This is a genomic window from Streptomyces sp. NBC_00459, from assembly GCF_036013955.1.
Lineage (GTDB): Bacteria > Actinomycetota > Actinomycetes > Streptomycetales > Streptomycetaceae > Streptomyces.
Map to the genome: position 1 here is coordinate 9,398,398 of NZ_CP107903.1, position 115,343 is coordinate 9,513,740.

Below are 115,343 nucleotides of genomic sequence, written 5' to 3' on the forward strand. Positions count from 1 at the left end.
TGCGAAGTCCATCGACGAGGTCAAGGCGAAGCTGGCCGACATGGGCCTGGCCCTGAAGGACAGCCCGCCCGGATTCAACCCGACCGCCGCCGCCGACGCCTTCGGCGCGGACAACGACGCGGACGGCGGTTTCGTGGAGACCGAGCAGTACTGAACACCGCCCCACCAGGCCCGTCACTCCGGTTCCGGTCTCGAACCGGGGGGACGGGTCGGCGCGGATCCTTCATGAGGGCTTCCCCGGACAGAGCGGGGTAGTGCCCGACCGAAGGGACGGGGGCCCTGGTCGTCGCTGGACGCGATCGTCGTCACAGATCGATGACCAGGCGCCCCCCGTACGCGCGGGACACATTGATGAGCATGATGTCGTCGGCGGCCTGCGCCGGCCGACTCCGGGATCGGCATAGGGGCCGGCCGCGTCCCGGTCCTCCCGAGCCGGTGCCGCACGGCAGCCTGCCGGAGTTCTCTCCCCCCAGCGTGGTGGCCGGCGTTCTCGCCCGGGCTGCCCGAGCCGTTCCAGGTGCCGCCGGCTCCGTGCCGGTTTCCGGACCGCAGCTTGCTGTCGGTCTCCGTGCGCGTCGACGATCCGATGGCCCGGCCGTGCACGTCGATGGCCGGCCGGAGAGAACCGACCACGAGTCGGCCGCCCGGCAGACGCACGTGAAACAGAACGCATCCCCCGTCGCATCAATACGTATGGGGGAGCGGTTCCCCCGGAACGGGGAAGATCACAGTGACGGTCAAGCGCAGGATCGCAGGGCAACTGGCGGCAGTTGGGGCGATCACGATGGTGATCAGCGGAACCGCCACGGCCGAGCCGGCCGCCGGCGGGGTGTGGACGGAGACGTCGACGGGGCAGGTCTCGGTGATGACCTTGGCCCAGCCGAGCTCGTCGAAGACGTGGGCCGGCGGCGCCGAGGTCGTGGAGAATCCCGAGAACGGTTCCATCCGGTTCACACCCACCATGTACGAGCGTGACCTCGCCCGAGGCGGGGCGTGGAAGAAGACGACGCTTCGGGGCGCCGACACATGGGACAGCAGAATCAACGACATCGCCACCGCGGCAGACGGCTCGGCGTTCTTCGTCGGTGACCAGGAATCGGACGGCGGGGGCGCTCTCATCGGGCGCTATGTGGCGGGCGCCTGGCAACTGACCGCCGACTCGGGTCTGCCTGCGGGGACGGTCAACGCCAGCTTGCTGTCGGTGAGTTCGGTCTCCGGCCGCGAAGCCTGGGCGGTGGGCCAGGGCTACACGGAGGACACCTTCACCCAGGTTCCGGTCGTCCAGCACTGGGACGGCCGACGGTGGCGGCCCGTGCGGATCCCGGGGTCGACGAACTGGCTCCCGACCCAGGTCGAGGAGTTGGCACCGAACGACGTCTGGATAGTCGGCATGGACTTCGACACCAGCCAGTCCGTCGCCATGCACTGGGACGGACGCCGGTGGACACGGACGCCCACCCCGGCGTTCCCCGACTCGGCGATCCTCTTCGACGTCGCCGCCCGCACACCGACGGACGTCTGGGCCGTGGGATGGTCCCGTGACACCGACAAGCAGCGCCCGGCAGGGCTGGCCCTGCACTGGGACGGCACCTCGTGGACCCAGGTGCCCCTGCCCGCAGGCACCTTCTCGCTGCAGGCGGTGACCCTGCGGCCGAACGGCGGAATCGCCGTCGTGGGCGGCAACGACGACGCGGCTGTCGGCATGAGCTGGACGCCCACCGAGGGCTGGCGGTCGCTCGGCCTGCCCGAGAGCGATCCGGAGTTCCCCCTCGGTGTCAGCTCCGTGGTGTCCTCCGGCACGCATCTGACCGTCGGCGGCTGGCACTACCGGTCCAGCGGCAGTGGCGACTCCTTCAAGAGCGGCGCCATCTTCACCAAGTAGAGCGGTCCCGACCACCTCGGAGGTGTGCGGGGACGACCCGTCCCGCTCGCGCGGAACGCCTGCCGGCTCCGGGGTGCACCATGCACGGACAGGATGCTGTCCACGTCGCGGTACTCACCGGAACGCAGGGGACCGCCGCGCTCCGGCGCAGCGTCCGGATGCCGCGTAGCTCGACGGCCGGACGCACACCGACTGCGGCAGGCCGACGGGCTCCCGCCAGCGCGCCGGGCCCCGTCGGCAGGCCGAGGTCGGTGGCCTTCCGGCGGGGATGATGCCTGTGCGTCAGCTCCCGGTCCCGTCACGGCGGCAGTGCAGGAAGATGTGGGGCTCGGCACCGGCGGCGGGGTGGTCCGGCGCGAAGACGATGCTGTGCCGGGCCAGCACCGTCAGCCCCGCCGCCTCCGCCATGCCGATGAAGTCCTCCTCGGCGAAGCTCGTGGCACGAACCGGCTGGCCCATGAAGACCACATCGAGGTCCTCCACGTCCGCGGGCACGGTGGCCAGCACCAGATGCCCGCCGGGCCGCAGGGCCAGAGTCAGGCGCCGCGTCAGAGCCGCCTGCTCGGCGCGGCTCATCTGCAACAGCGAGAAGAACACGCACACGCCGTCGAACGAGTCCGCATCGAGCGGGAGTTCCCGGACGTCGACGCAGCGGAACTCGGCCTCGGGGACCTGACGGGCGGCGAGTTCGACCATGACGGGCGAGACGTCGACCCCCAGCACGCTGTGCCCTGCCTCGATGAGCGCCGCCGCGGTGGGCCGACCCGTGCCACTGCCCACGTCCAGCGTTCGCGCGCCGGGCGGCAGCCGCTCGATCAGCCAGTCCAGCGCGGCCAGGTGCGCCGGCGCATGGGAGAACGCCTTCTCGTAGTCGGGGCCCAGAACATCGAACAGGACGGCGGCGGGCGGCCGTTGGTCCTCGTGACTCACGTCGGTGTCCCTTCATTCGCCGATGTGCATCGTCGCACCCGCCGGGCGCATGCCACAACGGCCGCCCGGTGGGCGTCCCGGCGGGCCGGACGGAGGAGAATGAGGCACGTACTCAACGGTCGACCCTTGCGGAGGAGCGGGAAATGCAGGACGCGCGAGCGGGACAGGTCGCCGGGCCCGAAGACCTCATCGATGTGGCCCGCCTGGTCACGGCGTACTACGCGCTGCACCCCGACCCTGCCGAACCCGGGCAACGGGTGGCCTTCGGCACCTCGGGACACCGCGGGTCGTCCCTCGCGACCGCGTTCAACGAGGACCACATCGCGGCCACCAGCCAGGCCATCTGTGAATACCGTGCCGCCCAGGGCACCGACGGCCCCCTCTTCCTCGGTGCCGACACCCACGCCCTGTCCGAGCCCGCGCGGATCACGGCACTGGAGGTGTTCGCCGCCAACGACGTGACCGTCCTCATCGACCAGACCGACGGTTACACGCCCACCCCGGCCGTCTCGCACGCCATCCTCACCCACAACCGCGGTCGCACGTCCGGCCTCGCCGACGGCGTGGTGGTCACCCCCTCGCACAACCCGCCCGCCGACGGCGGCTTCAAGTACAACCCGCCGAACGGCGGCCCCGCCGCTTCCGACGCGACCTCCTGGATCCAGGACCGCGCCAACGAGATCATCACCGGCGGCCTGAAGGACGTACGGCGCATCCCCTACACCCGGGCCCTGGCCGCACCCGGCACCGGCCGCCACGACTTCCTCGGCGCCTATGTCGCCGACCTGCCGAACGTGCTGGATCTGGAGGCGATCCGGTCCGCAGGGGTGCGCATCGGCGCCGATCCGCTGGGCGGCGCCTCGGTCGCCTACTGGGGCCGTATCGCCGAACAGCACCGGCTCGACCTGACGGTGGTGAATCCGCTGGCCGACCCCACCTGGCGCTTCATGACGCTGGACTGGGACGGCAAGATCCGCATGGACTGCTCCTCGCCGTACGCCATGGCCTCGCTCATCGAGCAGCGCGACCGGTTCGACATCGCCACGGGCAACGACGCCGACGCCGACCGGCACGGCATCGTCACGCCGGACGGGGGCCTGATGAACCCCAACCACTATCTGGCCGTGGCGATCTCGTACCTGTTCTCGCACCGGGAGCAGTGGCCCGCGGGCGCCGGGATCGGCAAGACACTGGTGTCGTCCAGCATGATCGACCGGGTCGCGGCGGACGTCGGCCGGCAACTGGTCGAGGTCCCGGTCGGATTCAAGTGGTTCGTGGACGGGCTGTCCGACGGAACGCTCGGTTTCGGCGGCGAGGAGTCGGCGGGCGCGTCCTTCCTGCGCCGTGACGGCTCGGTGTGGACCACCGACAAGGACGGCATCGTCCTGGCGCTGCTCGCCTCCGAGATCGCGGCCGTCACCGACAAGTCGCCCTCGGAGCACTACACGCAGCTCACCGACCGCTTCGGCGCCCCCGCCTACGCGCGCGTGGACGCCCCGGCCTCCCGCGAGCAGAAGGCGCTGCTCGCCAAGTTGTCCCCGAGCCAGGTCACCGCCGACACCCTCGCGGGCGAGCCGGTCACCAAGGTGCTCACCGAGGCTCCCGGCAACGGCGCAGCCCTCGGCGGGATCAAGGTCGCCACCGCCAACGCCTGGTTCGCTGCCCGCCCTTCGGGCACCGAGGACGTCTACAAGATCTACGCGGAGTCCTTCCTCGGTCCGGACCATCTGCACCGGATCCAGGAGGAGGCAAGGTCCGTGGTGCTCGCGGCGCTCGGCACCTGACGCGGACGAGACCTCTGTACGCCGCCGTCGGCGCTGCGATCGGCGGCGGCACACCGACGGGGCGTTCAGGATCGCAGCGGCGAGTGGCAGCGGGGGGAGCCCGGGCGTTGAGCTCCGCCTCGGACCGAACCCGGCGTACAGCCCGACTCGTCTGCCGCCTTTCATTTCCGCAGGTCAGTGGCATGTTTTCTGACTGAATAAACTCCTGGGGCCGAATCCGGGTCGAATCCGGGCTGTGAGTATCGTCGTCCGTGTCTTCTAGCCATCGGGCAGATCCGGGCATTTTGGGTGTCAAACGCGGTCTCGCGTCAGCCTGAAGTGGACGTAAGAGCTTCGGATTCGCTCGGAAGTATTTGTCCGGCGTGTCTTCCTGTTGGCCCTCTCTTGAGCCGGTGGGGACGGGTGGGTTCCGAGGGCGGAAAGGGCCAATGCGACGTTCGTGACTGTCGGTCACCTACCGGTGGCCGAGACGTCGATCACGGTGGTGCTGGCGCGCGCGGTCTCTGACTGCGTCGCGGCAGTGGCGAACGCCGTGTGTGCCCCGGCTGAGAGCAGTGCGAGGTCCTCGTCGCGGGGGCCGCGATGGGTGGGTGTTCGGGGGCGGTGAGGTGTACGTCGTCGGGGGCCGGTCATGACGGGCGGCCTGCTGGGCCTCGGTGAGGTTTCGGGCGAAGGCGGTGACGTGGCCGGAGCCGGCCGTGTCGGTGGCCAGGGTGATGTCAGTGATGCCGAGCGTGACGGCGACGGCCGAGCCGGAGCTGTGGGGCCGCCGGAGATCTTCTCGGGGTCTAGCGCGTTGTGGATGGGGCTGCGGGTGCCGCGCTCACGCTAGATCTCAACCGGCAGAGAATCGCCTTGAGGATGGATCGGGTAACGAATTCTTGGTGCGGGCGGCTCCTGGTTGTGCGGCCGTTTTGTGAAGTGTACCCCGGCTACAGGCTTAGGTGTGTGTACATTGTCAACAGTCTCTCTTGATTGATGGACTCCTGGGGTCCGTGTACGGTGATGTCCATGGCAAACCACCCCGCTCCGTCCGTCGGCGGCCCGCTTGTCACCGGCTCCGAGATCGCCAGGCTCGCCGGCGTTACGCGGGCCGCCGTCTCCAACTGGAGGCGGCGGTACGAGGACTTTCCCCCGCCCGCGGGCGGGGGGGCGACCAGTCCACTGTTTGACCTGGCCGCGGTGCAGACGTGGCTGGACAAGCAGCGCAAGGGCCAGGACGTCTCCGTGGAAGTGCAATTGTGGCAGGCCCTGCGGGCGGTCTACGGTGACGACATGATCGGCGGGCTCGCCGACGTCGCCCAGCTGTTCGCCGGTGGCGAGGCCCCGGAAGCTCTGCCGACTGACGCCGTACGACTGGCCCGGCAACTCGGCGAGAGTGGATCACCTCGCGACGTGGTGAACGCGCTTACCGAACGCTTCACCGACTCCGTACGCCGGGCCGGGTCGGACCAGGTCACCTCGCCACGTATCGTCCAAGCGGTGCGGCGCTTCGCCGGCAAGGTGCCCGCTGACGCGACCCTCTTCGACCCGGCGTGCGGTATCGGAACACTCCTGTTGACCGTCGGACCCGAGCACGGGCCGACGCGGTGCGGTCAGGAGGCTGACGCCCGCAGTGCTCGATTCGCGCAGCTGCGAGCGGATCTCACGGGGCGCGCCGACGTCGACATCGCCACTGGGGATTCCTTGCGTGACGACCGCTGGCCGGACCTCAAGGCCGATCTCGTCGTCTGTGATCCGCCCGTCGGAGCCACCGACTGGGGGCGCGAGGACCTGCTCCTCGACCCCCGGTGGGAACTTGGCACACCCTCGCGTGCCGAAGGCGAACTCGCCTGGCTGCAGCACGCCTACGCGCACACCGCGCCCGGCGGCCGCGTTCTCATGGTCATGCCCGCCTCGGTCGCCTACCGCAAGGCCGGCCGCCGTATCCGGGCCGAGCTCGTGCGGCGCGGCATCCTCACGGACATCATCGCCCTCCCACCGGGGAGCGCTGCATCGCACGCGCTCCCCGTGCATCTCTGGCATCTGCGGCGCCCGCAGAGCCCGGATGACGCCGTCGCCAGGGTACGCATGGTCGACCTCACGGCGAACGATCCGGACGGCCCGCTGGAGCCGGGGCCCAACCAGACGGCAGACGTACCCCTGATCGAACTCCTCGACGACGCCGTGGATCTCACTCCCGGCCGTCACGTCGAGGAGTCCCATCGCGACTACGCGACCGAGTACCTGGCCCTGCGGCAGGAGCTGGCCGAGCAGGTGCGGTTGCTGGCCGACCTGCTGCCGACCTTGATGGGAGGCATCGCCCCAAGTGCCTTGGAAGCGCCGTCCGTCAGTGTCGCCGACCTCGCACGTGCCGGGCTGGTCGAATACGGCGATCCGGAGCCGGTCTCGGTGAGCGAACAGCTCGACACCGATTACCTCCAGGGTTTTCTGCGCAGCGCGACGAACACCCGGCGGTCCACGAGCGCCAGCGGCACCTATCGACTCGACGGCAAGGGCGCCCGCATCCCGCAGATGGACATCGCCGTACAGCGCCGGTACGGGGCCGCGTTCCGCGCGCTGATGGAGTTCGAGGAAGGAGCGCGGAGGGTGGCCGAACTCAGCAAGCAGACGGCGACACTGGCGAGGGACGGGCTCGGCAACGGGGCGCTCTCACCTGAAGAGTGACGTCCAGCCATATCGCCGGGCTGCGGTCACGTCGTCCGCGGAACGAATGGACTGGCTGCCCCGCTCCACGACACCGCCAACGCCTCCCGCGCACGTGTGCACGCCACGAACAGCAGACACCGCTCCCGGAGCAGGTCCGAGTCGTGCTGCAGCGAGTCCACGGAGGCCGGCGTCACTTCGCGGGCGAAGGGAAGCGCGCTCGCTGTCGCACCGATGACGGCGACGCAGCGGAACTCCAGCCCCTTCATGGCGTGCATGGTGGCCAGTCGTACGCCGTCCATGCCCGGCCCCGGATTGTCTCTGACCCGGGCCACCGGCACACGGGCCGCTGTCAGCTTGTCGTACGCCTTGTCGAGCAGCACGTTGAAGCGGGCGCACACGCCGATCTCCGACGGCCGGATGCCCTGCGCGATCCAGCTCTCGACGCGCTCGACGAGCGCCGCGATCTCCGCCTGCTCCGAGGCGTGCCCATCCAGGTGTGGAGTGCGGCCGTGCAGGAGCGACCGGTAACCCGCCAGGGTGTCGCTGCCCTCGCCACCGAGGTCATCGACCGACACCGGGGTGAGGATGCCCGTCGACCAGGCGAGGATCTCCTCCGTACTGCGGTAGTTGATGCGCAGGCGGTGCGTGCGCCCGGCCACCGAGATGCCCAGCGAACCGAGTGAGACCTTCGAGTCGTAGATGCGCTGGTGCGGGTCGCCTGTGATGAACAGGTCGTCGCTGCCGGGCGCCACCGCTCCGCGCAGGACACGCCACTGGGCCGGGTGCAGGTCCTGTGCCTCGTCGACCACGACGTGGTCGTGCGTGGGTGAGGAAGTGGCCAGGAGCTCGGCCGCACGGGCGCACACCTTGAGGTGAGTGGTGACCTTCTGGTCGCGCAGCATGGACTCGAACAGTTCGACTGCGGGCCACAGCTGCTCCCGCCTGGTCGGCGGCAGTGCGCTGCCGCGACCGCGCCGGGAGGCCGCGCGGTAGTCGTCCAGGGTGCGCAGGTCCTGGGCGAGGACGACGTGGCGGTACTCCTGGGCCAGGAACTGTTCCGTCCACGGCAGTCCGAGCTTCTTCACGGTCCGCTGCCACACCTGCCGCTCCTCCCGGTCACCGATCGGGGAGGGCGCCCGCCCGTCGAGGCGGGTCACGATTCCGTGCGCGTAGGCGTTGACCGTGGTCACCTCGACGCGGGCGAGCAACGACTCGTCGTCCAGGAGGACGGACAGGTTTTCCCGCAACGACGCGGCCAGGGCGTTGGTGAACGTGGTGAGCAGCACGCGGGCGTCCGGGGAGCGGGTGAGCAGGTGCTTGACCCTGTGCAGTGCCGCGACCGTCTTGCCCGTCCCCGGGCCGCCGGTGACCTGAACCGGGCCGCCGTACGACACCCGGTAGGCGACCCGGCGCTGGGAGGGATGCAGAAACACCCGCCAGGCCGCGAACGGCTTCTCCAGGATGTCGGCGAGTTCCTCCGGGCCGGTGACCAGGGTGATGCGGCTCGCGGTGTTGGCGATGACGACGGCCAAGCTCTCGTCCGGGTCGGGTCCCGCGTCGATGGGCCGCCGGACGGCGACCACGTCCCGGTACACCTCCTCGGGGCTGAACCCCTCGGCCAGGTACTGCAGCACCTCGCACTGGTCCTCCGGCAACAGCGTCTCGAAAGCCCGTAGCTGCGCCTTGTCGACAATGGTCCGCACGGCCCGAAGTACTTGGTCGTCGATGCCGAGTTCGCGCAGCATCGTGTCCGAGTACTTCGCGAAGAGCAGCGAATCGGCGGCCTCGGCGGCCTTCTCAAGAGCCGGGGTCAGCTGCTCGATCGCCGCGACGTTGCGGACCTCCAGTGCTCGGGTCGCGGAGTTCGTCGTGTACAGCCGCTTCGCGGCCCAGGTGTAGGCGTCGTCGTGGGGGACGACGTTGACAAGCAGGAAGACGTCACTGCCGTCGTCCGGGGCGAGGACGACACCCCTCCAGAAGTCGTTGATGCGGATGGTCCGCATGCGTGGATCACGCGCGTTTTCCACGGACTCCAGGTGCAATCCCTTGTCCGCCTGCAGTTCGGGCACGGTGAGCTGTTGAAACTTCTGCATCGCCTTGCGTACGCCGGCTTTGACGGGGCGCTCAAGGACGTCGTAGCTCTCCCAGAAACTGTTGGCGAACGCGAGCTGCGGCACGAGGCGCTCTCCCCACCCAGAACGGACACTCAGTGGTCGATCATACGCGCGGGGTGCTCACCAGCCGGGCGGCCACCTCCGCCACGTCCGAGAGCAGCCCGGAGGGTTCCTGGTCGAGGTCGAGGGCGTGCTGGTGGATGACGATGCCCGCGTGCCGCACTGTGTGGGCCGCGTGCGGCGCATTGCCCTTGGCGTACACCAGGTGGCCTTCGCGCAGGCCCAGGGCTGTGCAGTACGCGAGCATCTGATAGAGGTCGGCGTCCGGAAAACCGGCCCGCTTCTCGGCCTTGTACTTGGCGTCCACCACGGCGCACGGGGCGGCGTTCTGCCCGTAGAGCACGAAATCGGGCCTCATTCGAATCTCGGCCGCCTCGTCGAGGTGATGCGGATCCTGCAGCCGCGCCGAGTGTCCGAGGCCACGGCATGCTTCCCGTAGTGCCACTGTCACGAAGTCCTCGAAGAGCCTGTTCATGTCGAACAGGAACCCGTCGACGCGCAGCCCGCCGACCGCGTGCTCGATGGAGGCGTTCTCCAAGACGGTACGGGCGAGATGCAGGGCGTGCTGGTAGCGCGAGTTGAGCCGGCTCGGCTGCCAGGCAGGCAGTGGCTGACCGCGCACGATCACCATGACTTCGGCCAGGCGGGCACGCTGGTGGAGCAGTCCCCGACGAACATCGTGAGGTACGCCGGGCAGCCGCAGGAGGCGCTCGACGGCAGCGCGCAGCAGGCGGTTCTCCGCGATGTCGGTGGTGAACTCGTCGTACTCCACCTCCACCGGCAGCGCCGCTCCGAACCGCCGTCGTATCTGCTCTGCTTCCCCGATACGGCCCCGGACGACCAGGGACGTCTCCTCGGTCACCCGGTACCCCTGGAGGAGCCCCCGCCGCAGGGCGCGGTCGATCTGCCGCTCCACTGCATGGGCGAGCGCGGGCAGCAGATCGCGGTGCCCGGTGACATCGACTTCCCCGTCTCGCCAGCTGCCCTTCGGGTCGAGGCTGTACCCGAGAAGGAAGAACAGGCGGGCGATGGAAACCTTGGGGGCGACGCGCACGGTGATCGGCTCGTCATTCCCCGGCACCGCGACCGCCACGGCGCCGACCTTGCTGCCGGCCCGCAGAGACCAGTGCCCCGGAACGTACGGATCGGGAGCCGCGTCCACTATGTCCCCGGCCGCCAGGGCCCGTCCGGCAGCGTCGGGCAGCGCGACGCGCAAGGCCGGTGCGTGCTCGACGAGTTCGACGACCCGGGTCACCCCGACGACTCCCGCACGGCGGCGAGTCCGTACCGCTTCTCGACGTCCACGCCCTCCCCGTAGTGGTACTCCTCAAGCAGCGGCAGAATCTTGGTCCGCCATGTCCGCTCCAGTCCGCCCTCCCGATAGACGCCGCTCTTCATCAGGTAGGAGGGTCCGATGCGGAAGTCGGCGTCGTCGATACGGGAGTTGAGCGCGTCGAGCAGATCGGCCGGTTCGGTGTCGCGACCCTCACGCGTGAGCCAGCGGCGCAGCAGCCCGCTCGTCGGCTCGGTGCGCGGGGACAGTTCGACGAAGGCGAAGCGGCGGCGCATCGCCGCATCGACCAGGGCGATCGACCGGTCGGCGGTGTTCATGGTGCCGATCACGAAGAGGTTGGGCGGAAGCGCGAAGTCGTCGCCGGAGTACGTCAGCCGGACCGACTTGTTGCGGTACTCCAGGAGGAAGTACAACTCGCCGAAGACCTTTGCCAGGTTGGCGCGGTTGATCTCGTCGATGATCAGGAAGTGCGGGATGTGCCGGTTGCCCTCGCGGGAGGCCAGATCGGCGAGTTCACGCAGCGGGCCGGCGGTGAGCCGGAAGGCGACCTCCCGGGTCTGCGGATCCTCCTGCGGCCGGAAACCCTCGAAGAAGTCCTCGTAGGCGTACGACGGATGGAACTGCACGAGCTTGACCTGCTCGGGCCCGCCGCCGAGGAACTCGGCGAGTTTCAGGGCGAGATACGTCTTGCCGGTTCCGGGTGGGCCGTACAGCACCAACTGTCGCTCGTCCCACAGCAGATCACGCACCTCTCGCAGCCAGGCGGTGTCGTGCACGAGGAGTTCTTCTGCCAACTCGTCCGTGGGCTCGGGCAGTTCCAGCTCACGCCTGGCGGTGAGCGCGGGGATCTCCACACTCGGGTCCCGATCGGCGGCTTCGGCCTCCTCGATCAGGTCCTCGTCGCTCATCCCCAGGCCGTCGATGAGATCCTTCACGGCGGTCAGATCGACGACGTCATGCTGTGCGGAGAGCTTCTGCTGGAGGGCCTCGGGCAGATCCTCGTACGCGTGCCCATCGTCCGCCCAGTCCACCGGTCGGCGCAGATCCGACCGGCCGTCCTCGGAAGCGAGCTGCCCGGCGTCTCCCGTGATCTTGCCGACGTACAGCCGACCGCCCGAGATGGTGCACATCGTGTCGCCGGGCCGCATCCGGGAGAGGAACATGTGCAGTTCCTCGACCAGCTGCACCTTCTGGTTGTACGTCACGGTGGAGGCGTAGTCCTCCTCGACGGCGGCGCGCAGCCGGTCCTTGCTGGTGCCCTGCTCGACACCTGGTCGCAGGTGACGTACTCGCAGGGTCACCAGCCCCTCGGACAGCCACAGACGCCGGACGAGGTCGAGGCCGGAGACATTGGAGCCGCGCACCAGCCAGGCCCGGTTGGGTCCCCACCACACCTGGTCCAAGTAGTCGGAGAGCGGATGACCGTCCGCGGTCTTCCACTCCAGCCATCCGTTGGCGCTGCGACCGACCAGGATCTCGGCGGCGGCCGACGGCGAGTTGCACTCGACGTCCGCAACGAGCTCCATCCAGCCGGGCCAGATTTCCGACTCCACGAGGATTTCGTCCTCGATCAGTCGCTGCCTCAGCCGGTACGACGACGGCATGCGGACGGGGAAGGACGGCACGACCTCCGGGCGCCCCGGCGACCCGGTCAGGACGACGAACTTCTGGCTCCCGTTCGTCCCCTTCTCTGTCAGCAGCCGTCCCCGGGCCTCGGGGCCGCCGTTCGGCAGCTTCAGCCGGAACTCCGGGTACGGCGTGCCGTCGTCGGCCATGGTCACCATTTCTCCCGTTCGTGCACCGTGCGTTCAGCGAGAACGATAGGGGGCACCGCTGACAAAAGGCGCCCCGAGCGGAGTAGTACGTACCGGGATGCGGCACGCGCCCTCAGGTGTCTCCCTTCGGCGTGGCGGAATTCGTGCCCGCTCTGCCGCGCAGGGCGGCGAGGAGTGAGGTGACCTCCATCAGCCGGGCGTGCACCTCCGCCGGGGCCGGGGGCAGTTCGTACGTGCGGTAGTGGCATGCCGCGCTGAGCGCCGCCCAGGTGGTGCGGCACCGGCGGGCGGTGTCGTGGCCCGCGTACCACTCCAGGCACAGCATCCGGTGCTTGCCGATCCGCGTCATCGACGGAGTGACCCGCTGCCAGTAGGCGTTCAGGGCCTCATCGAGCGCCATGCGGAGCAGGACCGCGGCGGCACGGGCGCGCAGGCCGGGGCCCAGAGTGGACACGCTGCCGGGCTCGGGCAACAGGAGACGGCCGGCGGCGGTCACGAGGGTCTCCGGCGACGTGCTCATTGGGTACCGCCGGCGCTCTGCGTCCCCGTGCTGTTCCGGATCGCCGTCGCGAGCGCCTTGGTCCGGCGGACGAGCTCCTTGCGGTCGCCGACGGTCGGCAGGGGAGTGTGGGCACCCGAGTTGAGGGCTTCGACCAGCGCCCATCCCCCGGGGCAGATGCGCTCGACGGCCGCACGGGCGTGCTGTTTCTCGTCGCCGAGGAGGGCGAGGGACACGTACGACTTGGTGCGCTCAAGGGACTCCACGCGTTCCTCGACCGCCCGCAGCCCGAGTCCCTTCTCGTCGCGGAGCCTACGCCGCACGGTTTCCAAGCAGGCGACTTCCACCACTCCTCTGCACATGGCGGGCAGCACGTGATCGGCCACGTCCTGCGGCAGGTTGGGGTCCAAGGAAACCGCCCGCGCCTCCGCGAGAGCCTGTTCCACCGGGTCGGTGAGCGTCTCCACGCCCACCACCGAGTCGGTCTGGCGGCTCACGCGCAGGACGGTCGCCTTGATGCCGAGGTGGGCGATGGCCTGCTGGAGCCGGGTGTCGTGGGTGAAGACGATCACCTGTCTGTCCTGAGCGTACGCGTCAAGCACTCGGGCCAGACCCTCGACCTTCTCCGGGTCCATCGACTGCACGGGGTCGTCGATGACGAGGAACCCGAACGGACTGTCCGCGTGCGTGGCGCGCGGCAGGAACAGGGAGAGTGCGAGGGAGTGCAGTTCGCCCTGGCTCATCACGCTGTAGGCGGGGGCGGACATGTCGTCCACGGAGACGTCGAGTTCTACCTTGCCGCGACCGGGAGTGCCCGCGAGGGTGACGGATCCGAGCGTGACGCTGCTGTGCTCGCACAACTTCTGCCACACCTCCTGGGACCGCCGGGCGAACGGGCGCAGCCGCTCGTCGCGCAGTTCGTCCACGATCGGCCGCAGCCAGGTCCGCGCCTTGCGCGCGTGCTTGCGCCGCTCGCGCGCGGCCTCGGCCGCCTCCTCCGCGCCGAGCCACTCGGCGAGCCGTACGGCGAACGGCTGCCAGGCACCGTCGTGCTCGGCGAGCCGCCCGGCGGCCTCCTCCCGCACCTGCCGGCAGGTGTCGTCCAGGGCCGCCACGGCACGCTCGACGCGGTCCGCCAGTTCCCTGGGGTGAGTGACGTCCCGGCACAGGGCCCATTCCTGCCACAGGGCCGTGAGCGGGGAGTTCTCGCCGCGCAGCCACACCGGAACCGGCTGTACGAGGCCGTGCACGGCCCGTACGGCGACCGCCACCTCCTGCCGGGCGGCCTCGGCACCGGCGGCCTCCGTCTGGAGCCGCTCCACCTCCGCCCGCGCCTGCTCGGCCCACGCCCGGTCCAGCCGGTTCTCGGCGCCGCAGACTGGGCAGTCCGTGCCCTGCGAGCGCCGCTGGTGTTCGACCGCCGCCTCCAGCAGCCGGGCCAGGCGGCGGGCCTCCTCGGCGCTGCCGTACCGGGTTTCCTCGGCACCGATGGCGGCTTCCCTAAGCCGGACGACAGCCCCGCGGACCTCCGCCGGATCCGGCCCGGCGAGGCTCGCGTGCCGACGCAGCAGGGCCAGCTCGGCCTCGGCGGCCGGGGTACGGCTCTCCAACAGCGCCCGTACCCGGCCGAGGTCGCGCTTGGCTCCCGACAGCGCCTGCGCGGCCTCGCGGGCCCTGGCGTCGTCGAGCGGGCCCAGCGCGTCGAGGAGCCGCGCGGTGAGTGCGTCCGCGTGCTTGATCGCCTGCTCGCACTCACTCGCGGTGTCCTTGACCCGGCCGTCGAACTCGGCGAGCAGTTCGAGCCCGAGGAGCTTGAAGAACGCGTCGTGCAGGCCGCCGAGCGTGCCGTTGATCATCGAACCGAGTTCGCTGTACGGCAGGAAGGGCCGGGCCAGGTCCAACGCCTCGGCGTCGACGACCTCCTCCAGCTTCCGCTCCGAGCCGTCCGATCCCTCGACCTTGGTACGCGCCTCATCGACCTTGAGCCCATGCCAGGTTCGCCGCAGGGTGACCGCCTCGCTCCGTTCGCCGACGGCCAGCTCGACGCAGACCTCGGGGGTGACGTCGGGACTGTGCAGGTTGCGCCAGCCCTTCTGCCAGTCGGTTGCCCGCCGCCCGTCCCACCGGGAGTTGCGCCCCGTCAGCGCGGTCTCGGCGGCTTCGGCGAAGCTCGACTTGCCGGAGCCGTTGGGACCCGCGACCACGACCAGGCCCGGCCCGGGCGGCAGTTCGAGAGTGGTCCGCGGACCGATACCGCGCCAGCCGGCTGCGGTGATGGACCGGAGCTGCACGGGTCCGGCTCGCCCTCCGCCGCTTCTGGCCGACTCCTCGGGGAGCAGCGCGCGCAGCAACTCCCGCACCTGAGGCGCGAGATCGGAGTGGTGCAGGCGGTGGAGCAGGAGATCGCGCAGGGACGCAGGAGGCTGATCGGTCATGGTCGGTTCCCGTTGTCGGGCGCGGCGGTAGGGGCCACGCGGATTGCTGGTGTGTCTTGTTGGCGATTCGAGCATGACGAAAGCGTGTTAGCACTGTCAACACATTTACGTGAATCCATGCACTCGAATTTGTGTACGCACCCTGCGCGCCGTCACGCGGCCACGCGCCCATGACATCGTGTTGCGATTTTCGCAACTCGCCCATATGGTGAACTCATGGATGAGTCCGTAATCGATCGTGTACGCAAAGTCATGACGACGGCCTCGATCAGCCAGGCGGCGTTCGCCGAGGTAGTCGGGCTGTCTCCCGACAAGTTGTCGAAATCCCTCAGTGGCGTCCGCAGGTTCACCTCGTACGATCTCGCCCGGATCGCGGAGTTCGCCGGCGCCACCGTCGACTGGCTGCTGACCGGTCGTGAACCACTCCGCCCCCCCTTCGCCGCCCGCACGAGCACTCCGGCAATGGACGAGCAGGGCCGCGGCCAGCTCAAGGACCTCGTCGAAAGGTTCACCACGGCACACGAGGTGATCGACCTGCTGGGCCTCTCGCCCCGGTTGCCGGAGCTGCCCGCTGTCCGTTCGGACGTGAAGCGCTACGTCGACCAGGGCGCGGCTCTCGCGGAGGACGCACTCGCCTCGCTCGCCGCCACCGGCTCACCGACCATCGGCGACATGGACACGGCCGATCTGGTCCAGGCTCTGGAACGTGCCTTCGGCGTCGACGTGGCCAAGATCGCTCTGCCGGACGGAATCGACGGCGCGGCCTGGCAGGCGGACGGATTCCGGCTCATCATGATCGCCCGGACGAAGGCGCCGACCCGCCAGCGCTTCACCCTCGCCCACGAACTCGGTCACATCCTGGCCAGGGACGCCCAGGACCTGCTGACGGAGACCCATCTGGCGCCCGGGCGCCAGAAGGACCTGACCGAGGTGCGGGCCAATGTGTTCGCCGCCCACCTCCTGATGCCGCACAGTGAGATCAACTCGTGGGTTGGCGAGAACGGCCTCACGGACGAGCAACTCACCTCACTGGTCGTGCGCTTCCAGGTGTCTCCCAGCGCACTCGCGGCACGGCTCGCGCAGTTGCGTCTGATCACCTCGGAGACTGCGGGCAGGCTGCGCGGACTCACGACGCGGGACTGCCACTGGTTGACCGGACAGAGCGACCTGTTCGAAGCCGGCAAGACGTGGTCACTGGCCAGGCGACTGCCTTTCCGCCCCGCCCAGTTGCTGTACGACGCCTACCTCGCGGGAGACACGACGCTACGCCCGCTGGCCGCCTACACGGGCCAGGACGTGGACAGGATGCGGGAGTTGCTGGAACCCGAACCGGCTCCGCAGGAGGACGCGGCGTCTGGCAGTGACGTGGACGATGGAGACCTGGTCTTCCAGCCATGACGCGCCACTGCTGGTTCCCCGACAACACCGTGCTGTGCAATTTCGCCTCGGTCGACCGGCTGAGCCTCCTGGAGAAGGTGCTCGACGGCCGCGGCCGTTGGACACAGGCCGTGGCAGCTGAGGCGGAGCAGTCGGCGCGGTACTGGCCGCCGCTGAGCCAGGTCCCGGCCGACGGATGGCTCGGTGAGCCCATCGAGATCGACGATCCCGCCGAAACGGCTCTGGTGGACCGTGTCCGCCGCGTCGTCTTCGCCGGCGCCTCGGCGCGGCCTCTGCAACACCTTGGCGAGGCGGAGACGCTGGTCGTCATCGAGCATCGCAGCGGCTTCGCAGGCTCGGTGTGGATCACGGACGACGGCGAAGCGGGCCGCTACGCGCACCGCAGGGGCATCTGTGTGAAGGACACGGTCGGCATGATGCGTGAGGCCGCCGTCGGGGGTCTGGTCACGGCCGGCGACGGCCGTTCGCTGCTCCTGGCGATGGAACAGGCCGGACGCCACCTGCGCGGCATTCCACAAAGGGCGGAGGACTTGTTGCGCTGACGGGAAGCAGGACTCGTCGGGAAGACGCGCCGCTTACCAGGGTTCGAGGTCCTGCCGGGCTGGGTCGGTTCGGGCAGGCCTGCTTCACGGGCCTGGGGGTGGTGGCAGATGCCGTGGGCGCTCTTGGCGTCCGCGACACCGTCCGTCTCGGCGGCGTACCTGATCAGGTCGCGCGTAGGTCAGTCCGGGAAGTCGAGCGCTTCCTGACCTGGTCCGGGGCTGCGCCGGGACACTCGCGGTGGCTTCGGTTCCTTGGCCGCGTAAGGGGGCACGGGCAGGATGCCCTCGCCTCGGAGGTCGTCGGTGGTGATGAGCGGGCCGCTGCTCACGGCGTCCAGGAGCCGGGCCTGTCGGGGTTCGAGGGCCACGAGGAGCCCGAGCGCGTTGATGAGGTCCAGGAGGTCGACGGTCCACCGGGAAGGCCAGGTCGGGGGCAGGATGTCGTTCAACGGAGTCTGCCGTTCCACGTCCGGCCTGCGCTTGCGGAAGCCGAACCACTTGCGGATCACCTGCACCCCGCCGATCCGGTAGTCCCAGACTTCCGGCGCCACAGGGCGAATCGAGCCCGTGCCCACCGTGAGGGTTCGCGTGGGCGCGTCGTAGGAGATGTCCTCCGGCGGCCCATCGTCCTCTCCGATGGCGACGACACAATCCGGCTGCTCGTCCTGGGGGAGCCTCGGGGTCGAACCGGGCGGACTGCCGGGGTGGTGAGAGGCGAAGCGTTGGCCGTACGTGTGGATCCACACCGTGCGCCTGCCCACCTCCACGACCTCCGCCCACAGCGCCGGGTCCCGCGTCAGGGGGATACGGGCGCCCCGCTCGGCGAGGTTCGCGGTGAAGCGGCGGGTGTAGCCGCTGTGGCCGGCGGTACCCGCGATGTACGCAAAGAGGTCTTCGGCGGTGACCGCCACGCCGTGCGTCTTGGTGAGCAGCCGCAGCAGGCCGGGCGTCACGTTCGGTTCCGCCTGGTGAGGGTGGCGATAGAGGGGGGCGACGCGACCGCCTTCGGTGCCTTTGAAGTGATGAATGTCGGGCAGGAGGGCGGTGAAGCTCACCGCAGGGCCTGGGCGACCTGACTCTGTGTGGAGTTCGGACAGGTAGATCTGACGTCGGTCGTCGTGGGCGAACCACAAAGCCGGCCGCGGCCGGTCGATCACTCTCCGGTCAGCAATGATGTACTGCCGGTCGAAGGTCATCCGTCCGTACCGGACGATGACCGGAACCGTCTCCTTCTCCGCGGCGAGACTGCCCTTCTCCTGCTGACCGGGCAGGGGTGGTTCCGGTTTGTCCGGGCGGCGGTCTCCGGTGCTCTTCATCAGCGCCGCTTTGGCTTGCGCCGGAGCCTGGACGAGCCTGCGCCAGCGCTGTTCCAGAACCTTCCGGCTGGGTGAGACGGGCCAGCTGCGGTTGTTCTTGTTGCCGGAAGTCGTCCAGGGCAGCAAGGCGTCCACTGGCGGCATGGCCGACCACTCGGCGTCGGACGTGACGTGAAAAGGCGTGGTCCACTGTGTGGGGCAGAGCTGCCAGGAGGTGCCGTCGCGGTGGCCGTCGAGGCCGAGCCCCTCCAGCCAGTCGAACTTCTCCTCGCGTGTGCCCGCGGGGACGTCGAGTCGCCAGACCCGTGCCGGTGTATCCGCGTCCGGAGCGCCGTGGCGGACGAAGACGGCGATGCAGATCTCCCGCTTCACGTCCTGGAAGACGCGGGTGCGTGTGTCGGAGTAGGCGCCCTCGGGGGAGAGACCGATGACCCAGCCCTCGTCGGCGACCTCGCGCAGGTAGTGGCGCATGCCGGCCGCGCCCTCGCTGTCCAGGAATCCGGAGTTGGTGATGAGGGCGACGATCCCGCTGGGCGCTTTCGGTGTGCCCGAGGCCGTCAGCTGGTCGAAGACCTTCCAGGTGGACCACGCCCAGAAGTAGACGTAGAGGTTGTCGAGGGCGTATCCGACGCGCCCGTTGTCCTCGGGGTGGAAGCGGGTGAGGATCGGGCCTTGGCCGTTCGGGTTGCCCTCGGTGACCCAGCGTCCGACGCCCGACTGTTTCGCGCCCCGCAGGTAGGGCGGGTTGCCGATGACCACCATGACCTTCTCGTCCGCCTTGATCTTGTTCGCCATTCGGCGGTGGCGGGCGATCGCCTCGTACATGAAGCCCAGGTGGTGCTCGACGGCGGGATCGTCGAGTGTGTCGGCCACCAGGAGCCTCGGTGGGCGGCGTGTGACATCGGCGTCGTGGGACTGGAGGGCGTGGTGCACACGGAGTTCGGCGACCGCGTACGGCCCGGTCTGCTTCTCCAGCCCGACCAACCGGCCGGAGAGTTCCCGCAGGAGCCCGGACTTGAGGTGCCTGCCGTACTTCAGCGACAGGGACTTGGCGACGTGGTCGATGACGTTGATGAGGAACGTCCCGGTGCCCATGGCCGGGTCTACGACGGTGACGTCGTCGCTTCCGTACCCGTCCTCCTGGCCGAGCCGCTCACGCAGCACCTCGTCGGTGAACCCGACCATGAAGCGGACGACTTCGCCGGGTGTGTAGTACGTCCCCGTCCGCCGTCGCAGTTCCGGGTCGTAGGCGCCCAGAAAGCCCTCGTACAGGTGGAGGTAGGCGTCTCCGGTCTCGTCCTTGAACATCTCGGGGTCGACGGCCGATATGACGTCGATCAACGGGTCGATGACACCCCGCAGATCATCGAGGGCGTCGTCCGTCAGCACCGCCAGCGCCTTGCCCATCAGGGAGTGCCGCTTGCCTAATCGGATCGCGACCTCGGGGAGGGTGAGCCTGCCCAGATCGATGTGCTCAAGACGGGCCAGCAGGACGGCGAACGTCAGCGTCTGGCTGTACTGGTCCGCGAACTCCTCCGGACGGGCGTCGGGGAAGAGCAGGTCTTTCCAGTTCCCGGCCAGGATCGAGAACGCCGCGTCGGCCTCCCCGTGTTCCTCGCGGGTGAGGCGTTCGGTGACCTCGTCGCGCAGCAGGGCACAGATTCCGGCGATGCGCCGGACCAGTTCGTCGATGCCGCCGTGGACGATGGGCGCCGGCATGAAGAAGTGCGTGAGGGCGCGCTCGAACCCGGTGTCCGCGACGACGAGTTGCCGACGACCGGATTCCAGGTCACCGACGAGGATTCCGGTAGGGCCGACCCGCACGCCGAAACGGTAGACAGCCCACTGGTATCCGTCGGTGTACAGCACGTTGTGGAGGGCCTTGACCTTCTCCCACTGTTTCCGGTCAGGGTTCTTCACCGACCACTTCTCCGGATCGGCCCCTTTGCCCGGCTGCTTCAGCTCGACGTGCCCTATCGTCCTGCCGCCGCTGGTGATGGCGAAGTCGGGCCGGATACCGAGTTCCTTGACACGGCTCTGACCGTGGGCGGTGAGCTTGAGGCGTTGCCGCGAGGCCATACCACGCAGCAGTTGCTCCACCGGCGCGGTGAGGCTGTCCTCCCTGCTGCTGACCGCCCCTGCCGGGCCTTGCAGCTTGGCCCTGACCTCCTCGCCGAACCGGGCGACGAGGTCCGCGACCGATTCGGTGGTGCCCTTTCCCGTCCGTAGGTCCCCTCGTGACATCGGCCCCCCAAGGCTGCGTGCACGCGCAGTGATCAGACCCATACAGAATGCCCATGCGATTCCAAGTCGCAAACGCCGGTAGATGTAGGTCAGTTGGCGGCATGTACCGAAAACCTCGCATACGGAGGGAGCGCGGTCGTCACCGAACCGCCCTCCCTCCCCCGGTCGGCCCGGGACGCCGACGGTCAGCGGACGACGAGGCCCGAGGGCCCCACCGCCTCACCTCGCCCGTACGACGCGGAGCTGGAAGGCCAGCTGTACTCGGTGCTCACCAGGAAGCCCGGCATGTCCGACAGGGTGGGCGGGTGGGCGTGCGCCGTCTGCCGCACCGCGCCCGCCACGGTCCTCGACCACTGCCACGAACACGGCTATGCCCGCGCCCCCTTCTCCGAACTACCGGTGCGATCCGTCTCGTTGGGGCCAGATCGCACCGGTTCAGTCCGTCGAGAACGCTTCGGCTCCTGATGGAGCGGCGAGAAGTACAAGTTGCGTGCGGACCAGGCCGGGGTGCTGACCAAAGCATTCGTGATGCGGAATGCTTTGGCCATGAGCGAAGAATCTGAGCGGCTAGCGAAAGCTCTTATCGAGTTCCGGGAAGCCGAGGGCATCTCCGTGAGGGAGCTCGCATATCGCACCCAGTTGAGCCAGGCGACCATCAGGCTCCACGAGAGTGATCGCGGACGCCCACCCGTCCCCTTCGCTGCCCGCCGTTTCGAGGAAGTACTCGGCTGGTCACCGGGCAGCATCCCGACCGATTCGCACGAGACGACGGATCTTGAGCTTCCGCTGGACTCCGGCCCTGCTACTGGATAGTCCGAGAGATCAGGTGGTCAGAGGGTGCTGGACCACCCGGCGATCTGACCGAAGGCGGGCAGGCCCAGGTGAATCACCGAGGGCTTGAGTGCGGCATTGAGCTGGGCCAGTTTCTCCTCGGCCCCGGCCAGGCTGATCTCCAGGCCCTCGACCTCTGCGAGCCAGCCTTCGCGCTGAGCTTCGGCGATCCGGTCGAGTGGGGGGCCCTTGCCGGTGCCCCGCGTCGGCAGGACGGGGACTACGGGCCGTGCCCTCGCGGGTGGGCGTCGCCTGCGGGCCACCCGCGGGGCACGTCCGCGGGAACCGTTACCGGCCGCGTGGACCGTGGCCGGTCCGGCAGCGCGGGCAGCGGCACGGGGGCCACCCGAGGGAGACCGGCGGGAGCGTGCCCGCGCCGGGGGCGTACACGGTCGGTTCCGCCGCGCCGACCCAGTGCCCCTCGCCGTCGAGGCGGTAGGTGCTGATGGTGATGCGGGACCTGCCCGGTTCGGGAGGCGTTCCGGCGTTCACCGCGCAGCCTGCGACGGGGAGCAGGAGGGGCGGCGCCGCCACATCGGGAAACCGGCTGCCCCAGGCAGGGACGACGGCACCCCGCGCGTCCGGTGACACGCCTCGCGCACCGGGCTGTGACCGAGGGTCGACGCCCTCACCGCTCGCCACCGTCGCGGCGGGACCCGGGCGGCAGTGACAGCACATCCGTTACGGGCGGGAAGCCCGGCGCGCAGTCCTGGCACGCGTACACCGTGAAGCCGGGACCGGAGCCCTGGTGCACCACGGAGACGACCACCGGCGCATCGGTGATCGCACAGCAGCGCACACACATACGCACCGGCACACGCGTCCGCCCCGCGTCGCCCGCGCACCGGTCGCCGTCGCGACCTGCCGGGGCCGTCCCGGGACGCTCGCTCCGCCCGCCCGGCTCAACCGGCTCCCTCGACTCAACCGGCCCACTCATCGGGCCACCGCCTCTGCGCCGACCACATGCCGGTCAAGGTCGATGCCGAAGTCCGCCGCGAGCGCCATGGCGACCCGGCGTCGACGCTGTCGCGCCCGCTCACTCTCCCGCTCCCGTTCCCGCTCGGCGAGAACGACATACGGCCGGACCACGGCCGTCGCCTCGCCGGGCAACGGCCCTCCGAGGCCGTACGGCGACCGCCGCACCGGAGGCCACGGCGCGGTCGCAGGGGACGCCTCGGGAACACGCACGGGGGTGCATACGGCGGCGTTCACATCCGCCCGGCGCCTGCCGGTACCGGGCGCGAGCACGCCCAGGATCCATCGCGTGAACGCGTGGATAATGCTCACTGTCATCAGCTCCTCAGGGGCTGGTGGCCATGCCCCCGGACGTTCGCCGCGTCGCGGGGGTTCTCACGCTCTGGACGGTACTTCCATCTTGTATAGGACGTCTAGGACGTTGCCCATATGCGCAGCGTATAGAACGTACCTAACGTCCTAGTCATGGAAATTGATCGTTTCGATCCGACGCCTATCTACAAGCAGGTGGCGCGAGTCATACGGGGCAAGATCGAGTCCGGCGAACTGCGTCCGAAGGACCCGGTCCCGTCCGAGTCGAAGATGGTCGCCGACTACGGCATCGCCAGGGACACCGCGCGCCAGGCAGTTGCGCTGCTGCGCTCCGAAGGATGGGTGATCACCCTTCCCCAGCGAGGCACGTTCGTTGTCGAGCAGCCGCCCGCGAGCAAGCCTGAGACTGGCGAGTCCGCCGACTGACGTGCGACGTCCGGCCCGGTGTGCCCTGGCGATTCTGGCCGAGTGAGGGGCACGGCCGACCATGAGCACACTGGATCTCGTCTGGTTCGAGTCCAGCTACGGCGTCGCAAGGCGAAGAAGGCCTGAAGGGTGTCCCGCGTATAGGACTTCAAGGGCGTGACGTGCTCTCACCGCGCCGTCGGGCGTGCGGAGTGGTCGCGGTTCGTGGCGGAGGCCTGAGCATCGTTTGCCCCGGCGGTTGCATGGTCACGGGTCACGTTCGCCGCCGGGACACCCGGCCTGCGGGGTCAGTCGGTGGCCTGCCCTACAAGCTTCTCGGCCTCGTCGCGGAGGCTCCTGATCTCCGTCAGGGCTGTTTCGCGTGCGGCGCTGATCTGCGCACCCGGGTGCGTGAGATCGCTCAGTGAGTGTTCCACCTCGGCTATCCACTCCCTCAGGTGCTGCTCACCGGCGGCAACGAGGTCGGTCCGCTGTCCGAGCGCCACGTTGGTGAAGTGATCCCGGAGCGCCCGTCGGCGCTTGCTGATCGCCATCCGCTTGCTCTGGTCCTGCGCGATGCTCTTCAGGTCCATCAACGGGCCCATGGTCGCCATCGCCCACTGCACTGTGGTGGCCGCTCCGGCAACCTTCTTGGTCGCCTTACCCTTGCCCCACGGCTTGAACTTGCCTACGCCATCGGTGATCTTCCCGCTGGCGTCGAGCACCTTCTGGCCCGCCCGGGTCTTGTTGAGCCAGTCCGCGACATCGGCTGCCCGCTCGCTGCTGGCAGCGACCCTCTTGACCCACACGTACAGTCTCCCGGCCTCCACCTTCGCGGCCTTCTCCGCCGCTTCCCTGATCGCCCGTTTGTACGGTGACTCCGTGGGCGCGGCGAGCGTGGCCTCGGGTGAGTCGACGACGTTCACCCAGTCCTCGGGCTCCGGCACACCATTCCCGTACTCGGCGACCAACGCGTCGAATGTCGCCCTCACCGATGAGGAGAACCTAACGTCGAAGTCGGTGCGGGCATCAACCACCTCTCCGGTGACGGCAGTGGCGATGTCGACCGGGACGACGCCGTTCTTCTCCGAAACACTGTCGGCTGCTCTGCCTCCAGCCGTTCTGATCCTGGAAGCGACGACCTCGCTCTCCCTCTCCAGGGCGTCCCGCACCCCCTCCTTCGCCCGGGAGAACGACTCCTCGACCTTCTTCGCGGTCTGGGCGGCGTCGAGTTCCTCGCCGTCCAGTTCCCACCGCTGTTCGGCGTGCCGAAGAACCCGGATAAGTTCGCACGCCTGCGCCGTGGGTCGGACACTCTCGACGCCGGGGGCGATGATTCTCCGCAACTCGGAGGTGAGGGCTTCGATGCCGCTCTCCGATGCGAGCAACTCGCGGTGCTTGTCCGTTAGTTCGGGGTCGTTGGCCGCGTCGACGTAGTCGCGAGCGTCGGTCGGGACGATCGGGACTCGGTCGGCAAAGGGGCCGAGCCGCTTGCGGATCTCGTCGAGGATGACGTCGCGGTCGCTGTTCTCGGCGCTCATCTTGTTGATGACGACCACGCTTCGGTCGGCGAACCCGTCAGTGTCGAGGGCCTGGAGAATGGCCTTGGTCTCGGACTCGCCCGGCAGTTCACTCGTTGTCACGATCATCAGCGCGTCCGCACCGCGCACACCACGCCGGGCAGCAGCGGAGTGCTCGTCGTTGCCCGACAACGTCCCGGGCAGGTCGACCAGCGTCACGCCGTTCCACGGATGCAACATCGCCTCCTGCGTCTTGGGAGCCGCGTCGACGAGCCTCTCGACTTCGGCCGCCGGAAGCCGGCGCAGTGCCGCGATGAGCATCGACTTCCCGGCGCTGTACGGACCAAGGAGCGCGATCCGCAGCGGGCTCGTGTCCGCTTGGGGCAGGCTCGCTGTCAGGTCCCGGGTACGAGGGTGAGTGTTCAGGACCTCCTCGGCCTGTGCGCTCAGCGCAAGTACGCGGGCGCTGGGACCCCCGTCAGTCGTCAGCCGCGTTCCCATCGCCTTCTCCGCTTCTTGATTCCGAGCAGATCTCGATCCGCTCGGTGAGGACATCTACGAGGTGCTTGTGCAGGCGTGCCCGCATGTCCGCGGCACAGGACGTGTCAGTCCAGACGCGGAGGTCGACCCCTGGCGTCCGGCGTGCCCGGCGGATGGCCGCCGGGTCCCCGCCCGCGAGAGTTAGAAGCCGACGCGTCAGCACGAGGTCGATCGCGTCGAGGGCAGACCTCACGGCCGACCGCAGCCGACCGAGCTGCTCGAACCGTTCCCTGGTGCTGCTGATGTCGGCGGCCTGCGCTGCGAACTGGGTCTCGATCTGAGCCGTCGCGTCATCGACGATGCTCGCCAACCGGGCATCGGCCCAGTCGAACAGCTCGTCGAGGCCAGCCTCGGCCGCTGCCGTGGTCGCGCTGGTCCACTCGTCCTCCGCCTGCCGCGCGCGGTCAAACTCGCTGCTTACCGCTTTCGCCGCTCCGGTCAAGGCCTCCGCCGCGTAGACCGCCGTCACGGCGGGAGGGGGGACCGCGAGCTTCTTGGGGAGCCCCTTGGCGGCGAAGGAGCTCAGGAAGGCTGTCGCCGCCCCCTTGGCAGCCGCTGTCACGATCTTCCGGTCAGGACGGGGCCGTACACGCGGGTGCTCGGCGTCCTGCCGTTCCGGGGCGCTCACCCGCGCGCGCAGCACCCGCCTTTGCTTCCGAGCCTGCTGCTCGAGTTCGCTCTCAAGACCAGAGCACAGGCCGTCCAGCTCCAGTCCGGTGATGAAGTCGCTCCACCGCTGGGCATGATCCGCGCCGCCCAGGTCCCGAACCAATTCCGGCAATCGCTCTTTGACCCGGTGGCACTCGGCTTCGAGCCGTTCGTGTGAGTTTCGGCCCGCGGTCCGGAACGCTTCGAGCAGCGCGGCCTGTTCATCCGGCGTCGAGCGTTCGAGTTCGCCAAGTGCGAGACCGATCTGCGGGAGTTCTTGGACCGCCCGGTCGTGGAACGCGGCGAGCGGCGCACGTACGCTTTCGGCCAGCCGGACGGCGCGAAGCGGAATCGCGCGCTCGGCGAGGAGCCGGCCGAGGGACTGCTCCAGTTCGGGCAACCTGCTCGCCCGCAAGGCCCTGTCTCCCAGCTTGCGATCCTCCGTGGACAGCGCCTCGTGCGCGGCGCCTGAGTGGACCGCGAGGATGACGGGCGGGGCGACTCCGACCGCTCTGGCGACCTGTTCGATCCGAACGGCATGCCCCGGCGCCGACTTGAACTCTCTGTTCGGGGAGTCGGCGAAGAGCTCAAGGCGGACAGGTGTGTTGACCAGCCCCTTCACATTGACGACAGCCAGCAGGGGTTTCCCCGAGAGGAGAAGACGCCGGAGTTCCGCGGACTCCTCGTCGCGCAGCGTGTCGGCGTAGTTCCAGATGACCGCGTCGGCGCCGTCGCACGCCGCCCGCGCGCGCTGCGCGTCGAAGTCGTCGTCCTTCGCAGCGAAGCCCGGCGTGTCCAGATAGGTCACTGGGCCGACGTCGAACGCGGAGGTCTTCCGTGTGGTGCGATGTGCCCCTCGCCCGATCCCGGATCGGTCCGCGTCACGCGTCAGGGCTTTGCGAAGCGTGGTCTTCCCGGACTTGGTCCTTCCGACGATGGCCACGAACAGCCTGCCTCTGACGGCGGGTAGGGGCCGCATGGCATCCCGCAGTTCGCGTTCGAGCGTTCCGATGCGGCCGATGATCCCGACGAGTTCCTCGCTCTCCATCGCGTGCTCGGAGTACGGCGTTCGCTGAAGGCCAGCCTCGGCCTTGGCCCGAAGAGCGGACTGGATGTCGCGGTAGTCCGAACGGCTCGTGTCCACCGCCCCGGGGGGCAGCGCGAGTTCGCCGACCAGGGGGTCGAGGGCCGTACGGAGTCCGGGATCTGCAACCCGTACATCGATGGCCGCTGCAACGTGGTCGAACAGCACGATGTTCTTCGTGTACCAGGGCTCAAAAGCGCGCAGCTGGTCGACATCGTGCCGGGAGGCGACTGCCAGGAGCCCCGACACGAGCCGTGCGGCCGAACTCATGGCAGGCGGCGCGGACAGGGATGCGGTAGTGGTTACGGAGACCGTCGCCGACGCGTGTTCGATCACGGCCCGCGCGTCGTCCGCCGCAAGCAGCTCAAGAGCGCTTCCCGACACGGCGCCGGTGTCGCGGGCCTCGATCGCCCACACCAGGGCGTCACGCCGGTCCGACCTGAACCCGGACCGCGCGTCCGGCCCGAGCCAGCGCCACCACCCCGGTCGCACGGAGAGGAAAGCCTCGTACGCCTTCTCTGCCGCAACGAAGTCCCGCGCCTTCTCAAGCCGTGTCACCAGATCCCGGTTCCGCAGATCCCGAGCTGCCGAGACGCTGTGCTGGAGTACGAGTTCCCGTGCGGCTGCTGCCTGCCGGGTGACGCGGGGCCGGCTCAGGTCTGCCAGGGCGCTGTCGACGTCGATGTCGCGGATCGAGCGCCAGATCTCCTCAGGCCAGTCCTGATCCGCACGACGGCACGGCTCAAGGACTCCCGGCAGCAAGCGTTCCGCCACCGCCACCGCCGCGAGGTCCGCCTGAAGTGCGTCCACCGGGACGCCTTCAAGTGCCTGAAGGCGCGACCGTACTCCTTCGAGCCGTGTCAACTCCCGCAGAGCTCTGGCTTCCCCTCGGGCAACTTCCGGACGGGCCAGTTCGTGTTCCTCGACGCATGCCGCCACGGCCTCGGAGACCCAAGGAAGCGTGCTCCCGGACGCAGGCAGACCGACACACCCGTACTCCTGGGCCACCGTGTCAACGTTCTCGGCGAGCCGCCGGAGTGCGGCCTGCCCTGCCATGGCGTCGACACCCAGCGGTTCGAGCAGGAGAGCCAGAATCTCGGTTCTGAGGCTCGTCCTGCCAGTCACCTCGGTCACCGCTACTCCTCATGCGGGCGGTGGTAGCGGAACGTGGGGAGCGGGCCGGGGCCCGGGGGAATCAGGGCCAGCTGGGCGACCCGGTGGCGTGGCGGCACGCAGGTACGCGGGGTGAACACCCACATTCCCTGGGTCAGGGTGGCTCCGAGGACCCGCTCCTTGTTTCGCAACCAGGGGTATCTGCCCTGCAGTTCGACATAGTTGTCGTTGGTGACGACCGTGCCCTGTGTGTCCTGCGCGATGGCCGTGACCAGCGCATCGCCCTTCCCCTCGGTTCCGGCCGGAGGCTGGATGAGCTCCCCCTTGCCGAGCGCCGCCTCCACCGCTGCCCGTTCCTCCTCCGCGACCTTGTGCCGGAACGTGGCATCGACCACGACATGCAGGACGGCATCGGGATGGTTCAAGGCCAAGGCGGCGCGGGCAGAAAGGAGTTGGCCGTACGACGGCCGGTCATCCTCGCCGTACACGCCGGGCTGACGCGGCGATCTGCCGATCCACGCGAGGTTGGAGCCGTCGACCACGAACACGGGCGCCGGGCCCGTTGCAGCCTTCGGTATCTGTGCAGGGATCGGCCTGGTGACCGTGTTTCCCGCGAGCAGGTCATCAAGTTCCTTGCGCACCGCCGGTGTCGGACCGCCGGAGCTGAAACTCTTGATCTCCTCGTTCAAGACCTCCTCACCGGTGCGTTCCAGGGTCGCCTTGACGTGGAGAAGGCCGTTCGTGTCGTACGTGTACTCCAGCAGGAAGCGGGAGTCCTCACGAGCCCGGGGCTCCGCGTAGGTGAGACGGAGATCCGTCAACTGCACGTTGTCAGGGTGGTCCAGGGGCCGGTCCGAGTCGCCTTCCCAGATCTCCACGGCAAGGCTGCGGGCGTTGTCCCGGCGCGGCGTGTAGTTCTTGCGCTCCTTCCAAGGCAGCGGCGAGTTGCGCGGGATGATCTGACTGAACTTCCGCTGCCCAGTGTCGTCCGTGACGACCGTGCCCAGGGCATGGCTCGTTGCCACCTGGATAACGCCGTCAACCTCCCCCGACAGCACAGCTGCCGCGATGGAGGCGCCGCGTGCGACCGCCGTCATGGGATCGCACAGTTCGACCGCGACGGGCTGCTGCTGCATGACCTCGGCGACCGCCGCCCGGACGCTCGGGATCTGGCTCGTGCCGCCGATCATCAGCACGGCGTCCACATCCAGGGGCGCCATGTGCAGGTCGGTGAGGCACTGCTGGACCGGCGCCAGGGCGCGGTCCACGAGGTCAGTGATGACGTCCTCCAGCTCGTCCTGCCACACCTCGACCGTGTCACCGTCCGGGGTCCTGATGGTGACGGAGTTTTCGGAGGACAGCCGGATCTTGTTGCGCTCCACGTCCAGCGCGAACTGCCGCTCCTGCGCGGGCGTCCACACCGATCGTGCCGGAGCCCGTTCGAGGACGAGGTCGCGCAGCCGACGGTCGATCTCCAGACCGCCCAGCTCGGTCACGCCCCGCGACGCGAGCTCCTCGAAGAACCCGTCCTGGTAATCGAGCACGGTGACGTCGATGGTGCCGCCACCCCAGTCGAAAACCAGAATGGTGCGGGCCTCTTGCAACTCGTGCACGTATGAGATCGCGGCCGCCGTCGGCTCGTTGAGCAGCGCCAGGACCTCGATACCCGCGAACTGCGCGGCGGCGCGCGTGCGGTAGCGCGCTGCACCCGTGGCATTGGCGGGCACAGTGATCACGGCCTGGTCGATGGCGGTGAGGTTGTGCTCCGCGCCCTTTCGCATGGCCTGGAAGACACCCGCGGCCACCGTTGTGGCCGCGAACCTGCGGCCCTGGATCGTGACGTATTCGTCGCTCTTGAGGAGTCGCTTGCAGGCCTCGGCCGCTTCCTCGGAGCGGAGCTTGGCCTCCCAGCCGAACAATGCCCCTCGACGCAGCGAGCTCATGCCCACCACCGACGGGAAGAGGTACTCGAAGCCGGGACGGCGCCAGTCGGCGTCGATGTGGTGGGCGTCCAGCAGCAGCACGTCGGCGTCGTCGCCGAGCCACTGGGCCACCACGGAGTTGGTGGTGCCGAAGTCGATCCCGGTCGCGGTCACGAGTCCTCCCCGGCAGCTTGGTCACCTTCCTGCACCCCGGGCAGGCGGCGCAGTTGTCCGGAGAGCACCAGCTTGCCGGTGGCCTGGTCCACGTAGGCGGGGCGCAGCACCTCGAACGCCTCGCCCTCGCCCTCCACCACGACGAAGAGCTCACTTTCACCGTCGGGCGAGTCGACACACCGCACACCCTGGTCCAGGAGGGCGGCACGGATGCCTTTCCGGAGCGAACTCGCGTTCTGCTTAGGTGCGCCGGCGAGCAGATCGACCTCGACCATTCGGGCCACGTACTCCTCCCGGGAGCGGAACGCCTCCAGAACGGCCTGACGCAAGGCACCCGTCACAGCGGCCTGGGTGGGGCGTCCCTCCTCCGGGAGCGCGGCCATGAGTTCGGTCGCCCGTTCGGTGAAGCGGGAGAGCAGCGTGGGAGGACTCAGCAGTTCTTCTGGGCGGTAGGTGCGTGGGGAGTCCTTGGGGGTTTCGGCTGCCGCCCGCCGCTTCTCCTGACGGTGCTTGAGACCGTTGTTCCCTTTGCGGGGCTCCTGTTTGGGTGCGGCTGAGGGTTTCCGCAGCCTACGGGGCACGTGTCTCACTGTGTGTGCATCCTTGCGTTGTGATCGGGGCGCCGGGGCGCGCTGAGCAGGTAGGGCAGCAGATCCGCCACCGCCTGCTGTCGCACGAGCGCCAGGCTTTCGGGGGAATGAGGCGTCGTTCGCCTGGTCAAAGGTGCCAGGGGCGGGACCAGCGTGACCGGCACCTCGTCCGGAAGGGCGTACACGTCCAGGTCGAGCGGCAGCACGAAGAACCCCGACCAGTCGTTGTCGCGCTCGGCGTCTCTGATGCGTTTCATCGCGCTGTTGAGCCGCGCGCTGACGTCCACGTCGTGCACATGCTCCCGCCGGAGGTCCCGGTACCGGGTTTCCCAGCTCGCCGAGCCGTGCGGCAGCCCGAGGTCCAGATAGGGATTGGAGGCTGCCGGTCTGTCGTTACGGGGAACGGTCCGGCGCTGCCGAACCATGCGGAGGTTTGACTCGGCGGACCTGTGCGATCCGCTGATCCCCTCCAGGACGACGGCTGCGGCGTCCAGTTCCTCCCGGAGCAGCAGCGTGTAGGCATGGAGGTTGAGGGCCTCGGCTCGGTAGGCCGGGGCAGCGGTCTCGAACGAGACCAACTTGTCTATCTGCGCCGACGCATGGGCCAGTTCGTTCAGGCACAGCAGGTCGTAGGCCTGACGCAGGGCCATGAGCGCGTGCAGGGGCGAACGCGACGGGTTGACGGCGGCCTTGGGCTCCCACAAGGAGAAGACGAGCCGCCACAGACCCCGGTCTTCCCATACGTCCCGGTCCCAGTTGCCGACGTCGACCCCGCCGAGGATCCGGCGCAGCCGGAGCACCAGATCGCGGGGCAGCTCCCTTTCGAGTTCCTTTACAACCGAAGCGTCTCCGTCTGCAACTCGCTCCAGGAGGTCGTAGACATCGCCGCCCGGGGGCAGCGGGTCGCCCCCAGCAAGGAACGTGGCCCGTCGCTGCCAGGCCGACCAGTCCAATGCGGTTGCCTGATCGGTGGTCACCTGATCAGGAACGAGGCGGGCTTTGAGGTACGCGTGCTCCGGCTGCTCGGTCCGGTACTGCCAGGGCTGGTGCTCGGGGCCGACCGTGCCGGCGTCGACGAGGTCGTCGAGGACACTCAGAGGTATCCAGGGCAGCAAGCGCGGCAGCGTACGAGGCGGAAAGGCGGCCGTGCCATCCGGGGTCGCGAACGTGGCGAGGAGGGCGAACGCCCCGGAGGGGTCCTCGCTCCCGGGGACAGCGAGTGTGTCGTCGCCGCCCGCTGTCAGTGCGGTGAGCCGTTGCTCCCCGATCTCGGACAGCCACAGGAAGCCGCCCGCGTGGGCGGCCGTGAGCGTGGCGGCGACTGTGTCTGGGGTGGCCTGTTCAAGGACGGCCCGTACGGCAGGCAGCAGCCGGTCGTCCGGTGCGTCGCGCAGGGCGTCGGCCAGGGCGTCATGGGTCGCGTCTTGCGCGAGGGGCGCAAGTTGCTGGAGTACAGCATGGGCCTGAAGTACCGCCTGGGCTCCGAACACCCCCACCTTGCGCCACCTGCGTACGGTGAACCCGTCGACGCCCGTGTCCGCGCTCTGGGCGTCTCGGCGTTCCCTGAGCGCCTTCAGCCGTTCCCGTTCCCGGGCTATGGCCTCGGCCCTGGGCCCCGAAGCCGACGGCGGACTTGTCACTGTCCGCGCCCTTCGTGACGGGGGCCGTGGCCCGGGGGCGGGGTGAGGGTAGAGGTGTAGGTCTCACCTTCGACGAGCGGGTTCTCCAGGGTGAGGCCGGCGGCGGCCATGCGGTCGTACTCGGTGAGTACGAGACGCTTGGTGCGGTACTCGCCGTACCTGGCGATCTCGTTGTTCTTCAGGCCGCCGTTGTCGGTCTTGAATGACTCCAGGATGTAGTCGGCGTCCTCGCGGGAGACTCCATAGAGGTGGAAGAAATAGGCGTCCAGTTCTGCTCGGAGTTGCGTGCGGCGGTCTTCGGACCAGACGAAGGGAGCTCCCGTGTCACCGAGATCCTTCGCCAAGGGCTCCATCTCCCAGGAGACGTAGACGAGTTCGAGGGTGCGGGGGGTGAGGAAGGCGGTGTGTGGGGCCATGTTGTCGGGGTGAGGGACGGGAAGCTGCTTCCAGGTCCTCAGCCCGGCGTCGATGCCAGCGACCTTTTGGCGTGCCACGTAGTCGAAGACCAAGGAGCTCTGCGCGCTCACGAGGGCTGCGCACAGCTCAGGGGGAACATTCGGGAACATCAAGGGGAACGTATTGCCCACACCTACGCGGGGGAGGAACGCGGGAATTGCTGTGCGTTCGTCAGTAACGCGGGCCACTCGGCGCCAGCCGAGCAACCAGCCTCGGCTCCATTCCAGCGCTTTGAGGCGCTCGTCGACACCAGAAATCCGCACCGAATTACCCTTGCGCGTGGTGGGAATCAGTCCAGCATCCTGGATCCATTGACGTGGCTGTGCTGCCCCGTACGGATCCTGCTTGGCCTCTAGCGGTACTCGCTCGTAGTCGTCGTTGCCGAGTCCGTAGTAGCTGTTCCAACGGTGATCGAAGAGATGGGCCATCTTCGCGTCATAGAGGGGTAGCATGCGCTCGCCGTCGCGCAGGAAGATATTCCCCTCCAAATGCCAGCCTTGTGAATCCAGTTGTGTTGGCTCACGGAAGAGGTCCGAGTCATCGGTTAGGTTGATGAACTGCTTGAAGGATAGATGCCACGGGTTGCCGTCCGCACGATGATCGCGCACCAGCACTGGCACCCTGCGCTGAATGGCACCAGTGAGATCGGCATCCCGCCGCGTGCGAAACACCGGCAGGGTCCCCGTGTTCGGGTTGATGAGGGCGATCTCTTCCGGTGACAACGCGAACACCGCCTTACCGTCAGCCAGTTCGTCCGGGTGGCCTAGGAAGAATGCGAAGCGCGCAGCTGGCTCGCTCAGGCCTCTGCCCGTAAGGGAGATCAGGGCGAACTGGTAGCGAGAGTCAACAGCTGGGAACAACTTTTCTCGCTGGCCGTTCTCAAAGTCGTACAGATGCTTGACCACACTCCGTCGTGACAGATCCTGGAATAGGAACTGAGCCCCCGCACCTGTGGCGATTTGAGTCGGTACGACTGTGCCGCATCGCCCTTCGGTCCCTGTGATGGAGACGAACCGTTCTGTGAACAGCTGATCGGTCTGGAGTGAGTTGACTCCCTTGACCGCCAGCCCTTTTCGAAGCTGCGGGTATGTTCCAGAAGCGCCCAGGAAGTGGAACGAGGACTTCACCCGTCGCCGTGCCGCGTGATACTTGTCGCCCTCCTCATTTTCGGAGGCCCACTCTGCAATCGCGGCTCGACGTTTCTGTCCGGAGAGTTGGGCCAGAGACGGCTCGACGACGCTGAAGTACTCCTGATCCTTGAAGTCGACCTTGTCCCACGGAGGATTACCCAATACGCAGGAAAAGCCCCCCGCCCACCCAGTGACAGGGTCAACCTCCAACCCTGAAGAGTCCTCGGGCACGCTGAAAACATCCGGAAACTCCAGATGCCAGTGAAAGAACCGGTACTCCTCGCTCAGCCGCCCGATCTCGTCGTGCGTCTCCTTCAACGCGCCCTTCCCGTCCTCCGACTGGAGCGACAGGAACACCCGCTGTGTCACCGGGGCGGGAGCGGACACCGTCTTCTCCCACATGAACGCGGCGCACCACGCGTCCGCGATCTTCATCGCGTCGCGGTACGCGGCGGATTTCTCCCACCTCCGGTACCGCTGAGCCAGCCTGCGTACCTCACCGAGTTTGTCGGTGGGCGATGTGTCGAGGAGGTTGCGTAGATCCTCGGCGAACGCCGAGTTCGTGACGCTGACCGACTCCTCCATCTCGGCGTCGAGCGTCACGATCCCCTGATGTTCTTCCTTGTTCCGCTTGAGCCAGCTCTTGGCCACCGACGGATCGTCGCCCTCAACGGCCTTGAACGCCTCATCAGGAACTCCGCCTCGCAGCAACGCCGGTGTCGCCCCGATGAGCCCATTACCGAGTTTCACGTGTGCGTCGAGGAAGCCCAGCGCCTTCCCCGGTTCCAGCGCCTCCATCCAAAGTGAGACCTTGGCCAGCTCCACAGCCATCGGGTTGAGGTCGACGCCGTAGACACACCGGGCGATCACCTCGTGCAGCGCGCTCCGCACGTCCTCCGCCGTGGGCTCTGGAGTCTGCTTCCGGACCGCCGCCACCCGCTTCGCGATACGGCGAGCGGCAGCCACGAGGAAGTGGCCGGACCCACAAGCGGGGTCACAGACGGTCAGTGACAGCAGCTCCGAGACGACAGTTTCGCGTCCGTCCGTCTGCTTCGCCTCGGCGGCCTTCTTCTCGCCTCGCTCCTGCGCGGCATCTATCACCGGGTCCAGAGTGGAGTCGAGCAGCACGTCCACCAGCGAGCTGGGCGTGTAGTACGACCCGGTCCTTTTGCGCTCATTACCGGCCCGCGGCACCAGCTCGAAAGCGCGGTCCTTGCTTGCCTCGGGCACGAGGTCGAGCAAGGACTCGTAGATCGCACCCAGTTCTTCCGCGTCCAGCGTGCGGTAGTCGACCGTACGCCACCGCTGGGCCTCCGTGTCACGGACGACCGCCAGATGCCGTACAGCGGCGAGCAGATGCACGTTTGCAAGGCTCAGGTCGTGCAGCGGGGCGTCGGCCGGTGTGTCGTCGAACAGGCCGCCCAAGCCCGGCAGGCCGAGTTCCGGCAGCCCGTCCTCCTTGCCGAGCGCGCCGAGGACGAGACGCAAGGCTTCCCACCGGTCCGCGTGCGAGGTGCCCCGGCGCCGACGGGATTGCCCGCGCAAACGGGCCGTCGAGAAGTAGTCGGCATATCGCTTGCGGGCCTCCGCCGGGGTCTTCGGCGGGTGGAGGGCGTCGCGGTCCTCGGCGACGAAGGCGAACAGCAGGCGGTACACCAGTCGCAGCAACGCCTTGTGGTAGGTGTGGCGGTCGAAGTTCTCGCGCAGCGCGCTGTTCGCCGGATGCCTGAGGAAACCTGTGCCAAGCTCCTTGATCGCGAGTCGAACGCCTTCGCTGATGTCGTCCAGGAAACGTGCGCCCAGGCGGATCGCCGTGTCCCGCCACACCTCCAGCCAGCAGGTCCACTGCGTGCCGCCGTCTGGGCTCTCGAACCGGGAGGCGTGCAGGAGTCGGTACAGGACGACGAACTCGCTGAACAGCTCACCGTCGAAGATCGCCTCAAGGTCGAACTCCACGTAGGCGGCCGTGGCAAGCGCGGTGGAGTCGCGCAGCAGACGCAGCTGACGACCGTTGGTCAGTAGCGCCCACAAGTGGGCCTCAGTGCGGTTCAGAGCCTCCTGCAGCAGCGACTGAGGAGCCGGGGCCCCCGCTCCCCGGTGCTTGTCGAGCTGCACGTTCCACGCCGTGACGTGTACCAGCGTGTTATCGCGACGGTGGCTGATCGGGAACGTCTTCGTGCCGTCGTCTGACAGGATGCCCTGTTCTCCGACCGGAGTGAGGTGGCCGAAGCCCAGCGTCTCGAACAGCGGCTCCACCCAGTTGGCGCGGGCGTATCCGGTGCTGTCCGGGCGGACCGACGACTCCGGTTCGGCGGGCAGCTTCTCTCGCAGCTCGCGCCACAGCGACTTGAGGTTGTCCCAATGGCGCTCTGCCTCGTCACGCACCGAACGGGAGCCCGGAATGCGGTAGTCGGAGGGAGCGAGACCCTTGAGATCCTTCGTGGGCCTGCCCTCGGAGATCCGCACCAGCATGTCGGCCGGCAGCAGCCCCCCGACCGTGTGGACGGCGGTGAACACCTGGTTGCGGGTGGTGGCGGACATCAGGCGGACACTCCAACCGAGACAGAGGCAGCGGCGGCAGCAGCGGCGGGCAGGTAGACGTACGCGCCGAGGATGTCGGCCGGCTTCTGGGCGGTGACCGACAGACCCCGGACGATCTCGCCGGAGGCGACGCGCACCCGGCGGTGGGCCGCGTGCAGATCGGCGGCCAGATCGTCGCCGTACGTTTCCAAGTGGCCGTTCACGTCGGGTAGTTGATCGAGGATGCGGGTCATCGTGCGCTCCCCGAAGTGCGGGTCGGTGTTCTCCGACGCCGTCGCGTCCAGCAGCCCGGCCGCTCGCTCCGGCGGCAGCCACACCGCGTTCCTCGGCGCGCCCTCGAAGGCCAGCAGGCGCGCGTCCTCCGCGACCAGCTGCCGTTCGCCGCTCCGGGACGGCAGGGTGAGGTGGAAGCGGTAGCGGACCAGGAGCAGGGTCGTCCTGGTGCTCACCGCGTCCGTCGTGATCACTCCGCAGCGGCGGGCCGGGCGGGCGCCCTCCGCCCGGGTGTCCAGCGCGGCGTTGAGCACGTGGGACGCGAGTGCGCCCACCACCGGGTCGGTGCGGACCAGCGCCGCCTCCCCTCGCGCCACGGCCGGGTCGGTACGGAACGGGATCTCGCGGTCCTTCTCGACAACCTCTGCGCCCACCACCGGCGCCAGCGCGTCCCGCAGGCCCGCCGGGGTGCCGCCGACCTGTGCGGTGAAGTCGTCGCCGCTGTCGCGCAGTACGGCGTTCAGGGCGCCCAGTGCCTCTCGTGCGAAGGTCCGGATCTCGCCCGCCCCGCCCAGTGCCTCCCGGATCGAGGCGACCTCGCGGGCCACCTCCTCCGGGTGGACGGAGCGCTGGGCGAACCGGGAGCGGGACTGCCGTTCGCGTTCCGCCGCCGAGTTCCAGTCGCTCTCCAGCTTCTCCTTGCCGACCTTGAAGGCGTCGGCGCCGAACAGGGCGTCCTCGTTCTCCCGGCCGCGCATCAGCAGCCACTCCACGATCGCGTCCGTCACGCCCGTCGACAGCTCGTCCGGGACGGAGACCGAGATGCCGAGGTCCTTCTTGATCTGGCGGTGCTTCTTGATGAGCACCTCCAGGACCTTGCCGTCGATGCCGTTGTCGTCGCCGTAGAGGGTGATGACCCGGACCTCGTCACGGCGCTGGCCGTAGCGGTCGACGCGGCCCTCGCGCTGGTCGTGGCGGGTGGGGTTCCAGGCCAGGTCGTAGTGGACGACGGCGTCGAAGTAGTGCTGGAGGTTGACGCCCTCCGAGAGGCAGTCCGTGGCGATCAGGACCCGGCGGGCCGCCGCGTCCTCGCCGGCCTCCGCCGCCAGCGCGTCGATCCGCTCGATGCGCTGCTGCGGCGACAGCTCGCCGGTGACCGCCTTGACGACCGTCCTCGCGCCCAAGGGGCCGCGCTTCTTCGTCTCCGGGTCGTTCGCGAGCTGCTCCGCCAGGTACTTGGCCGTCGGGATGTAGCGGCAGAAGACGATTGGGTTGTAGCCGTCGGCCAGCAGGGCCTTGAGGTGTTTGATGAGGGCCTTCAGCTTGAGGTCCTTCTCCGGGCCCTTCAACTGCGCCGCCAGGTCGGCCAGTTCGGCCAGCCGCGATTTCACCGGCCCCTCGTCGGCCCTCTCCTGCGTCTCCGCGCCCGGTGCCACGTCCATGCCCTCCATGGCGTCGCTGTCCGCCGCGTCGCTGTTGAGGGGAGCGCCCAGCTTGTCGGCCTCCTCCGCCGACGCCGCGATCGCCGCCGCTGAGCGCGTCGTCAGCGTCTGCGCCGCCGCGGCCGGGGACGACACCAGTGAGCGCAGCAGCGCGATCGCCGACCACCAGGCGATACGGGCCTCGCGCCGGCCCTGGCCGCCCGCCTCCTCGACGCGCTCGCTCGCGTATTCGATCGCGTCGTCCAGCAGGGCCCGGTACTCGGGGGACAACTTGTACGTCTCGTCCTTGAAGAAGCGGTCCGAGGGGAAGGCGGTGCGCTCGGCGAGGGAGTCGTCCGCCAGGCCGTCCTCCTTCGTCAGGTACTGGCGTACGTCCGCCCGCTTGCGGGCCACGAAGTGCTGGGCGAGCAGCTTCCTGCCGTTCTCCGACTCCAGGTTCACGTCCGCCAGCTCCGGTTTGACCAGGCCGAGCAGGTTCCGGAACGCCGACTCCTTGCCGCTGTGCGGGGTCGCCGTCACGAGCAGCAGGTGCCGTTCCGTGTCCTTGGCCACCCGGCGCAACAGCTCGTAGCGCAGCTGGTTCTGCGTGCTGGCCGACGTGTCGTCCGCGGCCACGCAGGTGTGGGCCTCGTCGACGATCACCAGGTCGGGGCAGTGGCGTACGAAGTCGTCGCGGTGGCGGGTGGACTTGATGAAGTCCGTCGACACGATCACGTTCGGGTACTTGTCGAACAACGACTGGCCCAGGTCCAGGCCACGCTCCAGGCGCGACACCGTCGAGGACAGGACCAGCTCGGCGTCGATGCCGAACTTGCCGCGCAGCTCCTGCTGCCACTGTTCGGCCAGGGCCGGGGAGCAGAGCACCGCGAGACCGCTCGCCTCGCCCTGTGCCAGCATCTCGCTCGCGATCAGGCCCGCCTCGATCGTCTTGCCGATACCGACGTCGTCCGAGATCAGCAGCCGTACCGTCTTCTGGCGCAGGGCCATCAGCAGCGGTACGAGCTGGTAGGCGCGGGGCTCGACCGCGATGCCCGCCAGGGAGCGGAACGGGCCCGCGCCCGAGCGAAAGCCGACCCGCAGGGCCGTGCGCAGCAGTCCCGCCGCCCGCTGGTCGCCGAGGTCGGCCGGCTCGGGCGGTGCGAAGCGGGCCTCCTCGACGGGCTCGAACGGGAGGACGGCCGCGATGTCGTCGTCCGAGCCGCCGAGCGGGCGCAGGACGAGCAGGTCGGGCTCGCTCTCGGGGAGCACCACCCACTCGCGGCCACGGGCCTTCACCAGGGATCCGGCGGAGAACGTGAATGCCATAGCGATCGTCAAATCCTCTTGGTGGTCGGTCGAACCGTGGGCGGTCAGTTGGCGGCCGGGGAGCCGAAGTAGCGGGTGTTGGCGGCGGCTACGGCGTCCCAGTCGGCGTCGTGCGGGAAGCGGACCACGTCCCAGGTGGCGTCGAACAGCCGCTCCTCGGCGTCGGCGTCGCGCAGCGCGCTCGCCTCGGTGTCGGGGCCGTCGACGAACACCGCGACGTTGGCGCCCGGGAGCCGGTAGACGAAGTCCGGTGCCGCGTTCGCCTCGGTCAGGAACACGTCCTTCTCGTCGGGAAGCCGAAGGCCGCGTGCCTTCGCCCAGCCCAGGAAGTCGCCCTGCGCGGCCAGTTCGGACGCCGACGTCTCGACGGCCGTCGGTTCGGCGGGGGACGCGGCCAGCAGTCGGCGGTACTGCTCCGAGCGGGACTCGCCCCGCGACTCGCGCCGCGCCGACGCCGTCGCGAACCGCACCAGCAGAGCGGCCACCGTGTGCCGGTTGATCTGGGCGTGGTCGAGCTGGTTGCCGTAGGTGAGCAGGCACTCGTAGCAGCCGAGCGCGCAGGCCCGTCCCGGGCGGTGTTCCTCGTCGCCCTCGTCCTTGCCGTCCTCGGAGAAGTGGCAGATCTCCAGTGCTCGGAGGGCCGCCTTGGCGAGGGCGTCGTCCTCGGCCTGGAGGCGGCGCAGTACGCCGGCGCCGCCCTCGGCGGCCTCCGTGAACAGGATGCGGCGCCTGGGGCCGTCGTCCGGCGGCAGGAGTTCGCTGGACAGCTCGGCGTCCTCCAGCTCGAACGCGGCCTCGATGCCCCGTTCCAGCGCGTACATCAGCGTGAGCGCGACCGGCTCGGGCAGCGCCTCGTCGAGGGTGACCACGAGGATGTTGCGGCGGTCCTCCACGAACGGGATGACCCGCTTCTTGCGGCGCCGCTCGTTGCCGTCCTCGTCGACCGCCGGCAGCTCACTGAAGTCGCCGACCGCCTCGGCCGCGTCCTTGTCCTTCATCCAGCGTCCGTCGGCCAGGTCCAGCCAGTAGCCCGGCGGTTCCTCCGTACGGGCGCGTACCCGGCCGGTGTTGGTGATGCGGACGGTCGCGGAGTCGCCGTAGGCGATCTGCGCCAACCGGCCGTCCGGGTCCGTGATCGTCGCGTTGAGGCGGCCCTTGCGGATGCCGTGGTCGTGGAAGCGGTACGAGGTCTCCAGCCGGAAACCGGCCCGGCGCCGCTCCTCCTCGTCCGAGGAGATCCGCTCGCGGCGGGTGGTGTACACGGTGTGCAGGTGCAGCAGGCCGTAGGTGGCCGCGCCCAGCGTCTCGTCGCAGAAGCCGCAGCGGTCCTCGCGCTCCTTGGGCTCGTGGTGGTAGCCGCAGTTCGCGCAGCGGCGGGCCTCGCCGGTGGTCAGCTCGCCGGAGGAGTCCGGGGGCAGCTGGATGCGGGTGACCTGGTAGCGGGCGCCCTCGTGGTAGATGAGCGAGCCGGGGCCGAACTCGCGGATGGCGAGGAAGCGGGGGCGCTGGAGGTAGTCGCCGTCGCCGCGGCGGCGGCCGATCGTCGGGATGTACGCGGCCAGCGGCAGGCGCGGGAAGCTGTAGCCGGGCAGGAAGCCCTCGGAGGCCAGGTAGCGGTAGGGGTTGAAGTCGGAGAGGACCGACTTGCTGTCGACGCTCTCGTTCATCAGCAGGTTCAGCTGGGTCTCGGCCTCGCGGCGGCGGGCGTTGGCGCGGTTGCGGTCGCTCTCGGTGAGGCTGTAGTCCAGGCGGCGCCTGTTCTGGACGTACTGGTCGTCGAGGGCAGCCCGGAACAGGCTGCGCCAGCGGTCGAAGGCGCGGTCGAAGCGCTCGGCGACCGTCCGCACCTTGTCGTCGATCCAGTCGTCGTGCCACCAGGTGGTGTCCGCGAAGTCCTCGAACAGCGGGCCGAGGACGCGCAGGGCCGCGTTCACCGTGCGCCGCTGGGCACCGTCGTCGTGCGCCGCGTCCCGGATGTCCGGCAGCAGGTGCAGCGCCGGGTCCGGGCGGTCGCCGCCGTCCGGGTACGACACGTCGAGCACCTCGGGGAGGGAACGGCCCAAGCGCAGGCCGGCCTCGGCGATCCAGATGCCCTGGAGGTGGGAGAGGACCAGGTCCTCGTTGGCGAGGTCCAGCCGGGGCGGGGCGACCGCGCCCGCCACCATCCGCTCGGAGCGGCGGAAGTAGTACTGGTCGTGGCTGTTGCCCGTCGCGCAGTACGTCGTGACCAGCGCGGGCTGGCCGCTGCGGCCCGCGCGGCCCGAACGCTGGGCGTAGTTGGCAGGCGTGGGCGGCACGTTGCGCATCATCACCGCGTTGAGCTCGGAGATGTCCACGCCCAGCTCCATCGTGGGAGAGCAGTACAGCAACTTCAACTCGGCCTTGCGGAAGGCCTCTTCGCGGGCCTCGCGGTCCGCGGGGGACACCTGGGCCGTGTGCTCGCGGGCGTACAGGCCCGACAGCGCGTCGGCCGTCTCCCGGTACAGCTTGAGGAAGAACGTGTTGATGCGCGGGCCGTCGCCGCTCTGATACGTGCGCGTCAGCGGATCGTGCGCGCCCGACTCGCCCTTGCCCGCGCGCCACACCAGCGACTGGGCGGCCACCCGGTAACCGGTCGTGGCGGCGGACGAGGCCCTGCGGTAGCGGCCGGCGCGCTGCGGAGCGGCCTCCACCTCCTTCACCAGGCCCGCCTTGGTCAGCACCTTCAGCAGCTCGGTGATGATCAGCTGGAGGTCGTCCTGGTGCAGGTCGCGGAAGGCACGGTCCGAGCGCCGCAGATACTTGCCGAACTTGCCGCGTGCCGACAGGAACAGGCTCGAACGGTCCGTGCCGGGCCGGGACGGGTACGGGAAGGCGATGCCGACCCGGGGCTTGTCGGCGGAGGACAGCACCCACGGGTCGACCAGCCGCTCCTCGCTCGCGCGCTGGAGGGAGTCGAAGGTGTCGTCACGGAAGTACGAGACGTCGATGGCGAGGGAGCGGCGCATCTCGTCCAGCAGGGCCTTCGTGATCTCGGCCCGCAGCGCCGGATCGGCGTCCCGCAGTGCCTGGTGCGTGCCCTCCCAGCGGTCCTGCTTGGCGGCGACCCAGCCCAGGTCCTCGTAGTCGATCTCCAGCAGGCCCGTCTGTTCCAGGTTGGGCATGGTGATGCGCCAGCCGCGTTCGAGGTCGAGGTAGAGGCGGAAGGCGACCACGTCCCGCAGGGTGCGGGCCGCGTTGCGGGCCAGCGACGGCGGTAGGTCGGCCTCGCCCGTGTAGTCGGCGGGTGAGACGGCGAGGGCGTTGGTCACCGCCGAGGCGAGTTCCTCGTGGTGCAGGCCGTCGTCGCCGGTGTCCAGCGCCGCCCGGTACAGCGCGCCGCGCAGTTGGGTGATCTGCACGAAGTCGTTGAAGTGGCCCGCCTGGAGGGAGGCGTCCTGCCGGTTGTCGACGAAGGTGAGGAGCTTGCGCGCTTTCTTGTCGAGGGCCTCCTCCGGCACCGACTTCAGCGAGCGGACGATCGACGCCGAGACCAGCGAGGTCGCGGAGGAGCGGCCCTCCTGGTCCAGCGTCGCCAGCTTGGCGAAGTCCCGGCCGCGCGTCTGCTCGTACGCCACACCGCAGTGCAGGCAGAACAGGAACGGCGAGGGGACGAACGCGGCCTTCAGTTCGCCCCGGCCCTCGCGGCCGAACGCGTCGACGGTGACCGCCTTCGGCACCCGGTCGCGGTAGGTACGCTTGACGACCTCCTGGCCCTTGTCGTCCAACTCCAGCCAGGATTCCGGCAGTCGGCGGTCGTCCACCGCGTACTGCACGTTGGACGGCCACTCGCGCTCGTGGTCGACGTAGAGGTAGCCGTCGCCCTGTCGGCCGCCGGTCGCAGAGGTGTCGCGGCGGGCCTCGTAACGGACCTCGCCGTCCTTCTCCGTACGCCACACCGTCAGGTACTCCTGGCCGCACTCCCGGCAGAACGCCAGCGGGATCAGCGACTTGCCGCCGCTGCCCGGCTGTTCGAGCTGGTAGGAGCGGGTGAGGTGGCGGGAGGGCTTGTCCTCCAGGGTGACGTAGACGGTGTCGCCCTTGGAGAGGAACTGGTGCAGGCGGAACGCGAACAGCGGCCGTTCGTTGCGCGGGTTGAGCGCCTGCGAGCCGGCTTCCAGGGTGGCGCGGATCGCCTTCGCGCAACTCTCCTCGTCGACGCCCGACGTCTCGTGCAGCTCACGCGCCGCGACCTCGATCTTCGTGGGCGGCCGACGTACGAGGCGGCCCGTCGCGTCGTCCTCGACCAGGCCGAAGCGGTCCTCGATCCAGCGGGCCAGCGGGTCGCGCGCCAGGTCGTCGTAGGCGCGCGGAGCGGAGGAGGTGAGGCGCTCGGCCGGCACGGTGGCGGGCGCCTCACCGGTCGCCCTGACCAGGGTCTCGCCGATGACGTGCTCGGGGCGGACCGCCGTGCCGAACAGCGTGCTCGCCACACCGGCGACCACATGCCGTTGGTCCTCCAGCGTGCCCTCCGTCGACATGGTGGCCGAGGTGCCGATGCACTGGACGTTCTGCGCCTGACAGGCCTCGCGGACCCGGCGGATCAGCAGGGCGACGTCGGCGCCCTGACGGCCGCGGTAGGTGTGCAGTTCATCGAAGACGAGGAACTCGAGGCCCCGCGCCATCTTGATGAGGCTCGCCCGGTCGGCCGGGCGGGTCAGCATCAGTTCCAGCATCACGTAGTTGGTGAGCAGGATGTCCGGCGGGTTGTCGCGGATCTCCTTGCGCTTCTCGTCGTTCTCCTGGCCCGTGTAGCGGGCGAAGGTGACCGGCTCACGGCCGGCGCCGTAGCCGTCGCGCAGGTACTTCTCCAGCTCCCGCAGCTGGCTGTTGGCGAGCGCGTTCATCGGATACACGATGATCGCCCGCACGCGCTTCGGAGCGTTAGGGCCCTCCTCGTCGCGCTCGTGCAGCACCTTGTCGACGATCGGGACGATGTAGGAGAGCGACTTGCCGGAGCCGGTGCCGGTCGTCAGGACGTAAGACGCTCCTGAGGCGGCGGCGTCGATGGCGTCGCGTTGATGCCGGTGCAGGAGCAGCGGTCGGCCGTCGCAGACGGTGCCGCCCTCGGTCTTCTTCGCCTGGAAGATGCGGGCGCACTCGGGGTGCAGCACCTTCTGCTGGGCGAGTTCGACCACCGTGCCGCCGCCCTGGAAGAACGGGTTGAGCGACAGCCAGGGGTTCGGCCACTGGGACTTGGCGTCCAGGTCCTTCTCGACGTACGCCTTGATGCGCTCGTCGCGGATGACGGTGCCGCCCTCCGTGAAGGAGCGGTAGTCGCGGATCAGCGTCTGATGGACACCGAAGACGTCCATGCCGACGCCGGAGCCGGTCACCGGGGCGGGTGGCCGCAGCGGGGCGGTCACCGGGGCCGGGGCGGTCTCGCGCAGGGGGAGCGTCGGGTCCCGCTCGCTCCAGACGGGGACGAGGCTGGTGCCGTCCGACGACGGTACGGCGAGGGGGAGCAGGGCGTCCCGCACGGTCACGGCGTCGGCCGGGCGGTTCGCCGGGTCCTTGGCCAGTAGCCGGTCGACGAGACGGGCGAGCTCGGCGGGGACCTCGCTGCGGATCGCGCGGACGGGGCTGGGCTCCTGGTGGACATGCAGCTCTGCGAGCTCGTACGCCGACTCGCTCGTGAACGGAGGGACGCCGACCAGCATCTCGTACAGCACGCAGCCCAGCGCGTACAGGTCGGCGGCCTGGGTCACCTGCTTGGCCTGGCACTGCTCGGGCGCCATGTAGCGGGCCGTGCCCACGCTGACCCCGGTGCTGGTCAGGCGGGTCTGGTCCGGGTCGTCGACGATGCTGCCCATGCCGAAGTCGAGCACCTTGACCGTGCCACCCCGCGTGAGCATGACGTTGGCGGGCTTCAGGTCCCGGTGGACCACGCCCTCAGCGTGCGCGGCGGCGAGTCCGGCGGCGATCTGCGCGCCGATGGCGGCGACCCAGGCGACCGGGAGCTGGGACTCCTCCTCGATGAGGTCGCGCAGCGACTCGCCGTCCAGGAACTCCATCGCCAGGTAGGGCAGATCGTCGCAGTCCGCGGCGATGCCACCGGCGACGAGCCGGGTGAGGTTGGGGTGGTCCCGCAGCGTCCGCATGATGGCCACCTCGCGGGCGAAGCGCTCGACGGCCTTGGTGTCGCCGCCGGTGTCGATCCGGCCTCCGGTGCGGCGACGCAGGATCGTCTTCACGGCGACGGTGCGCCCGGGCGAGCCTTCGGGAGCGCGCAGGTCCTCGGCCTGGTGCACCTCCCCCATGTTGCCCCTGCCGATGACGCGCCCGATACGGAATCTGGCGTCGACCAGCTCCTGGCTCACTGCCGCTCCTCTACTGCCTGCTGCTCACGTTCTCGCGGTTCCGAAACGGAACGCGCCCCCTGACCTGCTGCCGCACGGCCCATGGTGTCAGAACGGACAGTGAGGCAGTCATTACCGTACACGACGATGGCAATATTTGATATGTGCTCAATCTGTTGACATCGTCAACGCGCCACCTCTAGTCTCGCCATGGAGTGAGCGGGGGTGGGTGGCGTGCAGGATCGAACCGTCGGCGAAGCGACTGCGCCAAGCTTGAGGGCCGCGATGGGAGAGCTGCTGTCTCGGCTGAGGCATGCCTCCGTGAACGGTGTCGTACCCGAGGCGGTCTTCGCGCAGAGCATGCGAACCCTGGGGCTCGGCCATGCCGAGCGAGACAGGCTGCGGAACGAGCTGGCCCGATTGGGCCTGCATGTCCAGGACGCGCGTGCTCATGTAGACGCGGACGCTCCGGATATGGAAAAAGTTGCACTGATTCGTGGGGAAAACGTGTTCCCTGGTGCCGACCTGGTGCAAGCTCTGCTGCTGCGCTACACGGACACCGACGGGTACGTGACCTCCAGAGCGGTGGACGGTGTCGCCCGGCTGGCAGGACTCGGTGCACGACAGACGGCTGCGCTGAGGTCCTGGGCAAACGTGCGCGACACCGACGAGGACGCTGCGCCGGACGATCCCCGTACGGAGGAGACTCGGCCCGGAGGTGAGGCCGGAGGCGAGGAGGAAGCGCCGTCGGCCTCGGAGAAGCCGGAGGCCGGGGCGGAGGGCCGGGACGTTGACGCCGCCGTCGTCGCGGCACTGGCCGTACTGGAGGAGGACCGCTTCCGAAGACGCCCCGGAGACTCTCTCCTGAAGGCCGAGGCCGAGGTCGGCCTCACCGTGCTGCTGCGCGGCGGCGCGGATCGCATGGGACAGGAGCCCGACGCCGAGGAACTGAGCGGACTGCCGTCCGGTGATCTGAGGATCAGGGCCCGCGACTGTCTGGTCCTGCACAACCAGCGCCTTGTGCACTCGCTCATCCGCCCCTACCTGGAGCAGGGGTTGGACTACGAGGACCTGTTCCAGGTGGGAACGCTCGGGCTGATGAGAGCCGCTCGCAAGTTCGACCCGGCCAAGGGCTACAAGTTCTCGACGTACGCGACCTGGTGGGTGCGGCAGCAGGTAGCCCGGGCCATCGCGGACGAGGGTGCTCTCATTCGGATCCCGGTCCACATGCATGACCAGATGCGCAAGGCGGCTGCCGCGGAACGCGCCCTCGCCGCGCAGGGGCGACCTACGTCGGCCGTCGACGTGGCGGTGCGGTGCGACATGACCGTGCAGAAGGTGGAGGAGATCCGGAGACTGAGCCGACGCACCGACTCGCTCGACCGGGTCATCGGTGACGGTGCCACTCTCGGCGACTTCGTCGGGGAACATCAGGCCCTGCCGTCGGTGGAGCAGGGAGTGGTGAACACACTCCTGATGGAAGACGTCATGGCCGTCGTCGACACCTTCTCCGAGCGTGACGCCCGCGTCCTTGTCCGACGCCTGGGCCTGGACGGCGACGAGCCCTCGACGCTCGACGAACTGGGGCGGGAGTTCGGCGTGACCCGGGAGCGTATCCGGCAGGTGGAGAGCAAGGCCCTCACAGCATTCAGGGCACGCTTGCGAATGGCCGGGGTCGTCAGCGCGTACGAGGGCGGGAACGCTCAGGAGGGCGCGGAGGACGGCACGCAGGCGCCGTCGACGAAGCGGCGTGCTCATGGCAAGGCGAAGCCCGTTGCCTCGGTGGTCAAGTCGTCATCACGAACCGACGATGCCGTGCTCGAGGTCGATGAGCCGTCACACCGGAACGATGGGGAGGAGGGTGCGGCGGTGGAGGAAGGCAAGAGGGAAACAGCGAAGGGCACGCACGACGGTGTCGTGGAACCCCTGCCTTCGACCTCGGTCGTTGAGGCCGCCGAGCGAGAAGAGCCCGACGAGCCCGAGTCGCTTGAGAAGCCCGGCCCGGCCGAGCCGGCGCAGCGCACCGCGGACTGGGAGAAGGCCCTGCGCCTGGGAGCGAGGTTCGAGGGCGGCGTCGACTGGCTGGCCGAATACGCGCTGCTGGCGCTGGGGCAGGCCCGGCTGACGGTGATCCTCGGGCCTCGGGCCACCGCGGACGTCGTACGCGCCGCACGGGAGCGCAGGATGCCGGACCGCCAGGTGCTCGCGGCTCTGGAAGTCCTGCAGCGCGTCTTCGACACGCTGAGAAAGGCCCGGCTCCGGCCCGAGGACTTCTTCGAGCGACCGTCGGAAGCACTGGTCGGGCTGACCCCCTCGGCGTACCTGGCCAGGAAGCCGCTGGTGAACTCGGAGTCCCGCCTGGCCGTGCGCGACGCGCTGCGGGAACTCGCTGCGGGCATCCCGAGCCGAGGTGCGCCGGAGGAACCACCGCCCGCCCCTGGGGTCGGCGACGCGATGGACCGGACCGAGATGATCCCGCGACGTGGCGCACCCCCCGATGAGAGCGACGAGAGCCACCACCACGTGTCAGGACACGATGTGGTGGTGGACGGCGCGGGAGGCTGTCCGGCAGCGGACCCGGAACTGTGCTCTGAGAACGGGGGTGAGAGAGCACTGTCCGTCGCCGTCCAGGAAGAGGAGCAGATACGCACGGACGACGGGCGGCTCGTCGCCGGGCTCCGCCGTGAGCACGAGGCCGAGCTGAAGCGGGTGCGGCTCGAACACCAGGAGTGCCTCGTCCAGGAGCGCCGGGTGCGGCAGACCGTCGAGGCGCGTGCCGCCGCATTGGAGGCGGACACGGAGCGGCAGCTCGACGCCCTTGAGAACGGGCTGCTGCGGCGTATGGACAGGACACTGGCTCGCCGCAAGCAGTTTCTGCGGGCCGAGGCCGGAGCGCGGATCGCGCTGCTGGAACAGGAACAGCACGCGGTGCGACAGGGACTGGTCCGCCAGGTGGAACAGGCGGAGATATCCGGCCGGGCCGAGGCCGAGGACGCGGACTTCCACCGGAAACGGGCCGGGGCGGCGGACCTACGTCTGCGGGAGTACCGCGAAGCAGCCGAGACGCGTATCTCCGACCTGGAGGCGAGACTTCGGCACGCGGAAGCCGCACTCGCAGGGCGGGACCGGGCCGTCGAGGCGGCCCGCCGGCACGCGGAGAACGTCGAGCAGCAGGCCGCGCAGCGCATCGCCCAGAGCGAGCACAACGCCTGGGCCCGCATCACCGAACTGCAGCAAGCGCTGGCCACGGCGCAAGCAGCTGACACCGACCGCACCACGTTCTGGGACCGTCGGCGCCGGACCTGAAACGCGCGCAGCCCACGTCCCCGTACCTCTGAAGGAACAGCATGGATCCCAGACAGGAACTCGTCGTCTACCTGCACAGACAGCTCGTCGGCCCGGTGGGAGGCCCCGAGGAGACGCTCGACGCCCCGCCGGACCGGCAATACCTGATGGGCACTCTGTATCCCCAGGACGCCGATCTGCAACGCCAGTTGGATCTGGCCGCCGAGGAACCGGACGGTGCCGGTACGGAGAGGGCGGCCGAGGACACCGCTCCCGCCACGGACCCCGTCGCGGAGTCGAACTCGTGGCTGCCCTCCTCGCTCGGCCTCAGCTTCTACACCGACGCCGGCACCGTGGAGATCCGATGTTCCGGTGCCCGCTACGAGACCCGCTCCGGTACGAGCGAACGGGGCCGGAGCTGGCAGCGCATCCCGCTGCCGGCCGAGACGCACTCTCTCGGCCCCGGCCGCGACCAGGTCACCGTCCTCGACGCGCGTGCCGAACTCCGTGTCAGGCGCCGCGCGTTCGGTACCGGACAGCTGGTGACCGTGGCTCTGGTCAACGCGGCCCGGCACGAGCCGGCCCTCGGCAAAGCCGCCCAGTGGGACCGCATGCTGTTCCAAGCGGAGCTGGAAGTACGGCCCGTCGACGGCAGGGTGCTCCAGTACCCGAGCGTGCGCCTCGCCAGCCGCGACCCGGAGGAGCAGGAACTGCGCCTGCAGTACCGGCACGTGCGCACCCACGCCGTGGGACACGGCTGCGCGGTCGCGGAACAGTACGACGATGCGGGGAACCAGGTCACGGCGCTGCGCGCGGCCGTCATGCCGGAGGCCGAGGTCATCGGTGTCCGGGCGGCGGGCCACAGCGACACGCCGGTGCTGAACCTCGGGCACCTCGCCGACCCCGACGTCTCCGCCGACCAACTTCGAGAGGAACTCTGGGAGTTCGCAGCCGAATACCGTGCGTGGTACGTGGGGCAGCTGAACGCGGACATCCCCGAGTGGGGACGAGCCGCCGCGGACCGTGTCCTGGGCCGTGTCGCCGCCGCCGTCGCCCGCATCGAGTCAGGGGTGCGCACCCTGTGCGATCCGTCCCGGCCCGAACTGCTGGGCGCCTTCCGTACCGCCAACCACGTCATGGCGCTCCAGATGCGCCATTCCGCCCCGGATCTGGCGGGGACGCGCCGGTCCCGCCGCGATGCCGTGCCCCCGGAACCGGAGCCGGCTCCAGACGCCGCCTGGCGCCCCTTCCAGCTGGCGTTCTTCCTACTCGCCCTGGACGGAGTGGCCGACCCCCGGCACCGGGACCGGGCCGTCACCGACCTCATCTGGTTCCCGACTGGCGGTGGCAAGACAGAGGCGTACCTGTTGCTCGCGGCCTTCACGATGGCGCTGCGCAGGCATGAACCCGACGGGGGCGGCACGGCGGTCCTCAGCCGCTACACCCTGAGCCTGCTCACCACCCAGCAGTTCCAGCGCGCGGCCACCACCGTGTGCGCCCTCGAAACCCTCCGCCGGGCGGACCCGGCCGCCCACGGCGAGGAGCCCTTCTCGATCGGCCTGTGGGTGGGTGAGACGACTACACCGAACACATACGAAAAGGCCCGTGCGGCCTTCGATGACGTACGCGCGGCCGCCCGGCCCGATGACGTGTTCATCCTTGACCGCTGCCCCTGGTGCGGCACCCGCATCCTGCCCGCCCACAAGTCACCCGACATCAGTGACTACGGCGTGCGTGCCGCCGCGGACTCCTTCGCATTCTTCTGCCCGCGCGAGGAGTGCGTCTTCCACGACGAGCTGCCCGTCGCCGTGGTGGACGAGCACCTGTACGACCGGCCGCCCACGTTCGTCCTGGGCACCGTCGACAAGTTCGCCCGACTGGCATGGGAGCCCCGTGCCGGACGGCTGTTCGCGGCGGGCGGTACGCAGCTGCCGCCGTCCTTGGTCATCCAGGACGAACTGCACCTGCTCACCGGTCCCCTCGGTACCACGGTCGGCCTGCACGAAGCAGCCGTGCTGGGGCTGTGTACCCGGCCCGACGGCATCGGACCCAAGATCGTGGCGTCGACGGCCACCATCCGCCGCTCAGGGGAACAGGTCCGCGCACTCTACGGCGGTGGGGTCCAGCTCTTCCCACCCGCCGGGCTCGACGCCCGCCACTCTTACTTCGCCGAACCGGACACCTCACGGCCCGGCCGCCGCTACCTCGGCGTCATGGCCCAGGGACACACGGCGGGCCGCGCCGCCGTCGCCGTGGCCGCCGCCATGCTGCAGGGTGCATGGGAGCTGCCCGAGGAACACCGGGACGCCTACTGGACACTCGTCGCCTACCACCACAGCCTCCGCGAACTCGGCCGGACCGTCACCGCTGCGGCCGATGACATTCCCGCCCAGCTCACCGGCCTCGAATCCGGCATGCGAACACGGAAGTTGACGGATCACCAGGTGCAGGAGCTGACCAGCAACCTGCCGCGTGCGGAACAACCCGTACTGCTCGACCGGCTCGAGAGGAGGTGGGACCATCCGGAGTCGGTGTCCTTCCTGCCCTGTACCAACATGCTGTCCGTCGGCGTCGACGTGAAGCGGCTGGCACTGATGCTCATGCAGGGGCAGCCCAAGACGACGGCCGAGTACATCCAGGCCACCAGCCGTGTCGGCCGCCACGCCGTACCCGGCCTCGTCGTCACGTTCTTCAACGCCACCAGGCCGCGGGACCGTTCGCACTACGAGACCTTCGACGTGTACCACCGCTCGCTGTACCGGCACGTCGAACCGACCAGCGTCACCCCGTGGTCAGTCCCCTCGCGCCGCCGCGCCCTGCACGCCGCTCTCGTCATCCTCGTCCGGCACCGCCTCGGCCTCGCCGCGGAGAACCAGGCGGGGGCGATACTGCACCACCTGCCCGAGGCGGAGGCCCTCGTGGAGGAACTGTCGGCGCGCGCCGAGGCCTGCGAACCCGCCGTGGGCGAAGCCGTGCGCAAGGAACTGTCGGACCTCCTCGCCGACTGGGAGGAAGCCGCGCGCGCAGCGCGCAAGGACGGCCGGGAGCTGTTCTACCGCAGTCAGGGCAAGGGCCAGTCCAACCTCATCAAGAGCTTCGAACAGAGATACGGCCTGTGGGAGACGCCCAACTCGATGCGCAACGTCGACCGGGAGTGCCAGGTGATGGTGAAGGGAGCCGACCTGTGAGCCGCACACTGCGGGTACGCCAGTCCCAGACGGTGCTGCCCTTCGGGGTCGGAGCCGTCTTCGACATCCAGGGCGAGTCGTTCGTCGCCACCGGAATCGGCGACTGGCCGAGCCGGGGCAGACAGCAGGTCGACTCGCCCCGACTGGCCTCCCGACTCGGGGTGACCGGCTTCTACGCCGCCCCGGCGACGGCCAACGACCGGTTCGACACGCCGGACGCGCCCGGGGCGCCGTACATCCGCTTCCCGTCCTGGCTCTTCTGCGGTGCCTGCCGTCGTATGACCAGGTGGCGCATCGCGGACGAGAAACCCGGCCGGCCGCCACGCTGCCCGTCCTGCTCGCCGGGGCGGGCGCTCGCGCCCATGCGGTTCGTGCAGATCTGCCAGGCCGGACACCTCAGTGACGTCGACTGGTGGTTCTGGGCCCACTCCCGGCAGGACGCGGGCGAGCGTCGCCAATGCGGCGACCGCGAAAAGCTGCGTTTCCTGGTCTCCGAACGCGCCTCCGGCCTTGAGGCGCTTTCCGTGGCCTGCACGGGCAAGGGCTGCGGAGCGGCCCGGGACCTGCTCGACATTCTCGGCACGCACGGCATGCGCTGCTCGGGACGCAACCCCTGGCAGCGGGCGAGCGAGGCCGTGGAGTGCGAGAAGCCGGTGCAGGTGGTGCAGCGCACCGCGGGAAACCTGTACTACCCGATCGTTCACTCGGCGCTCGACATCCCCGAGACCGACGCACCGGCCGTCACCGACGACGCGCTCGCTGCACGAGTGCGCGGACACGACCTGTGGGTGTCGCTGTGCAGAGTCGCCGACTCACCGCGGGCCGGGGTCTTCCGCTCGATGATCCAGGAAGACACCGGCGCCGACGACCAGCTTCTCGACACCCTCCTCGCTGAGGAGACGGGCAGGCCCACCACGGCGACCTCCACCGGGACCGGTACTCCCGACCGGCCCGACCTGAGCCGGGAGGAATGGGATGCCTTCACCGCTCCGGCACCGCCGGCCACCCGCGACTTCGCGCTGCGCGAAACCACGCTCGGTCTCGCCGGTGAGACCGCCGACCCCTGGGCGGGTCTCAGCCGCCGGTTCGGCCGGATCGTCCTCGCTGACCGGCTGCGCGAGGTACGCGCCCTGTCGGGCTTCACCCGGGTGTCCCCGGACGCCGTCCTCGTCCCCGCCGACACCGCACGGCGTCTGAGGTGGCTGCCCGCCGTGGAGGTCTTCGGAGAAGGCGTCTTCCTCACCCTGGACAAAAGCGAACTCGCCGCCTGGGAAGCGGACACCGGGGTCCGGCGCCGGGTGACCGGCATGCGAGCCGACCTCGACCGCTCCTTCCAGAAAGACCGTCTGGAAACCCTGACCGGACCGGAACTGTCCCCGCGATTCGTGCTCCTGCACACCCTCGCGCACCTGCTCATCCGCCAGCTCTCGTTCGAATCGGGATACACAACGGCGAGTCTGCGTGAACGCGTCTACGCACGCCCTGAGCAGGATCAGTACGGCATTCTCGTGTACACGGCCGCCGGAGACGCGGAGGGAACCCTCGGCGGTCTCGTCCGGCAAGGTGAACCGCCCCGGCTCGCCGAGACCCTGCTCCGGATGACGGAGGCCGCGGCCTGGTGCTCGGCCGACCCCCTCTGCGCCGAGCACACCGGCCAGGGCTTCGGCAACCTCAACCGCGCGGCCTGCCACGCCTGCGCGCTGCTCCCCGAAACCAGCTGCGAGACGGGAAACACCCTCCTCGACCGCGCCCTCGTCGTGGGCGGCGAACGGGTGCCCGGCTACCTGGAGTCCATCGTCACGGCGGCCCGCGCAGCCGCCGCAGACGCGGTGGAGGAGATGTGACCATCACCTATCTCGACCTCACCCAGGAGCAGCGCTCCTGCCTCGACGATCTGCCCTTCGACGGCAACCACCTCATCAGCGGTCCGCCGGGAAGCGGCAAGAGCCTCCTGGCGGCCCAGCGAGCCGTCATGCTCGCCCTGACGGGAACGCCGGTGGTCCTGCTGACCTACTCCAACCTCCTGCACCAGTCGCTGGCCGGAGCCGTCCACGCCCTGGGCCCCGTGGACCGCAGCGTGCGGGTGCGGACCGTGCACGCCTGGCTCACCGAGTGGTACGGCGAAAAGCCGCCCGGCGGTCCGGACGGCTGGTTCGACTGGCCCGACCTGTACGAGCGGGCCGCGGCGACCGACCCACCGCCCGGACTCGCCCTGGTAGTGGACGAAGGCCAGGACCTGCCGCCGGAGTTCTACCGTCTCTGCCGACTGCTGGGAACCCGCACGACGGTATACGCGGACGAGTGCCAGCGTCTGACCGACACCAACTCCACACTCGCCGAGATCGCCGAGCGCCTGGGCCACTGCGCGCGCCACGAACTCGACGGCAACCACCGCAACACCCGGCAGATCGCCTCCTTCGCGGCCCACTTCCACACCGGAGCCGGCCTGCCTCCGATCCCCGAACGGGGCGGCCCGCCTGCGCGGCTGCACCGCCTCCCCCAGCGTGGTGCCGCCGAGTTGGTGATGCTGCTGGCCAAGCAGCATCCGCAGCACACCATCGGTGTGATAGCCCACTCCAAACACACGCAGTTCTCCTTGCTCGGCACCCTGCAGAACATGGCGCCCAGACTCAAACCGCAGCTCTACACCTCCGACGCCTGGAAGGGAGGCCGCTACCACCGCCTGGACCTTGGCCGTCCCGGTGTCGTCCTGGTCCATCGAAAGAGCGCCAAAGGACTCGGCTTCGACACCGTCGTCATCCCCGACACGCACACCGACGCCGCCACCGATCCCACCGCGGCCGCGCTGCGCATGGAGTACTACGTCATGGCCACGCGAGCCCGACACGAGCTGCATCTCGCCTACGAAGGGGCATCCGAGCCGCCGTTGTTGGCGCAGGTAGGGCCAAGCGAATTGCTACGTGGCTGACATGCCAGGAACGCCACGCGTTCGGGAGCGTGCCAGTTGGGGTCCGCTGCGACCAGGCCCGAGCCTCCAGCAGAGCCCGTTCACTGCCGAGAAGAGAACGCGCGTCTAGTACTCCAGCAGTACTTCGTGGCTTGACCTGGGGAAACGTCGAGCGGTGGGAGTGTAGCGGGCGGGAAGTCGTCACGGACGGCTTCTGCCCGCACGCCCCTCGAAGGAGTGCCCCCGACGTCGGTAGTGGCAGCGGCGGGCCACCGCTTGGCGTCGTCGGCGCCAGTGCGACCAGCTCAACACGTGAGTGAGGGTGTGAAGGTCTCGGGGTGTGTGAGCTGCCAGGAGTCGTCGCACTTCTGCCACGGTGAGCTCGATGACCACGGCATCCTCACCAGTGGATCCCCTTTTTCGGCTGCTCGCGCGCTCATCGCAACGAGGAAGGTGTGGGCGAGCATGGCCAGGGTGATGTGCCGGTACCAGCCGACGTAGCGGCGGACTTCGTACTCGTCCAGGCCGCACTCGTTCTTCGCTGCCTGGAAACACTCTTCGATCGCCCACCGGGCGCCGGCGACGCGCACCAGTTCGTCCACACCGACATCCAGCGGTGCGTAGCCGAGGTAGTAGGCGATTTCGTCCGGCCGACTCAAGCTGCGCCGTGCCAGCGCCCACCGTCGACGGATCAACACGCCGTCCTGGTGGTCGTACTCGGACACTGGGCGCAACTGGACGGCTGCCCAGTCGTATTCGCGCTGTCCCTTCGCGCCCGCGCCGCAGGAACGGCGTTCCCATGCCTGGTCGGGGGCCTGCTCGAAGGCCTTGTCGATGCGTGGGCCGGCCAGGGAGAACTGGGACTTGGGGACGGCGAGGACGTAGCCGACGCCGGATGTTTCCAGCATCCGGCGGAAGCGGTTGTCCTGTCCGTAGGCGGCGTCCGCCGTGACCCAGGCGACCGGCAGCGGCGAGGCCAGCGCCCTGCGGACGATCGTCGCCGCGAGGGTGTTCTTGGTGGCGAACTCCCGCTCGTCGGGGACCTTGGCGGCGCGGCAGCGGTCACGGTCGTCCGTCCAGGACTTGGGCAGGTAGAGCTCCCGGTCCACCAGGGCGCGGCCGGCTGTGGTGGTGTAGGCGGCGAAGACGCCGATCTGGCAGTTCTCGGTGCGGCCGGCGGTGCCGGAGTACTGCCTTTGGACTCCGGCGGATGTAGTGCCCTTCTTCAGGAACCCGGTGTCGTCGATGATCAGTACACCGTCGGGGCGGCCGAGGTGTTCGGCGACGTAGGTCTGCAGGTCGTCGCGGATGTCGTCGGGGTTCCAGCGGGCTCGGGAGAGCAGGTGCTGCAGTCCGTCTGGGGTGGCGTGGCCAGCGTGTTCGGCAAGTTGCCAGCTGTTTTTTCGGGCCACCGGGGCGAGCAGTGCGCGCACGTAGTCCCGCATGTGGCGGCGTGGTTCGACACGGCCGAAGTGGCGCCCGATGGCGGTGAAGAGGTGGTCCAGGTCGCGGTCCCAGGTCTCGGCTGCCTGTTCGGTGATCACGACCCGAGGCTTCCCAGGCCCGGGGCGACCTTGCCGTCGGGGGCACTCCTTCGAGGGGCGTGCGGGCAGAAGCCGTCCGTGACGACTTCCCGCCCGCTACACTCCCACCGCTCGACGTTTCCCCAGGTCAAGCCACGAAGTACTGCTGGAGTACTAGATGCCTCCACGGGACAGCTGGCTGGTCAGGAGACTTCCTTCTCTGCCCGTTTCAGGTCCGGCGGGTATCCCTTGGCGCGCAGCCAGCTGTCGAGAGCCAGCGCGACGATGTCGCCGTGCGGTATGTCGTGGTCGGCGTTGTATCGGCGGACACGCCGCTGGAGCTGGAGCACGTCGGGAACGGCGTAATTGAACTGTCCCCGTTTGGTGTGGCGGTTGTCGATGATCTCCGTCGTGTCGGGGTGGGGGGGAGAAGGCTTCGTTGGCGGGATGGGATTGGGCTTCGAGTGCGTCGGCCATCTCACGCAGCCGTCGGGCGTGATGGAAGAGATCGGGCACGAATACTGCTCCGGTCGGTTCGAATAGGCGGCTAGTTAGCCGCCTATTGGGCTATTGGAATAGTGGGCGGAAGGGGTGGCCGCGCCTCATCCATGAGAGGCGGCCACCCAGCTCCGGGTGTCAGAACCCGCGGACGGTCAACCAGTCGTCTAGCGCGACGGAGACGATGTCGCCGATGGGCAGGTGATCGAGTTCGTTGTCGAGCGCGAAGCGCTTGATCCGCCTCTTCAACCTGAGCGCGGCGGGAACCGAGGCGTCGAGGCTCTCGCGCGCAATGATGCGCTGGTTGAGGACGACCGCCGCCTCCGGGATGTCCTTCGGACGTCCCGATCCCTGCGTCCACGAGGTGCCGTCACTGGGCGCCGTGTCCGGGCCGGTGTGCTGCTCGTATCGCGGACCCGGCGTTCCGCCCCTCGTCGGGAACGCCGTACCGCCGGTCGGAGACAGAACTGCCTGGCGCACGGCCATCTCAGCTCCCTGAGCAGGGTTCACAGGTGCGTCGCCTTCCGACAGCGGGCCGTTGCGGGCTACTTGGGGCGTCTGTTGTGGGACGACGGCCGATGCCAATCGCATCGCAGGTGAGGACTCGACGTGGATCTGCGGTGACTGCCCGTAAGTAGATGCGGCTTTGTCCACCTCTCCTGCCTGTTGGGTTGGCGGCACCGCGGAGGCGGACATGGTCGTGTCCTGGGCTGGCGCCTGCTGCTCGTGGGCAATGGCGCCATCCGTAGATTGCGTCCTGGGCTCAACGACGGCCGGGCTCAGGACCTGGGCCGCGGCCTGTTCAGCGGCGAACTGCTCGGGGGTGAGCTCGGCGGCTGGGGGAGGGGGCGGCGGGGCCTCCTTCTTGGCACCTCCCAGCGTTCGACCGCCCGTGCGGCGGGCTGGGGGCTTCATGCGCTCGGTCATGCCGCAAGCTCCTTCATCAACTCGGCATACTCGCTCAGTTCGGTCGGGATCTCGCCGAAGGCCTCCATGTAGTGCACCCAGGAGTGGATGGTGGTCTCGGCGAGCGGGAACGCCTCGTTGCGGTCCGGGCCGATGCCCTCGCCCTGGGCGGGGTCGAGGAGCTGGTCCTTTGCCCGGCTGGGCAGGCTGGTGCGGTCGTCGGCTTTGACCATCACGACGTGGGCGGTGACGCCGTGCTCATTGCGGGTGGCGGCGCGCTCGGCCTCGTCGAAGGTGGCCACGAGCTTGCGGCGCTCGATCTTGGTGGGGGCGACCGGCACGAGCAGCAGGTTCGCCTCGGTGACGGCCTCGTGGAACAACTTGGCGCTGCTGCCGCCGGCATCGACCACGATCGCGCCGAACTCGGCGCGCTTGGTACGGATGTACTCGGCGATGTCGTCGAACGGGTACCGCTCGACCACCAGGTTGGCCGGGATCTCGTAGTCTGCGGCCTAGACGAGTCATTCCGATGTGATCAGTGGTCGTAGGCGATGAGGGATCGTAGGACCGGCTGGCCGGTCTTGTGGTTGTGCCAGATCGCAGCAGCCATCGCGAGGACGCGCTGGGCGACGCGGACGGCGACGCCTTCGAAGGTCCGGCCGCCGTGCTGTTCCAGGTCGAGCTGGCCCTTGAGGGTGTCGTTGACCGACTCGATCAACTGCCGCACCGACTTCAGCAGGGACTCGCCCTTGCGTTTCTTCTCGCGCTTGAACGACGGCCGCAGCAACTCAGCGCCCCTCAGGGCCAGATCGGCCTCGAACTCCCTGGAAGCGAAACCCTTGTCGGAGATCACCAGCAGCCCCGGCCGGTTCGTGACCGTCTCGGGTTCGCGGTCGAGCATCGCGGTCAGTACCTCGCGCTCATCCAACTTCGGGGTCGCCAGAGCCCACAGGATCGGCATCCCGGTCGGGGTGCACACCAGGAACAGGCGCAGGCCCCAGAAGAACCGGCTGTGACTGGCGCAGTACCCGTATCCGGCCCAGCCGGCCATGTCCGACCGCTTCACCGTCGGACGCGAGCGACCGCACTCCACCGGCGTCGAGTCGACGATCCAGTGGTTGTCGAACCAGAAGTCCGTATCGACGGCCAGCAGCCGTATCGCCTTCTTGACCAACGGCAACGCAGCCCGCAGCCGCTTGTTCCAGCCCGGCTGCCTGGGCACGTACGGGAACATCCCGCCCAGGCGGGAGTCCACGAACCGCAGCCACCGCGACTCCGAGGTGAAGCCCAGCAACGCCTGCGCGACAGCGAGGCAGACAAGCTCGGAATCCGTCAGCCGCGGCGGCCGGCCCAGCCACCGGGTACCCCCGATCTCGTCGTCGATCTTCACGTACAGTGCGGTCAGCAGGGCGTCCAGGTTGTTCGTCACACAACGATCTTGGACGCCCTGTCTGCGTTCCCGGACACACCGTCAGCATTCGGAATGACTCGTCTAGGCGACCTTGAACCAGTCGTAGGCGGACTGGCTCGTCGCGTCGGCGTCCAGCAGCAGGGCGGGCAGGCCGAGGACGACTGCGTAGTAGAGGGCGATGAACCAGGCCGAGGTCGTCTTGCCAGTGCCGCCCTTGAGCATGCCGACGACGATGACAAACGCGTCCCACGCGCTCGCTGTGGCCGCGGCCAGAGTCTTGAGACGGGCGTTCTCGTTCACGTGTACTTGATCTCCTCAAACTTCAATGGGCTTTGGTCTTGGGCAGGTTGCCGACGGCGTCGACACGGCCCTCGCGTGTTGCGAGCGGGGACGAAGGAGGCGCCCTCGGCGCGAAGCTCCGGCTCGGATGATGGGCGGGTGATTCCTTGAGGCGCGCCTCTGCGCAGGGAGCATGTGGCAGGGCGTTCATGGCCGCTTCCAGGTCTGTGCTGCCGGGCCATGCCGGTGCTGGGGCCTCATGGGGGTGCCTGCCTGACGCAGGAGCCGGTAGACCATCGCAGTCGAGTAGTTGCACTCCTCGGCGAGCGCGGGCACGGTGGCACCGGCCTCGTACCGTGCCCGCAGAGACAGCGCGAGCTTCTGCCGCTTGACGGCGCGCGCCGCAGTGTGGATCCGCCTCGTCTGCTGGGTGGTGCGCACGGTGCCGCCAGCCTCGATGAGCAGGCCTCGCGCTACGGTCCTCGTCTCTCCTGCGGCTGAGGCAAGTTCGGTGAGGGTCGCGCCGTGCTGCTCGTAGAGGGCGCGCAGGTGGGCTGCGAGACGACGGCGCGCTGCGGGGTCCGCTCGCATCCGGCGGGTCTGCCACGAGGTGCGCATCACGGTCCCGGCCTCGCGTAGCCGGTTGAGGAGCGTGCCGTACGACAGGCCGCTGGCAGTCATGAGTTCCTCGACCTTGGCACCTGACTCGTACCGTTGACGAAGGGACTTCGGGGTCGGCGGGTCACCGGCAGGGGTGGTTTCGGGGCGTGTGGGTTCATGCTGCGGACTCCCATTTGCTGAGGGCTTCGGCATGTGCGGCGGCCAGGTCGTCGTAACTGCGCTGGTCGGCAGGCGTGATGAGGATCAGGCGGCCGTCGGTCGCGATCCGCCAGTCCGGAGCGGGCTGTCCGGTGACCGGATCCAGGACGCATCCGTCCTTGGCTTGCAAGGCGGATGTGACCTCATCGGGTCGGGGTGCGGGGACAAGGACCTGCCACCCTTCGCGGACGATCACCACAGCCTTGCTGCGGTGCTCCGACAGCCGCTCCAGCACCTTGCGATACGCCGCGCGCTCCGTAGCGTGAAGCGCCTTACGCCGGGCCGCGACGCCCGTGGTTTCATGCCGCTGCGCAACGGAATCCCACCCCTGCGCCGGCTCGGCACCCTCGGCGTCCACAGACGCCGGAGTGCTGCTCCCGTAGCCCTCCAAGGCGCCGGGTGCGAGGGCCCAGGTCTCACCGTTGTGGTGGACGAGGCCGAGGTCGGCCAGGCGTCGCAAAGTGCGGTAGGCCGTGGCGCGGGAGACTGAGGACGAACCGACAAGTTCACCGACCGTCTGCGCGGGGCGGGCATGCAGCGCGCCGATGATCAAGAGTGCGGCGCTGCCCAGACCGTGGTGGGCGAAGGCAACGTGGCCCATCAGACGGCCGATGACGCTGGAGTCGATGTCGGCCGACAGATCTGTCTCAGGGGTGGGCCAGTCCTCAAGTGCCGGGTCGGGGGGGTACTGAGTGGTCCGGAAATGAGACCGCGGAGCGGGAATGCCGTCGCGGGCGGTCCTGCCGTCGTCGAGGTACCAGGTCGAACCCTCGCGGCCATGTCCTACTCGCAGGCGTCGGAGCCAGCCTCGCGGTTTGAGGACGGTCTCATAGACGACCCGGAGGGTCGTCCGCGAGATTCCTGCCTCCTCCGCGGTCTGCCGCTCGCTGGCCTGGTGCAGAGGGCCGCCCGCGATCTCGGCGAAGTCAAGATGGGCCCGGAGTACCCGCAGCGCGGTCCGGCCCCGTTCCCCGCGCCAGGGCGTCGTCTCGATCCTGTCGCGCAGCGCGGCGAGGACCTCGTGCGCATGGTGGCGAGACTCCAGCACTCTCGTGTCGCTGACGGCATCTGAGGCGCTGGCCCACACCCGGCGTATGTAGTCCAGAGCCCGCGACTGACCCGAGCGGACCGCGATGTGCCGTGCGTGCTGGCCACCCTCGTGCTCGGGGTACAGCAGCAACTGCGCCAACTCGTCCACGCTTCCGCCGGCGCGGGCCACGTGGCAGGCAATGGCCGCGGTGACTCGGTGACCGTGCTCGGCCGCACCCTGGCGGTCCTCGCGCAGGACAAGGGTCCGGCGATCGGAGCTGAGCCTGCTGTAGCTGCTCGCCGCATAGCGGCCGGTGAGGTCCTCGAGCAGGATCAGGTCAGCCGCAGACCAGGGCAGCCGGTGAAGGCCCAGTCGCTCGTGCGGGTGAAGAAGCCGTCGGTGTGAGTCGGTGTGGTGGGTGCTGTGTGCCACTGTGGAGCCGTCCCGCAAGGACAGAGACGCCACCCAGGCCCGCTAAAACCACGGGTGGAGTCCGGAACCGACCTCCAATCGGTGCCAGCGAAGCCTCCAGGATTTCCGGTCCTGGAGGCTTTATTACACCTGGCTCCGATGGAAGGCGGGCATCTCCATCACGGCTCGACCGAAGACAAATCAGAGCTCTCGTCAGGGTCGCCACCCATGATCCGCACCCGTCAACTCGGGCCTCTAAAAGGCCAGTTGCAGAGATCGCTGCCTCTGACTGCCTCTGAGCGGCCCGGGTCGAACCCGGGTCGAATCCGAGCGGTTTCCTCTGACTGCCTCCGATCGCCTCTGCAACTCGACCTAGCAGGTCACAACCGATACGGCTCACAAAAGCGCAGGTCAGGAAGGTGCGTCAGAAATGCCCGCGGTACAGCCCGAGTCGGGCGGAGTCCTGCCGGGTGAGCCTGCCGGGGTCCTCACGGGGCAGCGTGTGGCTGCGTGGACCATGGCCGCGGAGCGGTGAGGATCGGCCCTCAGGAGCTGTACGGCTGTGACGGCTGTGCGGGCCGGTGTGCGGGGAAGTCGGACCCAGTGCCGTGGGGCGGGTACGCCGGCCGGTCCCATTCGTCGTCGCCGAGCATCATGTCGGGGTCGAACATGACGATCGCGCCGGCGATCAGGAGCACGGTGAGCGGGCCGGCGAGCATGGCCAGGAGGAACGACAACAGGCTGGTGGACGACTGTGAGACGGCGGACTGGCCGGTGAGGTGGACGGAGACCGCGGCCATACCGGTGTAGTGCATACCGGTCACGGCCACCCCCATGACCAGACTCGCGCCAAGGCTCGCCCAGAGCTTGTGGATGGAGACCGCCGCCCAGAGCGCCGCAGTGGCTGCGGCGACGGCGATCACGACGGACAGGGCCACGGTCCAGGTGTCGTAGTGCAGGCCGCCGGTGGTGTGGATGGCGGCCATGCCGAGGTAGTGCATGGCGGCGACTCCGATCCCGGTGACCGTGCCCGCCACACCCAGGTTCACCGCTGAGCCGCCCCGATAGCCGACGAGGAAGACGCCGACCGCGACGACGGCGATCGCGACCCCGAGGCTGAGGAGCGTCTTCGTCGGGTCGTAGCTGACCAGAGCGCCCTGGACGCTGAAACCGATCATGGCGATGAAGTGCATGGTCCAGATGCCGCAGCCGATCGCCACGGCACCCAACGCCAGCCAGCCGGCTCTGCGGTGGGGGCGGCGCAGCGACCGTGTCGTGCACCGCAGCCCAAGTGCCGCGCCGAGACAGGCCATCAGGTAGGCGGCCACGGGGGTCACGGCACCGTAGTGGAAGTTGGAGACGGTTGCGGTCATGGGAGTTCCCTTCACGTGCGCGAGGGCAGACGGCACCGTCGACTCGGAGTGACGCACGCGCCCGCCCGGCCTCGGGCGGTCATGACCACGGCGCACGGCAGTCCTGCCGCAGAAACAGGGCAAGGACGGCCGGGCAATCAGATCAAGCCATCTGGCCAAGTTATGCATCATTCAACCACATCAAGCACACACCTCCTTCACATTGAGCGCAATCCTTCGGAGAATCGATACATCACCATCCTTCGTCTCAAAGCAGCCCGTTCAGCGTTGTGGAGCGAGTGAGGGCCGGGCCGTACGGCGGAGGGCGGAGGGCGGAAACCGAAGAATTCGAAGGTTCGAGGAATGCGGCACGGCGACCGGGGTACACGCGAGCGTGTCGGTCGAAGGGCCGGCCGAGACGAGACCGATCGACCGGGAAGGGCGCATCATGACGACGACCGTGCAGACCGCCGAGCAGAGGGTGGACGTCCCCGAGATCGCAGACCCGTCCAAGGTCGCGCCGAAGGACGCGCGGGAGTTGTCAAAGGTGTTCTTCAGCCAGCTGGCGGTGCTGGAGGAGGGCACGCCCGAATACCAGTACGCGCGCAACACGCTGATCGAGATGAACATGTCCCTCGTCCGCTACGCGGCCGGCCGGTTCCGCAGCCGCGGTCCGGAGGAGATGGAGGACATCGTCCAGGTCGGGATGATCGGCCTGATCAAGGCGATCGACCGCTTCGAACTGTCCCGTGAGGTGGAGTTCGCCTCGTTCGCCGTCCCGTACATCGTCGGCGAGATCAAGCGGTTCTTCCGCGACACCTCCTGGGCCGTCCATGTGCCCCGGCGTCTGCAGGAGGCCCGCGTCCAACTGGCGCGCGCCAACGAGGAACTGCACACCCGGCTGGGTCGGACACCGACGATCGGTGAACTGTCCGAGCTGATGTGCCTTCCGGTGGAGGAGGTCGTCGAGGCCCAACTGGCCTCCAACGGGTACCGGTCGGCCTCCCTCGACGCGGCGATCGGCGGCGGCGAGGACGGCGAGGCCGCGCTGGCGGACTTCATCGGAGACGAGGACGCGGCCCTCGGACTGGTCGAGGACTTCCACGCGCTCGCACCGATGATCGCCGAACTGAACGAACGCGACCGGCAGATCATCCACTGGCGCTTCGTCGACGAACTCACCCAGGCCCAGATCGGCGAACGCCTCGGTGTCTCCCAGATGCATGTCTCGCGGCTCATCACACGCCTCCTGGCCCGACTGCGCGAAGGCATGCTCAGCACCCACTGACGATCGGTGACTCCGCGGGATCCTGCCGGCCGGGCGGGATCCCGCAGTCGTGGGGGCCGCCGGAGACAACGGGAGGTCCACCGGCAGTGAGACGGCGGTGAGGTGGGGGGAAGACCGGATCATTTCCTCTGCGATGGCTTGGCCAACTCCGCGTTGAACTGGGCGCCGACAAGCAGCGCCAGGTTGGACAGCCACAGCCAGACCAGGAAGACCACGATGCCGGCCAGCGAGCCGTACAGACGGTCGTAGGTGCTGACGTGCGACGTGTAGAGGGCGAAGCCGAGAGAGACTGCGAGCAGAAGGATCACCGCCAATGTGCCGCCGGGTGCCATCCGGCTGACAGGGCGAGCCAGTGATGGGCCCGAACGGTACAGCACGAGCACCAGGGTGACGGCGACCACGGCTATGACCGACCACCGCAGTGTGTCCCACGCGGACTGGAGTTCGGTACCCAGATCCAGCGCCCCGCTCAGACGCCGGGCCAGGCTGCCCGTGAGCAGCAGCGCGAGGGTCGACGTGAGGAGCAGGGTGACCAGGACCAGGGCCGTCACGAGGATGCGCGGAGCGGTACGCCAGACCGGCCTGTCCGCGTCGATGCGGTGCATGGCGTACATCGCCCGGCGGAAGACGCTCAGATAGCTCCATCCCGACCACAGGGCTCCGGTTCCTCCGACAAAGATCAACGTCCATGCCGCCGAGGACTGCCCTGCCATCTCCCGCAGGGTGCTGCGCAGCAGAGCGCGGGACTCGACCGGGACGGCTTGGGTCATACGGTCGATGACCTCCGGCTTGGCCGTGGGCATGGCCAGACCGAGGATCGAGAGGACCACCAGCAGCAACGGGAACACGGCCAGTACCGCGTAATAGGTCAGTGCGGCGGCCCAGTCCGTGACGTCGTCGTTCCACACGGCCACCGGCGTGCGGCGCAACGCCACCCACCATCGAGCCGTATGACCGTCTGCATCATCCATAGCGCGGATGCTCCTGCCCTCCGACCTCGGGTCACCTCGTCCAGCACTTCGCGCGTCGCCCACCGACCGTGTGCATCAGGTTTCCGCACCTGTGGGCGACATCCCCGAAAAGGGGCCTTCCCGGAGTTGCACCGGGCAGGCCCCTTTCACGGTTCTCGGTGGAGCAGGCGCGGTCAGCGCTTGAAGATGTCCTTCATCTTTTCCTTGGCCTCACGGGCAACACCCGTGCTCTTTGCTGCCTGCCCCTCGGCCACCATGCGTTCGTTACCGATGGCACTTCCCACGACTTTCTCGGCCTTTCCCTCGGCCTGCTCGATCTTTGCCTTGGCCTTTTCGCCGGCAGTCATGGAAAAGAACCTCCTGCTGGATCGTGTGCCGCGGTCGCGGTAACTTCGCTAGTGCCCCGGCGTTCTCGTCATAAACAGGACCTCCTCGGTGAATGAGCGCCGAATTGCAGGGAAGCCGAAGACGCAGGAGGTTGATAAAAATGGTTCCCCTGCTGATTGTTCTGCTTCTCGCCCTGCTCCTGTTCGGTGTCGGCTTCGCCGTCAAGATTCTCTGGTGGGTCGCCGTCGCCGTCCTGGTGCTGTGGCTTCTCGGCTTCGTCATGCGCTCCAGCACCGCGGGTGGCGGCCGAGGTCGCTGGTACCGATGGTGACCTGATCCGTACGCGCGGATGCGTCCCGGGGCCCGGCCGATCCATCGGCCGGGCCCCGTCGTATGCCGGACGTGCGGGCGGATCGTATGCCGGACGCGCGGGCGGAACGGCGAGGAGAAAGCGAACCCGTGCGACCTCCTGCCGTGTACCCGTCCCCGGCCCCACCGCCGTTCGTGCGCCCAGCCGGGCACGGTCACGGCGTCAGGAGAAGGCTCCGCACGCTCACAGGAAGCGCCGGATCGGTTTGACTGCGGCTTCCTTCACGCGTTGCAGCATGGTTCGGCGTCTCCATCGAGTGATGTCGATGTCCACGCTGTGCTTGAGGTCTGCCTCGTAATCCCGTTCGAGTTCGGCGGTGAACTCCTCGTCCAGCACGGCGAGCATCACCTCTTCGTCGTGGTCCATGGACCGACGGTTGAAATTGGTGGAACCGATGAGAGAGGCGACCGAGTCCACGGTGACGATCTTGGCGTGCATCATGGTCGGCTGGTACTGACGGATGTGCACGCCTGCCTGCAACAGACACGTGTAGTGGTGCTGACCGGCGAGCTGGCAGGCGCGCTGATCGGTGTGAGGCCCGGGCAACAGGATCTCGACACGAACGCCGCGCCGGGCTGTTTCGCACAGCAGGTCGACGAAATAGGGGTCAGGGGCGAAGTAGGCGGTGGCCAGCCGGAAACTCTCCTCGGCGGAGCCGAGCACGACGCGCATGAGGGTCTGCATGTCCTGCCAGCCGATGCTCGCCGAGCCGCGAACGACCTGTACCACCGACGAGCCGGCCTGCTGGTGTTCCGTGAAGCGGTCACGGTCGTCGAAGAGTTCGTCGTGGCACTCCGCCCAGTTCTGCGCGAACGCGGCCGCGATGCCGTCGACGGCGGGACCGCGTACCCGGACATGGGTGTCCCGCCACTCGGCGGGGTTGCGCGCATTGCCGCACCATTCCTCCGCGATGCCGACGCCGCCGGTGAAGGCGGTGTGCTCGTCGACGATGAGGGCCTTGCGGTGGCAGCGGTGGTTCTGCTTGAACGGCGACAGCCAGGCGGGTTTGCGGAACCAGGCGACATCCACTCCCGCGGTGCTCATGAGGTCCAGTAGACGCCGCTCGATCCTCTTGGCCCCGAAGCCGTCGAGCAGCAGTCGTACACGCACCCCCGCGCGGGCGCGATCGGCCAGCGCGGCGGCGAAGTCGTGGGCGATCTGTCCCCGCCAGTACACGAACGTCATCATGTCGATGGTGTGCTGAGCCGAACGGATCGCACCGAGCATCGCGGGGAAGATCTCGTCTCCGTTGCGCAGGGGCAACAGCTCATTGCCTTCGGTGGCGGCCACGCCGATCAGTCGCTCCAGGCGACGGCGTAGGCGCCGTTTGCGTGCTGCTGCGTCGGGCGCGGTGCCGCGAGCAGGGGGTGCAGGTATGCCGCCGAGTGTCACGCCGAATCTCCCACTGGACCATGAGGACGGAAGGGCTGCGGCGCGAGCCCGAAGAACCACGTTCCAGGCCGACGCCGCGGTACTCCAGCCGTCTGTCCGGACCGGGCCGTCACAAACGGGCTGCCGCACACGGAACGTGCGAGAAGAAGGGAACGGACTGTCTCTCGTACAGGCGCAACGCATCAGCGGATTCCGTGTGGGCTGCGCCTTGGCGATTCTGTACGGCGTCGACCGAAGTGATGGAACGGGCTTTCACGATTTGCGACGCGGTGACGTTCGAAAGTCCGATCCGCTCGATCTTCTCTTCTCTCCGCATTCGGTCGAGAGCTGAGACGCTTTCTCCGATGAAGTATGGGGCGTCGGCGCGGTGCAGGCGACAGAGGCCGACCCGAATCACGCCTTCACGGTACGAGCTCCTCGCGGAGGCTCTCATTCAGCGGTGCGGGGTTGGAGGATCACCACCGGGATCTCGCGTTCGGTCCATGCCTGGTACAACTCGAAGTCGGCGTAGACCTCCAACAGCAGAGGCCAGAGACGCGAGCGTTCCCGCGCATCCGCGGTCCGGGCGCGAACAGGTCTCCGCTCGGCGCGGATCTGCACATGGGTGTCGGGGTGGGAGCGCAGGTTGGCGTACCACTGAGGGTTCTTGGGGAGACCGCCCTGGGAGGCCACGACAACAGTGTCCGGCCCATCGGCCATGTAGAGCAGCGGCGTGGTGTAGAGCCTGCCGGACTTACGACCGCGATGGTCGAGGAGCAGTACAGGCGCGGGCTTGCGGAAGCCGGCGGCCATGCGCCACGTCCCGCCGAGCCGGCCACGGGTGCGTCGGTAGCACCACACCTGGACCTTGGCCATGTACTTGAAGAGTCTCGGCAGCAGCGGGGAGTCCAGTTGCTTGGGCCGTGGACGCTGGTGTGACACGGAACGCCTCCGATCGGGCCAGTGACCGGTTCGCTGCGGTTGGCCGAGTGCCAAGCTGTACCCGGTCGGGATTGTGGAGCGAGTGGCATTACAGCTTACGGAAGTCCCAGGAAACGGTCTTCGTAGGTGTCAGGCGGATCCACGCATGCCGGCCGTCGTGCGGCATTGCCTCCAGACCGAAGTTCTTGCGGGCGAACAACGCTTCCGACGCGCCGAGTTCAGCGCACGGTTCTCCGGTGCGGGGGATCTCGCCCACGAACTCCACGGCGCCTGACAGCTCGACCCCGCGCAGTTCGTCGTACCCCTCGCCCGAGTCGACGACGACAGCGACACGCGGGTCGTGGCGTAGATCGGCCCAGCGCTTGCTGCGCACGATGGAGTACAGCCACAACGAGGTGCCGTCCCATGCGAACCAGAGGGCACTGACATGCGGAGCGCCGTCGTGCGAGACGGTGGCGACGCGGCACATGCGTTGGGTGGCGAGGAACTCGTCCAGCTCCTCCGGCGTCATCATGATTCTCCGGCTCCTGCGCTGAGTCGCAGCCATGAGAGGCCTCTCTTCTCTTGCGTCGGTGCCAGGGAGGAGGATGAATCTGACGTAGCGTCAGAATCATGGGTCATTTTCGATGAGCCTGCAATGGTCGAGGAAGCACGAAGCCCCGGCTGGACGGGGGAGACCAGCCGGGGCGGGGTGCGGTGGTGGCGCGTGGAGGGTGGGCGCCTCGCGCGAGAGGCGCTCCATGGGCTTCAGTAGGGTCAACTGCCTCTGGGTGTACCGGCGTTGGCACCACGTCTCCGTGTGAGCCGGCGCGCCGTGAGACGCCGGGAGCGCGGTCAGTCGACGTAGTCGGTGACGAGGGCGGCGAATTCCTCCGGGGTAGCCAGCCGGATACCGAGGGTTTCTGCCTTGGCGCGTTTGGATCCGGCACCCTCACCGGCGACGACCAGGCTTGTCTTCTTCGAGACGCTGGAGGAGGAGCGGCCCCCGGCCCGTTCGACGAGTTCGTTCATCTGGTTGCGGCTGAGCTTCTCCAGTACGCCGGTCATCGCTCCGGTCACCACGACCGACATCCCGGTCAGGGGCCCACCCGTCGGCTCAGCGGCCTCCGCGAGGCCGTCGGCACCATCGACCGTGGCGGCGGGTGGGGTGGCGCCGGGCTCGGTCATGTTCACTCCGGCCGCGGCGAGCTTGTCGATGAGCGGGGCGAGTTCGGCGAGTTCGGCGACGATGGAGGGGGCCTTCTCGGTGCCGATGCCCTCGACCTGCCGCATCGCGTCGGCGTCTGCGGCGCGGATGTTGTCCATGGTGGCGAAGTACCGGGCGATACGGCGGGACATGGAGCGGCCGGTGCCACGTACCCCGAGCGCGCACAGCACCCGTGACAGCGGCTGTCCCTTCGCCGCGCCGATCGCGGCGACGAGATTGTCCGTACTCGTCTCACCCATTCTCTCCAGGCCCAGCAACTGCTCCCGGGTGAGGCCGAACAGGTCGGCGAGATCCTTCACCAGACCGGCGTCGACGAGCTGGACCACGCGGGTGTGGCCCAGGCCTTCGATGTCGAGCTGGTCGCGCCCGGCGGCGTAGGAGAGGGCGGCCACCAGATGGCAGTTACGGCCGTTCTCGCACCGCCAGCGCTGCTCGCTGGTGTCGATGCCGGCTCCGCACTGCGGACACACCTCGGGGAAGACGATGGGCTGCTCGTCTCCGGTGCGCAGATGGGCGACCGGGGCTTCGACGCGGGGGATGACATCGCCGGCGCGGTGGACCATGACGTGGTCGCCCAGACGCAGGTCACGCCGGGTGATGTCACCGGGGTTGTGCAGTGTGGCGTAGGTGATGGTGGCGCCGTCGATCTCGACCGGCTCCAGCACGCCGCGCGGCGCGATGATCCCGGTGCGACCCACGTTCCACTCCACCGCCAGCAGCCGAGTGATCTTCTCCACGGCCGGGAGCTTGTAGGCGATCGCCCAACGCGGGGCCCTCGATCCCGATCCGGCGGCCTGCTGGTCGGCGGCGAGGTCGGCCTTGATGACGATCCCGTCGATCCCGAACGGCAACTCCGCCCGCAGCGCGGCGATTTCTCTGACGCGGGCCAGAACCTGCTCGACGGTGTCGGCGGTGACGCCGGGCACGGCGGTGGTCGCGGTGGTGTTCACCCCGAGCTCGCCGGCCAGCGTCATGAGGTCGCTGTGCGCGAGCTCGGCCAGCCGCCCGGCCTGCGCGGTCTCGGTTCCGGGCACGGGGAGCAGTCCGTATCCGAAGAACGTCATGGGCACGGTGTACGCGCGGTCCCTGGCGCGCAGGGTGCCTGCCGAGGCGCCGCGCGGGTTGGCGAACGGCGGCCCGCCGTGTGCCGTCCGCGCGGTGTTCGCGTACTCGAACTGGGCGGTGGTCATGAGAACTTCGCCGCGCACCTCCACCGTCACGGGTTCGGCGAGCTCCGCGGGCAGGCCTTCGATGGTGCCGATGGCGTGCGAGACGTCCTCCCCGGCCGTACCGTCGCCCCGCGTGATCAGCCGGGTGAGGCGGCCTCTGGTGTAGCGGGCGGCGATCGCGAGACCGTCGAGCTTCGGCTCGACGCTGAAGCGGGTGACGTCGCGGCCGATACGCCGGGCCAGCGACGTCGTCCAGGCGGTGAACTCATCGGGCGAGAACACGTTGTCCAGACTCAGCATCGCGACCGTGTGCGGGACATCCCCGTCCACGGCGCCGCCGGCTACCTTCCCCGTCGGTGATTCGGGCAGCACCTGGTCGGGATGACCGGCCTCCCACGCCGCGATGCCGCGCACCAGCCGGTCGTAGGCGTCGTCGTCGAGCACGGAGGTGCCGCCCGTGTAGTAGGCGGCCGACGCCTTGGTCGCGTCCTCGACAGCCTGCGCGTAGGCGGCGGCATCCACGATCACTGCAGCTGGTGTTGTCATACCCGTCATCCTGCCTGCCACCACTGACAACGCCTCCAGCCGTCCGCGGCATCGGCGGTGCGCTGGGGCAAGGGGGCCGCGGCGGGCGGAGTTCCGTCAGCAACGCGTGGGCTACTCGGTGCTCAGGGCTTCCCGCAGGGCCTTGGCGGGGCCGGTCGGGTCGTAGCCTTCGGGGACGCCCTCGACCAGGATGATGTCGCCCTGGATGTGCCGTGAGCGCAGGGGTGCGATCTCCTGGTACGCGGGTGAGTCCCACCATGTCCGAGCCTCGGTGATCCCGGGAAAGCCGATCACCACGACGTTGCCGGGCCAGCTGCCTTCCTTCACCTCGTGCTGTGCGAAATGCACGAGGAAGCGTCCGCCGTACGGCTCGAAGGTGGCGGGGACGCGCTCGACGTACTCGGCGATGTCCGGATGCGGGGCGGCGGCTTGCAGATGAGCTATGGCGTAGGCGGGCATGGTGTCCTTCCCATTGGTCCCATTGTCGGTCTCACTGCGTCGGGCCACTGCCGAACAAGGCACGCACGACGAGCCTATCGCTCGCCTGTGTCCGAGGGGCGGGCCGTAACAGGCCCACCGCACGGCTCCGTCGAGCCGGAGTGCTCTCGGCCCGGCGTGTCACGGAGAGAGGCGTCGCTCCGTGTGTTCATCCCGGCGGGACAGTCGATGCAGCAGGTCTCTGCTGGCCGTGGCGATCAGCGGGGGCACATCGAGGTCACCGAGCATGTCGGCGGCGGCCTGCATTTCGGCGGTCCGGCGTACGGCGTGCAGGTGGCTGCCCCGGACCAGCCGGTCCAGGGTGGTGGCGTCCGTATGGGTCAGTTCCTCGGAGATGGCCTGCCGCAGCCAGTCCTCGCAGCCCGCGGCCCGCGCCGCGTCGAGAGCCTCGACCACGGCCGCCGCCAGGCCCTTGTAGAACACGCTGCGCAACAGCTTGCGTTCGGCTGCCAGGCCGGCCGGTCCGTCGAGTACGTCCACGTCCACGTCCACGTTCGCGCACAGGAGGCTGAGCGTCGCGGCGTAGCGGCCCGCCCCGACGCCGGAGACGAGCATGGGTGTCCGTAGACCCCTGCCGGGCACGGTCGCCATCAAGGACACGTCGGCGAATTCGATGCCGGTCGCCCCGGCGATCTCGCCGAGGTGTCGCTTCAACGCGGGCGACGCGGTGTTGAGGTCGGCCCAGAGGCAGCCGGGAGACACGCTCGTCAGACCCGCCCGGAGGGCGTCCTCGGCGTCGGAAGCACTGTTGACACTGAGGACGAGATCGCTGCCCGTGACCGCTTCCGCCTCACTGCCGGTGTCCACTACTCCCGGCGGTGCCGCGATCCTGGGGTCGTACCCGCGCACGTACACGCCCGCGGTGACGAGGTCTGTCGCGATGACGCCGCCCGCCTCTCCCAGACCGAGTACCGCGATGCGCGGGTTCTTGACGGTGGTGGAAGTCATCGACACTCCCCAGAATTGGCGACAATATCGTTGCCAATTCTGCTCCTTCGGCGGGGAGACCTGGAGAGGAGGTCACGTGTCGGCTGTGCGCAGAGTCCCGGCCGGGTCCGACCCGGTCGTGGAGGCGATCCGTGGGGCGATCGTGAGCGGGGAGTACGTCCCGGACCAACGGCTTGTGGAGGCCGATCTGGCGGAGCGGTTCGCGGCCGGCCGCGCGGCTGTGCGCTCCGCGCTGATCCAGTTGGGCAACGAGGGGCTGGTGGAGCGCATCCCGAACCGGGGCGCCCGGGTGCGCGCGGTATCCCTGGCCGAGGCGATCGAGATCACCGAGGTGCGGATGGTGATCGAGGGGCTCTGTGCGGCCAAGGCCGCGCGGCGGGTGACCGGGGCGGAGATCATGGAATTGCGTGAGATACGCGAACGGATGGCCGCTGCGGTCGGGGCCGGTGCGGTGGTGACCTACTCGGAGCTGAACCACCGACTGCACCGCCGGATGCTGGAGATGAGCGGACAGCGCACCGCCGAGGGCGTGATCGAGCGGCTGCGGGGGCAGTCGGTTCGGCACCGGTTCCGGCTCGCCATGCGGCCGGGGCGTCCGTCCGTCTCGCTGCCGGAGCATCTCGCGATCATCGACGCCCTCTGCGGTCGCGATCCCGACGCCGCCGAACGCGCTGCCCGAAACCACCTCGGGAGCGTGATCCGTGCCCTACGAGACACGGGCAACTCGACTTCCATTCCTGTGAGTTGACGCCTCGTCCCCTGGTGGGGGGCGTGCGGCCGGAGGCCGGGCATCACTTTCTGCGCGGACCATTGACGCTCCACGCCTGATTGTTAACAATCTGGGTCACCAAATTGGCGACAGGAGCCGTCCATGGCCGACCGACCAGCCACGCACCCGACACCCTCGGACCGTTCCCGCGCGCTCGTCGCGGGGGCCTACGACATCCACGTCCACATCGCACCCGACCTGATGAAGCGCCGCGTCGACGATCTGACCCTCGCGGCCCGCTTCACCGAGGTCGGTCTCGACGGGTTCGTACTGAAGTCCCACTACGTCCCGACGACGGAACGGGCCGAAGTGGTTCGCCGTGCCACCCCCGGGTTCGGTGCGGTCGGAGCGATCACGTTGAACGGCTCGGTGGGTGGGATGAACCCGATCGCCGTGGAGATCGCCGGTCGCGGCGGCGCACAGTTCGTCTGGCTGCCGACCGTGGACAGCGCCAACGAACGGGCCTGTACGGCGGACAGCCCCGAGGGCGCCACGCCACCCATGTGGGTTCAGCTCCAGAACGAGTTGCGGGACGCCGGCATGACGGTCGAGCCGGTCGAGGTGGTCGGTCCCAACGGCGTGGTGTCGGCGATCACCCGTCAGGTGCTCAGGGTGATCGCGGCGCACGACATGACGCTCGCCACCGGCCATCTCCACTCCGACGAGATCGCCGCCGTCGTGGACGCCGCGGCCGAGGAGGGCGTACGCCGGATCGTCGTCACCCACCCGGAGTTCACCTCGCAACGGGTGGGCGTCGAACGCCAACGCGAGCTCGCCGCCCGGGGCGCCCTGCTGGAGCGGTGCTTCACCACTCCGTACACCGGCAAGGTCTCCTGGGAGCTGTGGCTGGAGAACATCCGGGCGGTCGGCCCGGAGCACTCCGTGCTCTCCAGCGATCTCGGACAGCCCTTCAACCCGCCGGTGGAGGACGGCCTGCCGCTGCTGGCCGACCGGCTGCTGGCCGCGGACTTCACCGAGCAAGAGATACACACCATGGCCGTGGACAACACCCGCTGGCTCGCCGGTGTGACCAAGGACCGGCCGCGGCCATGAGCAGCGTCGTGGAAGTCCGGCGCCTGACCAAGCAGTTCGTCAAGGGCGACCTGGGGATCGTGGCGTTGCGCGACCTGAGCCTCGGCATCGAGGAGGGCCGCTTCGTGACGGTCCTCGGCCGCAGCGGCTGCGGCAAGTCGACCATGCTGAACATGATGTCCGGGCTCATGCGCCCCACGTCGGGCGTGGTGACCTACCGGGACAGGCCGGTGTCCGGTCCGCGCACCGAAGTCGGCTACATGACCCAGTCAGACACCCTGATGCCCTGGCGCGACGTCGTCCGCAACGTCGAGATGCCCATGGAGATCAAGGGAGTCGACGTGAAGGAACGCCGCGGGCGCGCGATGGAACTCATCGAGCGGGTCGGCCTCACCGGCTTCGAACGGCACTATCCGCGCGAACTGTCCGGCGGTATGCGGCGCCGGGCGAGCCTGGCCCGGATGCTCGCCGGCGACCCCGAGGTACTGCTGCTGGACGAACCCTTCGGCGCACTCGACGCGCAACTGCGGTTCGTGCTCCAGGCCGAGTTGCTGCGGCTGTGGCAGGGCAGCGGACAGACCGTGGTGTTCGTGACCCACGACATCGAGGAGGCGCTGCTGCTGGGCGACCGGGTCGTGGTGCTCGGCCGGATCGGCCGGGTGGTCCTGGACAAGACGATCGACCTGCCGAGACCGCGCGACGCCGACGAACTGCGGATCGACCCGCACTTCGTCAGCCTGCACAAGGAGATGACAGTGGCGCTCCGGGAGGCGCGGTGAGCACGGTCGAGGAGAAGAAGACGGCGAACACCACCATGAGCACCGAGAAGAGGATCGGTCAGTCGGTCACCGTGCCGTTGAACCGCAGTCGGTGGGACAGACACGGCGGCACAGTCATCGTCTGGGGCGGCAGGCTGGTCTTCCTCCTGGTGCTGCTGGTCGCCTGGCAACTGTCCGCGGGCCGCCTGTTCGACATCACATACACCAGTCGGCCGCTGGATGTCGTGCACCGGCTGGCCGACTGGCAGCGGGAGGGCCTGCTCTGGTCCAACACCTGGGTCACCCTCCAGGAAGTCGTGCTCGGATTCGCCCTCGGTGCCGGATCCGGCGCCCTCACGGGATTCGTTCTCGCCTCCCTGCCGACCTTCTACCGCGTGGTCGACCCGTTCGTCGTGGCGCTGTACTCGCTGCCGAAGGTCGCGCTCGCGCCTCTTTTCATCGTCTGGTTCGGCATCGGCCTCCAGATGAAGGTGCTCCTCGCCGCCGTCACCGTGTTCTTCCTGGTCTTCCTCAACACGGCCGTCGGCGTGCGCGAGGTCGACCGCGGACTGATCGACGCGGTGCGGCTGATGGGAGGACGCCGGCGTGACGTGGTGTGGAAGGTCGTCCTTCCAGGCTCGATGACGGGTCTGCTCACGGGCCTCAAGGTCGCCGTCCCGTACTCGCTGATCGGCGCGGTGATCGGTGAACTCGTCGCGTCCAACAGGGGGTTGGGCTACCTCATCAGTGACGCGGCGGCCAACTACGACACAGCGGGCGTCTTCGCCACCCTCGTCGTGCTCGGAACGATCGCCACGATCCTCAACCTGCTCGTCGGCGTGCTCGATCGCAGGGCCAACCGCTGGAAGCCTCTGGAGGGCCGCACATGAACCGTCGCCAACTCGTCAAGGGCATGCTCGCCACCGGAGTCGTCACGCTGGCCGCCACGGGCTGCGCCGAGGCCGGCGCGACGAAGACCGGAAAACTGTCGATAGGGCAGGTCAGCAAGTCCATCGCGTTCTTCCCGATGTTCGTCGCGACCGAGAAGGGCTACTTCGACGACGAGGGTGTCGCCTTCGAGGAGCCCGCCGTGCTCGGCACCGGCTCCAAGGTGGCTGCCGCCCTCAAGTCCGGGAGCATCGAGCTCGGCGGCGGGGTGATGACCGACGTCCTCAAACTGTCGGAGACCGGCGACGCCCTCAGCCTCGTCGCGGACATGGTCGACACCTACTACATCGACATCATCACCGGTACGAGGTTCGAGGGCGCGGCGACCGACGCCTCTCTGGACGAGCGGATCGCGTCCCTGAAGGGCAAGAAGATCGGCATCACCGGGCCGGGCAGCGGCACCGAGGCGCTTGTCGTCTACCTCTTCAAGAGGGGCGGGATGGACGCGAAGAAGGACGCCGAACTGGTCAACCTCGGCAGTGAGGCGACCGCGGCGCTCGGCGCCCTGAAGGGCGGCCAGGTCGACGCCCTCTCCTTCGCCCAGCCGCTGGCCCAGCAGGCGGAGGGGACCGGCACCGGCACCACGTACATCTCCCCGTGCCGCGGCGACGTGCCCGGCCTCCAGCGGGTGTCCCACGGAGTCATGTTCACCACCCAGAGCGTCATGAAGAAGAAGTCGAAGGAGATAGCCGCCTTCCAAAGAGCCCTGGTGCGGGCGAGAACGGACATCCAGGGCGACGACTCCGCGGGGATCAAGAAGTTGCTCGCCGCGTACCGCAGCGGCATGCCCGACACGGCGCTGGAGGCACTGCTCCCGCTGCTGAAGGAGGAGATCCGGGCGACGAACGGCTTCCCGCGCTCCTCCTTCGACGCCGCGGTCGCCTTCCACAAGGCATCCGGTCTCATCACGAAGGAGCCCGCATACGAACAGCTCGTCCCGGCGAACCTGCGCGAGACATGACCGCGGACGCCGTCGCCCGTCCAGCACGACAACCTGGGGTTCGTGTACGCCTACCCCGGCGACCCGATCATCGAGCTGATGGAGGCGATGCGCGCCCTCGGCATCGTCGTCGAGCGGCCCGCCGAAGCGCAGCGCGGGCATGTACGTGTCGCTGCGCGCCCGCAGCCCAACTTCCCTCAGAACAGCGGAACTTGACGACATCTGACGCATCTGCGGCGGGACGGCTGTGAATCTCGCATGAATCACGGCGACCCCATTGTTCACGGAATCGTTGACGAATTTGATGCTCTCTTGAACCGGAATCGACGTGACCGGTTCACATCCGTCGGCGTGCCCGTACGAACGGCCATGCCGCCTTCCGATCAGGAGGCCAAGTGGTACTGCCCAAGAGATACCCGGACCGGCTCCGCCCCGCCCGTCGCACCCGCCGAGCGGCGGTCGCCGTCACCACGGCGGCCCTGCTCGCGACCGCCCTCGCCACCGGCGACGCCGGGGTCGGCCTCGGCATCCGCGATGACACCGCGACCGTCGCCTACTCGGCCGAGGCCACGGCGGCCTCGGAAACCCTCACCGCGGTCAGCGCGTTCCTGGCCACCCTCAGCAGCACGCAGAAGTCGACGGTCCAGGCGTCCCGCACGCAGGCCAACCTCTCCCAGTGGTCGAACCTCCCCGACGGCCTGTTCACGCGCGCCGGACTGCGCATGGACACCCTGACCTCCACGCAGCAGGCAGCGGTGCTCGCCATCCTCCGGGCGGCGCTCAGCGACGAGGGCTACGAACAGGTCACCGGCATCACCACCGCCGACGGCGTTCTGCACACCGCCACCGGCAGCGACGACTACGGCTCGGACCACTACTGGATCCGCGTCCTGGGCACCCCGTCCTCGACGGGACAGTGGACCGTCCAGTACGGCGGCCACCACCTGGCGGTCAACATCACGCTGACCGGGGACACGATGACCCTGGCCCCGACCCTCTTCGGCGTGCAGCCGGCGACCTACACCCTCAACGGCGTCAGTTACGAGCCGCTGGCCGGTGAGACCGACAAGGCGTTCGCGGTCGTCCAGTCGCTCAACAGCACACAACTCGACGCAGCGGTCCTGGACACGGCCGTGACGGAGATCGTCCTGGGCGCCGGACAGGACGGGAAGACCCTCGCCTACGAGGGGGTCAAGGCCTCCACCTTCACCACCGCGCAGAAGACGCTGCTGCTGGACCTGATCACGGAGTGGATCAGCCCCCTCAACGACGAACAGAACGCGTCCAAGCTGGAGTCGGCCGCGGCGAACATCGACTCGACGTACTTCGCCTGGTACGGATCCACTTCGAGCGATCAGCCGATCTACTACCGGGTCCAGAGCCCCGACTTCACCATCGAGTTCGCCCACCAGCGGAACATGGGCGGCATCAGCCACATCCATGCCATCTACCGCGAGAGCGGCAACGACTACGGCGCGGGGGACTGAACCCTTGAGCACCGTCGAACGCCGCCTGGCCCGGTGGACGGCCGGCCTCGTGCTGGCCGCCGCCGGGTCGGGCCTCGTGGCCGCACCGGCCCAGGCCCATCCCACCGACGAGATCGTCCAGCAGGCGTACCTCACCCCCGACGGCTCCCGGCTCGACATCCAACTCGCGCTCATCCCAGGCGTGTTGGTGGCACCCGCTTTCGCAGAAGCCCTCGACAGCGACGGCGACGAAAGGCTCGGATCGGACGAAACGGCCGCACACGCCCAGCGCGTGACGTCGGCGCTCGGCCTCAGGGCCGGGGGGCGGACCGTCCCGCTGAAGCCGACCCGGAGCACCTACGCGGACTACGCGCTGCTCGCCGCCGCAGGCGGTGCCGTCACCCTCGACCTCACGGCCACCCTGCCCGCCGGCACCCGCAGCGTCACCTTCACCAACAGGTACGACCCGCCCGGCAGTTCGCCCACGACCGTGCAGGCCAACGTGCTCGTGCCCGCGGGTGCGCCGGCGGAGCCGGCGAATGTCGAACGCGCCGACGAGGGACGCACCATCACCATCCACCTGTCCGACAGCGCCGCAGCAGACACGAGTTCGACAAGCGCCGTACAGGAGGGCGCGACGAGCGGAGGCGCCATGCTCGGCGCCCTTCGCTCCCCGCTGTCCTCTCCCTGGGCCCTGCTGGCGCTGATCGGCACCTGTGCGCTGCTCGGCGCCTTCCACGCACTCACCCCCGGCCATGGCAAGGCCCTGCTCGCCTCCTACCTGGTGGGTGCCCACAGCACGTCCCGTCAGGCGGTGATCCTCGGCGCCGTCATCACCGTCACACACACGGCCTCCGTGATCGCCCTCGGCACGGCGGTGCTGTTCGCGGGGCAGTTCATCGTGCCGGGCGTACTCGTGCCGGTACTGGAGGTGGCCAGCGGACTGGTGGTACTGATCCTGGGGGTACGGCTGCTGCGGCGAAGGTGGCCGGGCAAGGGCGAGGCCGCGCACGACGACACCCACGCCCACGGTCACGCGCACGCCCACTCCGACGCGCACGCACACGACAATGCCGGTCAGGGCGGACACAGCCACGGCCCCGGTGGGCACCATCACCACCACCCGCTCACCATGCCCACGACCTTCCGGTCGATCGCCGCCATGGGCGTCTCCGGCGGAATCGTCCCCTGCCCCGAGGCGCTCACCGTTCTCCTGCTGGCCATCGGCCTCGGCCGCACGGCCCTCGGCCTGACCATGATCATCGCGTTCAGCGTCGGCCTCGCCGGTGTTCTCGTTGGCCTGGGACTGATCCTGGTGCACGCCCGCGCGGGTCTGGAGCGATTCCGGGGTTCGGGGCCCGGCCCGGTGGCGCGGTGGCTGCCGACGGCATCCGCCGGTGTGGTGACCGTTCTCGGCCTGGCCATCGCGGTCAACGGAGTGGGCGGTCTCGCGGGGTAGGTCATGCGCCCGGATGCGACATGCCTCGTAATCCGGATGGTCACGGCCTGAACCGACCGATTCACAGGAGCCACGCACTTCTGCGCCTCCACGGTCACTGATTCACTCCTGCCACACCCACCTTCGATCCGATCGCGCCACGAACTGCTTCGGGGCGCAAGGGAGTTCCGCATGTCCGAAGTCACCCCCCACACCACCGAGCCGGTCCTCGCCGAGCGCGGAATGCCGATGCGGTCGCGGGTACGCGCGCTGCTCGCCGTCGCGGGCGCCGTCTCGGCACCCGCGCTGCTCGTACCGACCGCCGCCCACGCGGCGACACCGGCCGGGGCCGCCGGCCCGAGCAGGAGAGTCGCTTCCGGCGAGATCTGGGAGGTCACCGCGATCACCCAGCTCGACGAACTGGTCATGGAGGACGGCGCCCTGCTCACCGCCCCGGAGGGGCACAGCCTGACCCTGACCGTGGACGGTGTGGAGACCGGGTCCGTCCTGGACGGCACCCACGGCTGGACGACCGTGACAGCCGCCGGCACCTACAGCGGCGACATCGTCCTGACTCCGGCCGTGGAGCACCTGGTGTCCTTCGCGGGTGTCACCTTCCACCTGCGGCAGGGCGTGTACGTCGGCGCCGGCGGCGTCGCCACCGACAGGTCGGTGCTGTCGGGCGTACGAGGCGGGACGCTCACCGACGCGTACGCGAGGAGCGTGTCCCTGACCTCCACCGGCGAGGCCTTCAACGGCTTCTTCGTCGCCGACGGCGCCTCGTACACCCTGGAAGACACCCGGATCGCCTTCGACGGCAACGGCCGCCTGGACTACGCGAGTTACGGTGCCGCAGTCACCGGCTCGGGAGCCGGGACCCGACTGGTCGTGGACGGAGCGGACATCGACAACCGGGGTGTGCTCCGGACCGGTGTCATCGCTCGTGACGGCGCCAACGTGATCGTGAAGAACTCCCGTATCCGCACCCGTGAGGGTGTGCTGCCCGACGACTACGAGCCGGGCCTCGGGGCGAACATGATGACGGCCCCGTGGACACTCGGCCTGTCCGGCAACGTCCGCGCCACCAACGCCCTCGGCGAGAACACCACGGCCACCTATCTCAACTCCGCTGTCTCCTCGGAGTCCTGGGGCGTGCTGTCTGCGGACTCGGTCCGCAACTCGCTGCTGACCGCGATCAATTCGACCGTCACCATCACCGGCGACTCCGGCTACGGAACCTATGTGGACGGCGGCGGCCAGCAGGGCATCTTCCTCGGCACCCACTTCGACGTCGCCACGTTCGCGGCCATCTCCACCGGGGGCGCCATGAGCTTCACAGGCAGCACACGCGAGGGTGTGGCCACGATGAACAGCTATCTGATCCTGGGACTGACCGAACAGGAACTCGACGCGATCGAACCCAGGCCGTCGGTCGTCGACTCCCGCGGCTTCGGTGTGATGTGGCACAGCGGCGACGGCGGTCGGCTGGAGATCAGCGGTGACACCCGCTTCACCACCGCCGAGACGATGTTCCTCGACAAGGGGAAGCGGATCACGATCGTGGTGGACGGCTCCCAGGGCGCCGAACTCACCGCCGGCAACGGCATCCTGGTACAGATCATGGAAAGCGACGACCCCGGCTCCCTGACCGGCGTCTACACCGAGCCGACCGGCGCCCCGGTCAGGGACACACGCTTCGACACCGCCGCCGAGCACACCGCCGACGCCCGCGCCTCCTTCGTCGACATCTCCCTGACGGGCGACTTCTACAACGCGATGCGCACCGGCAAGAACCTGGTTCTGTCCTTCCGGCGAAGCAGCGTCGAGGGCGTCGTCTCCGCTTCCGCGTCCCAGCACGCCGTTCCCACGATCACCTCGGCCGAGTGGCGGCACATCAACCACGTCACCAACACCCCGCAGCCCGCGGTCAACAACGGTGTGATCCTCAAACTGGCCGCCGGGGCGCGGTGGACGGTGACCGGCACGTCGTACCTGACGCGTCTGGTCCTGGACGCGACGGCGACAGTGGAGGCCCCGTCCGGCAAGACCGTCACCCTCACCGTGAACGGCACCCCCACAGCCCTCACTCCGGGCGCCACCTACTCCGGAGCCCTCGTCCTCACCGTCGCCGAGGGCGAGGGCGAGTGACCCCACGGACCCTGAAGTTCACCGCAGTCGATGCCGACCCGAACATCTCGTCCGTCGCCGCCATGGCCTGCTACCAGGCGGTGGAGAAGGAGACAGGCGGCGAGAGAGGGGACCGGGAATTCGCCCGGCCCGGGAAATAGCTGACCCATCCCGCTCCATCAAGGTCGTACCGGCGACGCGCGACAGTAATGCAGGGGCAAATCAAAGCGTCGCCCGGTGTAAATCACAGTGCCGCGCGGTGGAATTTATCTGGGCCCAACAAGGGTACAGGTCCTCCCGAAACCCACAGTCGTTCGAATCGATCGGCATGAGTCTTGTGAGGCCCTCCCGACTTGTCTCAGAAGGAGGCAACAAAATGCCGAGCAACAACACACACCGCAGGTCGATCCACCGCTGGAAGCGTGCGGGCATGGCTTTTTCCGCCGCGACCGCTCTTTTCGTCGGAGCGGCGTACGCGGCGACGGCGAACGCCACGAACGTCGACAGCAGCACCTCGGCCACCGAGTCGTCGACCTCGACCGAGTCGGCCACGGCGGTCTCGGACGTGGTGACCGCCGCCAACGCCTTCCTGGCCACCCTGGACGATGACCAGCAGGCCGAGGTGCTCCTCGACTTCACCGAGGAGAACGCCACGGCCTGGTCGAATCTCCCCTGCGGTTCGACCTGCCGGCCCGGCATCCAGCTGGGCTCGCTCACCGACGAGCAGCTGACCGCCGCGAAGGCGGTGCTGAAGGCGGCCACAGGCACCGGTACGGGCACCGGGTACGACCAGATCTCACAGATCCTGGCCGCGGACGACGTTCTCGGTGAGACCGCCAGCGGGTACAGCAGCGACATCTACTTCCTGGCGTTCCTGGGCACCCCGAGCACGGACGGCACCTGGCAGGTGCACTTCGGCGGCCACCACCTCGCGGTGAACCTCACCTACAAGGACGGGGAGGCGGAGGGCATCAGCCCGTTCTTCATCGGGGTGGAGCCGACCAGTTGGACCGACGACGACGGCACCACGTACGCACCCCTGTCCGGGATGCGTGACGGACTGCTGGACATGCTCGGGAGCCTGAGTACGACGGAGCTGTCGGAGGCGAAGCTCTCGGCGACGTACAGCGACGTGCTGGTCGGTCCGGGTGAGGACGGCGACTTCCCGGAGACCAAGGAGGGCCTCGCGGTCGGCGAACTCACCGACGACCAGCAGGAACTGGTGCTCAACGCCATCGCGCCGTGGGTCGAGGTGGCGGACGACACAACCGCCGCTTCCGTCCTGAGCACCTACAAGTCGGAACTCGACGAGACCTACATCTCGTACTCCGGGGGCACCGACCTGGACAGCACGAGCGACTACGTCCGCATCGACGGACCGGGCGTCTGGATCGAGTTCGTCTGCCAGAACGGTCTGGTCTACCAGAACCAGATTCACTACCACACCATTTTCCGGGACCACAACACCGACTACGGGGGAGAGTTCACGTTCTGATGAACCGTCCGCCGATCTCGCTGTCATCAGCCTTGCGCGTGACGGTCGGGACGGCGGTGGCGGTCATGGCGGCGCTGCTTCTCGCAGCGCCGCCGGCCGTCGCACGTCCAATTCGCGCCATGTTCCGGGTCGGTACGATGAATTTCGTGCAAGGCGCGGATCGTATGCTATTTCTGCTCATTTTTCTGTCCTGCGTCATCGCGCTTCCGGAAAGTTTCGAGGCGATCCCGGCCGACGCCCGGACAACCCTTTGTCGCATATTCGGGACCACCCTCATATTCGACTCTCAGTATCCTCGTTGGCGCCGTGAATTCCATTCGGACCCTATTTGCGGGACGTGAGGCCGTCGTTTCCGGTGTATTCGGGATCGGGCACGGAATGGCGTCGTCCTTCACCTGGCCCAAATGAATTCGTCGGCCATCGCGGTGGACGGGCCGATGCCGTATCCGCCACGGAAGGGGACGGACACGGAGGGGCAGGCGAAGCGGTTATGGAGAGGTCCGGTGGAGCGACGGGGCGTGCGGAGCGGCCGACCGGCAACCGCCCGTCCGGATAAAGGGTTCGACACCGTCCGGCCCTGCATGGCCCGCCCGTCGAGGCCGGTGACGCGGGTGCCGTCCGCGGCGAAACCGGGCAATGGCCCGCGGTCGTCGTGGGCGATGGACGTCGGCATACCCGTCCACGGCACGGAACTTGAGTCGACGCTGAGCATCATGGCCCGGTGATCAACCTGAGCAGAGGCTGGTCGGTCGACCGGCCATGCCCCTCGCCTCGGCCGAGACACCGCAGGTCCCGCCGAGGCGCCGCACTGCCGCCCGTCCCGATCCGTTGGGTGAAGAGCCGCTGTGAGTTTGGTAGAAAGCCCTTCCATCGCTCGCTTCGCCTGTCAGTCTCCATCCCGACCCGGATGTCATGTCCGGGATGAACGGATCGAAGACTGGAGCACCCCTTGCCCCGAGCCGTCAGCAGCGGACGGACCTTCCGTCTCGCCAGAGCCGCCGCCGTCACCGGTAGCGCCGTCGTCCTGACCGTCGCCCTGCCCTTCAGCGCCTCCGCGAGCGTCCTGCAGAACCTCCCGGAGAACGCGACCACCTTCCAGCAGTACTTCGAGCCCCTGTACGACTACGACTCGGACAGCTGCTACCCGGCCGCCGCCATCGACGCGGCCGGCAACCTCAACGGCGGTCTCAAGCCGACCGGCCCGGTGACCGGCGACTGCCGTGACGGCCACCTCGGCCACGCCAACACCTACTCGCGGGCCAAGTGCAACAACGGCTGGTGCGGAATCGTGTACGCCAGCTACTTCGAGAAGGACGAGGCATCTCCCGGCATCGGCCACCGCCACGACTGGGAGTGCATGGTCGTCTGGGTCCAGCAGGGCGCGGACACCCCGTCCTACCTGTCCGCCTCCGCGCACGGCGGCTTCAGCACCCACCCGATCGCCGACGTCCCGATGAGCGGCCAGCGCGTCGAGGCCGTCTACCACAAGGACGGCGTGAGCACCCACGCCTTCCGCTTCGCCAAGTGGGGCGAGACACCGGAGAACGACACCGGCGCCTGGCACCAGGAGAACCTGCTCACCTGGGACAACCTGGCGTCCAACCTGCGCGACACCCTGAACGCCTCCGACTGGGGCGACGCGAACTTCCCCCTGCAGGACTCCAAGTTCGCCGACCACCTGAACAAGGCCAAGCCGAGCGCCATCACGTTCGACCCCTACGCCTGACGAGGACGACCGGGGGAGGGATCGCCCTGATGAAATGAGGGCCGATCCATCCCCCGGTTCGCGTTCCCGGTCACAGCGGGGCCGCCCTCGTCCGTACCCGTCCGGGTCGCTCGGCGACGGGAGCCGTCGGCGTCGCTCAGCCCTTGACCGCGGAGCTGGCCACGCCCTGGACGAACCAGCGCTGGAAGAAGACGAAGACCACCAGCACGGGCAGCACGAGCAGGACGCCGAAGGCGAGGATCTGGCCCCAGTCGGGGGGCTGTTGGCCCTGGAAGACGCTGATCTCCAGGGGGAGAGGGCGCACCGACGGATCCGAGACCATCAGGACCGGCCACAGGAAGGAGCCCCACTGGATGAGGAAGGTGAGGATCGCGACCGAGGCGAACACCGGCTTCGACATCGGGACGATGATCGCGAAGAAGGTGCGCCACGGGCCCGCGCCGTCCAACCTGGCGGCCTCCTCGATGCTCGTCGGGATCTGCCGGAAGAACGTGTGGAACTGGTAGACGGAGAAGGCGTTGGCGATGAACGGCAGCGCCTGGATGTAGGTCGTGTTGCGCTGGCCGTTGAACATGTAGAACAACGGGACGGCCACCGACTCGAACGGGACCAGCATCAGCAGCAGGACGAGGGTGAAGAGGGCCCGCCGGCCCCGCCCCGTCAGCAGCGAAAGGCCGTACGCAGCCATCGAGTTGACGAACAGCCCGCCCGTCACCACCACGAAGGCCAGCAGCACCGAGACACCCATGAACTGCCAGAAGTAGCCGGTGCTGTCGGAGTTGAGGCTGTCGAGGACGGCGGAGTAGTTGTCGAAGGAGAGATGCGTGGGCAGGAAGCCGGACAGCCCGTTCAGGACCTCGTCGGACGGCTTGAGGCTGCCCAGGAACAGATAGAGGGCCGGCAGGGCGAAGACGAACGCCAGGACACCGAGGACGGTGTAGTCGAGGACGAGGCGTACGGGGGTACGGGTCATGGCCATGGATGTCAGTCCTCGTTGTCGGGCCGGACGAGGCGGCGCTGGACGATCGTCAGGACGAGGACGATCAGGAAGAACACGACCGTGATCGCGGACGCCTGGCCGACGTTGTTCTGGTCGAAGGCGGTGGTGACGGCCTGGTACATCACCGTGCGGGCGGCGTCCTCGGCCAGGCCGCCGCCGCGGATGAGGATGTACACCTGGTCGAAGACCCGGAACGACATCACCGAGGTCAGCAGCGCGACGAAGACGAGCGTGCCGCGGATGCCGGGCAGGGTGACATGCCGGAACTGCTGCAGAGGGCTCGCACGGTCCAGCTCGGCGGCCTCGTACAGCTCACCCGGGATCTGCTGAAGGCCGGCCAGCAGGATGACCATCTGGAAGCCGACGCCCTGCCACACCGACAGCACGATGATCGAGGCCATCGCGGTGGCACTGTCACCGAGCCAGTCGAAGGCGCCCCAGTTGCCGAAACTCACCGCGTCCAGCAGGGAGTTGAGCATGCCCTGCTCGCTGCGGGCGAGGATCAGCCGCCAGATCACGGCGACCAGCGCCATCGGGAAGACCACCGGCATGAAGAACAGGGACCGGAACAGGCCGATGGCCTTGAGCTTGCGGTTGAGGAGGATCGCAAGGCCGAGGGCGAGACCCGTCTGCAGCGGTACGACCACCGCCGCGAAGGTCAGGTTGTTCAGCAGCGCCCGCAGGAACGGGCCGGACTGGTCGGGGTCGGTGAACAGGCGCCGGTAGTGCTCCAGGCCGAAGAACGACGGCTCAAGCGGCGAGCCGAGCCGCACGTTGTAGAAGGAGAGCACGACGGCGTAGCCGAAGGGGATGCCGACGAACGCGATCAGCCCGCCGACGGCCGGCATGGCCATGAGCAGTCCGTGCAGCCAGTCCCGGTTCTTGCGCCCTGCCTTCGGGAGCTTTGCGGACGGCCCGGAGGAGGCCTGCTCCGCGCCCGGTGCCGCGGTGTGCGCGGGTTCCACGGTTTTCACGGGTGTGGGTCCTTTTCCTGACGGGGCGGGCACGGCGTGTCGCGCGCCCGCCCCGGCCGTCGGTGCCTACGGGATCTTGTAGCCGGCGTTGTCGGAGAAGTCCTGGTCGATGGCGCGTGCGGCCTTCTCCAGGGCCGACTTCGGGTCCGTTCCGCTGTAGATCGAGTTCAGGGCCTGGGAGAACTTCGCGGTGACCGTGGGATATCCGGCGGTCACCGGACGGGTGACGGCGACGCAGGACTTGCTGATGTCACGGTCGCCGCACGGCTTGGCGAGCTGGTCGGCGAAGAGCTGGAGCGGACCGCCCTGCTTGTACAGCTCACTCTTGGCGAGCGTGGACTTCGTGCCGGGGACCGAGCCGTTGGCCTTCGTCATCGCGCTGACGCTGGTGTCGCCCAGGAGGTAGTCCATGAAGGCGCCCGCGGCCTTGGCGTTCTTGGTGTCGGCGCCGATGCCCCAGGCCCAGGAGCCCTGGCCGGTCTTGGGGCCGTTCCCGAAGTCGGGCAGCGGCAGGACGACGAGGTCGTCACCGAGGGCCTCGCTGTAGGCGGGGTACGTCCAGTTGCCGACCCAGCTCAGCGCCACCCTGCCCTTGGCGAAGGCGTTGCCGTCGGTGTTGGCGTCGACATACGTCTTCCAGGACTGGAAGGTCTTCATCGCCGAGACCACTGCCGGGCTGTCGAGGGCACCCTCGGCCTTGCCGTCCTTCAGCAGGGCACCGCCGGCCGACCAGACGACCGGGGAGAAGCCGTAGGTGCCCCACTCGGTGGCCAGACCGTACTGCTCGGAGATGTCGAGCACCTTGCCGTCGGCGTCCTTGGCCTTCAGCGCCTTGAGCGCGGCAGTGAACTCGGCGGCGGTCCAGGCGTCGGACACGCTCGTCGGGTACTTCACGCCGGCCGCGTCCAGCAGCTTCTTGTTGCCCCACACGCCGAGGCCGGAGTCGAACATGCCCAGGCCGTAGTGCTTGCCGTCGATCTCGCCCTGAGCCTTGACGGCGTCGGTGGCGTTGTCGAGGGTCTTGGCGGAGACGTAGTCGTCGAGCGGGGCGAGCTTGCTGTTGTAGACGAAGCTGGCCATGGTCGGGCCGTCGAACTCCAAGACGTCCGGCAGTTCGGAGGCGCCGGTGGCGGTGATGGTCTTGGTGTAGTCGTTCTCGGGGATCAGCTTCAGCTCGGCCTTGATGTCGCTCTGCGAGGAGTTGAAGGACTTCACCGCGTTCTGCAGCGCGGCGGCCTCGCTCGCCTGACCCTGGTGGGCCCAGACGCTGATGGTGCCCTTGCCGCTGCCCTCCTCGGCGGAGGTAGTGCCTCCACCGCCTCCGCCGCAGGCGGCCAGCGCGACCAGGGGCAGGGCGAGGGCGAGACTCGTACAGACCGTGCGGCGGGACCTTCTGCTTCCGGCGTTCATGGACGGTGCCTCCGTGCTGGGTGAGGGTTCGGGTACTTCACGCTTCGAGGTGCGCGGGTGTGGTGGGTCGGTTCACAAGGGGCCGGTGCCTGACGGACGGCCGGGCTCACAGGGGACTGCGCGGGCTCGGCGGAGCAGTGGTCTCGCGCAGCACCAGGCGGATGGGCATGTGCACATGGCCCGTCGGTGCCGGTTCTGCGTTCGGTTCGTCGAGCTGTCGCAGCAGCAGCCGGGCCGCCTCCGCGCCCTGCGCCGGGACCGGCTGCGCGATGGTGGTCAGGCCGATGACCTCGGCGAGTTCGTGGTCGTCGAAGCCGATCACGGACACGTCGTCGGGCGCCCTCAGCCGATGTCGGCGCAGGGCACGCAGCGCACCCATCGCCATCTCGTCGGACTGAGCGAACACCGCGGTCGGCGGGCGGGAGACGGCGAGCAACTCGGTCATCGCCCGCTCGCCGCCCTCGACGGTGTAGCCGCCGTCCGCCTCCAGCGCCGGGTCGTGGGCGATGCCGGCCTCGGCCAGCACGTCCAGGTATCCCTGGCGGCGGGCGATCGGGGTGGTCCAGTGCAACGGCTCGCTCTCCCCGGAGATCATGCCGATGCGCCGGTGGCCGAGGTTGACCAGGTGTCGTACGGCGCTGGTGGCACCGGCGTGGTCGTCGATGCCGACCACGGTGAAGCCGTCCCGGGCGCCGCCGACGGTGGTGGCCAGCGGCACTCCGAGGGAGCGCAGCGCCTCTTCCTCCTGCAGGTCGGGGATGAGCAGCGAGAGGACGGCGTCCACCCGCTTGCGCACCGGCAGCCTGGTGAAGAAGCGTTTGCGTGCCTCCGGTGAACCCAGGTTGTAGAGCAGTACGTCGTAGCCGGCCGCGCTGAACACCGTCTCGGCCGCGTCGAGCACGGTGCCGAAGAACCAGCGGCCGATGTGCGGGGCGACGACCCCGATGGTGAAGGTGCGCCCGCTGGCCAGGCTGGAGGCCGACCGTGAGGCGGTGTAGCCGAGTTGAGAGGCGACGGCCGCGATCTGCGCCCGTACCTCGTCGGAGACTCCTGGCCGGCCGCGCAGCGCGCGGGACACGGTGGATGCGGAGACCCCGGCGACGCGGGCGACGTCGGTAATGCTGACCGTCACGGCTTCTTCCTCCCGTCGGTTTCACACCGATGTGATCTGTGGGTGACGAGACCGTAAACCCGCCTTCGTTGTTGCGCAAGCGTTTGCGTTGAGTTTTACTTGGGCCGATTCTCAAGCGAGACCTTCGAGGTCAATGCTCAGCGCATGCGTTTGAGCGCTGCGAGCCGACAGGAACTGTGCATGCGATACGCCCCGCCCGGACTCTGCGTGAACGACTTCGCCCTGCTGCGCGACGACGACGGCACCTATGCCGTCCTGCACCTGCAGGGCCCCTGGACCGCCGAGTTCGACCACCTGCGGATGGAGACCTCCTACGGTCGGGCCACCTCGACCGACCTGGTCTCCTGGCAGCCCCGGGGCACCGCGTTCGGCAACGGCCTGCCCGGCCGCTTCGACCAGCAGGCCGTGTGGACCATGCATCCCGTCCGTCACGGCGCCGGAATGGCCATGTTCTACACCGGTGTCCTCGGCCTCACCCCGGGTGGCTGGCCGATGCAGTCGGTCGGTCTCGCCTACTCCGACCGCACCGACGGCACCGGTTGGCGCCGGCACGGCACCAGCCCTGTCGTCGAGGCCGACGGGCGCTGGTACCGCACCGGTGAACGCATGGGCTGGCGCGACCCGTTCGTCGTACGCGACGACGAGTCCGAGGGCTGGGTCATGGTGGTCTGCGCCGCCGACGCGTCCCTGCCCGTCGAGAGCGGCGGGTGTGTCGCCTGGGCCACCTCCGACGACCTGGAGCACTGGAGCGTCCAGCCGCCGCTCATATCCCCGGGCGACGTCGACGAGTTGGAGTGCCCCGTCCTGGAGCGTCTGGACGACGGCAGCTGGCTCCTGCTGGGCGCCATCGGCGCCACGCGTGGTTTCGAGGCATGGACCGCGCCGCGCCTGAGGGGCCCGTGGACCCGCCGCGGCCCACTCGGCCCGACCGGCTCCTACGCCCCCCGTGTCGTCCTCGCGCCCGACGGTTCACGCGTCGTGCTGCACACGACCCCCCGACGTGTGAACCTCACCGACTCCGGTGAGCACTGCCGCGGCATGCTCGCCCAGCCCAAACTCCTGGTCACCTCCCCGGACGAGGCACCCCGCCTGGAATGGTGGCCCGGCCTGGACGCCTGGCTCGGCGAGGAGACCGAACAGGCCGCACTGCACGCGGTCGGTGATCTCGCCCTCACCGGCAGAGTCGAGATCACCCTGCGCACCGACACCCCCGGCGGCGACCGTCCGGCGCTGGTCGTCGGCTGCGACGGCAAGAACCTCTGGATCACCGGACCGCACGGGGACCGGCTGGGCGAGACGGTGCTGACCGAACCCGCCGCGACCCTGCGTATCCTCACCGTCGGCGAATACGTCGAGGTCTACGCCGACGGCGTCTTCGCCCTGACCACCCTCTGCTACTCCGGCCACCCCACCCCGTGGACGGTCACCTCGAAGGGCCGTACCGACGCCGTCCCGGTCCGTCCGGTCCGCCTGCCCGACCCCGAACGTGACGACGCGTCGGCCGTCTGGCCCGGACCGTCCCCGTACTGACGTCCGGCACGGCCGCCTGCCGGACGACGGCGCCCGCCGCCGGGACCGGTCTCATGACCGGCTCGGCGACGGGCGCTGTGATGGTGGGACCGCGCAGGTCAGTTGAGGGTCCACTGCTGGTTGGTCTGGCCGTTGCAGGTCCACAGGAGCAACTTGGTGCCGTTGGCGGTCGCCGCTTCCTCGGCGTCGAGGCACAGGCCGGACAGGTCGTTGGTGACGGTGCCGTCGGAGTGGACGGTCCACTTCTGGTTGGTGCCGCCGGTGCAGTCCCAGATGATGACCTTCGTGCCGTTGGTGGTGCCGGCGCCGTCGGCGTCCAGGCACTTGTTGCCGTAGACGACGAGCTCACCGCGTGAGGTCTGCGTGAAGGTCTCGTTCCGCCCGCCGAAGCAGTCCCACAGGATGGCCTGGGAGGCGTCGGTGATGGTGTTCTTCTCCAGGCCGGCGCAGCGGTTCGAGGCGACGCCGACGAGGGCGACACCGTTGGTGCCGGGGATGCCCTGGACACGGATCGCGTCGATGTCGGGCGTGCTGCTGCCGGAGACCGGCGCGAAGCGCACGGTGTTGGTGCCCTTCGCGAGGTGAGCCAGTACGGACACCGTGCGATAGGTCGTGGCAGAGCCGGTCGGCGGGAAGGCGACGACCTGGCTGTACTGCCCGTTGACCTGGACGGTGGCCTTGCGGGCGGTGCTGCCGCCGTTGGCGTAGGTGATGTCCACCAGCTTGGTGCCGGCCGCGCCGGTCGTGACGGCACTGAAGGTGGGCGTGGTGGCCGCGGTGGTGTCCTCGTAGGTCGACCCGGCCGCTTCGGTGCCGGAGACCGTGAGCAGGACGGCGTCGTTCGCCGGGACGGTGGTGGAGTAACTCGTGGCGCTGGAACCGGCGTTGGTGGAAGTCCAGGCATTGCGCACCGACGCGGAGGCACTGGTGAGGCCGAGGTCGGCCCAGCGTACGGTCATGGACGCCGACGAGGACGTGCGGTTGAGCAGCAGCACCGCGCGCTTGCCCGTGCCGGCGAGGACCTTGCCGTACACCTGGAGGTTGCGGGTGTCCTCGGCGACCTTGACACCCTGCAGCCCGCGCGCGTCCTGGTCGATGGCGACGACCTCGCGGTTGGTGAGGATGTCGCGGGTGGCGGTGCTCATCGTGGCGAGGTTGTTGCCGGCCAGCAGCGGGGCGCCGGAGATCGCCCACAGGCCCATGTGCAGCCGGTTCTGGGCGGCGGTCAGACCGCTCATACCGACCATCAGCATGTCGGGGTCGTTGTAGTACCCGGTGTGCTGGGCGGCCGGTTGCAGGCCGCGGTCGAAGTTGGTGAGCATCATGGCTGTCGTGGGGGTCTGGCCCCACAGGATGACGTCGGTGCTGGTGCGCCAGAGGTCGCCGTAACCGGAGGCCCAGTTCCAGGGCAGGCCGGTGCCCCACTCGCAGAAGGACAGCACGAGCTTGTGGCCGGTCACGGCGGTGGCGGCCTCATTGGCGGCGGCGATCGCCTTGTACGTCGTCTCCGGGGCGAGGCCCTCCACCTTGCCGCCGCACCAGTCGATCTTGACGTAGTCGAAGCCCCAGCGCTGGAAGGTCTCCAGGTCCTGCTGGTAGTGGCCCTCCATACCGGTGTTGGGGGCGGCCGGGCGGGTGGTGGGGTAGTAGTAGCCGCAGCCCTGCTTGCCGGCGTCGGTGTAGATGCCGGCCTTCAGACCCTTGCTGTGGATGTAGTCGGCGACGGCCTTCATACCGCTCGGCCAGAGGTTCGCATCGACGGTGATGGTGCCGTCGGAGGCGCGGTCGCCCTGCCACCAGCCGTCGTCGAGGTTGACGTACTGGTAGCCGGCCGCGGCCATGCCGGAGGAGACCAGGGCGTCGGTCTGCTGCTTGATGACGCCGAAGTCGATGCTGCTGGCGAAGCTGTTCCAGGACGCCCAGCCCATCGACGGCGGGGTCACGGCGGCCTGGGTGGTGCTGACGGCGGCCGGCTCGGTGGCCGGCGACACCGAAGCGTCGCGGTCTGCCACGGCCGTCAGGCCGGCCAGCGCGAGAGCGAGGGCGAGGACGCGCACGGTGATCCGTCTGGCCCAGGCGTGCGCGAGGGGGTACGACATGGAGAGCCTTTCCTGATCAGTACGCGATACGGAAGGCCGTGTACTGATGGTCTGTGGTGGTGGCGGTAGCCGTGGAAGCCGCCCGCCGGAGCGCCCCACCTCATGGGTGGTGATCCCGCGACGGCAAGCATCGGTCGATATACCGAACACAGTTCGGTAAGCCGGTCAGAAGGTAGGGCGTGGCCATGCACGCGTCAATCACCTCGTCCATCATTGGTGAAGTCTGTGCGCACAGGCCACGCCCGTCGGCCGCTCAGCGCTGGGTGTAGATGAAGCCGATCTTGTCGACCTCGTCGCCGGAGCGTCCGTGGAAGCCGGCGATCTGCCAGCCGCTCGGCGTGGTGCGGGTCACGCAGTCGGAGGTGGTGGTCCCGCCGGCCAGGGTGCGGCCGAGGTTGGTCGTGAACTTCGCGTAGAAGATCCTTGTGCGGTCGTCCTTGACTCCCTGGCACAGATACGCCGTCGTCACGTACTCGGTGCTGCCCAGCGTCAGCGAGGACGCGGTGCCGCCCGTTCCGCCGTGGGCGAGCGTGGTGCCGTTCGCCAGGGTCACGCTCAGCTGGTCGACCCGGGAGCCGGCGCGCAGGGCGACCGTGGTGGCGCGGGCGCCCGCCGGTACGGCGTCGATGTCGTTGTAGTAGTCGCCGTGCGGGCCGCCGAACTGGTCGCTGAGCTGAAAGGCGGTATTGCGCGACCAGGTGAAACCGGCGGTGAGGGGGTCGTGGTCGGAGAGCATGAGCCCGGCGTCCGTGAGGAACTTGGCGTGCTCGTTGTTGTAGGACGTGGCGTTGAGAGAGACGAGCTTGCTGCCGCGGTAGAGGATCTTGTCGACGACCTCGCAGGTGTTGGGGACGGTGGTCCCGGTCTGGTCGCAGACCAGGGCGTCGCTTCCCTTGGTGGGCGGGGTGCCGCCGCGGATCAGCTGGACCCAGGCGTCGGTGAGGCCGTTGGCGGCGGCGAACTCGGCGATGGTGTCGCCGGAGCGGGTGTAGCGGGTGTTGGTGTCGCCCATGACCACGACCGCGTTGCCGGCGGAGTGGGTGGCGATGAAGTCGCTGAGCTGGCTGAGGTTGTCGGCGCGGGCGACGAGGTCGTCGGCGTTGGTGCCGGCGTTGGTGTGCAGGTTGTAGAAGTCGACGTAGACGCCCTCGGCGAGGCGTTCACGCATGAAGGTGAAGCCCTTGGGGGTCAGACAGTCGCCGGAGCCGTAGGTGCAGGAGTTCCAGCCGACCCGCTCGAAGTCGTCCTCGTCGTAGGCGATCTTCGACAGGGTGTTGAGGCCGCTGCCGATGCCGGCGCCACCGCTGGTCGCGGTGCGGTAGGCGTGCGCGGTGTCGGCCGCGTAGAGGGTCGCGTGGTAGTTGAAGTCCTCCTGGACGTTGACGATGTCGTACGGCGCTATGCGCTGGCCGATCGTCGTGGTGCTGGACTCGCGGGGCGTGGGTGCGCTGGAGATGGCCTCGGGCAGGCCGGCCACGTTGTAGGTGAGGACGCTGAAGCTGCCCGAGTCGGCGGCCGAGGCGGGCGGAGCGGCCACGGTGAGTCCGCCGAGAACGGCGGCGCCGGCCGCCAGACAGGCGAAGAGTCTGCGCATGGGGGAGTGCCTCCTGGGGAGGGAAAGCGGTTGCGGTGGGACCGTGGCAGAAGTTACCGCTGGTTACCCGGGGTCTGTCGAGGGGTTGGGCGTGCATTCACAGGAGTCACCTGCCGTATCCGGACGGTTCGGTTCCCTGCCGGGGACCGTTCATGGCAGGGACACACGGCCGGCGGGCAACTGGCCTTGCCCGTGCGCCTCGTGGGAAGCCCCCGTGCGTATGGCCATCCCTGGCTCAGGGGTTCGGACGTGCGGCCCGTGCGGCAGGCGTACTGAAGCGGCCGACGGCGGTGCGGGCCTGTCGTCGGAGGTCACATCGTGGCGCGCAGGTGGCTGACGGTGACGAAGTGGTAGCCGCGGGCGGTCAGTGTCCGGAGGATCTCGGGGACCGCTGCGACCGATGTGGGATGGATGTCGTGCAGAAGGACGACGTCGTTGCGCTGCACCTTGCCGATGACCGTCTGCGAGATCTTCGCGGCGTCGGGGTACTTCCAGTCCTCGGTGTCCAGGGTCCACAGCACGGGGGAGAGCGTGGTGGCGTGACGGACGGTGCTGTTGACGGCGCCGTAGGGCGGGCGGAAGAGGGTGGGGGCCCTGCCGGTCGCGGCCTTGATGGCGGCGCTCGTGCGGTCGAGCTGGTAGGCGACCTGTCGGGGGGTGAGCTTGGTGAGATCGGGGTGGTTCCAGGAGTGGTTGCCCACCTCGTTGCCGGCCCGTGCCTCGGCGCGCACCAGGTCGGGGTGGGCGGCGACGTTCTGGCCGACCGTGAAGAAGGTGGCCCGGGCGTTGTACTGCGCGAGGTACGTCAGCAGGGTCCCCGTCTCCGGCGCGGCGGGCCCGTCGTCGAAGGTCAGCGCGACGCACCTGACCTTCGCGCAGTCGGTGTCGTCGTCGCCGGAGGCCGTGTGGGTGGGCACGGCGGCGGTGGGGGTGGAGGCCGCTCCGAGGTCGAGCGAGCCGGTCGGCCGGACGGTCTGCTGCTGGACACGCCTGCCGAAGGCGGACAACCAGGGGGTGACCGTCGCCCTGGGGACGGTCACGACATAGGGGCCGGCGGCGGGGGCACCGACCTCGCCCCGGTCGAAGGTCACCCGCATTCCGCCGTCGCCCGTGAAGGCCATGTCGTCCAGGACGGCGGCCAGGTTCGACGGGTCCCCGAACGCCTCGTCCACCATCCCCGCGTCCGTGCCCTCCCGTCCGTCGAGCTGCTTCTTCAGGGCGGAGAGGAGGGCGTCGCGGGAGCCGTCGCCGACGAGCGCGAGCGCGGTGCGGTACGCGCCCGCCCGTCCGTCGTACCAGTAGGTGCGCAGGCTCAGCCCGCTCCCTGCCGCGGAGTGGTCCTGGGTGGTGAGCCGGACGCCGAGGACGTCTCCGGAGGCGACCAGGAACTGGTGGCTGACGTTGAGTTCGCCTTCGGGGCCGGTCCCGTCGCCGTCTTCGCACGACTCGCGGACGATCGCCAGTCGCCGCTCCACGTCCTTCTTCATCGCGGCCGTCATCGCCTCGGCGCCGGGTACGTCCGGATAGCTTGCCGCGAAGGGGCAGGAGCTGTCCTCGCTGCTGTCGTTGACGATCTGCAGACCCTTGATCTTCGCGGGATCCACGGCCCGTACCGGCTCGGCACCGGAGGACGATCCGGGCCGTGCTCCGGTGGTCGCGGTCGCGGTCGCGGTCGCGGTGTCGTCGGATGTCCCGGTGGACCCGGACGCGCAGGCCGCCGTCAGGGAGAGCGAGCCGAGCAGCAGGAGGGAGGGGAGAAGGACGCGTGTACGCATGAGATCAGAACCTGGGCTAGAGGGCTTACCGGGTTCCGATCGTGCAGGTCAGGGGCATTTTTCAGCGACCGCCCGGGTCACTGTGAACAAAAAACATCCACTCTCCGCGCCCGTCCGTCCTTGCCGCTCAGCGTGCAGTGCCGCACACCTGCCGGTACGACGCGTCAGGGACGTACGTCCGCCACTGCGCCCGGGTGAGTCCTCCGCCGGCCCGGTCGCACAGGATGCGGACGACGTCGTCCGGGCCCACCGGATGGCGCTGGAGCAGCACGTTCGGGCCGCCGGCGTACAAGGTGGCGCCGTCGTGGGTGAAGGCGAGGGTGTCGATCTCGTCGCCCGGTGTGGGCAGGTCGCTGCCCAGAAGGCGTTGACCGGCGGTGTCCCACAGACGCAGGGTGCGCTGCAGGCCGCCCACGGCGAGTACGGCGCCGTCGGGGGAGAAGGCGAGCGCGCCCACGGCCTCGGGTTCACCCACGGGATTGGTGTCGGAGGTCCCGGTCAGGATGCCCATCCGGTGACGCAGGTCGCCGTCCCACAGCGTGACGTGCCCGGTCGAGTCCCCGACGGCCAGCCGGGAACCGTCGGGGCTGAAGGCCAGGGCGGTGACCTGCCGACCGTCGGCCAGGGCCCCTGAGCTCACGTGTCCGGACGGCAGCTCGGCGTACCGGTCGGCGGAACCGGCGAGCAGTCGTCCGTCGGGCCGCAGGGCGAGCCTGTCCGCATCGAGGCCGCTCAGAGTGGCCGTGCGGCGCCGGGAGGTGGTGTCCCAGACTTCGGCCGCCCCGCCTTCGGCGCTGGAACGCGCGGCCAGCAGCGTCCGGCCGCCCGGACCGAGGGCGAGCGCGGAGACGATGCGGTCCGCCGCCCCCGATGTGTCGAACGACGTACGGACCCGGTGTGCGGGGACGTCCCAGAGGCTGAAGCGCTGCCGCAGGATTCCGTGCGAGGAGACGGTGTCGGCGACGGCGAGGGCCCGGCCGTCCGGACTGAAGGCCAGCCGCGGCGGCCCGTCGTCGCTGTCGGCCGACAAAGCACCGAGCATGGCGTGGACAAGGACGGCGCCGGTGCGGGTGGAGCGCAGTTCGAAGCGGTAGCCGGAGCCGGAGCGGGTGGCGGTGGCCAGCACGGTGCCGTCCGGGCTGAGTGCGGTCGCGTCGGCCGGTGTGCTCTGCCAGTGGGCGTCCAGGCGGTCGCTCAGGTCGTACGTGCGAACAGTGGCGCCGTCGAGATAGCGAAGCGTCCGGCCCTTCCCCGGTGTCCATGTCAGCCCGCTGACCTCGGCGCCCGCCAGCGGTGTGTGGAAGACCTGCCCGCCGCCCAGGTCCAGCGACCACGCGGCGATCTCCTGGTCGTCGGCGGTGGCCAGGAATCGCCCGTCCGGAGAGAGGACGGCCTGGGTGAAGCCGCCGGTACCGCCGCTCTGGAAGTCGGCGACCTCCTGTCCTCCGGAGACGTCCCAGACCGTGGCCGTGTTCCCAAAGACCACGGCCAGCCGACGCCCGTCCCCGCCGAACCGCAGCAGCCGGAAGCCGCCGTCCGCCCCCGAGCCGGTGCCGCAGACGGCGCCGTCCGCCTTGTCCCATGCGCCCGGCAGCCTCTTGCCGTGGACGGTGTCCCACACCTGGGGTGCACCTTCGGCCGGGCACAGGGCGAGGAGACGACCGCCCGGGCCGACGGCGACAGCGGTGAGGGTGCGCGGCACTTCAGTGGTGAACACAGCCTTGCCGTCGCTCGCCCGGTACACCGTCACCGGCCCGGGATCACCCGCCGGGCTGGTGACGTAGGCGCTGCCGTCGGGCGCCGCCCAGTGGACCGCGTCGCCCAGTTCGGCGACGGCTCTGCGGGCGGCGAGGTCCCACAGCTCATCCCCGTCCTGACCGGTGAGGACGAGGAAGCGGGCATCGAGGCCGGCGTCCGACGCTTCTGTGCCGCTCGGCAGGCGGTAGGTGGCGGTGACGCGGTGGTCGGTCACGTCGCGGACGGTCGCCTCGGCGCCCGCGACGGTGATGAGGGCCCGGCCCTGATCGGTGAGGAATCGCTCGACGTTCTCGCCCGTCCGAGGGTCGGTGAAGGCGTCTCGCTCAGGTCGGGCCAAGGCGTCGAGCAGGGCCGAGCGGGACTCGGTCAGCGGGGCGAGCCGCCAGGCCGCGACGGAGAGGAGAGCGGCGGCACGGGGGTCCGCGGAGCGCAGGCTGTCGGCCACGGTGGCCAGACGGCGGGCAGCGGCCTTGGCCGCCTCCTCGTCACTCGCCCGGTCGCGCTGCCAGGCCAGCAGACCAGCGGCCAGCGCGAGCACGAGGAACACGGAAAGCCCCAGGGCGAGCAGCCGGGTACGGCGGGCGGCCCGTGTCCCGGCTTCCCGTTCGGTGTCGCGCGCCGCACGCGAGGCGTCGAGGAAGGCGCGCTCCCGCGCCGCGAGGTCGTCCTGGGGCTGCCCGGTGAACAGTTCCTCGGCCTGGGTCAGCCGTGTCCCCCGGAACAGCGCGCCCGCGTCCTGGTCCAGTTGCTCCCAGGCACGGGCCGACTCGCCGAGGAGCCGCTGCGCGCGCAGCCGCTCGCGGCCCTCCTCGATCCAGCCCGCCAGCCGGGGCCAGCCGGTGATCAGCACCTCGTGGGACAGTTCGACGGTGTCGCCGTCCAGCGCGATCAGCCGGGCGGCGGCGAGGCGTTCCAGTACGTCCTGCACGTCGGGCCCCAGCTCCGTCCGGGGCGCCGGGCGGCGGGTGTCGGCCGCGCCGTCCCCGGGTGCGATCAGCCGCAACAGGACGCGGCGGGCGATGCGGGCCTGCTCCGGCGTCAACTCGCCGTAGAGCTGCTCGGCGGTCGCGGCGATCGCACCGTGCACGCCGCCCGCCTCCTCGTATGCGGCCAGGCTGAGGGTACGGCCGCGGCGGCGGCGCCAGGTCTCCAGCAGGGCGTGCGAGAGCATCGGCAGAGCGCCGGGCCGGTCGGCGACCTCTTCGATGACATGGGCGGTCAGTGCGCGCTCCACGTTCAGGCCCGCGGCCGTCGCGGGCCGCGTGATCACTTCCCGCAGTTCGTCCCGGCTCATGGGCCCGACCAGCAGGTTCGCCCGGCTGACCGCCGCGGCCAGCTCCCGGTGGGCGCCGCAATGGCCGTAGAAGTCACCGCGCACGGCGACGGCCACCCGCAGCCGGCTCTCGGAATCGCGGGCGCGCAGCAGCAGGTCGAGGAAGCGGTCGCGCTCCCGGCGGTCGTGGCAGAGGGTGAACAGTTCCTCGAACTGGTCGACGATCACCCAGGTGTCAAGGTCGCCGTCCTTCGCGACGAGGGCCTCCTCGTGCGTGCGTGCCGGCTGTTCACCGGGCGTGAGCACCCGGATCACCGACGGACGTTCGGTGCCCTGCGTCTGTCGCAACGCGGGGACGAGCCCCGCCCGCAGGAGGGACGACTTGCCGCTGCCGGAGGGACCGAACACGGCTGCGAACCGGTGCCCGCGCACCAGGCCCATCAGCTCGCCGACCTGCCGGTCCCGGCCGAAGAACAGGTCGCTGTCACCCGGCTCGAAGCGGGCCAGCCCCCGGTAGGGCGCCCGCTCCTCGGCCGAGGGCGCCCGAACCTCCGCGTCCGCCTCCCGCCAGCGCCGCTCCCACTCGTCCGGATCGGCGTCCAGCACCTGGACGTACGCCCGCACCACCGCGAGCGAGGGCAACTGGTCGCCTGCCGCCGCCTGGGACAGGGCGGTCGTCGAATAGCCCGCCTTCTCGGCCATCTCCCGGTACGGCGGCTTCCCCGCCTTCTCGCGCAGCAGACGCAGCTCGTGCGCCAGCCGCTGCGCCGGCCCCGCATCCGGGTCCAGCGGCTTCTCGCGTCGTCCCACCGGGCCGTACCTTTCGACCTGCGAACACACCATCGATCGGCGCCCAACCTACGTTCGGCCGCCGCAGGGAGGCAATTCGGGTCTGTTCCCCGCACATGGTGCGAACGTGTCAGAGCCTGCCACCGGTATCCCGTACGCGGCATCCCGCGCCGTCGGACTCGGACGAGGCCCGTCCGCGCGGGCGTTCGGGCGGCCCCTGCCCATGAGGTGAGGTATCGGCTCGCGGGAGGGCTCAGCCGTTCGGCCGGTGTGTGCGGCTTCCCGCGTTGTCGTAAGTGGCCTTTCGGCTGATCTCCGCCACGCCGGTGGGAGGTTACTGTCACGCCGTGGATCTCCTGAGCAGCGTGCGCGCCCTGGGCGTGCCTACCGGGCCTGACGGCCGTCGGCGGAGCCTTCTGACCGCGGTCGGCATCGTCCTTCTGTTGCTGGCGACAGCCACGGACCTGCTGGTGGCCGGCGTCGACGGCCGTTCGCCATGGCCCCAGCTCGTGGTGCTGCCGATCGGTCTGGCGGCGCTGCTGTGGCCCGCCGCCCGGCGGCCGGCACGGCTCACCCTGGCGGTGCGTGCCGCCGTGCCCGCGGTTGTCTCCGGCGTCGTGACGGGGGCCGTGTTCCTGTCCGGTCGGGAGGCGCTGGCCGGACCTGGTGAAATCGCGATCCTGCTGTGCCTGCTCCTGCTCACGGTGCGGGACTGTCCCGTGCGGTGGGCGGTGGTCTGCGGCGTTCTGGTCGGCGCGGCGGTGCTGGTGCTGCCCTACAGGCAGAGTTTCGGCGAGTCGTCGGTCAACCCGTTCCAAATGCTGTTGCCGGTCTGCGTGGTGACCGGACTCGCCGGGTACCTGCGTGCGCTGGACCACCGCCGCCGGGTGGCGGTCACCGAGATCCAGCGGGCCGAACGCCTCGCCATGGCGGCCGACCTGCACGACTTCGTGGCCCACCATGTCACCGGGATCCTGGTGCAGACCCAGGTGGCCCAGCTCCTCGCCACGACGGACTCCGAGCGCCTGAACGGCATCCTGAAGGACGTCGAACGCTCCGCGACCGAGGCCCTGGCCTCCATGCGCCGCACCGTCGGCCTGATGCGCGAGGTCCCGGAAGCCGGGTCCACCGGCTTCCGGCACCCGGCGGGCGACCTGGCCGCGCTTCCCGAACTGGTGGAGGGGTTCGCTGGACCTGTCGGTCCGAAGGTGGTGCTGCACCGTGATCCATCGGTGCCCGACGGTCTGCCCCATGAGGTGCAGGCGGCTGCCTGCCGAGTCGTGCAGGAGGCACTGACCAACGTACGGCGACACGCCGCGGACGCCACCGAGGTGACGGTCGGCCTGGCCCACGACGGCCGTGTGCTGGAGGTGACGGTGCGCGACGACGGTCGCGGTGGCACCCGGCTGCCGCAGGCCGCGCGGGGCGGCGGCTTCGGCCTGGTCGGGCTGACCGAACGCGTCACCGCGCTCGGCGGCGAACTGCGCACGGGCCCCCGTCCCTCGCGCCGGGGCTGGGAGGTCACCGCGATCCTGCCGGCGGAGAAGGCATCGAGATGACCGCTTCGGCCCGCTCGGCCCACACGCTGCCGGGCCGGCAGGAGCACGGGCCAGGGCGCGCCGACACGGCGATGCCCCGGCGGGCAGGGGAGAGTGCGCCGCCGGGGACTGCTCGGGGCGGGCCCGGGCGTCAGAACGCGGGGACCGCTGAGGGCCTCGCCTTGTTGATGTTGCTGACGAGGTTGCCGGCCAGCGGGAAGTTGGCGTCGCCCCAGCGGGCGTCGGACAGTTTGGTCCGCAGGTCGCTCCTCATCAGGTCCAGGGTGACCAGGCCCGGCCTGTCCCAGCCGCCGTTGCCCCAGGCGTGCGGTACCTCGCCCCACTTGGCGAAACGGAAGGCGTGGGTGCTCGCGCCGTCCTTGTGGTACACGATCTCGACGCGGTTGCCGTCCATCGGCACCTCGTTGATCGGGTGGGTGCTGTAACCGCCGTGGCGGGAGGCGGCCAGGTAGCGGGGGCGTTCCTCGCCCTGCTTCTGGAAGACGACGACGGACTCCCAGTCGTGGCGGTGACCGAAGGCGTCGGCACCGTTCAGTGTCTGGTCCTTCTCGAAGTAGAGCCCGTAGACGTAGGCGCACCAGCCGTTCCTGCACAGGGACTGCGAGTACGTGTTCGCCTTGCCGAGGTGGTCGGTCCGGCAGCCGCCGGTGATCGACCCGCTGTTCTTGAGACCGCCGTTGAGGGTTCCGTTCGCGTCGATGGCCGCCGCGGGGAAACAGCCGTCCTTGTCGTAGTCGAAGTCCGGCATGTACTTCTTCTGGAAAGCGGTGGCGTTCGGGGCCAGCGGGGTCAGCACGGCCGCGAAGGCGCTGCCCTGCAGGCCGGCGCTCAACGCGGTGGCGCTGAGCGCGACGAGCAGGGTCCTGCCGATACGGCCGCGCGTCGTCCTGCCGCGCTTCACTGCGTGGGACATGTGGTGCGTCTCCAGTTGCTCGGTCCGCCGGGGATCCGGCGTGGTCCGTGCCGGGAAATCCGGCGGGTCGGGACCGAGACTGGGCAGCGGGGCGTTGTTCAGCAGCCGGTTCCGGCAGGGTGAAAAATCTCGTGCCGAGGATTGGCGGGTCGTTTCCGATGCCGTCACACACCGAACATCCCGGCGTCGCCCGAAGACGAGGGACGCGCACGGGCGCTGCGACGGGCCGCAGGAGGCGAGATGCCCGGTTCGTCGCCGCACCGGGGAGCGCCTGCTACGTGGGCGACGTGTGGACGAGGCGGCCCTGGAAGATGAGTGAGGCGGCCTGCTTGAGACGCCGGACGCGAATGCTGACCTCGTAGGCGTCGATGCCGTCGATGGCGGCGACCTGGGTGGTGAGGTAGCGGTAGAAGTCCTCGGCGTCGCGGCAGATGACGCTGGCCATCAGGTTGTGGTGGCCGCTGATGGCCCCGGCGAACGCGACCTCGGCGTGCCGGGCGAGTTGCTCCCCGGCCTGTTCGAGCCGGGCGGGGGCGACGCGCAGCCAGAGGGTGGCGTTGAGGGTGTGGCCGAGGCGCTCGGGGAGCAGTTCGACGTCGTAGACGATCGTGCCCGATGCCTCCAGGTTCTCCAGTCGGCGGGCGACACGGGCGTTGGACCAGCCGGTGAGCTCGGCGAGGTGGGTGTGGGTGGTGCGGCCGTCCTCGGCGAGGGCGTTCAGCAGGGGGGTGTCCTCGTCCGTGGGGGGCCGGAGTGGCCCGGCGGGGACGGGAGAGCGGTCGGCGGTGAGCTGCCGTACCTGGTCGGGGGTGAGGCCTGCGCCGTAGCCGGTCCATTCACTGGTGCTGGTGTCGCCGAAGGCGTGCAGCATGAGATCGATGCTCACGTCGAGGACGGAGGCGGAGCGGGGCAGTTGACGCAGGAGGATGTCGTCGCGGGGGGCCTCGACGGGGGAGCGGACCGTGCAGATGATCTCCGAGCCACCCGAGGAGAGGTTGGCGTAGGCGATGTCCGGCCGCTTGGCCAGGGAGTCAGCCAGGGGGCCGACCCTGTCGGGGCGGGAGCGGATGCGGGCCACCCAATGGGCATTCCCGTACACCGCCGGGTTGACCAGGCCGACCACCCGCATCACCCCGCTGCGGCGCAGCGCGTGGTAGCGGCGGGCGGCCGTCTGCTCCGACACGCCCGTCACCTCGCCGATGCGCCGGAACGGGAGCCGAGGCGCGCACTGGAGCGCGTGGAGGATTTTCTTGTCCAGGTCGTCGATCATGTCGGAATGTTGCCACAGGGCTGCACCTGTGCAGAGGTTCTTGTCTGTTTGGAGCCTTCAAGTCGGTGATTCGAGGCTGTGAGGCGGATGCTGGTCAGGTCCTGAGGAAAGGACGTGACTCCCATGAGCACGCGGCTGGTGCCGACGGCAGCCTGCATCGGCACCTTCGTCCTGCTGATGCACCTCACCACGACGGGCGTGGCGCCACCCCACCGGGCGACGCTCCCGCACACCGGTCTCTCCCGCATCCAGTGGGTGGTCGGCGACGTGGCCCCGGTGCCCGCAGCAGTGCTTGTGAAGGTTTGCGGGTGGGCCGTCCCAAGGGACGTCGCAGCCGCCCAATGACCACCGGGCCGAACACCACCGATGCCGAGTTCCCCTTCAACAGCGTCGGTTCCCGTGCCGGGCCGCGCGTCCATCAGACCACGTTCCGGACCGGGTCGAGACCGGCAGCGCAAGCCGCGGCGGATGCCGCGACCACCGACACCCGCGGGACGCAACCGGCCGCGTCCCGTGGCGGGGGCCCTGAACCCCTTCCCCCAACAGAAAGCGGAGAGTTTCCGTGAACGTCACCACACCGGCGAGCAGGTCGACGGACAGGCGGGCGGCCACCATCGTCATGGCCTGCCTCGGCGTGTTCGTCGCCTACCTGCCCATCACCACGGTCGCCGTCAGCCTGCCCGCCATCCAGCGGGCGCTGGACACCTCGACCGCCCAGCTGTCCTGGGTCCAGGACGCGTTCGTCCTGCCCATGGCCGCCTTCATCCTCACTGCCGGTCTCTTCGGTGACGTCCACGGCCGTAAGAAGGTCTACCAGGCAGGCCTGTTCCTCAGCGCCGTCGGGGCGACGGTCGCCCTGTGCGCGCACAACATCCAGACCCTGTGGGCCGGTCAGGCCCTGGCCGGTCTGGGCTCGGCCGCGCTGCTACCGACCACATTGGCGCTGATCAGCCACGCGGTGCCCGACTTCCGCGAGCGCGGCAAGTTCATCGGCATGTGGGCCATGGCCCTGCTCGCCGCCCTGGCCGTCGGCCCGGTCATCGCCGGCGTCATCCTCGACCACTACTCATGGCGCTGGATCTACGTCCTGTCCGTCCCTCTCTCGCTGCTGGCCATGGCCGTCGCCACTCCACTGCTGACCGACTCCCGCGCCCCGCACGGACGCAAACTCGACTGGCCCGGCCAGATCACCGCAGCCGTCGCCGTCACCGCCCTGGTCTACGGCGTGATCGAGGGCGGCGCCGACTCCTTCACCGCACCGAAGGTGATCGCCGCCCTCGCCCTGGGCGTCGTCGCGCTGATCGCCTTCATCGTCGCGGAGAAGCGCAGCGAGAGCCCCATGCTGGACCTGGCGGTGTTCCGCAGTGCGGCCTTCACCGCCACCGCCCTGATCGCCATGATCACTTTCCTCGGACTGATCGGCTTCTTCTTCGTCCTCAGCCTCTACTTCGGCATGGTCCAGCAGCTCGGCACCCTGGAAGCAGGCGCCCGCCTGCTGCTCGTCCCGGTCGCCGCGATCGTGTCCGGAGCACCGGCCGGACGGCTCATGCACCGTGTCCCGGCCCGCTGGATGATCACTGCCGGCCTGCTGCTGATCGCCGCCTCCCTGCTGGCCATGACCAACCTCGCCGCCGACACCTCCTACGGATCCATCGCCTGGCGGCTGATCGTGCTGGGCGTCGGACTCGGCCTGGTCACCACGCCGATGACGGCCACCGCCGTCGCCTCCGTACCGCACCACCTCGCGGGCATGGCCTCGGCCGCCAACAACGCCTTCCGCCAGGTCGGCGGCGCACTCGGCCCGGCCGTCCTCGGCGCCCTGCTGTCCACCCGCGCCGTCCACACCCTGCCCGGCCACCTCGCCGACGCCGGAGTGAGCGGCACCCAGGCCCACACCATCCTCGCCACCGCGAAGGACGGCGGCCTGGGCGCGGTCGCCGGCATGAACCTCGGCTCCACCGCGGGTCAGGTCTACGGCGCCCTGGGCGACTCCCTCATCGACGGCATGCGGCTGTGCCTCGTCGTCGCCGCGGTGCTGGTATTGATCGCCGCCGTATGCGCGGTCACCCTCCTGCGCCGGCCCAGGCAAACCGCAGAAGGTGCGGTGAAGGCCGCCGATACGGCACAGCGGGGCCGCGGTCCGGAAGCCTCCGCGGAGAAGGCCCAGGCGGGCTCCCCGCGCGGCTGACCGCGCACCGGGGCCGGGTCGCCGCCCGCGTCGGTCATACCGAGCCGCGGACGACGACCCGGCCCCGCGCCCGCCCCCGGGCCGGGTCGCCAACATCGAGCCCGAGGAATCCTCGTGCGGCGGGCGACGCTGCCGAGGGCCTCGGCGTCGGTGTGCGGGGCGGCCAGGACAACAGCGCCTCGCCCACCTGCGCGCTCCGTCCCTCGCCGTCCGGCGGATCGGCAGAAATCGGCCCGTCGCGGCGGGCGCCGATCACCACCGCGTCAGGCATGACCGCCGTTGGCGCCGAGAGCTGCCGCCCTGCGCCGGTTCCGGAGGACTTCCGGCGCCTCGGCCCGCTCCTGGGAGTCCTGCCTCGCTTCGCAGCCAAGCGCTCCTTCAGGTGCACGTGAACCCGAGGCGAAACGAACTCTGCCCATGACTTCGGATCACCGGCAGCGCCCCGTGGTGTCGGGCGCGCTCGGTCGGTTGCAATGCCCGGGTGGAGACATGGTGGTGGGAGACGTTGCCGGCGTCGGTGCGTGAGCAGGTGAACGGTCTCGTGCCGCACGCTGACTGCCTCCCCTTGGTCACTGTGCGGACGAGCAGGTAGGCCGACACCAGTGCGGGAAGACGCGCCATCTGACTTTCCCCGCCCGGCCCGTGTACTTACTTGCCGGGTTGACACCGCATCAGGCGGCCAGCTGTGGCTGTGAGCCGTTCGCCCAACTCGTGTGCGCTGAGTGCCGCGTCCCCGTGGGAAGGGACACGTCCGCTGTCCCGTGCTGCGCCAGTGATCGTGCGGTCCGGGTGCGGCGGCCGGCGAAGACGTAGACGCGAAGAATGGTGAAGCGGCCGATGCCGGCGAGGCCGGAGGCACTGAGGTAGAGGATCTGCTCGGTCAGCAAGGCGGGGGAGGACTGCACCAGATGCAGCACGTAGACCGCGGCGCCGGTCGCCAGGTAGGCGGCGGACGCCGAGCCCGCGGACTGCCAGTGCTCCCGCCGCCCGGCGCGGCGTCCTTTGGCGAAGGTGAAACGGGCGTGGAGTTCGGTGCACAACAGGGTGGAGGCGACAGTGATGATCGCGTTCGCCACCGCCCAGGGCATGGTCGTGGCCAACAGCGGTACCGCGAGGCTGGAGAGGACTCCGACGCCACCTCCGAAGATGACGAACCGAATGAAGGAGGCGATGGGCCGAGGGGCGGCCGGGGTCGCCGTCTCGGGCTGCTGTGCGAGCAGCGCCTTCATGGTGGGTGCTCCTTTCAGAGGCTGCGGGCGGTGATGTCGCCGTAGTTGGTGGTGGCGTGGATGTTGAGCTGGGCGGCGGCGCCGTCGGTGTTCTGGAGTGCGTTGTCGATACGGCCGTAGGCGGTGCCGGCGTCGAGGGTCGCGGAGACTCCGCGGGCTGCGCCGACCGAGATCTCGCCTGCCTCGGTGCGCAGGGTGACCGTGCCGCGTACGGCCTCGGTGATGCGCAGGTCGCCCTTGAGGGTGCGGAGTTCGCCGGGGCCGCCCAGGCGGCCGACGGTGATGTCGCCGGACTGGAGGGTGAGGCGGGCGCCGTCGGTCTCGTCGAGCTTGACCGTGCCCTGCGCGCACTCGTAGGTGACGTCGCCCAGGCGTCCCACGCCCCGGAGTTCGGCACTGGCCGCCTTCGCCTCGACGCGGGAGCCGGCCGGGAGCTGGACGGTGACCTCGACGGCTCCCGACTGGCCGAGGACGCGGTTCTTCGCCGGTGCGGCCTCGATCCGCAGGACGCCGTCGTCGTGGGCGACCGTGATCCGCTCCGCCGCCTTCGTGTCGCGGCTCGACGAGGCGTCGACGGGCAGGACCTCGACGGTGGTGTCGGCGCGGTCGGCGGCGATGAACCGGATGCGGCCCGCGGGGATGTCGAGGACGGCCAGGACCGGGGCGGGGGTGTCGAACTTCTGCATCATGCTCTCCCAGAGCTTCGAATCTGTTGTTTCGAACAATGGAAAAGCTACGTTGCGTTTGAAGAGTCAGCAATGAACTTGGCGTGCGAATTAGTCATCAATGCAGGTAGAAGCTGGAAAATCGTTGCAATGGAATCACGTCTAATGCAACGCTTCACGCTGAGGGCGTTGCAATGGGACGTGGTGAACGCTCGGCCGGATGTCCGCGGACCACGTAACCGGCGGACGCAGTTCACTCGGAGACACGCATACGGCTCGTGCGAGCGGCCCCTGGACGACGGGTCGTTGGGCTCGTGGCCGGTCCTGGTCCAGAGGCGGGCGAAGATCCTGGTGGAGGGTCGCGGCGTGTGTTGTCGACAGACTCGTCCTCTAACCTCGTGCAGGGACACGGCAGATGCCGTGTGCACCGCGATGAGGAGGCGTTGATGCTCGGAAGGGGTACGCAGTTGCTCGCGGGCGCATTGACCCTGGCCTGCATGGTGCTCGTCGGCCCCAGTGCACCGAGCGACGCTCTCTTCGCGAGGTCACTGCCTGTCCATGCCGTGAAGGACGTCGTGCCGAACCGGGTCATGACGTGGAACATCTGCAACCCCTGCGAGGCGAGCAATGTTCACCGGGCGGCGGAGATCGCCAGGTACGCGCCCCAGGTCATCGGCCTGCAGGAAGCGTGCGTGCGTGACGTCGAGGGGATCCGGGACTATCTGGAGAACCTGCACGGGCTGGTCTACCACGTCGAGTACGGGTCGGTTCTCCGGAGTTGGGGGCGCTGCGGGGGAGTGCCGTGGAACCCCGGAGGCTTCGGCCAGGCGATCCTGTCCGCGGCACCGATGACGGACCGCGTGAACGTGGAGTACCCCGACGGCGGATCCGAGGACCGTGGATACATGGCGGTCACCACGACGGTGGACGGCCGACCGGTCCGGGTCTTCAACACACACCTTGCCCAACGACGTCAGGAAGCGGTCCGGGCAGAGCAGGCCCGAGTACTTGCCGCAGCTGTTGCCCGGCACGAGCGCGCCATCGTTCTCGGCGACTTCAACGCGGTGTCGGACGCCCCCGAACTCACCAGGATGTGGGCGCTGGCCGCGGACACGGATCCCCAGTGCGAGCCGTCGTCGACCGGTATGTGCGAGCCGACCACCGACTGGAACAGCAAGTTCGACTACGTCTTCCTGCGAGGCATTGCTCCGCTCCGCCACCGGGTCCAGCCCACCGAGTACTCGGACCACCACATGCTGTACACCGACCTCGATCTGGTTTAGCGGCGACTACTACTCCGACATGTCGTCGCTCTCCGCCCGCGGGGGCTACATCGGGATCCCCGACGCGCCGCTGGACAGGCCGTGGGAGGCCTGCGCCACCATGAACGACGCCTGGGGCTAGGTCTCGTAGAAGGAGAACCAGTACCGCTCGGTCCAGACCCTGATCCGGGAGATGGTCACCGTCGTCGCGCGGGACGGCAACTACCTGCTCAACATCGGCCCCAAGGGTGACGGCAGCGTGACCGCCGGATCCGTGACCGCGCTGAACGGCAAGCTCTTCGCCCAAGTCCTCGACTGGCCCACGGGCGGCACGCTGCAGACTCCGGCGGTGTACAACACGATCAACCGCGTCTACCTGATGAACAACCCGGCACCAACCTCATCTACTGGGTCAGCGACGGGCAGATCAACGTCAGCGTGCCGAGCACCGCGCCCGACGCGAACGACTCCGTGGTCTGTGTGGAGGTCAACGGAATGCTGGCCGTCCTGGCGGCGGCGTCTACCGGCTGGTCTGCGCCCAGAGCGGCAAGGCTCTCGACAACGGCAACACCAGTGGCGACGGCACCCCGATCATCCAGTGGACCCCCAACGGCGGCGCCCCGCAGCAGTGGAACATGACCAAGGTCGGCTGAGCGGCCCCGGGCTGGCGCCTCCAGCTCAGCCACCCCGCAGAAGCGGTGACCTGCTGCCGAGGCGGAGGGCCCTCCCATCTGAGGGCCCTGGGGTGGAAGCACGGAGACCACATGGCCGGCGTCCCCGTCGGCCAGACCTCCGCATCGAACCTGACTGCCATGCGTTGTCGGACGAGGAGGGCGCGGGCGGCCGTCACAGAGCCCGCGCCCGGCTGGTGCTCCGCCCGGCTGTTCATTCCCGGCACCCCATCCGACCAGAGAATCGGCGGCAACCTTTTCGTCACCTGTGGCCACTGAGCAGTGCGACAGCAACACGATCTTCCGAACGGACGGACATGCAAGAAACACGCCGGGCCGCGCGTCAGCGCAGGCGCAGACGCGGGTTGATGGTGGGCACCACCGCGGGGCTGGCCGTCACGGGTCTTCTCGTCTGCCTGGTCATGACGATGCAATCCGACGGCAAGGACGACGCCGGGCCGGCCCCGGCCACGGCCGTGGCCAACTCCGAGCAGACTCCCGCGCCGACGTCGCCGGAGAGGAAGCCAGCCACAGCCTCTCCGTCGGCCACCTCCGCGACCCCGTCGGCCGGCGCATCCCCATCGGTGAGCGCCACGACCCCGAAGGCCTCCGTGCCCCCGTCGGCGGCACCGACATCGGCCTCCCCGCGAACAGCCCCTGCCGCGTCGTCCCTCGCCGGACGGATTCGGCCCAAGAGCACCTATCAGGGAGTCGCTACCGTCTACAAGGCCGGGGTGGGTGACGGCGCCTGCTCGTTCGGTCCGAGCGACGACATGATGATCGCGGCGATGAACACCACCGACTACGAGACGTCCGCCGCCTGCGGGGCGTACGTGCTCGTCCGCACGGCGAACGGCAACTCCGTCACGGTCAAGATCACCAACGAGTGCCCGCTGCCCTGTGCGCCCGGGCAACTCGACCTCAGCGAACAGGCGTTCGCCAAACTGGTCCCCGTCTCGACGGGCCGGATCGCCATCACCTGGAGCCTGCTGAGCTCCGACGCGGTGGGCACGATCTCGATCCGCTACAAGAACGGCTCCAGTCCCTACTGGTGCGGCATCCAGGCACTGGGCCACCGCAACCCGCTCGCCCGTCTGGAGGTCCGCACCAGCGGTGGCTGGCGCCGACTGACCCGCACCGACTACAACTACTTCCTCTCTCCCGATGGCAGCGGGTGCGGCGGCGCGATCAGGATCACCGACATCTATGGAGAACGACTGACCGTCAACGGGCTCGCTGTGCGCCCGGATGTCGTGCAGTCGACTGGGGTCCAGTTCGCCCGGCACTGACCCCGTAGCCGGCTCCCTCCGGGTACGGCAGTGGCTTTGCCGGAGGGGGCGAGACTGGCGGGGCATTGTGCGGCTCCGGGGTCCGCCTGTCCGCGTGGCGGAATCAGGCGGACCCCGGAAGGTGAACGTATGTCACGCAGTTGTGCAGGCAGTGCCGTTGAGAGTGAAGGCGGTGGGCTTGGCGAAGGCGCCGCTGGAGGAGCCCTGGAACCCGAAGGTCGCCTGACCGCCGGCCGCTACCTCCCCGTTGTGGCCCACATTGCTCGCTGTGACCGCTCCTGACGACCCGGACAGGTTCGCGTTCCAGGCATTGGTGATCTGCTGCCCGGAAGGGAGGGTGAACGCGAGCTTCCAGCCGCTGACGCGGGCGGAGCCGGTGTTGGTGATGGTGACGTCGGCGGTGAAGCCGCCCTGCCAGACGTTCGCCCCGTACGCCACCTTGCAGGCCGTGGAGCCTCCGGGGGTACCCGGGTCGCTGGGGCCGCCCGGGTCTCCGGAGGAACCCTTGTTGACGGTGGAGGAGAACGAGGTCACGGCGAGACCCGTGCCGTTCTGCCACGGCTCGAAGCCTGCCTGAACGCTCGTCAGGTACCAGTTGTTCTGTGCGAGCCCCCGCGAGACGGTGTGCCGGACGAAGTCCATGACGTCGAAGTTCCAGCTGGTGATCGCCGACGGCGCGACGAACGACAGTACGTCGTTCATGCCGTTGCTGCCGGACCACACCTGCCAATCGCGCCCGCCCACGCTGGCGTTGCCGACCGGGGAGCCGATGGGCTGGACGGAGCCGACCTTGTTGAACCAGAGCATGATCTCGGTCCGGTTGACGCCGTCGGTGCGGGGCGTCGGGTCGAGCCAGATGTCGTACGAGGCGTTGTACGCCGCGTCGTTCACATAGTTGTAGGAGATGCTGGACGGCGCGCTGGAGATGCCGCTGAGCTGAGCGGGAAGGTTGGTTCCGGGCGAGCAGTTGGTGTAGTGGCAGCCGTTGTAGACGGACGGGTAGGACTTCGGAGCGCCGTTCGTGGGGACGGATCCGTCGGCCTGGGTGATCCTGAACCCCGAGTCGGTGACGGCGATGCACTGTGTGGCGCTGGTACCCCAGCGGTTGTTCTGAACCACGTAGCGGCCCTGGATGGTCGTTGTACCGAAGGGCTGGCAGATCGTGGTGTCGGCCTGCGCCACTGACGCTGTGGTCAGGAGCGCGGCGAGTGAGACGAGCGAGGTGAGCAGCGCGCCGAGCAGGCCACGCGCGCTACGGGCATGGTGCGGGGAAGGACGCATGCGGATCCTCTTCCGAGGGATGGGGGGGGGTACGGAAGATCTCCCACAACTCTTGTGAATGGGAGCGCTCCCAATCGAGGCTTCGGCTGGGACTGTAGGCATGGTTCAGGTCCCTGACAAGACTGTCGGCATGAACCTGTCCAACCGATTTCGGATACGCAGGTCGGACAGAGGCACCGAGATACGGCGCGCCGACTCCGGGAGCGCTCCCGAACGGAACCGGCGACGAAGGGTCAGGTCGACTCGCGTACCACAAGCTCCGTACGGAGGATGACGTGACGCCAGGCCACGGCGCCCTCCTCCATCTCCTCCAGGAGCAGTCGGATCATGGCCCGCCCGATCTCCTCGATCGGCTGGCGCACCGTGGTCAGGGGAGGGTCGGTCCGCCGGGCCAGCGAAAAGTCGTCGAACCCGATCACGGCGACATCCTCGGGCACCCGACGGCCGGCCGCGCGCAGGGCCTCCAGGGCCCCCGCGGCTGTGGTGTCCGACGCGGCGAGGACGCCGTCGATGTCCGGATACCGTTCGAGGAGTTCGGCCATGGCGCGGCGTCCGCTCTCCGCCGTGAAGTCGCTCTCGGCGACACGTGTCGGTTCGCCCTCCAGGCCCGCCATCGCCAGGGCCTCTTCGTAGCCGCGCAGTCGGCACTGTGCCGCGTACAGGTCGAGCGGTCCGGTGATGGTCGCTATCGCTCTGCGCCCCTGTCGCAGCAGGTGGGAGACGGCGCTGCGGGCTCCGCCGATGTTGTCGGCGTCGACATAGCTGACGTATTCCTCGCCCGAGCGGCGCCCGAGCAGCACGGTCGGCAGCCGGGCTTCGGCGAGCATGTCGGGCAGCGGGTCACCGGCGTGCACGGACATCAGCAGCACTCCGTCGACCCGGCCGCCGCGCGCGTACTCGAGGAAGCGCTGTCGCTCGGTGTCCGAGCGGACCAGGGTCAGCAGGAGTTGGATCCCGGTGTCTGTCAGCGCGTCTCCGAGCGAGCGGACGATCTCGGAGAAGAAGGGCTCGGCGAACTGCCGCCAGTCCGGCTCAGTCATGACCAGGGCGACGGCGTCGGCTCGTCGCCCGGCCAGTGAACGGGCCGCGAGATTGGGCACGTAGCCCAGTTCCTCGATGGCTCGCTGGACGGCCCGACGTGTCGACTCCTTCACGCCCGCCGCGTTGTTGATGACACGGGAGACCGTGCCGCGTCCCACCCGCGCGTGGACGGCCACTTCCTCCAGCGTCGGTGTGCCCGGGCGTCGTTTTCCCATGACCGCCTCCCCAAGTGATCACCGATCTTACCGGCCGGAGGCAACCGGGCACACGTCTTCACGAGGGGAGCGGGCGCCCTGCACCCGCGAATTGGGAGCGCTCCCGATCCTGGTAGGGGGGTATGGGTGTTATCGCTGGTGGTCGAATGCCGAACTCGCTTCCCGGGGTTCGGGTGATCTGTGTTTGTGAAAGGGAATATCGGGCCGCTCCGTAGAGTGCCCGAGAGGGTCGGACGAGGGGTCGGGGGAGCCGGGTTGTCGGAATCGCGCGCGAGGACCGGGCAGCCCCCGTGAGGGGTGGGGGCTGCCCGGCCGGGTGACCCCGTCGCCTGGTGACGGGGTCGCGTACGCGGAGCGCCGGCGGGGGCTACTCGAGGAGTTCCGCGTACGAGCCCATGGC

Annotated in this window: 86 protein-coding genes (2 of these 86 only partly in view); 34 read left to right on the top strand and 52 right to left on the bottom strand. The window is 69.1% G+C overall.

The genetic code is table 11. The features are described from left to right. Positions 1-154: the 3' end of a DNA-directed RNA polymerase subunit alpha gene (locus OHN74_RS41215; RefSeq protein ID WP_055531818.1), read on the top strand. Its footprint begins 869 nt before the window's first position; the window shows 154 of its 1,023 coding nt (coding positions 870-1,023); the start codon falls outside the window, past its left edge; the stop codon is at positions 152-154. 576 nt (positions 155-730) lie between these two features. After that, positions 731-1,882, top strand: coding sequence for a hypothetical protein (locus OHN74_RS41220; protein ID WP_327699679.1), 1,152 nt, complete (start codon positions 731-733; stop codon positions 1,880-1,882). 282 nt (positions 1,883-2,164) lie between these two features. Here the strand turns inward: OHN74_RS41220 and OHN74_RS41225 are convergent, their stop codons facing one another. Continuing rightward, the gene (locus tag OHN74_RS41225) at positions 2,165-2,812 is read right to left on the bottom strand and encodes a class I SAM-dependent methyltransferase (protein ID WP_327699680.1); all 648 of its coding nucleotides are present in this window, start codon (positions 2,810-2,812) and stop codon (positions 2,165-2,167) included. Positions 2,813-2,955: 143 nt separating this feature from the next. Between OHN74_RS41225 and pgm the strand changes: the two genes are divergently transcribed. Beyond that, positions 2,956-4,596, top strand: coding sequence for a phosphoglucomutase (alpha-D-glucose-1,6-bisphosphate-dependent) (pgm, locus tag OHN74_RS41230; RefSeq protein ID WP_327699681.1), 1,641 nt, complete (start codon positions 2,956-2,958; stop codon positions 4,594-4,596). A 1,011-nt stretch (positions 4,597-5,607) separates the two neighbouring features. Further along, a complete protein-coding gene (locus OHN74_RS41240; protein ID WP_327699682.1) occupies positions 5,608-7,263 on the top strand; it encodes an N-6 DNA methylase in 1,656 nt (551 codons plus the stop codon). A 26-nt stretch (positions 7,264-7,289) separates the two neighbouring features. Here the strand turns inward: OHN74_RS41240 and OHN74_RS41245 are convergent, their stop codons facing one another. The 5 genes from OHN74_RS41245 to OHN74_RS41265 all read right to left on the bottom strand — a co-directional run bounded on the left by OHN74_RS41245 (position 7,290) and on the right by OHN74_RS41265 (position 15,422). After that, a complete protein-coding gene (locus tag OHN74_RS41245) occupies positions 7,290-9,422 on the bottom strand; it encodes a UvrD-helicase domain-containing protein (protein WP_327699683.1) in 2,133 nt (710 codons plus the stop codon). A gap of 40 nt (positions 9,423-9,462) precedes the next feature. Then, the gene (locus OHN74_RS41250) at positions 9,463-10,674 is read right to left on the bottom strand and encodes an McrC family protein (RefSeq protein ID WP_327699684.1); all 1,212 of its coding nucleotides are present in this window, start codon (positions 10,672-10,674) and stop codon (positions 9,463-9,465) included. Next, positions 10,671-12,488 carry a DUF4357 domain-containing protein gene (locus tag OHN74_RS41255; protein ID WP_327699685.1) on the bottom strand — a complete coding sequence of 606 codons (1,818 nt, stop codon included), beginning with the start codon at positions 12,486-12,488 and terminating at the stop codon, positions 10,671-10,673. The genes OHN74_RS41250 and OHN74_RS41255 overlap by 4 nt, the downstream gene beginning before the upstream one ends. A 112-nt stretch (positions 12,489-12,600) precedes the next feature. Next, the gene (locus OHN74_RS41260; protein ID WP_327699686.1) at positions 12,601-13,008 is read right to left on the bottom strand and encodes a hypothetical protein; all 408 of its coding nucleotides are present in this window, start codon (positions 13,006-13,008) and stop codon (positions 12,601-12,603) included. Then, a complete protein-coding gene (locus OHN74_RS41265; protein WP_327699687.1) occupies positions 13,005-15,422 on the bottom strand; it encodes an AAA family ATPase in 2,418 nt (805 codons plus the stop codon). Before OHN74_RS41265 ends, OHN74_RS41260 begins: the two co-directional genes overlap by 4 nt. Positions 15,423-15,638: 216 nt before the next feature. Between OHN74_RS41265 and OHN74_RS41270 the strand changes: the two genes are divergently transcribed. Next, on the top strand, positions 15,639-16,820 hold the full coding sequence (locus OHN74_RS41270) for a helix-turn-helix domain-containing protein (protein ID WP_327699688.1): 1,182 nt from the start codon (positions 15,639-15,641) through the stop codon (positions 16,818-16,820). Next, the gene (locus OHN74_RS41275; RefSeq protein WP_327699689.1) at positions 16,817-17,362 is read left to right on the top strand and encodes a hypothetical protein; all 546 of its coding nucleotides are present in this window, start codon (positions 16,817-16,819) and stop codon (positions 17,360-17,362) included. Before OHN74_RS41270 ends, OHN74_RS41275 begins: the two co-directional genes overlap by 4 nt. A gap of 179 nt (positions 17,363-17,541) precedes the next feature. Here OHN74_RS41275 and OHN74_RS41280 read toward each other — a convergent pair whose 3' ends face one another. Beyond that, positions 17,542-20,922: a type ISP restriction/modification enzyme gene (locus tag OHN74_RS41280; protein WP_327699690.1), complete on the bottom strand. Its 3,381-nt coding sequence runs from the start codon at positions 20,920-20,922 to the stop codon at positions 17,542-17,544. 185 nt (positions 20,923-21,107) lie between these two features. Beyond that, the gene (locus OHN74_RS41285; RefSeq protein WP_327699691.1) at positions 21,108-21,251 is read right to left on the bottom strand and encodes a hypothetical protein; all 144 of its coding nucleotides are present in this window, start codon (positions 21,249-21,251) and stop codon (positions 21,108-21,110) included. A 217-nt stretch (positions 21,252-21,468) separates the two neighbouring features. Between OHN74_RS41285 and OHN74_RS41290 the strand changes: the two genes are divergently transcribed. Continuing rightward, the gene (locus OHN74_RS41290) at positions 21,469-21,735 is read left to right on the top strand and encodes a helix-turn-helix domain-containing protein (RefSeq protein WP_327699692.1); all 267 of its coding nucleotides are present in this window, start codon (positions 21,469-21,471) and stop codon (positions 21,733-21,735) included. A 17-nt stretch (positions 21,736-21,752) separates the two neighbouring features. Here OHN74_RS41290 and OHN74_RS41295 read toward each other — a convergent pair whose 3' ends face one another. From OHN74_RS41295 to OHN74_RS41305, 3 genes are all read right to left on the bottom strand, one after another. Continuing rightward, positions 21,753-22,016, bottom strand: a complete 264-nt coding sequence (locus OHN74_RS41295; protein ID WP_327699693.1) for a hypothetical protein — start codon at positions 22,014-22,016, stop codon at positions 21,753-21,755. 25 nt (positions 22,017-22,041) lie between these two features. Continuing rightward, positions 22,042-22,344 carry a hypothetical protein gene (locus OHN74_RS41300; RefSeq protein WP_327699694.1) on the bottom strand — a complete coding sequence of 101 codons (303 nt, stop codon included), beginning with the start codon at positions 22,342-22,344 and terminating at the stop codon, positions 22,042-22,044. A gap of 342 nt (positions 22,345-22,686) precedes the next feature. Then, on the bottom strand, positions 22,687-23,046 hold the full coding sequence (locus OHN74_RS41305; protein ID WP_327699695.1) for a hypothetical protein: 360 nt from the start codon (positions 23,044-23,046) through the stop codon (positions 22,687-22,689). A 147-nt stretch (positions 23,047-23,193) separates the two neighbouring features. On the opposite strand from OHN74_RS41305, the gene OHN74_RS41310 reads away from it, so the two are divergent. Next, positions 23,194-23,466, top strand: coding sequence for a winged helix-turn-helix domain-containing protein (locus OHN74_RS41310; protein ID WP_327699696.1), 273 nt, complete (start codon positions 23,194-23,196; stop codon positions 23,464-23,466). A gap of 287 nt (positions 23,467-23,753) precedes the next feature. On the opposite strand, the gene OHN74_RS41315 is transcribed toward OHN74_RS41310, so the two are convergent. From OHN74_RS41315 to OHN74_RS41350, 8 genes are all read right to left on the bottom strand, one after another. Beyond that, the gene (locus OHN74_RS41315; RefSeq protein WP_327699697.1) at positions 23,754-25,466 is read right to left on the bottom strand and encodes a GTPase; all 1,713 of its coding nucleotides are present in this window, start codon (positions 25,464-25,466) and stop codon (positions 23,754-23,756) included. Then, on the bottom strand, positions 25,444-27,654 hold the full coding sequence (locus tag OHN74_RS41320) for a GTPase (RefSeq protein ID WP_327699698.1): 2,211 nt from the start codon (positions 27,652-27,654) through the stop codon (positions 25,444-25,446). Before OHN74_RS41320 ends, OHN74_RS41315 begins: the two co-directional genes overlap by 23 nt. 719 nt (positions 27,655-28,373) lie before the next feature. Further along, entirely contained in the window at positions 28,374-30,446 is a 2,073-nt protein-coding gene (locus OHN74_RS41325; RefSeq protein ID WP_327699699.1) for an Hsp70 family protein, read from the bottom strand. Further along, positions 30,443-31,027, bottom strand: a complete 585-nt coding sequence (locus tag OHN74_RS41330; protein ID WP_327699700.1) for a hypothetical protein — start codon at positions 31,025-31,027, stop codon at positions 30,443-30,445. Before OHN74_RS41330 ends, OHN74_RS41325 begins: the two co-directional genes overlap by 4 nt. 5 nt (positions 31,028-31,032) lie before the next feature. Beyond that, entirely contained in the window at positions 31,033-32,676 is a 1,644-nt protein-coding gene (locus OHN74_RS41335; protein ID WP_327699701.1) for a hypothetical protein, read from the bottom strand. After that, positions 32,673-36,803, bottom strand: a complete 4,131-nt coding sequence (locus tag OHN74_RS41340) for an Eco57I restriction-modification methylase domain-containing protein (RefSeq protein WP_327699702.1) — start codon at positions 36,801-36,803, stop codon at positions 32,673-32,675. Before OHN74_RS41340 ends, OHN74_RS41335 begins: the two co-directional genes overlap by 4 nt. Then, a complete protein-coding gene (locus tag OHN74_RS41345; RefSeq protein WP_327699703.1) occupies positions 36,803-39,763 on the bottom strand; it encodes a helicase-related protein in 2,961 nt (986 codons plus the stop codon). The genes OHN74_RS41340 and OHN74_RS41345 overlap by 1 nt, the downstream gene beginning before the upstream one ends. A gap of 44 nt (positions 39,764-39,807) precedes the next feature. Further along, positions 39,808-46,101 (bottom strand): protein kinase domain-containing protein, encoded by a 6,294-nt coding sequence (locus OHN74_RS41350; protein ID WP_327699704.1) that lies wholly within the window; start codon positions 46,099-46,101, stop codon positions 39,808-39,810. A gap of 486 nt (positions 46,102-46,587) precedes the next feature. On the opposite strand from OHN74_RS41350, the gene OHN74_RS41355 reads away from it, so the two are divergent. The 4 genes from OHN74_RS41355 to OHN74_RS41370 are packed head-to-tail and all read left to right on the top strand — an operon-like array spanning position 46,588 to position 55,482. Further along, positions 46,588-49,386 carry a sigma-70 family RNA polymerase sigma factor gene (locus OHN74_RS41355; RefSeq protein ID WP_327699705.1) on the top strand — a complete coding sequence of 933 codons (2,799 nt, stop codon included), beginning with the start codon at positions 46,588-46,590 and terminating at the stop codon, positions 49,384-49,386. 41 nt (positions 49,387-49,427) lie between these two features. Continuing rightward, positions 49,428-52,553 (top strand): helicase-related protein, encoded by a 3,126-nt coding sequence (locus tag OHN74_RS41360; protein ID WP_327699706.1) that lies wholly within the window; start codon positions 49,428-49,430, stop codon positions 52,551-52,553. Further along, entirely contained in the window at positions 52,550-54,397 is a 1,848-nt protein-coding gene (locus OHN74_RS41365; RefSeq protein ID WP_327699707.1) for a DUF1998 domain-containing protein, read from the top strand. Before OHN74_RS41360 ends, OHN74_RS41365 begins: the two co-directional genes overlap by 4 nt. Next, on the top strand, positions 54,394-55,482 hold the full coding sequence (locus OHN74_RS41370) for a DNA helicase (protein WP_327699708.1): 1,089 nt from the start codon (positions 54,394-54,396) through the stop codon (positions 55,480-55,482). The genes OHN74_RS41365 and OHN74_RS41370 overlap by 4 nt, the downstream gene beginning before the upstream one ends. A gap of 284 nt (positions 55,483-55,766) precedes the next feature. Here the strand turns inward: OHN74_RS41370 and OHN74_RS41375 are convergent, their stop codons facing one another. From OHN74_RS41375 to OHN74_RS41415, 9 genes are all read right to left on the bottom strand, one after another. Further along, positions 55,767-57,005, bottom strand: a complete 1,239-nt coding sequence (locus tag OHN74_RS41375; protein ID WP_443060497.1) for an IS701 family transposase — start codon at positions 57,003-57,005, stop codon at positions 55,767-55,769. Between the two features lie 182 nt (positions 57,006-57,187). Beyond that, the gene (locus tag OHN74_RS41380) at positions 57,188-57,334 is read right to left on the bottom strand and encodes a hypothetical protein (RefSeq protein ID WP_327699709.1); all 147 of its coding nucleotides are present in this window, start codon (positions 57,332-57,334) and stop codon (positions 57,188-57,190) included. A 286-nt stretch (positions 57,335-57,620) separates the two neighbouring features. Further along, positions 57,621-58,409, bottom strand: a complete 789-nt coding sequence (locus OHN74_RS41385; RefSeq protein WP_327699710.1) for a hypothetical protein — start codon at positions 58,407-58,409, stop codon at positions 57,621-57,623. Next, entirely contained in the window at positions 58,406-58,870 is a 465-nt protein-coding gene (locus OHN74_RS41390) for a ParA family protein (protein WP_327699711.1), read from the bottom strand. Before OHN74_RS41390 ends, OHN74_RS41385 begins: the two co-directional genes overlap by 4 nt. Before the next feature lie 53 nt (positions 58,871-58,923). Continuing rightward, entirely contained in the window at positions 58,924-59,817 is an 894-nt protein-coding gene (locus OHN74_RS41395) for an IS982 family transposase (RefSeq protein ID WP_327694926.1), read from the bottom strand. Positions 59,818-59,880: 63 nt separating this feature from the next. After that, the gene (locus tag OHN74_RS41400; RefSeq protein WP_327699712.1) at positions 59,881-60,099 is read right to left on the bottom strand and encodes a hypothetical protein; all 219 of its coding nucleotides are present in this window, start codon (positions 60,097-60,099) and stop codon (positions 59,881-59,883) included. Positions 60,100-60,285: 186 nt separating this feature from the next. Next, positions 60,286-60,759, bottom strand: coding sequence for a helix-turn-helix domain-containing protein (locus OHN74_RS41405; RefSeq protein ID WP_327699713.1), 474 nt, complete (start codon positions 60,757-60,759; stop codon positions 60,286-60,288). A 94-nt stretch (positions 60,760-60,853) separates the two neighbouring features. Beyond that, positions 60,854-62,392, bottom strand: a complete 1,539-nt coding sequence (locus OHN74_RS41410) for a transcriptional regulator (protein WP_327699714.1) — start codon at positions 62,390-62,392, stop codon at positions 60,854-60,856. A 491-nt stretch (positions 62,393-62,883) separates the two neighbouring features. Then, positions 62,884-63,711 (bottom strand): MHYT domain-containing protein, encoded by an 828-nt coding sequence (locus tag OHN74_RS41415; RefSeq protein WP_327699715.1) that lies wholly within the window; start codon positions 63,709-63,711, stop codon positions 62,884-62,886. A gap of 427 nt (positions 63,712-64,138) precedes the next feature. On the opposite strand from OHN74_RS41415, the gene OHN74_RS41420 reads away from it, so the two are divergent. Next, positions 64,139-64,978, top strand: a complete 840-nt coding sequence (locus OHN74_RS41420; protein ID WP_327699716.1) for an RNA polymerase sigma factor SigF — start codon at positions 64,139-64,141, stop codon at positions 64,976-64,978. A 119-nt stretch (positions 64,979-65,097) separates the two neighbouring features. On the opposite strand, the gene OHN74_RS41425 is transcribed toward OHN74_RS41420, so the two are convergent. Continuing rightward, positions 65,098-65,949: a YihY/virulence factor BrkB family protein gene (locus OHN74_RS41425; protein WP_327699717.1), complete on the bottom strand. Its 852-nt coding sequence runs from the start codon at positions 65,947-65,949 to the stop codon at positions 65,098-65,100. Between the two features lie 173 nt (positions 65,950-66,122). Beyond that, positions 66,123-66,296: a CsbD family protein gene (locus OHN74_RS41430; RefSeq protein WP_327699718.1), complete on the bottom strand. Its 174-nt coding sequence runs from the start codon at positions 66,294-66,296 to the stop codon at positions 66,123-66,125. 140 nt (positions 66,297-66,436) lie between these two features. Between OHN74_RS41430 and OHN74_RS41435 the strand changes: the two genes are divergently transcribed. Further along, positions 66,437-66,607 (top strand): hydrophobic protein, encoded by a 171-nt coding sequence (locus OHN74_RS41435; protein ID WP_189149125.1) that lies wholly within the window; start codon positions 66,437-66,439, stop codon positions 66,605-66,607. A gap of 222 nt (positions 66,608-66,829) precedes the next feature. Here the strand turns inward: OHN74_RS41435 and OHN74_RS41440 are convergent, their stop codons facing one another. The 7 genes from OHN74_RS41440 to OHN74_RS41465 all read right to left on the bottom strand — a co-directional run bounded on the left by OHN74_RS41440 (position 66,830) and on the right by OHN74_RS41465 (position 73,327). Continuing rightward, a complete protein-coding gene (locus OHN74_RS41440) occupies positions 66,830-68,023 on the bottom strand; it encodes a phospholipase D-like domain-containing protein (RefSeq protein WP_443060591.1) in 1,194 nt (397 codons plus the stop codon). Positions 68,024-68,147: 124 nt separating this feature from the next. After that, complete coding sequence (locus OHN74_RS43000; protein ID WP_443060523.1) at positions 68,148-68,471, bottom strand: aldo/keto reductase; 324 nt, start codon at positions 68,469-68,471, stop codon at positions 68,148-68,150. Then, positions 68,468-68,959 carry a nitroreductase family deazaflavin-dependent oxidoreductase gene (locus OHN74_RS41445; protein ID WP_327699720.1) on the bottom strand — a complete coding sequence of 164 codons (492 nt, stop codon included), beginning with the start codon at positions 68,957-68,959 and terminating at the stop codon, positions 68,468-68,470. Before OHN74_RS41445 ends, OHN74_RS43000 begins: the two co-directional genes overlap by 4 nt. Positions 68,960-69,047: 88 nt before the next feature. Next, the gene (locus OHN74_RS41450; RefSeq protein ID WP_327699721.1) at positions 69,048-69,506 is read right to left on the bottom strand and encodes a pyridoxamine 5'-phosphate oxidase family protein; all 459 of its coding nucleotides are present in this window, start codon (positions 69,504-69,506) and stop codon (positions 69,048-69,050) included. A gap of 287 nt (positions 69,507-69,793) precedes the next feature. Continuing rightward, the gene (ligA, locus tag OHN74_RS41455) at positions 69,794-71,890 is read right to left on the bottom strand and encodes an NAD-dependent DNA ligase LigA (protein WP_443060524.1); all 2,097 of its coding nucleotides are present in this window, start codon (positions 71,888-71,890) and stop codon (positions 69,794-69,796) included. A gap of 102 nt (positions 71,891-71,992) precedes the next feature. Continuing rightward, on the bottom strand, positions 71,993-72,340 hold the full coding sequence (locus tag OHN74_RS41460; protein ID WP_327699723.1) for a DUF1330 domain-containing protein: 348 nt from the start codon (positions 72,338-72,340) through the stop codon (positions 71,993-71,995). A 159-nt stretch (positions 72,341-72,499) separates the two neighbouring features. Beyond that, positions 72,500-73,327, bottom strand: coding sequence for an NAD(P)-dependent oxidoreductase (locus tag OHN74_RS41465; protein WP_327699724.1), 828 nt, complete (start codon positions 73,325-73,327; stop codon positions 72,500-72,502). A gap of 76 nt (positions 73,328-73,403) precedes the next feature. Here OHN74_RS41465 and OHN74_RS41470 point away from each other — a divergent pair, with 76 nt between their 5' ends. The 13 genes from OHN74_RS41470 (at position 73,404) to OHN74_RS41530 (ending at position 86,026) form a co-directional block, all read left to right on the top strand. Then, positions 73,404-74,075 carry a GntR family transcriptional regulator gene (locus tag OHN74_RS41470; protein ID WP_327699725.1) on the top strand — a complete coding sequence of 224 codons (672 nt, stop codon included), beginning with the start codon at positions 73,404-73,406 and terminating at the stop codon, positions 74,073-74,075. A 123-nt stretch (positions 74,076-74,198) separates the two neighbouring features. Continuing rightward, complete coding sequence (locus tag OHN74_RS41475) at positions 74,199-75,149, top strand: DUF6282 family protein (protein WP_327699726.1); 951 nt, start codon at positions 74,199-74,201, stop codon at positions 75,147-75,149. After that, entirely contained in the window at positions 75,146-75,907 is a 762-nt protein-coding gene (locus OHN74_RS41480) for an ABC transporter ATP-binding protein (RefSeq protein WP_327699727.1), read from the top strand. Before OHN74_RS41475 ends, OHN74_RS41480 begins: the two co-directional genes overlap by 4 nt. Beyond that, on the top strand, positions 75,904-76,776 hold the full coding sequence (locus OHN74_RS41485; RefSeq protein WP_327699728.1) for an ABC transporter permease: 873 nt from the start codon (positions 75,904-75,906) through the stop codon (positions 76,774-76,776). The genes OHN74_RS41480 and OHN74_RS41485 overlap by 4 nt, the downstream gene beginning before the upstream one ends. Then, positions 76,773-77,795, top strand: coding sequence for an ABC transporter substrate-binding protein (locus tag OHN74_RS41490; RefSeq protein ID WP_327699729.1), 1,023 nt, complete (start codon positions 76,773-76,775; stop codon positions 77,793-77,795). The genes OHN74_RS41485 and OHN74_RS41490 overlap by 4 nt, the downstream gene beginning before the upstream one ends. Positions 77,796-77,837: 42 nt before the next feature. Continuing rightward, positions 77,838-77,990: a hypothetical protein gene (locus tag OHN74_RS41495; protein ID WP_327699730.1), complete on the top strand. Its 153-nt coding sequence runs from the start codon at positions 77,838-77,840 to the stop codon at positions 77,988-77,990. 179 nt (positions 77,991-78,169) lie between these two features. After that, positions 78,170-79,261: a DUF3500 domain-containing protein gene (locus tag OHN74_RS41500; RefSeq protein WP_327699731.1), complete on the top strand. Its 1,092-nt coding sequence runs from the start codon at positions 78,170-78,172 to the stop codon at positions 79,259-79,261. A 4-nt stretch (positions 79,262-79,265) separates the two neighbouring features. Continuing rightward, positions 79,266-80,699, top strand: a complete 1,434-nt coding sequence (locus OHN74_RS41505) for a nickel/cobalt transporter (RefSeq protein WP_327699732.1) — start codon at positions 79,266-79,268, stop codon at positions 80,697-80,699. A gap of 171 nt (positions 80,700-80,870) precedes the next feature. Continuing rightward, entirely contained in the window at positions 80,871-82,826 is a 1,956-nt protein-coding gene (locus OHN74_RS41510; protein ID WP_327699733.1) for a hypothetical protein, read from the top strand. Continuing rightward, entirely contained in the window at positions 82,823-82,966 is a 144-nt protein-coding gene (locus OHN74_RS41515) for a hypothetical protein (RefSeq protein WP_327699734.1), read from the top strand. The genes OHN74_RS41510 and OHN74_RS41515 overlap by 4 nt, the downstream gene beginning before the upstream one ends. A 215-nt stretch (positions 82,967-83,181) precedes the next feature. Beyond that, a complete protein-coding gene (locus tag OHN74_RS41520; protein ID WP_327699735.1) occupies positions 83,182-84,300 on the top strand; it encodes a DUF3500 domain-containing protein in 1,119 nt (372 codons plus the stop codon). Further along, positions 84,300-84,641 carry a hypothetical protein gene (locus OHN74_RS41525; protein WP_327699736.1) on the top strand — a complete coding sequence of 114 codons (342 nt, stop codon included), beginning with the start codon at positions 84,300-84,302 and terminating at the stop codon, positions 84,639-84,641. The genes OHN74_RS41520 and OHN74_RS41525 overlap by 1 nt, the downstream gene beginning before the upstream one ends. 608 nt (positions 84,642-85,249) lie before the next feature. Beyond that, complete coding sequence (locus OHN74_RS41530; protein ID WP_327699737.1) at positions 85,250-86,026, top strand: NPP1 family protein; 777 nt, start codon at positions 85,250-85,252, stop codon at positions 86,024-86,026. A 136-nt stretch (positions 86,027-86,162) separates the two neighbouring features. Here OHN74_RS41530 and OHN74_RS41535 read toward each other — a convergent pair whose 3' ends face one another. The 4 genes from OHN74_RS41535 to OHN74_RS41550 all read right to left on the bottom strand — a co-directional run bounded on the left by OHN74_RS41535 (position 86,163) and on the right by OHN74_RS41550 (position 90,542). Further along, a complete protein-coding gene (locus OHN74_RS41535) occupies positions 86,163-87,005 on the bottom strand; it encodes a carbohydrate ABC transporter permease (RefSeq protein ID WP_327699738.1) in 843 nt (280 codons plus the stop codon). A 5-nt stretch (positions 87,006-87,010) separates the two neighbouring features. Further along, positions 87,011-88,000 (bottom strand): carbohydrate ABC transporter permease, encoded by a 990-nt coding sequence (locus OHN74_RS41540; protein WP_327699739.1) that lies wholly within the window; start codon positions 87,998-88,000, stop codon positions 87,011-87,013. A 66-nt stretch (positions 88,001-88,066) separates the two neighbouring features. Further along, entirely contained in the window at positions 88,067-89,410 is a 1,344-nt protein-coding gene (locus OHN74_RS41545; protein ID WP_327699740.1) for an ABC transporter substrate-binding protein, read from the bottom strand. Positions 89,411-89,516: 106 nt separating this feature from the next. Then, on the bottom strand, positions 89,517-90,542 hold the full coding sequence (locus OHN74_RS41550) for a LacI family DNA-binding transcriptional regulator (protein ID WP_327699741.1): 1,026 nt from the start codon (positions 90,540-90,542) through the stop codon (positions 89,517-89,519). 180 nt (positions 90,543-90,722) lie between these two features. Here OHN74_RS41550 and OHN74_RS41555 point away from each other — a divergent pair, with 180 nt between their 5' ends. Beyond that, positions 90,723-92,072, top strand: coding sequence for a mucin-1 (locus tag OHN74_RS41555; RefSeq protein ID WP_327699742.1), 1,350 nt, complete (start codon positions 90,723-90,725; stop codon positions 92,070-92,072). A 98-nt stretch (positions 92,073-92,170) separates the two neighbouring features. On the opposite strand, the gene OHN74_RS41560 is transcribed toward OHN74_RS41555, so the two are convergent. The 4 genes from OHN74_RS41560 to OHN74_RS41575 form a co-directional block, all read right to left on the bottom strand. Then, a complete protein-coding gene (locus OHN74_RS41560; RefSeq protein ID WP_327699743.1) occupies positions 92,171-94,171 on the bottom strand; it encodes an RICIN domain-containing protein in 2,001 nt (666 codons plus the stop codon). Positions 94,172-94,424: 253 nt separating this feature from the next. Beyond that, the gene (locus tag OHN74_RS41565) at positions 94,425-95,765 is read right to left on the bottom strand and encodes a jacalin-like lectin (RefSeq protein WP_327699744.1); all 1,341 of its coding nucleotides are present in this window, start codon (positions 95,763-95,765) and stop codon (positions 94,425-94,427) included. A 311-nt stretch (positions 95,766-96,076) separates the two neighbouring features. After that, positions 96,077-97,540: a polysaccharide deacetylase family protein gene (locus OHN74_RS41570; RefSeq protein ID WP_327699745.1), complete on the bottom strand. Its 1,464-nt coding sequence runs from the start codon at positions 97,538-97,540 to the stop codon at positions 96,077-96,079. 127 nt (positions 97,541-97,667) lie between these two features. Continuing rightward, positions 97,668-101,381: an nSTAND1 domain-containing NTPase gene (locus tag OHN74_RS41575; RefSeq protein WP_327699746.1), complete on the bottom strand. Its 3,714-nt coding sequence runs from the start codon at positions 101,379-101,381 to the stop codon at positions 97,668-97,670. 326 nt (positions 101,382-101,707) lie between these two features. On the opposite strand from OHN74_RS41575, the gene OHN74_RS41580 reads away from it, so the two are divergent. After that, positions 101,708-102,919: a sensor histidine kinase gene (locus OHN74_RS41580; protein ID WP_327699747.1), complete on the top strand. Its 1,212-nt coding sequence runs from the start codon at positions 101,708-101,710 to the stop codon at positions 102,917-102,919. A 130-nt stretch (positions 102,920-103,049) separates the two neighbouring features. On the opposite strand, the gene OHN74_RS41585 is transcribed toward OHN74_RS41580, so the two are convergent. Both OHN74_RS41585 and OHN74_RS41590 read right to left on the bottom strand, forming a co-directional pair. Then, complete coding sequence (locus OHN74_RS41585) at positions 103,050-103,832, bottom strand: NPP1 family protein (protein WP_327699748.1); 783 nt, start codon at positions 103,830-103,832, stop codon at positions 103,050-103,052. Positions 103,833-104,106: 274 nt separating this feature from the next. After that, a complete protein-coding gene (locus OHN74_RS41590) occupies positions 104,107-105,102 on the bottom strand; it encodes an Lrp/AsnC family transcriptional regulator (RefSeq protein ID WP_327699749.1) in 996 nt (331 codons plus the stop codon). 123 nt (positions 105,103-105,225) lie between these two features. On the opposite strand from OHN74_RS41590, the gene OHN74_RS41595 reads away from it, so the two are divergent. Both OHN74_RS41595 and OHN74_RS41600 read left to right on the top strand, forming a co-directional pair. Then, positions 105,226-105,447, top strand: a complete 222-nt coding sequence (locus tag OHN74_RS41595; RefSeq protein WP_327699750.1) for a hypothetical protein — start codon at positions 105,226-105,228, stop codon at positions 105,445-105,447. A 217-nt stretch (positions 105,448-105,664) separates the two neighbouring features. After that, positions 105,665-107,290, top strand: coding sequence for a DHA2 family efflux MFS transporter permease subunit (locus tag OHN74_RS41600; RefSeq protein WP_443060525.1), 1,626 nt, complete (start codon positions 105,665-105,667; stop codon positions 107,288-107,290). A gap of 671 nt (positions 107,291-107,961) precedes the next feature. Here the strand turns inward: OHN74_RS41600 and OHN74_RS41605 are convergent. Both OHN74_RS41605 and OHN74_RS41610 read right to left on the bottom strand, forming a co-directional pair. Then, entirely contained in the window at positions 107,962-108,519 is a 558-nt protein-coding gene (locus OHN74_RS41605) for a GtrA family protein (RefSeq protein ID WP_327699751.1), read from the bottom strand. 14 nt (positions 108,520-108,533) lie between these two features. Then, a complete protein-coding gene (locus tag OHN74_RS41610) occupies positions 108,534-109,205 on the bottom strand; it encodes a DUF4097 family beta strand repeat-containing protein (protein ID WP_327700450.1) in 672 nt (223 codons plus the stop codon). 425 nt (positions 109,206-109,630) lie between these two features. Between OHN74_RS41610 and OHN74_RS41615 the strand changes: the two genes are divergently transcribed. From OHN74_RS41615 to OHN74_RS41625, 3 genes are all read left to right on the top strand, one after another. Then, the gene (locus OHN74_RS41615) at positions 109,631-110,467 is read left to right on the top strand and encodes an endonuclease/exonuclease/phosphatase family protein (RefSeq protein ID WP_327699752.1); all 837 of its coding nucleotides are present in this window, start codon (positions 109,631-109,633) and stop codon (positions 110,465-110,467) included. A 506-nt stretch (positions 110,468-110,973) separates the two neighbouring features. After that, positions 110,974-111,099, top strand: coding sequence for an RICIN domain-containing protein (locus tag OHN74_RS41620; protein WP_327700451.1), 126 nt, complete (start codon positions 110,974-110,976; stop codon positions 111,097-111,099). 335 nt (positions 111,100-111,434) lie between these two features. Further along, the gene (locus tag OHN74_RS41625; protein ID WP_327700452.1) at positions 111,435-112,406 is read left to right on the top strand and encodes an expansin EXLX1 family cellulose-binding protein; all 972 of its coding nucleotides are present in this window, start codon (positions 111,435-111,437) and stop codon (positions 112,404-112,406) included. A gap of 132 nt (positions 112,407-112,538) precedes the next feature. Here the strand turns inward: OHN74_RS41625 and OHN74_RS41630 are convergent, their stop codons facing one another. From OHN74_RS41630 to OHN74_RS41640, 3 genes are all read right to left on the bottom strand, one after another. Next, complete coding sequence (locus tag OHN74_RS41630) at positions 112,539-113,687, bottom strand: GH12 family glycosyl hydrolase domain-containing protein (protein WP_327699753.1); 1,149 nt, start codon at positions 113,685-113,687, stop codon at positions 112,539-112,541. A gap of 233 nt (positions 113,688-113,920) precedes the next feature. Further along, a complete protein-coding gene (locus OHN74_RS41635) occupies positions 113,921-114,943 on the bottom strand; it encodes a LacI family DNA-binding transcriptional regulator (protein WP_327699754.1) in 1,023 nt (340 codons plus the stop codon). A 367-nt stretch (positions 114,944-115,310) separates the two neighbouring features. Then, a protein-coding gene (locus OHN74_RS41640) for a glycoside hydrolase family 48 protein (protein WP_327699755.1) crosses the window boundary here: on the bottom strand, positions 115,311-115,343 show its final stretch. The gene runs 2,886 nt beyond the window's last position; the window shows 33 of its 2,919 coding nt (coding positions 2,887-2,919); its start codon lies beyond the right edge, outside the window; it ends in the stop codon at positions 115,311-115,313.

Coding starts and splice junctions, on each gene's coding strand:
- pgm (WP_327699681.1), top strand. CDS start 2,956: ATGCAGGACGCGCGAGCGGGACAGGTCGCCGGGCCCGAAGACCTCATC.
- OHN74_RS41240 (WP_327699682.1), top strand. CDS start 5,608: ATGGCAAACCACCCCGCTCCGTCCGTCGGCGGCCCGCTTGTCACCGGC.
- OHN74_RS41255 (WP_327699685.1), bottom strand. CDS start 12,488: ATGGCCGACGACGGCACGCCGTACCCGGAGTTCCGGCTGAAGCTGCCG.
- OHN74_RS41260 (WP_327699686.1), bottom strand. CDS start 13,008: ATGAGCACGTCGCCGGAGACCCTCGTGACCGCCGCCGGCCGTCTCCTG.
- OHN74_RS41265 (WP_327699687.1), bottom strand. CDS start 15,422: ATGACCGATCAGCCTCCTGCGTCCCTGCGCGATCTCCTGCTCCACCGC.
- OHN74_RS41270 (WP_327699688.1), top strand. CDS start 15,639: ATGGATGAGTCCGTAATCGATCGTGTACGCAAAGTCATGACGACGGCC.
- OHN74_RS41275 (WP_327699689.1), top strand. CDS start 16,817: ATGACGCGCCACTGCTGGTTCCCCGACAACACCGTGCTGTGCAATTTC.
- OHN74_RS41280 (WP_327699690.1), bottom strand. CDS start 20,922: ATGTCACGAGGGGACCTACGGACGGGAAAGGGCACCACCGAATCGGTC.
- OHN74_RS41290 (WP_327699692.1), top strand. CDS start 21,469: ATGAGCGAAGAATCTGAGCGGCTAGCGAAAGCTCTTATCGAGTTCCGG.
- OHN74_RS41305 (WP_327699695.1), bottom strand. CDS start 23,046: ATGACAGTGAGCATTATCCACGCGTTCACGCGATGGATCCTGGGCGTG.
- OHN74_RS41310 (WP_327699696.1), top strand. CDS start 23,194: ATGGAAATTGATCGTTTCGATCCGACGCCTATCTACAAGCAGGTGGCG.
- OHN74_RS41315 (WP_327699697.1), bottom strand. CDS start 25,466: ATGGGAACGCGGCTGACGACTGACGGGGGTCCCAGCGCCCGCGTACTT.
- OHN74_RS41340 (WP_327699702.1), bottom strand. CDS start 36,803: ATGTCCGCCACCACCCGCAACCAGGTGTTCACCGCCGTCCACACGGTC.
- OHN74_RS41345 (WP_327699703.1), bottom strand. CDS start 39,763: ATGGCATTCACGTTCTCCGCCGGATCCCTGGTGAAGGCCCGTGGCCGC.
- OHN74_RS41360 (WP_327699706.1), top strand. CDS start 49,428: ATGGATCCCAGACAGGAACTCGTCGTCTACCTGCACAGACAGCTCGTC.
- OHN74_RS41385 (WP_327699710.1), bottom strand. CDS start 58,409: ATGACCGAGCGCATGAAGCCCCCAGCCCGCCGCACGGGCGGTCGAACG.
- OHN74_RS41405 (WP_327699713.1), bottom strand. CDS start 60,759: ATGACTGCCAGCGGCCTGTCGTACGGCACGCTCCTCAACCGGCTACGC.
- OHN74_RS41415 (WP_327699715.1), bottom strand. CDS start 63,711: ATGACCGCAACCGTCTCCAACTTCCACTACGGTGCCGTGACCCCCGTG.
- OHN74_RS41420 (WP_327699716.1), top strand. CDS start 64,139: ATGACGACGACCGTGCAGACCGCCGAGCAGAGGGTGGACGTCCCCGAG.
- OHN74_RS41425 (WP_327699717.1), bottom strand. CDS start 65,949: ATGGATGATGCAGACGGTCATACGGCTCGATGGTGGGTGGCGTTGCGC.
- OHN74_RS41430 (WP_327699718.1), bottom strand. CDS start 66,296: ATGACTGCCGGCGAAAAGGCCAAGGCAAAGATCGAGCAGGCCGAGGGA.
- OHN74_RS41435 (WP_189149125.1), top strand. CDS start 66,437: ATGGTTCCCCTGCTGATTGTTCTGCTTCTCGCCCTGCTCCTGTTCGGT.
- OHN74_RS43000 (WP_443060523.1), bottom strand. CDS start 68,471: ATGAGAGCCTCCGCGAGGAGCTCGTACCGTGAAGGCGTGATTCGGGTC.
- OHN74_RS41450 (WP_327699721.1), bottom strand. CDS start 69,506: ATGGCTGCGACTCAGCGCAGGAGCCGGAGAATCATGATGACGCCGGAG.
- ligA (WP_443060524.1), bottom strand. CDS start 71,890: ATGACGGGTATGACAACACCAGCTGCAGTGATCGTGGATGCCGCCGCC.
- OHN74_RS41460 (WP_327699723.1), bottom strand. CDS start 72,340: ATGCCCGCCTACGCCATAGCTCATCTGCAAGCCGCCGCCCCGCATCCG.
- OHN74_RS41465 (WP_327699724.1), bottom strand. CDS start 73,327: ATGACTTCCACCACCGTCAAGAACCCGCGCATCGCGGTACTCGGTCTG.
- OHN74_RS41475 (WP_327699726.1), top strand. CDS start 74,199: ATGGCCGACCGACCAGCCACGCACCCGACACCCTCGGACCGTTCCCGC.
- OHN74_RS41480 (WP_327699727.1), top strand. CDS start 75,146: ATGAGCAGCGTCGTGGAAGTCCGGCGCCTGACCAAGCAGTTCGTCAAG.
- OHN74_RS41490 (WP_327699729.1), top strand. CDS start 76,773: ATGAACCGTCGCCAACTCGTCAAGGGCATGCTCGCCACCGGAGTCGTC.
- OHN74_RS41510 (WP_327699733.1), top strand. CDS start 80,871: ATGTCCGAAGTCACCCCCCACACCACCGAGCCGGTCCTCGCCGAGCGC.
- OHN74_RS41520 (WP_327699735.1), top strand. CDS start 83,182: ATGCCGAGCAACAACACACACCGCAGGTCGATCCACCGCTGGAAGCGT.
- OHN74_RS41525 (WP_327699736.1), top strand. CDS start 84,300: ATGAACCGTCCGCCGATCTCGCTGTCATCAGCCTTGCGCGTGACGGTC.
- OHN74_RS41535 (WP_327699738.1), bottom strand. CDS start 87,005: ATGGCCATGACCCGTACCCCCGTACGCCTCGTCCTCGACTACACCGTC.
- OHN74_RS41545 (WP_327699740.1), bottom strand. CDS start 89,410: ATGAACGCCGGAAGCAGAAGGTCCCGCCGCACGGTCTGTACGAGTCTC.
- OHN74_RS41555 (WP_327699742.1), top strand. CDS start 90,723: ATGCGATACGCCCCGCCCGGACTCTGCGTGAACGACTTCGCCCTGCTG.
- OHN74_RS41560 (WP_327699743.1), bottom strand. CDS start 94,171: ATGTCGTACCCCCTCGCGCACGCCTGGGCCAGACGGATCACCGTGCGC.
- OHN74_RS41565 (WP_327699744.1), bottom strand. CDS start 95,765: ATGCGCAGACTCTTCGCCTGTCTGGCGGCCGGCGCCGCCGTTCTCGGC.
- OHN74_RS41570 (WP_327699745.1), bottom strand. CDS start 97,540: ATGCGTACACGCGTCCTTCTCCCCTCCCTCCTGCTGCTCGGCTCGCTC.
- OHN74_RS41585 (WP_327699748.1), bottom strand. CDS start 103,832: ATGTCCCACGCAGTGAAGCGCGGCAGGACGACGCGCGGCCGTATCGGC.
- OHN74_RS41590 (WP_327699749.1), bottom strand. CDS start 105,102: ATGATCGACGACCTGGACAAGAAAATCCTCCACGCGCTCCAGTGCGCG.
- OHN74_RS41595 (WP_327699750.1), top strand. CDS start 105,226: ATGAGCACGCGGCTGGTGCCGACGGCAGCCTGCATCGGCACCTTCGTC.
- OHN74_RS41605 (WP_327699751.1), bottom strand. CDS start 108,519: ATGAAGGCGCTGCTCGCACAGCAGCCCGAGACGGCGACCCCGGCCGCC.
- OHN74_RS41610 (WP_327700450.1), bottom strand. CDS start 109,205: ATGCAGAAGTTCGACACCCCCGCCCCGGTCCTGGCCGTCCTCGACATC.
- OHN74_RS41615 (WP_327699752.1), top strand. CDS start 109,631: ATGCTCGGAAGGGGTACGCAGTTGCTCGCGGGCGCATTGACCCTGGCC.
- OHN74_RS41625 (WP_327700452.1), top strand. CDS start 111,435: ATGCAAGAAACACGCCGGGCCGCGCGTCAGCGCAGGCGCAGACGCGGG.
- OHN74_RS41630 (WP_327699753.1), bottom strand. CDS start 113,687: ATGCGTCCTTCCCCGCACCATGCCCGTAGCGCGCGTGGCCTGCTCGGC.
- OHN74_RS41635 (WP_327699754.1), bottom strand. CDS start 114,943: ATGGGAAAACGACGCCCGGGCACACCGACGCTGGAGGAAGTGGCCGTC.